This window comes from Pseudomonas sp. NFX1, assembly GCF_051123555.1.
Lineage (GTDB): Bacteria > Pseudomonadota > Gammaproteobacteria > Pseudomonadales > Pseudomonadaceae > Aquipseudomonas > Aquipseudomonas capeferrum.
Genome location: NZ_CP169366.1, coordinates 3,181,347 through 3,296,689 on the forward strand (window position 1 = coordinate 3,181,347; position 115,343 = coordinate 3,296,689).

The window sequence follows — 115,343 nt, forward strand, 5'->3', positions numbered from 1 at the left end:
TCAGAGCGGCCTCACGGGTAGGGAAATCGAGGGCGACGATCAGGGGCGTCTGGCAGGCGGACATGGTCAGGGTCTCTTGGCAAGTCGAAAACGGCGCGCATTGTAAACGAAGTGGCGCAGGCTTTGGGGGCCGCGGGTCACGGAATTGGCCCTGCGGTGCACGGCTTCTATAATTGAACCAAAGGATCCGGCAATTGCTCAACATTCGTACAAGCGCCGCCCACTGACGATCAAAGGAGAACGACAATGCCCTGGTATGCCTGGCTGATACTCATCTTAGCCCTCGGCTCGATTGTCGGTGGCTTGATGATGCTGCGAGATACAGCGAAAAAACTGCCGCTGACAGACGACCAGCTGCGCAAGGTGCACGAGCGCAATGCCGAGGCGGATGCCAAGGATTCGCAGGACCGCTAGCCCTGTTGCCAGCCCCAGCCCTCCCCTGGCGGGAGCACCTTGCTTGCCCCGCAATTAAGCAGGGCAAGCCCCCTTCGCTTACTCCACTATCACCTTGTCGCGATTACGCTCCAACAACGCGCTACCGACACCCCTGATTTCCAAAAGCTCATCCACCGAGGCGAACGGACCATTGGCCTCCCGATAGGCAACGATGGCTTCAGCCTTGGCCTTGCCAATCCCGTTGAGCTCTTTTTGCAGGGTAGCGGCATCAGCCTTGTTCAGATCCACCCGCAACGGCTGCGCCGCCACCTGGCTGACCACTGGCACTGGGTCTGGTACCGCAGTGGTAGTCGCGGGAGCGGCGCTGAGGGTAAAGGACAGGCTGGCGAACAGCGGCAGCAGCAGGTAGGACAGTACGGTATTACGCATCATGAATATTCCTTGGGTTGGTCTAGTCGAACAGCCGCTTTCCTGTGGCTGCGCAATCAACCCTAGCGGTTCGCCTGATTTCGCAACAGGCACTCACGCCAGCGAATCGTTACCGAATCGAACAGCAAGAAAACCAACTTCACGCCCCCAAAAATAATGGCGCAATGCCATGTTTCGCGCTAACTTCATGAACTAGTTGAGATAGACGATGGCGTTTAGGTGAATTCCCGTTTAACCTGCGTTTCATTCAGACCAAACGCTGTTGCTTTTCCTACAAGCCTTGCCGGATACGGCCCCCGCCCGCTCGTCGCAAACTCTCGTTACATCGTCTCTATTGGCATGATGCCTGAATAACATCAAACAATCGTTTTTGTTGATCGCTCCGGTAAAAATCGGATCCAATATTTCGATGTCAATAAGCATTTTCCCTGAATCAGGGGAAAAAAACGTGCCAGACGGGATGTCATTCTGATGACTAAGTGATAAATTTGCGGCCATTGGACAACCGCTGTGCTTGAAGGATCCGAGCAAGATGAATTTTTTTTCACACCCCCCACTGGAACCGCTCGCTTCCTCGTACGCGGTGCCAGCCAGGCCAACCCCCCCGGCCGACTTGCATAACCCCTGAGTTTCACAGCCCTAGCCCAGTAACAACCGCCTTCACTCAACACAAAGAAGACCGTCGCCGTGTCCCTCAAGACCCTCATCGTATTTGGCACCCGCCCAGAAGCCATCAAAATGGCACCTCTGGCCCTCAACCTTGCCCAGGACGACCGTTTCGAGTCCCGTGTCTGCGTTACTGGCCAGCACCGCCAGATGCTTGACCAGGTACTGGAGCTGTTCGAGATCACGCCCGATTACGACCTGAACATCATGAAGCCAGGCCAGGACCTGACAGACGTGACCACGGCCATCCTGCAGGGCCTCAAGCCCGTACTGGCCGAGTTCAAGCCGGACGTGGTACTGGTCCACGGCGACACCGCAACGACCCTGGCGACCAGCCTGGCGGCCTACTACCAGCAAATTCCGATCGCCCACGTCGAAGCTGGCCTGCGCACCAACAACCTGTATTCGCCGTGGCCTGAAGAGGGCAACCGTCGCCTGACCGGCACGCTGGCAGCGCTGCACTTCGCGCCGACCTCGACCTCGCGTGACAACCTGCTCAAGGAAGGCACCGACGCCGCGACCATCTACACCACCGGCAACACCGTGATCGATGCGCTGCTGGAAGTGGTACGCAAGCTGGAAAGCCCAGCGCTGAAGAGCCACTTCGAAAGCCAGTTCGACTTCCTCGACGCCAACCGCCGCATGGTGCTGGTCACCGGCCACCGCCGCGAAAACTTCGGCGATGGCTTCGAGCGCATCTGCCAGGCGCTGGTGCAGACCGCCCGCCAGTTCCCGGATGTGGACGTGGTGTACCCGGTGCACCTCAACCCCAACGTGCGCGAGCCGGTGAACCGCCTGCTGGCCGGGGTCAGCAACATCCACCTGATCGAGCCGCTCGACTACCTGCCGTTCGTCTACCTGATGAGCCGCTCGTACCTGATCCTCACCGACTCCGGTGGCATCCAGGAAGAAGCCCCTGCCCTCGGCAAACCGGTACTGGTCATGCGTGACACCACCGAGCGCCCGGAAGCGGTCGCAGCTGGCACCGTCAAACTGGTTGGCACCGACGTCGACTCGATCCAGCAACACCTGGTGCAACTGCTCACCGATGAAGCGACCTATCGCGAGATGAGCGTGGCCCACAACCCCTACGGCGACGGAAAAGCGTGCGCGCGAATCCTCGATGCCCTTTCCGTATTCTCTAACTCCAAGGACGCAGCATGAGCTTCAACAAGATTTCAGTCGTAGGTCTGGGCTATATCGGCCTGCCAACTGCCGCCGTTTTCGCCGCCCGCAAGAAGCAGGTCATCGGCATCGACGTCAACCAGCACGCGGTCGACACCATCAACCGCGGCGAAATCCACATCGTCGAGCCTGAGCTGGACATGGTCGTTCACGCCGCCGTGACCGAAGGTTTCCTGCGTGCCTCCACCGTTCCGGAAGCTGCCGACGCCTTCCTGATCGCCGTGCCGACGCCGTTCATGGACGACCACGAGCCGGACCTGAGCTACATCGAGTCCGCCAGCAAAGCCATCGCTCCAGTACTGAAAAAGGGCGACCTGGTCATTCTGGAATCGACCTCTCCGGTCGGCGCCACCGAGCAGATGGCCTTCTGGCTGGCCCAGGCGCGCCCGGACCTGAGCTTCCCGCAGACCCACGGTGAAGACTCCGACATCCGCATCGCCCACTGCCCTGAGCGCGTCCTGCCAGGCCACGTACTGCGTGAGCTGGTCGAAAACGACCGGATCATCGGCGGCATGACCAAGAAGTGCTCGGACGCTGCCGTACGCCTGTACCGCACCTTCGTCGAAGGCGAGTGCATCGTCACCAACGCCCGCACCGCCGAAATGTGCAAGCTGACCGAAAACAGCTTCCGTGACGTGAACATCGCGTTCGCCAACGAACTGTCGATCATCTGCGACAAGCTGGACATCGACGTCTGGGAACTGATCCGCCTGGCCAACCACCACCCGCGCGTCAACATCCTGCAGCCTGGCCCAGGCGTAGGCGGCCACTGCATCGCCGTCGACCCATGGTTCATCGTCAGCCAGACCCCAGAGCAGGCGCGCCTGATCCGTACCGCCCGTGTGGTCAACGACAGCAAGCCTGAGTGGGTGATCGACAAGGTCAAGATGGCCCTGGCCAACTTCCTCATCAAGAACCCGGGCAAATCGGCCCAGCAAGTCAAGATCGCCTGCTACGGCCTGGCCTTCAAAGCCGACATCGACGACCTGCGCGAAAGCCCGGCCCTGAGCATTGCCGAGCGCCTGGGCAACGAGCTGGAAGCCACCCTGCAACTGGTCGAGCCGAACATCGAAGCCCTGCCGCAACGCCTGGCGCGCCACGAGCACGTGGACTTCGACTTCGCCCAGGACAGCGCCGACATCCACGTACTGCTGGTCAAGCACCGTGAATTCCGCGGCACTTTCACCGTCCGCGATGCTGCATTCGTGATCGACGCCGCAGGCGTTACCCAGGGTTGATGGAACAGTCCGCATGAACAACACCACGCTTGAGAAACCTACCGTGAACAATGAGCTGCCGTCACCTTTGGCCGATATTCATGACCGTGTGATGGAAGCCTATTACGGCAAGCTGGGTGATCAGTTCATGCGGGAAACCCAAGCCCGCATCCACTGGATCTGCGCCCAGGTCAAAGGGCGCCGGATCCTGGATGTCGGCTGCTCGCAGGGCATCGTGCCCCTGCTGCTGGCACGTGAAGGCTGCCAGGTTACCGGTGTGGACACCAGCCCGCAGGCCATCGAAGAGGCCAAGGGTTACCTGTCGACCGAGCCGGCCCACATCCAGCAAAACGTCACGTATATCAATTCTGACTTCCTCGCGCTGGACACGCTCGAGGTCGAACCCGACACCGTCGTCATCAGCGAAGTACTCGAACACCTGGTCCGCCCGGAGCTGTTCGTGGAAAAGGCCAACGAACTGCTCAAGCAGGGTGGCCGCCTGGTGATCACCGTGCCGTTCGGGGTCAATGACTTCATTGACCACAAGCACACGTTCTACCTGATGGAACCTTTCCGGCTGCTGGCCGAGCACTTGCAGATCATCGAGATCAAGATGCTGGGCAAGTGGCTGGGCATTGTCGCCGTTAAAAGCGAAACGCATAAACCCGGCATCATCGACTCGCTGACGGTCGAGCGCGTACGTGAGCTGGAAAAGGCGTTTGAGTCCATCGAGCGCACCCTGCGGCAAAACATCGGCGCGATCAGCAAACGCCTGGAAGAAGCGAACAAGAAGTATCGCGGCGCCACCGAGCAGATCGCCCAGCTCAAGCCTGAGGCCCAGAAGGCCGAGGCATTGTCCAAGCAGTTGCAAACGCGCGACGCGGACATTGCAACCCTGCAGAAATCCAACCGTGAAATCCTCGATGCCAAGGCCCAGCGGGTCCAGGAGCTTGAGGAAATCAAACAGCGGCTGGAAGAAGCGAACAGGAAGTATCGCGTAGCGACCGAACAGCTAGCCCTGCTCAAACCCGAAGCGCAAAAAGCCGAGGCGCTCTCCCGTCAGCTCAAGGAACGTGAAGCGGATATCGCCTCGCTTGAGCAGTCGAGCCGGGAGTCCCTTGAAGCCAGCGTTCGCAACGTTCAACAACTGAGCGAAGAACTCGACGCCTTCAAAACGCAACTGACCGAGGCAAACCAGAAGTGCATTACGGCTGCGCAGCAGTACGCCCTTCTGGAGCAACAGTTCGCGGCGCTCGAAGAAGCCAGCGTACAAAGCCTTGCAGACGCCGAGCAACGCTATGACACGCTGCTGAGCCAGCATGAAGACGCGCGCAAGCAATTGAGCGAAGCAAGCGACGAACTCGCTCAGCTGGCTCAAAGCAATAGCGCACTGCATGACAACCTGGCCACCTCCGCAGAGCAGCAACGGGCCCTGGAAGCGCAACTGCAAAGCACTCAGGCTCAGTTGCAAGAGGCCCAGCAAAGTACCGATGCACAAGCCGGGCACATCAGCCAGCTCAGCTCGGAACTCAGCCAGCGGGAAGCAGCGCTGGGATCGCTGCAGCAGCTGCATCAATCCATCGAAGAGCAACTGCAGGCGACGGCCCAGCAGCGAACTGCCGCTGAAGAGCGGGCAGCGCAAAAGGCCGCAAGGCTCGAAACATTGAGGGCGGAGCACGATGCGCTCGCAGCCCAGCTCGAGCAGATGTCTGCACTGCGCGCCGAGGACCAGCGAGAAAACGCTGCCTTGGGCGATAGCATCAGCGCGCTTCGTGAGCAGCACAGTGACCTGGAAAACCAGTTCCGCTCGGTAGCCGGACAACTGGCCGAGGCACAGCAGGTCAACGAGGGCCACGTTGCCACCATCACCGACTTGCGCGCCCACCAGACGGCACTGGAAGCCGAGCTGGAAAACCAACGGCAACAGTCGAACGACCTGTTGGCGCAGGCACAACAGACCAACGTCGAGCACATAGATACCATTACGGCGTTACGCGCACATCAAGCGGCAGTCCAGGCCAAGCTTGAAGAGCAGGTGCAAGCCATGAGCGCGTACCAAACTCAGGTTCAAGAGCAGGAAGCCGCCCACCTCGACACCATCGCTGCATTGCAGTCTGGCCATGCCGAACTGCAAGCCCAGCTGCAACAGGCAGCCGAGCTGCAGGGCGAGACCAACCTGGCCAACGCTGCCCACCTCGACACCATTGCAGCCTTGCAGTCGGGCCATGCCGAGCTTGAAAGCCAGCTGCAACAGGCCGCCGAACTGCAGGACCAGGCCAACCAGGCCAACGCAGCTCATCTCGACACCATTGCAGCCTTGCAGTCGGGCCATGCCGACCTCGAAAGCCAACTGCAACAGGCCGCCGAACTGCAGGACCTGGCCAATCAGGCCAACGCAGCCCATCTCGACACCATTGCAGCCTTGCAGTCGGGCCATGCCGACCTTGAAAGCCAACTGCAACAGGCCGCCGAGCTGCAGGACCAGGCCAATCAGGCCAACGCAATGCATCTCGAAACCCTTGCAGCGCTGCAGTCGAGCCATGAGCAGCTAGAAAAACAGCTGGTGGAGGCTGCCAAGCTACAGCAACGGACTCATCAGGCCAATACAGCCCACATAGAAGACATTACTGCCTTGCGAGCATACCAGGCAGCACTGAAAGCTGAGCTGGAAAACCGTACTCAGGCAATGACCTGTCTGCAAACCCAAAGCAATCAGGATATTGCCGAGAAAGACGACACGATCACTACGCTGCGCATGCGCCAAGCGGAACTGGAAGCCGAACTTGAAAGCGAGTTGGAGTATATGAACGAATTGCAGGCCCAAACCCAACGGGCCGATGCTGCTCAGGCTGAGACCATCGCTCTGTTGAAAGCCCGTCAAGCTGAACTGGAAACAGAGCTGGCCGATCAGCGCCAGACCATGAACGAACTGCAGGTTCAGAGCCAGCAGGCCAATGCCGTACACGCGAACACGATTACCGCATTGCAGAACCGTCAGACTGAGCTGGAAGTCCAGCTGCAGGTGATGAACGACGTTCAGGCACAAAGCCAGCGCGAGCATGCAGCACAAGTCAACTCCATCAATGCTTTGGTTGAACAGCGCGCCGTGCTGGAAGACCGCTTGCAGGCCCTGACCCTCGCCAACACCCAGTCCGAAGAAGCCCGGGCCTCGCTGGCAGAGACCATTGCGTCGCTGAATCAAGCCAAGGACATGCTCGAAGAGCAACTCCAGCTGGAAAGCGTCAGCCGTCAAGCTGCCGAAGCCAGTCTCGCCGCCACCAACGAACAATGGCAGGGTCTGCGCCAGCAACTGGAAGCCGAACTCAACTCGTCCAAGGCAGGCCTTGGCGCGGCAAACATGAAGTACCGCGCCGTCACCGGCGAACAGATTCCACAGTTGAAGGCCAGCCTCAATCAGCTGCTGGAACGCAGCTCAGCTCAGCAACGCAAGATCGACGAGCTCAACGAGAACCTGGGCCGAGCCAACACCCAGCGCCACCTGGCTGAACAGCGCCTGGTCAAGACGCGTTCCAGCATGACCTACCAGCTCGGCTACCAGATCAAGAACAGCGCCAGCTCCCTGGGCGGCCTGGTCAAGTTGCCGGTGCGCCTGCTGCGGCTGTACCGCAAGGCCAACCAGCAACGCCAGCAAAACGAGCAGAAACTGCTGGCCAACGAACCGCTCAAGGCACTGCTGCCGCCGCCACCTGTGGTGCAGGACGAGAACTACCTCAAGCTGCCAGCTGCCCTGGCAACCAGCGAGCAGAGCCGCACTACCCTGCTGCGCCAAGCCGACCAGCCCGTCAGCCGCCTGAAAGTGGCGTGCGTGATGGATGAGTTCACCTTCGGCTCGTACCGCTACGAATGCGACCTGATGCCACTCACGCCAGCCAACTGGAAAGTGGAAATCGAAGGCTTCGGCCCAGAACTGCTGTTCATCGAGTCCGCCTGGCGCGGCAAGGATGACCTGTGGGGCAGCAAGGTCGGCCACAACGGCCAGGAGCTGCAAGACATTCTCGCCTGGTGCCGTCAGAACAAAGTGCCGACCGTCTTCTGGAACAAGGAAGACCCGGTCCACTTCGAGACCTTCCTGACCACGGCCAAGCAGTTCGACCACGTGTTCACCACCGATATCGACTGCATCCACCGCTACAAGGGCGCACTCGGTCACGACCGCGTCTACCTGCTGCCGTTCGCTTGCCAGCCTGCGCTGCACAACCCGATCGAACTGTACGAACGCAAGGATGCCTTCTGCTTCGCCGGTGCCTACTACGCCCGTTACCCTGAGCGCACCCGCGACCTGGGCAACTTCGTCACCGAGCTGCCGAAGTTCCGCCCACTGGAAATCTTCGACCGTAACTTCGGCAAGAACGATGTCAACTATCAGTTCCCCGAGGAATACCAACCGTACATCGTCGGCACCCTGCCCTTCGAGAAAATCGACACGGCATACAAAGGTTACCGCTACGCGATCAACCTCAACTCGATCAAACAGTCGCAATCGATGTTTGCCCGACGTGTCTTCGAACTGCTCGGCTGCAACACCCTGACCGTGAGCAACTTCTCGCGCGGTGTGCGCCTGCTGTTCGGCGACCTGGTCGTCACCACCGACAATGGCGAAGAGATGCTCCGTCGCCTGCAGCTGCTGGCAGAAGACCCGCTGAACAGCGACAAGCTGAGGCTGGCTGCCCTGCGTAAAGTGATGCAGGAGCACACCTATACCCAGCGTCTGGAATACGTGATGAGCAAGGTCACCGGCACCTCGAAGGCCCAGCGCCTGCCGGAGATCGTGGTTGTCTGTGAGGCTCAGGATCGCCAGCAATTCGACATGCTGCGCGCTCACCTGAACCGTCAGACCTACAGCCAGGTGCGCATGGTCATCATCAGCGATGCCTACCAGAGCAGCATCGTGACTGACGACCCGCGAATCCTGGTGCTCAAGCCTGCCCAACTGAAGAAGACTTCTCTCGGTGAGCTGGTCGGCAATACCCCTTGGGTTGCCGCCTTCGTGCCTGGCGACTACTACGGCCCCAACTACCTGCTCGACCTGGCACTGGCAACCCGCTACAGCCGTGCCCAGGTGATTGGTAAAGCTGCACACTTCACCTGCAAAGGCCAGCAAGCCGAACTGCTGTCCAACGAACAGGCCTACCGCCCGACGCAAACACTTGCCGCCCGCCGTTCGCTGGTAGCAACCGAGATCGTCGCCGCCCAACCCCTGCGCAGCTGGCTGAAGAACCTGCCATCACTGCAGTACACCCACGCTCAAGGGTTGGCCATTGATCCGTTCAACTACTGCGAGAACGGCGCGGCACAACACGAGGCAGTCAGTACCAAGGTCAACGACCTCGAGCTGAACCTGGGCATGACCATCGATCAGCTGCAAGCCCGGGCACAGTCGATCGCGCCGCTGCAGGTCAGCCACGATGCGCCTGAGATCACTGGCCGCGGTTTGGCCGACATGTTTGGCGTCATTCGCAACAAGTTCGTGGACCTGATCGTCGACGGCGATAACTGGCGCGTGCACTCCAAGCTCGCGGACGGCAAGCACGAATACATCTACGCCCAACAGGAAGTCCGTGTGGATGAACTGGGTTGCGAAGGGGGCCGCCTGAAGCTGTTCCTCGACTGCACACCCGGCTTGAACCTGCAGTTGGTCGTGCTGTTCCTGGATGCCGACAAACAGCGCATCAGCCACGTCATGCAGTATCCGAACCGCAACCAGACCGCCGATGTTCCGCCAGAAGCTGTGTTCGTGCGTTTTGGCCTGCGCGCCTACGCGGCGGGCAGCACCGACCTGAAAGCACTGGTGCTGGGGCATCGCAACCTGCAGCCCTCTGAAATGATGGGCCGTGGCGAGCACCTGCTGCTGACCAATCACTACCCGACCTACTCCGACTTGTACCGCAACAAGTTCGTGCACACCCGGGTAACGGCCTACCAGGAACACGGTATCGATGTAGACGTGTTCCGTTTGCGCCCCAATGAGACCGTGAGCTACCACGAGTTCCAGAACATCGATGTAGTCACAGGTTGCACATCGACCTTGACGAAGATGCTCGAGAAGAATCGCTACAAATCGATCCTCGTGCATTTCCTCGACGAGCAGATGTGGAATGTGCTGCGTCCATTCCTGAACAGCACACGCATCACTGTCTGGGTACACGGCGCGGATATTCAGCCTTGGTGGCGTCGTGAGTTCAACTTCGCGACCGACGAACAACTGCACCTGGGCAAGCTCGCCAGCGAAAAACGCATGACCTTCTGGCGTGGGCTGCTGCAACCCATGCACCCGAACCTCAAGCTGGTGTTCGTGTCTCGCTACTTCGCCGAAGAAGTCATGGAAGACCTCGGGTTCCGCCTGCCGGAAGCTCAGTACGAGATCATTCACAACCCGATCAACACCGACTTGTTCGACCATCGGGAAAAGTCGGCCGAGCAGCGCAAGAAAGTGCTCTCGATTCGTCCTTACACCTCGAAGACCTACGCCAACGACCTGACTGTCAAGGCAATCCAGAGCCTGACGAGCAAGCCCTGGTTCAATGACATGGAGTTCTGCCTGATCGGTGACGGCCCTCTGTTTGAAGAAACCCTGGCTCCGCTACGCAGCTACGCCAACGTGAAAATCCAGCAGGGCTTCCTCAACCACACGGAGATCGCGCAAACCCACAAGGACTACGGCATTTTCCTGTGCCCGAGCCGCATGGACACCCAAGGCGTATCCCGTGATGAGGCCATGTCGTCAGGCCTGGTACCTGTGACTACCGCCGTCGCGGCAGTACCCGAGTTCGTCGACAACCAATCCGGCTACGTGGTCGAGCCAGAAAGCCACGAGCAACTGGCGAAAGCGATCGAGGACATGTACCTCAATGGCAACACCTTCGTCGTGAAGTCCAAAGCTGCAGCCAAGCGTGTTCGCGGGCAGAGCGCCAGCGACAAAATGGCCGAGCGGGAAGTCGCTGTGATTCAGAATTATTGAAGACGATGATGAAACCCGCTTTGAAGCATTTCGTTTTTACCAACTTTGGTATTGGCATCAAGGATGAACTGTGGCTGTCCTACAGGCTGGAGGTCTTTAGCAATACTGCCCTCCCGTCTTTGGCCAACCAGAGCAATCAGGGTTTCGAATGGATCATCTTCGTTGATGAAGCACTGCCGACACTGCACCGGACGCGACTGGAGACGTTGCTGCGTGGTTCTGGCCTGAATGCGCGCACGCTTCGGGTCAGCGACTATTCTATGGTCAGTCGCGAAATCCTGCGCCTGATCAAGGACGTTGACGAGGCGGTCCTGATAACTTCGCGCATGGATGATGACGACTGCATTCATGAGCACGTCATCGACCTGATCCAGGCCGAGGCCACCTCCGAGCACAACATCTCGGAGGTGCTGCTGATATCGCTGAAAAACGGTATCGAATTCCTGCCTTCGGATGAGTGCTATCGCCCGGTCGAATACGACACACTGGCACTTGCACTGACCCTGGTGGACAAGACAGCAGGCCCCAAGTCGCACTCCATTACTCAGTATGCGCACCACTTGGTCGTCTCGACGCTGGAACAGCATCGGATTTCCGCCGAGCACATTCATCTGAGCAGAGCGGAACCGCTTTATCTGTATACCAAGCACCCGCTTAGCGATTCGTACTTCTTTGGCGCGCGCGCACGCATACTCAGCTCGCCCGAGTGCGTGAAAGGGTTCGATCCGGCGCTGTTTGCGCGGTTCGGCCTACAGACTGCCCAGCTTGAATACCTGACCCAGCTGCTGCGAGAGTCTCCGCTGGGCATGCCGCACAAATACCTTGAGAAGCTAAATACCGTCCGTCAGCAAATCAAGGCTGAACAACAGAACGTCTTTGGTGCCGACCAAGAAGTATTGAACAAACTCCTGTCGCAAAAAGCTCGCCTTGAAGTGAAGGCCTCGCGCCCGAACCCCGTGAAAGCGAATGCAGGGAAAATTCGCGTTGCCATTCTCGGTTCAAGTGCTTCGCACAATTTGTTCACGTTTCAACAAGAAGCCCTCGAACGCTTCGAGGTGTGTTTTTACATGTCTCAATCGTCGGTTATCTCTTACATGGCACCGCCCTGCCTCGATGCCCGGTTCAAGGTCGATACCGAAGACGCCGAGGCTAAACGTGTTCAGTGGGACGCCTCCAAAGACCACTGGAAACAGCTTGAGCAAGCTCGGCCCGACATCGTCATTGTCGATTTCTTTGACGAAAGCATCGGCATCGCAACGTTTGGAAGTTCCATCGTTTCGGCCAGCCCGCTCATGCTCAAAACCCTGTCGCGTTGCGGTATCGAGTTTAAGTTGCAGGCCCCGTGGAGTGAGGAAGCCAAGCAATTGCGCACCTGGGCGCTGCCCATGTTCCTTGAGCGCCTGGCTAGCCTGTGCCCGAACATTTTCGTGCACCAGGCCAACTGGGCGAGCCAGTACAAGAGCAAGGAAACCGTTGCAAGCTTCGCCGGCAGCACCTTCGAAAACCTCATCGACCTCAACAATGCGATCATTGATCCGATGCTGGAAGGTTTGGAGAACTCGACGATCCCAGTCGAGAGAATCGGCGGCAAGGACGCTGGCTTGATTGCAGGGGGGGCGCCTCGCTGGGCCTATTGCCCGTATCACTATGACAGCCCGTACTACAGAACCATCGCCAAACAAGTATTTGCAAAGATGGTGCAGCACGTCTCAAAAAACGAGCACAAATGGGCGTTTTGCCCGTATTACTACCACGGCACCTATTACAGAACCCTCGCCAAACAATTGCTGGCGCGGATCATCAATTGAAGTGATCAGATCATGAAACCGTACCTCTTCCTTATTGCACTCCTGACGATGTTGGCCGGTTGCGATCAACAACCGACAGGCGAGGTGATGCCAGCGGAAAAATCGGCCAACACCCTGCGCCTGAGTGATGCTACCTATGTGCTGCTCAGGGGCACACATCAGAAATCGCACAAGAAACCGAATAGTGCGGGGTTCCTGAGCATGCACGAATTTGTGTATCCCGGCGTTGACAAGATTGCTGAAAATGACGTTTACGCCGTGCTGAAAAATAATGGCTATACACGCAAGATCATTACCAACGACGCAACCCAATTCAAAGTGCAGTATTACAAAAAATCAGTGCCGCCAATCGGGGCAATATTTATTACTCGTGCCAAGGATGACGGGCACGAGACCCTCGCCAGTATCTATTGGCAGGAAAAATAATGAATGCTCGCAGCACCTTTGCTCATACGGTTTCAGTTTAGTATGAAACTCCAGCAGCAGATAAAAGCCACCATCGGCTGGTGTATTTCCCTGGGCATGAAATTCGTCAAGGTGGTGCCGATCATTACCGGCCTGGTGCAAATCAGCACCTTGGCGAGCCAGATATTTCTTTTGCTGGCTTTCTTCCTGCCTCTCAAAGTCATCATTCTCTTAGGCTCAGACAAAACCCCTGCCTATTTTCCTTCGATCCTTCATACGCTCGAGAAGGATCATTTGATCTATGCACTGACGGCAGCGGCGGCCCTTTCCTATATCGCCTATCTGCTGGCGGAACTGGCGACCGCACTGCTGTGCCGTAAAGGCACCCACACCCTCCTCGCTCGCACGTCCAAGCTCAATTTGTTCGAGAACCAGGAAAAAATTGCCACCAACGCCTACTCCCGCTTCAACCGAGCGATGGCAGGCGGCGCTTTTTTCGGCTTGAGTACGGTGGCACTTGCCTTCGTCTACCCGAGCCTGCTCCTGGCGATTTTCGCGTACCTGGCCATAGCATCGACCGTTTGCGTGCTGGCCTATAACCACAGTAAGCGCATTCGCGACAGTTTCCACCAGCACTACAGCCCTATTCTGAATGCCTTGGCGGCAACAGGCTTCCTGCTGAGCTTCTTTGTCCTGGTGACTGACTTCCTGTACTTCCAGCACACCAAGATTTTCAACGCCGTCATCGCTGTTCTGATCATGCGCCAGGGCTTGCAGAGGCTGTCGAGCATGATGCTGGACGTTATCGGCCTGCGCACTCAGCATCGGCAGGTCAATGCACTGTTCTACCAGTCCCAGCCGCTCATCGAACTGCGCCCGCAAAGCAATGGGTTGGACTATATCCTGGAGGCAGAAAACAGAGACAAGTGGGTGCGTGAGCTGCTGCAAAAACTGAATGCTGAGGCGGTCGAAAGCTATCAGATGCAATGGCATCAGGTGGGCTTTACCGATATCTACGCCTTCACCCTGCAGTTTACCGATGACGCCGTTGAGCACAGCCTGCTGGTCAAAGTGTTTGGCAACAACATCTCGTCTTCGGCGCTGCAGGAACGGACGCTGTTGACCACGCAACGCGGTTTGCCGGTCTTGCCCTTTGTAGGGCATTACAAGGTCAGCGACATAGATTGCCATGTCTACCGATTTGAAGGGTCTGACAAACTGGCGGGTCGGCAGATTGGCGAAGGCATACTGGGTGTGGCACAAAAGCTGATACTGCTTGAGCCCGCTGCAGAACTGATTGCCCAATTTACCCGCACGCGTTTGTACCTTGAACAACGCCTTGATGAAGCCACGATCAGCTCACTGCGTCTGGCCTGTATCAATGACGACGACACTCACCGTGTCGAGCGCATCATCAACACCCTGCCGTGCATTACCCGGCAACTGGCCGAACTGCCTCGCCAGATCGTGCCCCTGGATGTCACCAACAACACACTACTGGCGTCCCCCTCCTCCGGCTTTGTCCTCAGCCATTGGAGTAACTGGCGCATAGAAGCGATTGGCTGCAGTTGGCCTATTGCTCAAAAAGATGCGCTTTTCGAAACGCTCGGCTCCAGCGACCAGCGCCCGGCACTTGCTAACGCCGAGCAGCAAAAGGTCTGGCTGGCTGCACTGATGTACATGCTGGAAAGACATATTGTGCGTAAAGACTATTCGGCAGCCCTTGCATTGACACCTGACATCGTCAGCTGCATAGAGATTTTTGATACACCCACAGCTGTAGAGGGCGCGACGCAATGACGAAAGTCTCGATGATTGTATGGAATGAATTCCTCAACGACGCGCGCGTGATGAAGGAAGCTCAAACGCTGCAACGGGCCGGTTATCAAGTTCGCGTGTTCGCACTGCACACGCCAGGCGTCACCCAACAGCAGGCAGTGCTCGACGATGGCATAGAAGTTGTTCGAGTGGCCCGCTCGCCGCTTTGGAAACTGCGTAAGAAGAACCTGCAGCCTGCGGTGAAAGCCGGTGGCGAGTCTCAGCAGTCCGCGCCGGTGAAGCCCAGCCTGAAATTGCTTGTTCTAAGAGCTGTATCACGCGGGTGGACGCACCTCGCGCTGCTGTTCAAGATGCTTGAGTACCGGGCGACGGTCGTGCACTCGCATGACGTCAATACCCTGCCCACCGCCTGGCTGGCAGCAAAATTGTCACGCGCCAGGCTGGTGTACGACGCACACGAAATCAGTACCAGCCGAGAAGGCTACAAGAGCCTGCGGAAGGTCGTCGGGTTTGTAGAAAAACAGCTGATGCCCTCGGCAAATGGTACGATCACCACAACCGACGCACGGGCCAAGTACTTTGCTCGCGCCTATGGCGTGGAGCGGCCATTGGTTCTACAAAACCGACCCAGGCTGATTGAAAGCCCACCCTCGAACCGCATTCGAGAGGAGCTCGGCCTGGTCGAGCCGTGGCCGATCGTTCTTTATCAAGGTGGTTTACAGCAAGGCCGCGGGCTGGAAAAACTGGTCCGCACGGCGCAGCACGTGCCTGATTGTTACTTTGTGCTGATCGGCGGCGGCCGGTTGACCCAACCGCTCACGCAGTTGGCGCAAGAACTGAACCTGCAGCACAAAGTGCATTTCATTCCAACGGTGGCCCTGGCCGAACTGCCAAGCTATACGGCCTCTGCCGACGTGGGTGTGCAGCCTATTGAAAACACCTGCCTCAATCATTACACCACGGATTCGAACAAACTCTTCGAGTATGTAATCGCCGGGCTACCGGTGATTGCCACTGACTTCCCTGAAATCCGCAGGATTGTCAGAAGCAATGACATCGGCCTGCTGGTACCGGCCAATAACGAGCAAGCCCTCAGCCGCACAATCATTCAGTTGCTGGAAGACCCCGCGCTGCGCGCACGGTTCGCCAGCAACGCCAGGAAGACCGCGCAAAACTTGAATTGGGAAAGCCAGGAAAAGTGTTTAGTTGATCTCTACGAGCGGGTGCTGCTCACCCACGCTCACACCAGGTAACCCGGCCGTGAAGACACGCATTCTCTTTTTGAGTTTTTACTACCCGCCGGACCTGTCGGCAGGCTCCTTCCGTGCCGAGGCATTGGTAAAAGCACTCTTGGATAATGTCGGCGACCATGTGGAAATCGATGTCGTTACCACACAGCCCAATCGGTACCATACCTTCAAGACCACGGCCTCGAGCTTTGAGCAGTCGCCGAGCCTGACCGTACGGCGACTGGCGGTGCCTGCCCATAAAAGTGGTTTCATTGACCAGGCGTTTTCATTCGGCTCGTTTGCCTACCAAGTATGCAAAGTAGCCAACAGCAAACAGTACGACCTGATCTTTGCCACTTCTTCGCGCTTGATGACAGCCTCGCTGGGCGCTTACATCTCCCGAAAAACAGGTACCAAGCTGTATCTGGACATTCGAGATATTTTTGTCGACACCTTGCAAGGGGTACTGCCACCTACCCTCGGCAAACTAGCTTCTGTTGTCTTTTCATCCATTGAAGCTAGCACGATCCGACAGGCTGACAAAGTTAATCTTATTTCACCTGGGTTTACGCCCTATTTTAACAAGCGCTACCCCGACAAGGTATTCACCTTGCATACCAACGGGATCGATGAGCTCTTCCTCACGCCGCCGCCGTTGCCGCCGGCACCGGTCGTCACGCAATACCTGCCTGCGCTACCGCGCCGATTGAAAATTGTGTACGCAGGCAATATTGGTACCGGGCAAGGCCTGCACCTCATTGTCCCGCAACTGGCCAAGCACCTCGAGGATGAAGCCGACTTTCATCTGATCGGATCTGGCGGGGCCATCGAGCGTTTGAAGAAAGCACTGGCTCGCGAGCAGGTGACAAACGTCTATCTCGCGCCCCCGATGAAGCGTGACTCTTTATTGAAGCTTTACCGTGAAGCCGATGTACTGTTCTTGCACTTGAATGACATGAAGGCGTTCCGTCGAGTATTGCCCTCCAAGCTGTTCGAGTACGCAGCAACTCAGAAACCTATTTTGGCAGGTTTGTCCGGGTACCCAGGTCGATTTGCAAGCAGACGCATTCACAATACGGCGGTATTCAGCCCCTGTGATCTCGAAGCCGCTATCAGATCATTCAGGAGCCTGGAACTGGGCCCCACAGCTCGAAATGATTTCATACAAAAATACTCGCGAACAGCTATCAAAAGGAGGATGGCCTTCGACTTGCTGACCACATCACCCAAGCATTCGGAGTTCGAGCAAACTGAATAGTCAAGGGTCGACAAGTTTGCTAGAATTCAGAGTTTAAATTTACATTAACAAACCCAAGGTCTAACGCTTAACATGAAAAAAATCACCTATGTCGCGGTTTTGTCCTGCCTGCTCGCTTTGGGCGGCTGCAATGAAGAAAAAGGGACTGACATCCAACTTCCTTCCGGCGAAAAGCTGACGCTCGAAGGTAACATGACAAAAAATGCTACCAAACCTATCGAAAACGGTACTTTCAAGACCTTCGATATCCAGTACAACTTGGCTCAAGCTGAAACCAAGGCCAAAGTCGACGAGCGCTTCCGCGCATTGGGGTATGTTGCTGCCGAGCAACCCAATGCTGAGTCCGCCTCAGTTAAAGTCCATTACATGAAGAAAAACTCGCCAACCATTGGTGTTTTGATCAATGATAAAAACCCAGCACTGGTGAGCATTTACTGGCAAGAAAAGCAGCAATAAGCTGCTCCGGCCCCCGCGCATCGAAAGACAAAATATTCCCACTGCTGAGCACTCGCAGTGGGAATATCTTTTAGTATCAATCACTGACCTGCATTGCGCTCGGCGCCCCACCCTGGGTCTGTGTCCCTCAACAGACTTATACCTGCATAAACGATAGATCAATCCTCACACAATCAGCACCCAGCACATCAATAATAATCAATCTGTCACCGCCCCACACTTAGGCTAGGCTACCTATGGACATTAACTACGAAGCGCTCACTACCGACTGGTTCGACAGAGCCATGGGAACGGGCCCACAAGGCGGCAAGTGGAAACCCAAGCATCACCTCGACCTATACAGGCCATGGCCAGAGCAGTATGTGGTTGATTTCAATCAACCCTTCAACCCTTTCGCCTTCGCTATTAATGCCTGTGCATTGGCGAGCGCCTGCAAGATTCAGGGCCCGTCAAAAGTAATACTCGACCAGATCGACTACCTGGACCTGGCGGCCTCTATCTACACTGACACACTGGGCAATCACAACTACATCAGAAACGATTTTTCATTCCCAATGTATTGGGCCACCATGAAAAAACCTTTCTATGGCGCCTTCATGAATGCGTACACCGCCTACGGCTACATGCGCATATTTGAAGCCACCCATGATGAGAAACATTTAAACAAAGCATTGAAGCTCATTTCGACGATAACATCCAACGACACCAAGCTCAAGTTATCCGAGAAAGACTCGCGTGGCGACCTCTGGCTTTACGAATATGTCTTCACCCCCCTGGAGACAGACGCAGAGCATTTCAAAAAGTTAGGCACTGAAACCCAGCCGGACGGCACCATGCGCTTCCGGATTTATAACGGCCACATCGGCGCCTTGATTGCACTGCTAAAATTCAGAAAACTGACAAATATGGGCTTTGTCGATGAAACCATCGAACAAGCCCTTTTAACAATGTCGAAAAATCTGGGCAGCCAGCTTTTAGATAATCAGTTTTTTTCCTACTCGATTGAAGCCCCACAGCTTCCGGATTACGGGCAAGCGAGAGCAGTCCATCTTGCCAAGCAACTGTCCGAAGCCACGGATGATGAGCAACTAAAACTCACGTATCAGGCTTTTGATAAATTCTACCGTGAGTCAATCAAGGACCGCGAAAAAGAAGTTTATGCCGCGGGAAGAGCAACTGCACGCGAATTGTACTCCCCGCTCAAATCGATGTGATCGATAGCGACGTGCAGTGCAGCAGGAATTCAAGCGAGGCCAAAGGCACGTCAGTGGGTTCCATCCATATCGCCCCAACCTAGGGACATCCTTAAGCGCTCCATGAACAATAAATTCAAAGCCGTCGCCTGGTCCGGATGCTGCGCACCCAATTTCATTTCGGAGCCCATCCGCCATGATGCGACTCGACGCAAAAATCGAGAGGTGCAGCTGTACCCCAAGCCTGTCGACTTTCGAAAATCCATTGATGGTTTGGCTGCCCTGGGCATCAAATTCGCGGTATTCGACCCGGTACTTTTCTTTCTCCTCAACAGGCCGCGTAATCGCATGAAGTTTTTGTACTGCGAGCGCAACGTCTTCTGCCTTTGACTCAAGCGCATAGAGTCCGAGCGGCTCAAACATCCCCGGATGTGAAGGACGAGGCGATTGTCCTGACCATCCAGAAGCTGAACTGGATACGTGATGGTTTTGACCTCTGCCATGATCGACTTCATCATGCTCTAACACCGCGCTTCGTGGCCTGATTCAATATAATATATATGGACGGTTTATTTGAAAAAGTGCTGGGGCGCCACGGCATTGACAACTCGTGTCAGACGCTGGCTCATTGGCTTATTTAATCTGGTGAGTACTTCCAGCCGCTGCTGAATTTCATGCTTAGGCCGAATAGTACGGAGCCCTGCTACCCAGGCACTGCGCATTGACAGAGCTGAGCGAGCCACCCATCGTGAAGTGGTGGGTTGCTCGAGCACTTACGGCTGGATTCAGCCAATAGATCCATACGTGAACTCGCAGGCCCATTGACACATATTTAGTTTTTTAGTAAAAAGACATTTATACACGATTAGCACACCCTCGTAAATTGAGCGCCTATTATTTTAGCGCTCCACTTCGATCGATAAATAAGTAATTTTTATTTAATACAGGGACTTTCAGATTGTTCTCACTTGAAACCAAAATCGTCAAATCAGATATAAAATGTAAAATCGAGACAGATCATTGTGCTGGCGATCAGTTCTATTATTACCTAATGAAAGACGGCGCCATTATCGATCGCAGTGAGTGGACGCCTGAAACTGAGTACTCAAAGACTCTTGTGGAGCCTGGAAGCTATCATATTCAGGCCCACTTGAAACGCGAAGGTACGAATACGCTAAAACGCTCTGGTAGTCTTTTTTTTAAAACCGAGTCTTGTTTGGATGAGTTGAAGAGGCTTTGGGATAGCGGCACGTTACCAGATATTGAGCCGCCTAACCTTTATACATTAAAAGAGCCTTTTTCAAGCTTTTTAGTACACCACTCCATCACTAAGCATGAAACCTCTGCTATTCTTGCAACAGAGGTGGATCCAAACCTTAGAAAAACACAGAACATCGAGTTCGCCAATGGATCTTTAAAGCTTTATCAGTTTTCAGAAAGCCACCTACCCTGCAAAAGCATAATACTGTTTTCAGGAACAGCCATTTGCAAATCTCAATTCATATTCGGAGACAGAGATCTAACAGCAGACATGGCGGCTGAAGACCTTGGCGCCGCTATCGGTAACTTTGTTTCTGTAACCAGGCGTAGTGATCGAGTAACCGTACAGACTGACTATTTCGGTTTCGGAAAAATATTCTATTACAAAGACAATAACAATACATTTTTAAGCAATAGCTATCACCTCTTGCTTAAAGCACTGAAAGCTGCGGGATTCGAACTAAAAATAGACTATGACATCGCACTTTCCAAGATCAACTTCGTAGGGCTCCAGCCATTCTACCAAAACTTCTCACGTCGCATGGATGTTGCTGGCGTCATTTGCTTACCTGTCGACAAGCTAATTTACTTCGACAACGGCGGCATGCATATCAATGACAAACCTATCAGCAGCGCTTTGCAAGACGGTCGAAAAGTTTCAGACGATGAGTACAACAAACTCTTAGAAAGTGCTAGGCAAGAGATCATATCAAATCTCAATATAGTGGCTAAGCATGAAAAATTTGAGCGAATCATCGTCGACGTATCCGGCGGAATGGATTCACGACTCGTATTTAGTGCGGTGACTAACCTCCCAGAGCATCGGAAAAAAATAGTAATTAATAGTCAAGATACTCGCGGCGCGCCTGACGAACTGAACGTTGCATTGGCCATCAATTCTAAGTACGGATACCCATATGATGCAACTGCGGAAACCATTGTCATGCCACAGCCCAAAGAGCTGTACGACAATATATCGAGCTACTACATGGGCTCGTACTACTCATTCAACTATTCAAATCTTAAAACTCAACGACCTGGTACGATCCGGATCACAGGGTTCGGTGGAGAAATTGTAGCTCGGCCTTATTTCGCACGACTGCACCTGAACGGCGAACTTGACACATTTGAAGTAAGTGATTTCGCGGACCGGTATTTTGACAAATTCGGCTATCTATCTGTATTTGGCACCAATTCCAAATTTCACACCTCAGCCAAAACTATCTTCTCAGAAGAATTGAATTTATTGCCCGGTACTGGCGCGCTTGAAAAATTTGACATCCACTACCTTTATTATCGCAACGGGCTTCATTGCAGCGAGAGCCTAAGAACAGACAATTCAGGGCCGGAATTTGCTATATTACAATCCAAGTCTGCATTCGCATTGAAGAAAAGATGCTTCACTGAACATAAAAGCGTGAAGCTTCAACTCGACCTTATGAATGCGCTCAATCCATTCCTCGCTCAGTACCCATACGAAAGTGACATGGATAATGAGGCAAAGGCAACGCTATCTTCATCTTTGGCTTCAATCCCGGCCTGCTGGCGCAATCTAAAATTGGAGATTGATGGTGATAGACATGACTGGGAAGCAACCCAACAGCAGAAGCGTAAGCTGCGTACAGTCGAGTGTGAGAATTACGACCTATACAAGAAACAGTTTACCGCGATGCTCGACTCCAGACTTGATAACATTCTTTCCGCGCTAAAAATAATTTGCGATAAAAACGAACACCTTATTGATAGTTTTGCAGTCCCCGTATATTACTTCGCAAAAAATAATTTTAAAGGCCAAGCGAGCGGGACACAATTTCAAAATCTGTATACTAAACTCATATCAACTGCCAACCAAATACGATTAATCTCTTGATTCAACATGGCCGGAGTGCCTCTTAATATACGAGGCACTTATTTCACGAACACGAGGCGCGACCATACTCCAGCGTATGATTGAAATGGCACTGTTCAAATGAATGCGCCCTGCTCAAATTTGCACGTCACTCCGAAACCTCTAAAGCCTGGAGCATGCATTTTCAAGCAGCCACGTTACCGTAGTTGCTTCGTTTCAATTATGCAGTGCTGCGCTACGCACGACATCCAGGCACTTCAGATGAGTGCAGTCGTCACTCACTGAGTAGAAGGCAAGGTGTCCTGAAAAAATATGATTATCTCCGAATACTCTTGTCACCAGGCCGATACGCCTCTTCATCCCTCCTCCACGCGGAGAGAGATCAACATCTGATGCCTGCCGATCACAGTGAACGCGTGCCCCACGAGCCATTCGCTCTCCTCCACACAGCCAGGCTAGGAGGGGCTATGATGAATTTTGCCGAGGGTGTTGAGTCCGTTGCATTTCTAACAACTCCTAGGGATAATAAATTCTCAATGACATTCACATGGCATACAATAGAGCCTGTATATCTGACCCTGACCATCATGACAAAAGGCTAAATCAGAGTGATCAAGAACTTAATAATTTACGGTAGCTGTGTATCTAGAGATATATTTAACCTGGAGGAGAGCCGCAACTTTAAGATAACAGATTATTTCGCAAGATCATCCATGGCTACATTATGCAGCACAGCCTACGAGAACACCAAAGCATTAGATCGCATACCTTCTGCTTTTCGGCGACGCATGGTTGCCTATGATTTCTCGAAGCAATTGCTCGCAGTACCGCATAAGATAAAGAAAGCCCATACAATACTGATCGACTTGATTGACGAGCGCTTTGACCTCATTGCGCTACCCTCAGGAGAAATAATAACTAACTCAAGCGAACTGGCTGAAAGCGGACTATTGGAAGAAAGCAGTGTCAATGGATTCAGGTTGATCCCACACGGCTCTAATGAACGACGTGAGCTGTGGTTGAAAGGCATGCTTACCTTTCTTGATCTCATGAAACAGCACAACAAGCTAGACCGCGTGATCGTAAATAAAGTATTTTGGGCTTCTAGATTCGAAACAGAGAGCACTACAGACTTTCCTGTTGACTTCGAGTCCATTAACCAAGCTAATCGCGAACTGGAGTGGATGTATGACAGGCTCAACGATGAACTCGACCCTAGTCAGTTCCTCAATTTCGACTCTAACCTATTATCGGCCGATGAGTTTCATCGCTGGGGCGCATCACCGTTTCACTATAGCGAGCGCTATTACAAAGAAGCACTGGCACAAATAAACCTCAAACAAATGACTGAAAGCGAATCTGATTCTACAGAGAGCGATACAATCGACACTGACTCGCCGCCAATTTCTATGGGAGTACGGCTCTCTGTTGCGGCATACAGCACAGATAGCGAAGTTTTCGCCCATTGCTCATTGATACTCAATGACCAAATTTGCGAGAGTGGAAACTTTGCTTTCTACCTCTACGTAGATGGTAATCGCCATGACATACGCTGGTATGACCCTTCAGAAAGTGCACGCTTTCTCAAACCCAGCACACCGGGCGAGTTAACAGTCTCGGCATTCTACAAAGACTACCTAGACAAAACAATCACCTTGAAGTGCAACGTTATACCGATGATCTTACCTTAACGAGAACCAGCTTATGGCTAATCCCCCATAAGCCATGACTTTTTCATTCAGCCTAATGCAAGCCAACTTCACGATAAATTTCACGACCTCTAGCTATCCAACTCATACAGTGACGCAGGCATATTTCATTGGGCTGACGGATTCGAAAATCAAATAAGCAAGCTTCTTCGCACAATGAAAGCCATTAATTAATGAATTCCTAAAAATCTATGAGAGCTAAATCTCTAACCGTCACCATAAACGGTTGGACACTTACATTCGCCTCACAAATATTTGTATCGCACATAACTCCTGACGAGTAGATCATTCTCGCAACAGAATAGTCGCCGTTGCAAAAGCAAACCTTCTGGGCGTTGAGGCCCGGTTACCAAAGACCCAGTTTTATAAATGGCGACACCAACATAACCGCAAAAGTGGGGATTACCAGCTTTAACGAACCGCTTTGACAATACCGATTTGAAATATCGGGCCTGGCTTCTTAGCACAAAGCTCATTCACAAAGAATGCGTGAGGTAACTATGGGCTGCCAAAGCTACCGCTGGGCACCTACACACAGCCGCTTACCGCATAAGAGGCTAGAGCGCAGAGTAAGAACGTCACTCTACGCACTTACATCTGCAGCCGCATTGAAGCACCCGGCGCCCCCCCCGAACACCTGTCCTTACCTCATCACTTCACGGCTCCAACCGCCGCTGCTGATAGATCCAGTCCACAATCTCGCCATCCGGCGCATACCCGATCACCGTCTCCCGCAACAGCTGCCGAACCCGCACAAAGTCGTCATCCGCCACCGCCGCCAACAGCTCCCGCAACGCCTCCTTGAGCACGTCCCACGACATGAAGTCTTCATTGGCACTCATGATCATTGGATGCCGGGTGGCAATCACGTTGTCACCAATCAGCAGCTCCTCGTAGAGCTTCTCCCCTGGCCGCAGGCCGGTGAACTGAATGGCGATGTCGCCCATCGGGTTTCGTTCGGAACGGACGCTGAACCCGGACAGGTGAATCATCTTCTCTGCCAGCTCGACAATCCGCACCGGCTCGCCCATGTCGAGGACGAACACGTCGCCGCCCTTGCCCATGGAACCGGCCTGGATCACCAACTGCGCGGCTTCGGGGATGGTCATGAAGTAGCGGGTGATTTTCGGGTGGGTAACGGTCAGTGGGCCGCCGGCCTTGATCTGCTTGTGGAACAGCGGGATAACAGAGCCCGAAGAACCCAGCACATTGCCGAAACGCACCATGGTGAAACGGGTCTTGTTGACCTGCGAGACTTTGCCGCTATCACCGAACAGCACCGGTGCCACTTCGCGGCTCAGGGCTTGCAGGGTCATTTCGGCAAGGCGTTTGGTGCTGCCCATCACATTGGTCGGGCGTACCGCCTTGTCGGTGGAGATCAGCACGAAGTTGGCTACCCCAGCCTGCAAGGCGGCCTGGGCTGTGTGCAAGGTGCCGATGACGTTGTTCAGCAAGCCTTCGGCAATATTGTGCTCGACCATCGGCACGTGCTTGTAGGCCGCGGCGTGGTAGACAGTTTCGACCCGCCAGGTCTTCATGATGTCGAGCAGTTGCGCCTGGTTGCGCACCGAACCGAGGATCGGGATCAGGCACACAGACAACGATTCGCGCGCAATGCGCTGCTCCAGCTCGGAGAGGATGCTGTAGAGATTGAACTCGCTGTGGTCGAACAGCAGCAGGGTTTTCGGCGACTGGCCGAGAATCTGCCGGCACAGCTCCGAGCCGATCGAACCACCGGCGCCGGTGACCATGACAGTCTGCTCGACGATGCAGCGTTCCAGCAGGTCGGCCTGCGCCGGCACGGTGTCACGGCCCAGCAGGTCGGCAATGTCCACTTCCTGGATGTCGTCGACTTTGACCTTGCCGCTGGCCAGGTCGACGAAGCTCGGAATACTGCGCACGTGCAGCGGATAACCTTCAAGGAAGTTGAGGATTTCGCGACGTCGGGTGCGGGTGGAAGACGGGATGGCCAGGAGGATTTCCTGGGCGCCGGTGGCGTCGATCATTTCCTGCAATTGTTCGGGGCGGTAAACCTGCAGGCCGGCGATTACCCGGTCGGTGATGCTGGTGTCATCGTCGATGAACGCTACTGGGCGTAATGTCTTGTCGGTGCGCAAGGCGGCGACCAGCTGGTTGCCGGCACCGCCAGCGCCATAGATGGCAACCCTGGGCAGGCCGTTGTCACGGCTGGCGAAGGGTACGTGCTGCACGGCGGCTGCAAACCAGTCGCCGAGGAAGTACTGGCGCATGGCCAGGCGCAGCCCGCCGATCATGATCAGGCTCAGCCACCAGTAGTTGAAGGTGATAGACCGGGGTACGACGTTCTGGTGGTTGCTGGCCCAGTAGATGATGAAGCCCAGGATCAGCGACGACAGGGTCACGGCCTTGATGATGGCAATCAGCGCGTCGTTGCCGAAGTAGCGCATCACCGCGCGGTACAGGCCAAAGCGGATGAACAGGGGGATGGCTACCACCGGTGCGGTGAGGAACAGCCAGCCGTGGTCGATGATGGGGTTGGCCAGCTCATCGATGCCAAGGCGCACCACAAAGGCCAGCCACAGGGCGGCCCAGATCAGCACGATGTCGGTCAACACCTGCAGCAAGCGTTTATGCCTACGAGGTAGAGCAAGCAGTTTAGCGCGCACCTTATCCATCGCTCCTCTGAAACGTTTCCAGAAATTCCCTGACATCGAGTTGCTCACATTACCTTAGTGTCAATCTTCACATTCGCCTGCGTGGAAGCGGACCGCCAACACAATCAATGGGATATAGGCCAGCACCACGCCCACGGCGCCATCCAGGCCAAGCTTTGCAACACAGAACGCGATCGGCAGCAGCCAGCACAGGTTCAGCACGGCAACCGCGAGTGTGACCGGCAGATGCTTGCCGAATTCCCTGGAAGCAAACTGATAGGCATGGCTGCGATGAGCCTCATAGACCTTGTCGCCGCGCAACAAGCGCCTGACGAGGGTGTAGGTCGCATCGACAATGAACACGCCGAGCAGAATCAGCCAGCACCAGAGCATCGGCGGTGAAACCCAGGCAGCTTGCAGCGACAGGCCGCCAAGGACGATACCGAGGAAACCGCTGCCTGCGTCGCCCATGAAAATTTTTGCTGGGGGGAAGTTCCAGAACAGGAACCCGGCGACAGCAGCGGCCAGCAGCAAGGGCAGAACGGCATGGCTGCCCAGGCCCGTCAGAGAGTATAGCGAGGCCGCGCCCAGGCACACGGTAATGGCCTCGATACTGGCGATGCCGTCGATGCCGTCCATGAAATTGTAGAGGTTGAGCAACCAGACCAGGTACACGGCAGCGAGCACACCGCCCAGCCACCCCAGGTCCAGCACCCAGCCGAACACGTTCAGCGGTGGCAACCCGCCCATCCACGCCAGCATCCAAGTTGCGGCGACGAAATGCCCGAGCAGGCGCCAGCGTGCGGCAATGTGGCCGTGGTCATCCATGAAGCCGATGATCGCGATCAGGGCACCCCCACCGCCCAGCGCGACGAGCGAGTGGATGCCCTCGGCGCCGGTCAGCATGAGCCCGACGATGGCCAGCAGGAAGGTCAGGACAATGGCGACACCACCGCCACGGGGCGTCGGTACGGTATGCGAGCTGCGGGCATTGGGCACGTCGATGACGCTGCGTGCCAAGGCGTAGCGGCGCAGGCCTGCGGTCATCAACAAGGACAGCACCAGTACAGCGGGAAGAGACCACAAAAGCATCATTTCTTGTCGTTTTCCTGATAGTGCCTGGCAGTTGCCAGAAGTGCCGCATCCACGCTCACAGGTGGTTGCCAACCGAGTAATTCGCGGGTCTTGCCGATGTCCACCTGCAATGAGCCACACAGGCGCTGCGACAACGCGGCCTTGCCCAACGCTTTGGCAGCGCTGCTCAGCAGCCAGGCCGGCACCGGCAGCAAACGTGCCGGCTTGCCCAACGCCTGGGCCATGCGCCCGAGCAGTTGGGTGGTGGACAGGTCTTCGCCGTCACTCACCAGAAACACTTGGTCAGCGGCTGCCGCGTGGTCGATGCAGGTCAGCACCAGGTCGACCAGGTTGCCCAGCGCCACCAGGCTGCGGCGGTTGTGGATGGCACCAAAGGGCAAGGGCACACCACGGTCGAGCCAGCGCATCATGCTGAGGAAATTGGCCTTCACGCCCGGGCCATACACCAGCACAGGGCGAATGATGACGATCTGCATGCCGGTCTGTGCGCCGAGCGCCAGCAAGCCCTGCTCTGCCTCGTGCTTGGAGATGCCATAAGGGTCGACCGGGCGCGGCAGGTCGTCTGCGGTGTACGCCTTGCCGGGTTCGGTCTGCTCGCCATTGACCTTGATCGAACTGACGAAGACGAAACGTCGGGCACCAGCAGCACTCGCCGCACGGGCTAACGCCAGGGTGCCGTTGACGTTGATCCGGCGAAATTCGGCCAACGGGTCGGCGGCGGTATCCGACATGACATGCACCCGCGATGCGCAATGCACGACAACCTCGGGCTTGTGCGCCTGCAATTCGGCTGTCTGGTCGTCTGTGAGATCGCCAATGGGGTAAGTGATGACCCCGGCAGGCACATGGCGCAGGGGTGAACGCAAAGGTACGACGGTTTCGACATTTGCGTTGCGACTGAGCGCCTGCAGCACCGCTGCGCCCACAAAGCCGGACGCGCCAGTCAAAAGTACTCTCATTCTCACCTGATCGCTTTTTTTGGTTTATTGGCTATTACTATCGGATAGATCGCATGACAACGGAAGGCATCTGCATTACGCGATGAAATTTCCGACAAAAACCAGCCTTGAACGACGACACAATAGCCTATTGCGCGCCATCAAACTGACTCAATGCACACGACCCTAAAGAATCTGAAGAAAAACTACAAATCGGCTAATCGATATCAAAGTGCCCTAACCTCGCTGCTTGCAGACCATGGACAGGGTTTGCAAAACAAAACAGAATCCCTGCTCCCATTCAAGTGCCAATAAGAACTCATGTCCAAAGGGAAAGTCACCAACGCGCTCTCCTCCCCGATTGCCGCCAGTATTGCCGCTATATTTGGCCGTTTTCTGCTTCTTGGGGCGGGAGCCCTGACCGGCATCATCATTCCGCTGACCATGCCGCAGGCTTCGGTAGGCGTGTTTTTTCTGGCCCAATCGCTGATCGCGGCCCTCGCCACCGTGGGTCAACTGGGCTTGAGCATCACCGCGCCAGCGTGCATTTCCACAGCCCAGGGGCACCGCGATGGCGGGCAGGTGAAGCAGGTAATCCGCCGTACACTGCTGATTGCCGTACTCTCCACCCTGGCACTGGCGATCGGCTTCAACCTCTTCATGCAGGTGTTTTCGCGCTATGAAGGTGCCGACCTGCTGCGTCTGCTCCACGCCATTGCCCCCCTGGTCTCGATCAGCATGGTCCTGGCCGCGATGACCACCATCCTGTCCGAGCAGCACCGGGCGCTTGGCCATTTCGTACAGGCCAGCTTCCTCACCACCGGGGCGAGTGTAGCCAGTGCGGCTACCGTCATCCTTGCCTGGCGGGGCGAACTGCAACTCAACCTCGACATGCTGGTCCTGGCGGGCGCAGTGGGGGCCAGTTGTACCGCGCTGCTGGGTGCCTACAGCCTCAGGCGCTGGTATCGGGCGCAAGCCGCCAGCAAGCCCGCGACAGACATCGGTTATGCCACCCTGCTACGGGAAACCCGTCCCAACCTCACCACCACCGTGGTGCTGTTCGTGATGTCGCAGGCCGACCTGTGGATCATCGCCTGGTTTGGCGATGCCGAAGGGCTGGCCATCTATGGCCTGGCCACGCGCCTGGCGGCGCTGGTACTGATACCGCTGGCAGTGATCAACACCGTGGTAGCACCATCGATCGGGCGCATCTGGGTGCGTGGCAAGAAGCGCTACCTGCAACGCGTGCTGGGGGTCGGTGCCGGTGCTGCGACGCTGCTCGGCCTGGTGGGTTATCTACTGTTCATTGCGTGCGGCCAGTTCTTGCTGACCCACGTATGGTCCAGCGATTATGCCGATGCTTACTATATTTTCGCCATATTGGGCATGTCGCAACTGGCGCAGACCTACGCCGGCACTGCCGGCTTCGTACTGATGATGCTGCAGAAACAACATGTCGCCATGCGCATTTCGGTAGTCAGTGGCGCGTGCATGATCGCCGCCGGGCTACTGGCGATGTGGCTGTATGGAATCATCGGATTAGCCGTGGTATACAGCCTCGGCGGGGTCTGCCAGTCACTGGCGCAAATCTATTGCGTCAAGCGGATATTCAATCTGAACACCACCGCGGATTACACTTCATTGCGCCGCTTCGTGCGCCTTTATTACCGTCGAAAGGTCTCTCATGGTCGCCAGTAACATACAGCCCAAGGTTTCGATCGTCATTCCTACCTACAATACTGGGCGTTATGTGCTGGATGCGATCGACAGTGTGCTTGCGCAGACCTATCCGCATGTCGAGTTGATCGTCGTCGACGATGGTTCGAGCGACGAGACCCCTGCCCTGCTCGAGCAGCACCCAGGCAATTTCATTCGCTATCGGCAGGCCAACGCCGGGCAGAGCGCAGCGATGAACTTTGGCTGGCAACAGAGCAGCGGTGAGCTGCTGGGCTACCTCAGCGCTGATGATCGGCTGCATCCGGGCGCGGTCGAGGCCATTGTCGCTGCCATGGCCCAAGCGCCCGAGGCGGTGCTGGCCTACCCGGACTTCTGCGTCATCGACGAAGACTCCAAACCTGTACGCACCGTGCACACCCCTGATTATGAAGAGCGCCTGCTGATCGCCAACTTCCAGTGCCTGCCTGGGCCGGGGGCGTTGTTCCGCCGTTCGGTGTGGGAGCAGGTGGGCGGCTGGAACACTGGCCTGCGCAACATCCCAGACATGGACTTCTTTCTGCGCCTTTGCCAACACGGGCCATTTACCCGCGTGCCTACACCGCTTGCAGATTTTCGCATCCATTCCGGCTCGACCACTTACAACCCCTGCAACGCCGAACGCTCCGACGAGCCGCTGCGGGTAATCAACAGCCTGTACCAGACGCGCGGGCTGTCGCCCTCCATCCTGGGCTGGAAGCGCAAGGCGCTGGCCAATGCCCTGATGCTGTCTGGCTTCATGCACGGCTTCTCTGGCCGCTATGCGCTGTTCCTGGCGCGCATGGGCAAGGCGGCCCTGCTCGACCCTTCATCGCTCCTGTCGCGCAAGATGGTCAGCTATGTATTGACCATCGTCAGGCCTAAATCCAAAGCCTGAACCTTGGCCAGGGCAGTGTCTGCGCAACACTCAACTGAACAGCAACACCGGGGTGCGTCAATGATTCAAGCTGTCCAAGGGCACTTGCTGGGCAATCGCTACCTGCAAGCCACGGCGATGATGATCGTGGCCATTGCCACGGTCGCGGCAGCCTTGAATTATCCTGCCTCGCTGCTGCCGCTGTTGCTCAATGGCGCGCTGGCGGCGCTGCTGGTGCGCAGCGTGCTGAACAACCGCACCAGCTTCTTTTCGTTCTTCCTGCTGGCCTTTCTGATCCTTGGCTGCTGGGCAAAGCTGGTGCTGCACTTCATTCTGGATACCCAGTTTATCGAACCGATAGGCGCCTTCGACGACTCACCGCAGTTGTGGGACGCCGCGCTGATGGCGCTGAACATCACCTTCGCCACACTGCTGGTCTGCCAAACCATCGCCTCACGCCAGCGGCCCCCGGTGGCCATCTCTGTCGACAAGCCCCGGGCACTGCTGGTGCCCGCCCTGTGGCTGGCGTTGGCGCTGACTGGCCTGCTGCTGGCACTCAACTTCAAGTACGCCATTCTCAAGGTAGGCACCGAACCCGCCCTCAAGCTGCCCAGCGTCGTTTATGTGCTGGTATCGTTCATGATCGCCTGGGGCAACCTGATCCTTCTGGCCACCCTGGGTTACTGGCTGGTGCAGGCACGCAGGATGAAGCTGGAGGTGCTGTTCTACATTCTCATTCTGGAAGGCGCGATAACGGCGGTGTCCATGGGCAGCCGGGCGCAGATGATCCTCCACGTCGCGGCTCCATTCGTGGTCTACCTTACCCACAGCCGTGAGCTGGTCACGGCGTTACGCGTGGTCCAGTGGGTCAGGATCCTGGCCGTCACCGCAGCGCTGTTCGTGGCTTCGCTGCTGCTGGTTTCCGCCGATCGCCTGCATTCGTTCGCCCAGGCCAGGCCGGTCGGGGCGCCGGTTGCCGTCAGCAGCCAGCTACTGGCCAGCGCCGCCAACCAAACCAGCGCCCAACCGAACCTCGCGCTCAGCGGCATGACCCTGGTCCCCGCCGACGCCGCCCAAGCCGTCACGGCCATGCTCGCCCCCGCCATGCCGTTGTTGCGCATCGCCGCCCAGGCAGTACCGCTGCCTGTGATGCCACCCGAAGAAACAGCCCAGATCAAGCGCGAACGCTGGAAAGGCATGCTCATGGAACTGAGCAAGCTGGTGGTGGACCGTTGGGTAGGCCTGGAAGGCGTACTGGCGGTCGTCAGCCACGAGGACACCGGCTGGCCGCTGTTTGTCCGCAGCCTCGCCGAGCGCCCGGAAAGCGGCACCCAGGCAATCTACCAGCGGATGTCGGATGCGCAGTACCAGACCTTCGAAAACTTCACCTTCATGACCATTCCGGGCCCGATTGCCATCCTGCTCTACAGCGGTAATCTTGCCTTGCTGGCAGGAGGCCTGGCGTTGTTGTTCCTGGTCGGCACCCTGGCCGAACGGCTGGCCAGCCAGCTGGTCGGCAATATCTTCACCCAAGCCACCATAGGCGTAGCGTTGGCGTATCTGGTGGTGCAAACCAACTTCCCCCGCGTGCAGTTCTTCTTCCTGATCGAACTGGTGGGTTTCATCGCAGGGTTATATCTGGCACGCATCCTGGTGACTGCGCCACGGCCAGGTCAGGCATCCCTCATACCGACCCCTTAGCCCCTGTCGCAGTTGTAAGAAAATTCCGACGAACGTCGTGTTTTGCACCGCACACTTTCGCTCAACTTTTGTCACAGTTAGGTCAACCCTCATTATTACAGACCAGGCACATGCCGCTGCTGAACCCAGCAAGCGGCATGCCCAGGTGTGATCAGGCAGATCCCCTACGATGACAGCAGCTATCAGGACTTACAGCGCGACCCCGTCCCTCGATGCATGCGTAGCGCCGCTTTTTGCGCTGTGTGCATGGGTGACGCTGAACCCGTATTTTCTCTGGTATTCGTTGCGCCATATGGCGGTTGCAGGGCTGCTCTCAGGTTGCCTGGCCGTCGTTGCATTCCTGCTCGGTGATCGGCCACGCCGGCGCGAGCTGCCAGGGTTCATCCTGATCTGCCTGTTCGTGGTCTATATCAGCATGCTGCCCAAGATCGACGGCACCACCACACGCTGGTATTTCGTACTCCCAACGCTGATGGCATTGTGTGTGTTTTCCGACCAGCGACGCGGCAAGGTGCTGCAGTGGTTTGGCTGGATCTTTGCTATCAGCCTGATCCCCGGCATCGTTGTGTCCCTGTGCGCCATCGCCAACATCCCCATTACGCTGGACCGCGTGCCCCTGCTCAACCCGACAATGGCCGAAGCGGGCGGGTACTACTTGCATGCCCCGGGCGCGTTGCTGTTGTCGGGCAACAACCTGTCGCTTCCCTGGGGAGGAGAACTGTATCGGCTGTGCGCGATGTACGATGAACCCGGCATGGTCGGCACCCTCGCCGCCTTCCTGTTGGCGGGCAACCGGTTCCGCCTCAAGCCCTTCCCGTTTCTGATCATCTTCGTCGGCGGCGTGCTGTCGTTCTCGCTGGCTTTTATCGTCATGGCATCGCTGGGCTTCCTGTTCCGCCTGGTACAGGCCCGTTCACCGATCACGTTGCTGCCCTTGGCCGTGCTTGGCCTGTTCGGCCTGCTGGTGCTGGGCATCATCAAGCCCAGCGCACCGCCGCCACCTGTCGCGCAGGCAGCCACGCAGGCAGCCGATGAAAAAGCAGTGACTCAGAGTGGGGATCTACTGTTCTCACCCGCCGCCGACTCCGCCAACGGGTCAGCCAATGATGCTGCGACAACGCCGCAAGTGCCGGCAGCCCAGCAGCCAGAGCAGCACCTTCGCCAGACTCAGTACCTCAATAACCGGTCGCTGCCGGAAATGGACAAACTGTTGGCGCGCTATTTCGATGCTGACACCAAAACCCTGCTGTTCGGCATGGGCGCTGACTCCAGCGTGGTGTATGGCGGGGTGTCCCAGGTTGTCACGCGATTGCTCACGGACTTCGGCCTGATAGGGGCGCTGTTGTTCGCGCTGAGCATGATAAGCCTGACCTTGGCCATTACGCACAATGCCAAGCGCCGGTTGTGGGTGTTGCTGTTCTTCGCGCTGTTCGCGCTGAGCATCTACCAGCGGCCCATCGTCTGGATGCCCTATGCCTTCACCATGTTCATCTGCAGCTCGACCCTGGCCGGGCGCCGCAAGTCTGCATCGAACCTGCAGCAGCCAGCTACCTGAAGCCGCTGACGCCGTGCACGTAGCCCATGCTACGTGCACGGCGCAACCTCAATCCTTCATCGACCCACTGCGCAGCAGTTGGGTGAAGCGACGCAGCATGACCTGAACGGTCGCCGACCAGGTGTAGTGCTCAAGGATGAAAGCTTTGAGCCGCGCGCCCTTGGCCTTGAGCTCAGCGTCATCTTCCAGCATCCGTTGCAACCCTGAAGCGATGCCCTCGGCACTGGCTGGAACCACCATACCGCCCTGCACATCCTCGACCTGATTGAACCCGCAGGTGTCGGTCAGCAGTACCGGCAGCCCGACCACGCCTGCCTCCAGTGCAACCAGCGACATGGCTTCCGAGCGCGACGGGATGACCAGCAGCATCGCCTGGCGATAGACCTGGGTGCGTTGCGCCTCATTCAGAAAACCGATGAAGTGGATCCGCTCGGCCAACCCTGACGCGCTCACCTGTGCCTGCAGTGCTTGTTGCATGCCAAAATCCGGCCCCGCCATCACCAGCGGGTACCGCTGCACGGCCGGCGTATCGAGGTAGGCCTGAATCAGATAATCCGGCCCCTTGACCGGGGCTAGCCGCCCCATGAACAGAATAAAGGGTTCGTCGGGAACAACGACGGTGGGTGCCTGTTGCTGCTCGCCTGGCTCGGCCACGGCATTGCCGATCACCGGCACACTGGCCTGAGGGACGTCAGCTACCTGCGCGATCACGCCCTGCTCCAGGTCGGTAATCGCGATGAAGCCCGAGGCGCCTTTGATCAGCCAGCGCCCGACGCTCAAGTGGAAGGCTTTCTTGATCGTTGATGGCGCCCCCACCGAAGCGAATTCCCCTGCCGGGCACAAAACGTAGGGGCGCCTTGCGAACAGCGCGAGCAGGCCCATGGCCACGCTCAGCAGGTTCCAGTAACCCATGATGTGCAGCACATCGGCATTGCGCACCAGGCGCCAGGCACGCCAGGGGTTGAGCAACGGGATGGGAAAGTGCTGGCCGATACGGCCAGTGATGTAGCTTTGCACGCCGTGCTCATCGAACTCGCGCTGCCAGGAGTTGCCGGTCATGGCGATGGCTGCACAACCGCTCCCCGCCTTTGCCAGATGGGTGGCCAGGTGGCGGGTACGCTCGGCCGTGCCACCGCCCAGCTTGGCATCGAGTGAAATGTTGACCAGCAGTACCTTCATGCCGACTCCTTGAGCACTGCAATGTAGCGGTGCAGTTGTTGCTTGAAGTCTGCCGTCGGGGGTTGCCGCCATTCGGCAAGCCGGGCTTCGCTGAAGCGTCGCATGGGGTTGGCATTGCTGACCTTGCGCAGGCGTAGCAGCAGCCCTAACAAGGCCTGGGGCACATGCGGCAGGTAGCTGATCGATGGCCGCCCGAATGCCTTCAGCAGGGCATCCTGCAGGTAGCCGAAGTTGTTCTCGGCCGCCGCATCATCGGTCACCAGCACCACCTCGCCTTGACGTATCTCGGGCACTTGCGCCACGAACACCAACGTCTGCACCACCTTTTCGACACTGACCAGGTGCATCCGCCGCGGCCCGTACAGCACCCGGCGCAAGCCCAGCTTCCAGGCCGGGGCACTGGATACTTCACGCACGAACGACACGATGTTCAACCCACCATCGCCAAACACCGCACCCAGGCGCAGCACCAGTACTTCAAAACGGCTGGCCGCCACCGCCCGCACCAAGGCCTCGGCAGCGGCATGCTCGCGCTCGTAGGGGGTTCGGGGCTGGATCGGGGTAGCGGCATCGACCACCGGGTCCGGGACAGCGCCGAAGACATCGATACTGGATACATGCACGTAGCGCTTCACCCGCACTTGCTCGCAGGCTTTCAGCACATTGACGATGGCAGGTTCGAACCAGCCGCTGCCATCTGGCCTGAGCAGGTTGATCACGGTACAACCGGGCGCCAGGATGACCGCCAGCGATTCGGGGTCATCCACATCGAACCGTTCGATGCGCACATTGGCGGCGCACAACCAGTCAGGTTCGGTACGGTGAATCGCATAGACGACTTCGGTGTCACGAAGTGCACTGCATGAATCCAGGAAGTGCCGGCCGACAAAGCCGCTTCCCCCAATAACCACCAGCTTGTTCATGTGCTGTTCAATCCTCCATGCGGCCTGTTTCGGCAGTCGCCTTTGCCCCACTCGGTCGCACCACCGGGCCTCGCGTAACAGAGGGGCAGGCATTGCGGGGGTCAGTGGGCGGCACGCCGGGGCATGCCGGTGCCGGGCACGGCTGAAATGCAGGGCTGCCCGCGATCAACCGACGGGCAGCCTTGGCGAGGTGCTTTACTTGGACCAGACCGTGCGGTTGATGTAGTCCGTGTAGCTGTAGACGATACGCACGACCTGCTTGGACACCGGGCCGCCGAGGTAGTCCTGCACAACCGGTATCACCCGCTGGGTGCGGTCATGCTGACTGATCACCACGCGAACGGCATCCAGTACGCGATCCGGCGTGAGGCCGCACATGATCAGCGTACCTTCGTCCATGCCTTCGGGCCGCTCATGGGCATTACGAATGGTCACTGCTGGAAGATTGAGCAGCGAAGCCTCTTCGGTAATGGTCCCGCTGTCGGAGAGCACGCACAACGCACCCATCTGCAGGCGGATGTAGTCCAGCAGGCCGTAGGGTTTGACGAAGCGGATCAGCGGGTGATCGAGGCTCTCGCCCAGGTCTTCGAGGCGCTTGCGGGTGCGTGGGTGGGTCGAGACGATGATCGGATGGCCATAGGCATCGGCAAGCGCGCGCAACGAGGCAAGCAGGTCGCGCAAGTTCTGCGGCGTGTCGACGTTCTCTTCGCGGTGCGTGCTGACGATGAAGTACTTGCCCTCCTCCAGCGCCTCGCGCTCCAGCACCGTCGAGGCATCGATCCGCGGCCGGTAGTAGTCGAGCACTTCCTGCATGTGCGAGCCGGTCTTGATGATGGTTTCCGGGCGAATACCTTCATCCAGCAGGTAACGCCGGGCATGCTCGGTCAGTACCATGTTGATGTCGCTGAGGTGGTCGAGCACCTTGCGGTTGAGCTCCTCCGGCACGCGCTGATCGAAACAGCGGTTACCCGCTTCCATATGGAAAACAGGAATCTTCCGACGCTTGGCGGCGATTACCGCCAGGCAAGTATTGGTATCGCCGTAAAGCAGCAGCGCATCGGGCTTTTCCAGCTCGAAGATTTCATCCGACTTGGCAATCACTTCGGCGATCGTACCGGCCGCCGTCGTACCCACGGCGCCCAGGAAGTGGTCCGGCTTGCGAATGCCCAGGTCGTCGAAGAACACCTGGTTGAGCTCGTAGTCGTAGTTCTGCCCGGAGTGCACCAGGATGTGGTTAGCCTGCTCATCGAGTTCAGCGATGACGCGGCTCATCTTGATCAGTTCGGGCCGAGTACCGACCAGGGTCATGACCTTAAGCATTGAGTTCTTCCTGGATGTAGTCGAGTTTCAGCAGCAGGGCCTTGATGCCCTCGATATCAAGCCGCTCGGTATTGTGGGAGGTGTAGTCATCGAGCTCGGAGATATGCTGCTCGCCTTCGACAAAGTACTTCTTGTAGTTCAGGTCGCGGTTGTCGGCAGGGATGCGGTAGTAACGGCCCATGTCATCGGCCTTGGCCATCTCTTCCCTGGAAATCAGCGACTCATAGAGCTTCTCGCCATGGCGGGTGCCGATCACTTTTACCGGGTTTTCCCGCTTGAACAGCTGCTTGAGTGCTTCTGCCAGGTCTGCGACGGTCGACGCTGGCGCTTTCTGCACGAAGATGTCGCCCTGCTCGGCATTTTCGAATGCGTGCAGCACCAGGTCGACGGAGTCTTCCAGCGACATGAGGAAGCGCGTCATGTTCGGGTCTGTCACCGTCAGCTCGTTACCGGCCTTGAGCTGGTCGACGAACAACGGAATCACCGAGCCACGCGAAGCCATCACGTTGCCGTAACGGGTCGCACAAATCACCGGGCCTTGCTGAGGGATCATCCGCGACTTGGCGACCATGAGCTTTTCGGCCATGGCCTTGGAGATGCCCATCGCATTGATCGGGTACACCGCCTTGTCGGTACTGAGTACCACGACGCGCTTCACGCCATTGGCAATGGCCGCGTTCAACACGTTCTCGGTGCCGATGACATTGGTCTTGACCGCTTCCATGGGGTAGAACTCGCAGGACGGTACTTGCTTGAGCGCTGCGGCATGGAAGATGTAGTCGACCCCGACCATCGCCTCGGCAACACTTTGATAGTCGCGCACGTCGCCGATGTAGAACTTCACCTTGTCATTACCCAGGGCGATACGCATGTCTTCCTGCTTCTTCTCGTCACGGCTGAAGACGCGGATTTCCTTGACCCTGGTGTTTAAAAAACGCTTGAGTACCGTATTGCCGAAAGAGCCGGTACCACCGGTGATCATTAGAATTTTGTTATCGAACACGTGTGCGCTCCTTGTAATACGTTATTGACGCTGTGCGTGCATGAATTCTATGAGCGCCGGCCAGGTTGGCGGCTGGTAGCCGGCATCGGCGCGAAAACGCGAGGAGTCCAGCGAGCGGTCGATCACCAGCTTGTCATCCGGCACGATCTGGATGTCCTTGCCGTATACCTGCGCCACTTGCTTGAGCAGCTCATATTTGTCGATAGGCTCGGCCGAGACGTGATAAAGCCCCTTCAAGGTGGGGTTTGGAATCACGTACTCCAGCATGACCCGGGCCAGCTCGGCAGTCGGCAGCCCAGAGAAGATCGCCTTGTTGAAACCTTTGACGCTGCCTTGCTGGGACAGGAACCAGTCAACCAGCGAGGCGTTGCTCTGCAATTCATGGCCAATGATCGAAGTGCGCAGCGTCACCGCATCGTCCAGGTCATGCAGTTCGCCGATGAACTTGGATTTACCGTACAGGTCGGTGCAATCGGACTCATCCTGCTCACGGTACATGCCCTTGGTACCTGAAAACACACAGTCGGTGCTGACATGGATCAGGCGCGCGCCCGCTACCCGGCACAAGGTTGCCAGCCGATGAGGCAGCATGGCGTTGATGGGCAAGGCGGTCAGCGGGTCCTTGGCATCGGCCAGTTGCTTGATCAGGCCCACGCAGTTGATCACCACGTCGGGGCTGGCTTTGGCAAACGCCGCAATCAGCGCGTCGGCATCGAGCACGTCGACCCCGGTCAACAGGCACTCTGACTGTTGTGGCGTGAAATGCCTGAGCGCGGACGAGGACCGCAGGGTGCCCAATACACGATGTTGTGAATTCGCCGAGAAATACCGGAAGACGGCGCTCCCCAACATGCCCGAGACACCCAATACCAATATGTTCATCGCGTCGTCTTGTCCTGTTCAATCCGTTGTTCGAACATTCGCACCAGTGTCTTGCACTGCGCCCTGAGTTCGAAATGTTTCAAGAAGTAGGCACGTGCCTTGGCGCCCATCTGCTCGCGCCGCTCCATGGGCATCGTCTGCATCGACTGTATGCAGGCTGCGAGCCCGGCACCGTCTTGCGCCGGGCAGGTTATACCGGCGCCAGCGTCGTTGATCACGCGGGCACCCTCGCCGTCCAGGCAACCAATGATCGGCCGGCCGGCTGCCAGATAAGCCTGCACCTTGCTTGGAATTGTAAAACTGAAAATCTCATCACGCTTGAGTGTAACCAGCAACGCCGAACTGAGCGCGAAGAGTTCAGCCATTGCCGACCGCGGGTAGGCTCCGGTGATGATCAGGTTATCCAGCCCCCACTTGTGTTTTTCTTCGCTCAGCCATGCCGCCTTGCTACCCGTGCCAACCATCACGATCCTGGCTTGCGACTGCTCGGCCTGCAGGATACGTGCGGCTTCGATGACGGTTGACAGCCCCTGGGCACTGCCCAGGTTGCCGGCAAAGACGACGCAGAAATGTGCTCGCAGCAGTGCCGTCAGCGATTCGGGCAAGGGGCTGACTTCGCCAGACTCGTCTTGCTGCAGGTAGGAATTGGGGTAGTAGTTGATCTTGTCTGCCCGCGCATAGCGCTTGACCGGCTCGATGAACGCCCGCGACTGCACCAACAACACATCGACCGCCCAGTACAGCCCGCGCACCAGCAGCCCGACAATGGACAGGAGGAACTTGTTACGCACGAAGCCGGTAGCTTCCAGGCTTTCTGGCCACAGATCCTGAACCCACAGAAAAACCGGCGCGCGGTGTACGCGCTTCATGGCGAGGGCAGGGATGACGGAAATGATCGGTGACGGCGCAAAGACGAAATAGATATCGAACTTGCTGCGCTTTGCGTGGCGCCTGAAATACCTGACACCATTGGCAACAAACGACAGGTAATTAAGGATGAGGTTTTTCGCCCCACCGTGCTTGCGCGGCCGCAGGGGCGCACGGTGAACTGTAACCGTGTCGGCGAAGCGATCTTCGACAGGATCATTGGCGGTATAACCTGGGAAAACCTCTCCACCTGGATAGTTAGGTTTGCCCGTGAACACTTCAACATGCACGCCCAGCGCACTCAACTCCCGAACGATATCATTGATGATGAAGTTCTCAGGGTAGAAATACTGGCTGACCACAGCAATTTTCAAAGGGGCTTGCGTCACACTGACTTATCCTTCTGGGCGTGGCGGTATCGGTGCTGCATGAAGTGCCCTGAACCCTCGCGGTAGCGGGCGCGGATGCTATCAGATGGCAAGCGCTGGCCTGCGGAATACAACCATTTCGCCATCACCACTAATCCACCGCCATTCCACGAACCTCGGAATACCAGGAGACAAGCAGCCCACTACTATTGTCCTAGCCACTTCCCGATGTTGACGCATGTTATTGTAGTTACCCAAGGATCGCCATCCTTTGGCCATCAATTAATAAACTGTAGCTTGCTAATGTTTTGCTGCAACCCATGCCAACACACGGCCATCAAGCTACTACCCTGCGCCAGCGGCTTCAACCCCTTGGCGCAACACCCACGATAAGTCTCTCATTTGCGATTGCAAGTTCCACACACGCGTGAAAAAAAGCTGCCATCCATCGGATCGTACGTAGCATTTCGCCGCCCAGTGTGGAGATAGATCCCTATTTGGCGAAATTGCCAACCTGCCTCTGTGCATAGCCCGGCCCGTCAAGGAACACTGACCGATACCGTATATCCCTGCTGCTTGGATTGCGCTTCAATAGCCTTGCCCAAGGTTTTTTTTGCCGCCTGCTCACCGTGAACCAGCACCACACGTCTGGCCGGCTGCGCGCCTTGCGAAGCGAACCGCACCAGCCCCGCCTGGTCGGCATGCCCCGAGTAGCCTTCGACGGTCATCACCTTCGCACGTATCTCATACCCCTGCCCGTCCAGATCAATCTGCACCAAGTCCTGTTTGCCTTCGCTTGCCTGTATGGCGGCGCCAGGCGTGCCTTTTGCCTGATAGCCAACAAAAAGCACCTCATGCCGCGGATCTTCCAGCATCGCCTTCAGGTAGTTGACGATACGGCCGCCCGAGCACATGCCATTACCCGCTAGCACGATCGCTGGGCGGCCCGTACTCTTGAGGTAATTGACCACCTGTTGGTGCCGGGCATGGGTATCAACGGCAACGAGTTGGTCGAACCCCAGCGGATTGCGCCCCTCACCCACGCGCTCCCTGGCCTCGGAGCTCCAGTAATCGTGCAGTTCACGGTAGGCGCTGGTGATGCGCTGTGCCAACGGCGAGTCGAGGATGACGGGCAACTGTGACCAATCGAGGCCATCGCGCGCGGATGCTGCCGTATCAGACAGCAATGACTTGTGATGCAGGATGTCCTCGATCTCGTACAGCAATTCCTGGGTCCGGCCGAGACTGAATGCGGGGATAAGCAGGGTTCCGTGGTCTGCCAGCGCATGATCGATGGCGGTTTCCAACTGCTGCCGGCGATTGCTGCGTTGCGGGTGCAGACGGTCACCATAGGTGCTTTCGAGTACGAGCACGTCGGCACGTTCTGGCGGCTGCACAGGGCGCAACATGGGATTACGACCGCTGCCCAGATCCCCCGAGAACACCCAACGACTATCACCCTCAACCAAGCGCACATCGCACTCTACAAAGGCAGAGCCCAGCAGGTGGCCAGCGCGCTGCAAGCGGATGCGGCAGTCGACACCAGCGCGTACGACAACATCATGCCAATGCCCGAACGGCACCGATATGATCAGCGCATCAAGGATGTCGAGATAATGTGCCACGTGTACCGGTTCACGACTGATGCTCAACCTGTACGCATCCTCCAACACCAGCGGAAGAAGCTTTGCAGAAGGTTCGCTACAGAAAATGGGGCCTCGGTAGCCAGCTGCCAGCAGCGCCGGAATACGGCCAACATGGTCGATGTGCACGTGGGTGAGGATCAGCGCCTGAACGCTACCCACGTCGAAACCAAGGGGTGCGGACTCTGCGCCCGGCGACGCATCGGCACCTTGCTCCAGACCGCAATCGATCAGCAGGCTGACACCGTGGTCAAGGTGAAGCTGGTGACAAGACCCGGTGACACCTCGGGTGCCGCCATGATGAGAAAGGACGGGGAATTCCATGCTGCCGCGTACTCGCCTGGGCCGACAATGAAGTCCGCTATTACTTCACGACAGCCGTTCCAGGCATAGAGGAAATACCCCAAGCATGCGTAAGAAATTTCCTTAGTTACCGCTTAGTGCCGCCTCACGGGCAGAAGCGCGAATTTTGCGTTTGCTGCGCTGCACACCGTAGGCGCCCAGCAGTGGGCCGACCGCCAACCCGACGACCAGCGCCGCCAGCACGAGCACCGCAACCGGCACGGCCGGTGCCGCCCAGCCAAACAGGACCAGCGAGACCGCCTGCTGATTCTCCAGCACGAAGAACAGCACCACAGCCGCCAACAACAGCACGAACACCGCCGCCAGGGCGCGCTTGAGGTTCCGCATCAGATTGCTCCTTGGTTGATCAGACTTCAGCCTCGTCTTCTTCATTGACCCGATCACGCAGCTCTTTGCCGGGCTTGAAGTGCGGCACGAATTTGCCTTCGAGGCTGACCGACTGGCCGGTCTTGGGGTTGCGGCCGACACGGGGCGCACGATAGTGCAGCGAGAAGCTGCCAAAACCGCGAATCTCGATGCGATCGCCCGTGGCGAGGCATTGTGACATCTGCTCAAGCATGGTCTTGATGGCTAGCTCCACATCCTTCGAGGAGAGCAGCCCCTGATGGGTGACAATACGTTCGATCAGCTCCGACTTCGTCATATTTTTCCCTTCGTTATCAAGCAGCTAGATCATTGCTTAACCAGTTTGTAGCACGCCGGGAAGGATTTGAACAGGGTGGTTCTTGACTTAATAAAAAAATTCAAGATTGAAGTTTTACAAGAATGGTCTAGCCGGCAAGGGCCTATGGGTGTTCTGCTGTGGATTTACGGTGACACGGCAATCGAGCGCCGCCCGCGCGACGCATCGCGAGCTGCGCTCGATCCTACGTTTGTTGCGGGCCAGTTTTTCCTGCGAGATTTGCGCGCGAACGCCTTGGCGCATGGCTCGATATCGCGTCGTACAAACAAGGCGGTCGCGCGCGCCTGTCACAGGCATGACTGGCCCAAAACAAACGTAGGAGCGAGCGCAGCTCGCGATGCGTCGCGCGGGCGGCGCTCGATCGTCCAGGCGCCCCAAAACTAACGGCGAACACCACAAAACCCACGCAAAGACAAAAAAAAGGGCGACCCGAGGGTCGCCCTTTTTACCGATCAAACAGAACTTAGTTCTGCTTGGCCATTGCTTCGCGCAGCAGCGCAGCCATGGTGGTGTCGGCAGCCGCTTCCGGAGCGTTTTTCAGGCTCTGGATGGCTTCACGCTCTTCAGCGTCGTCTTTCGATTTGATCGACAGGCTGATAACGCGGGACTTGCGGTCAACGCTGATGATCTTGGCTTCGATCTCTTCGCCTTCCTTCAGAACGTTACGCGCGTCTTCAACGCGGTCACGGCTGATTTCGGAAGCTTTCAGAGTGGCTTCGATGTCGTCGGCCAGGGTGACGATGGCGCCTTTGGCGTCAACTTCTTTCACGATGCCCTTGACGATAGCGCCCTTGTCATTGACAGCAACGAAGTTGGAGAACGGATCGTCTTCCAGCTGCTTGATGCCCAGGGAGATGCGCTCGCGCTCTGGATCGACCGACAGGATGACGGTTTCCAGCTCGTCGCCCTTCTTGAAACGACGTACGGCTTCTTCGCCGGTTTCGTTCCAGGAGATGTCGGACAGGTGAACCAGGCCGTCGATGCCGCCGTCCAGGCCAATGAAGATACCGAAGTCGGTGATCGACTTGATGGTACCGGTGATCTTGTCACCCTTGTTGAACTGGCCGGAGAAGTCTTCCCATGGGTTGGACTTGCACTGCTTGATGCCCAGGGAGATACGACGACGCTCTTCGTCGATGTCCAGAACCATGACTTCCACTTCGTCGCCAACCTGAACGACTTTCGACGGGTGGATGTTCTTGTTGGTCCAGTCCATTTCGGAAACGTGTACCAGACCTTCAACGCCTTCTTCCAGCTCAGCGAAGCAGCCGTAGTCGGTCAGGTTGGTAACGCGAGCTTGTACGCGAGTACCTTCTGGGTAGCGGGCAGTGATAGCAACCCACGGATCTTCGCCCATCTGCTTCAGACCCAGCGAAACGCGGTTGCGCTCACGGTCGAACTTCAGAACGCGAACGTCGACTTCGTCGCCAACGTTAACGATTTCGGAAGGATGCTTGATGCGCTTCCAGGCCATGTCGGTGATGTGCAGCAGGCCGTCGATACCGCCCAGGTCCACGAAGGCGCCGTAGTCGGTGAGGTTCTTGACGATACCTTTGACTTGTTGGCCTTCCTGCAGGGTCTCCAGCAGGGCTTCGCGCTCGGCGCTGTTCTCGGCTTCCAGCACGCTGCGACGGGAAACGACAACGTTGTTGCGCTTCTGGTCCAGCTTGATGACCTTGAATTCCAGCTCTTTGCCTTCCAGGTGGGTGGTGTCGCGCACAGGGCGGACATCAACCAGGGAGCCCGGCAGGAACGCACGGATGCCGTTAACGTCGACAGTGAAGCCGCCCTTAACCTTACCGTTGATAACGCCCTTGACCACTTCTTCGGCGGCGAAAGCTGCTTCCAGAACAATCCAGCACTCGGCGCGCTTGGCTTTTTCACGGGACAGTTTGGTTTCGCCAAAGCCGTCTTCGACCGCGTCCAGCGCAACGTGAACTTCGTCACCGACCTTGATGGTCAGCTCGCCAGCTTCGTTGTAGAACTGCTCGAGCGGGATGACGCCCTCGGACTTCAGGCCAGCGTGTACGGTAACCCAGTCGCCGTCGATGTCGACAACGATACCGGTGATGATCGCACCCGGCTGAAGATTGAGGGTTTTCAGGCTTTCTTCAAAGAGTTCTGCAAAGCTTTCGCTCATTTTAATTCCTGTAGATTCGGGCGAAACAGACGCCCATCGCCACATTCCAGACAATGTGGGTTTCGTTATTTAAAAGGAAAGCCGGCAGGACGTTGACTGGTGCACCTGCCTGCTCTCCTGGCTATCAGTGAAGGTCGCGTAGTGCGATCTCACTCCTGATACGTTGCAACACCTGCTCGATGGACAACTCGGTGGAGTCCAACTGAATGGCATCGGCCGCTGGTTTCAGCGGGGCCACTGCACGTTGGGTGTCACGCTCATCGCGTGCACGAATCTCATCCAGCAGACTCGACAGACTAACATCTTCGCCCTTGCCCTTCAACTGCAGGTAACGGCGACGTGCCCTCTCCTCCGCGCTGGCGGTGAGAAAGACCTTCAATGGCGCATCCGGGAACACCACGGTGCCCATGTCACGCCCGTCGGCAATCAGGCCTGGAGCTTCCTGGAATGCGCGCTGACGCATCAGCAATGCATCGCGTACGGCGGGCAGCGAAGCCACCATCGAGGCGCCCGCGCCGACGGTTTCGGTGCGGATGACGTTACTGACGTCCTCACCCTCGAGGATGATCTGTTGCAGCTTACCGGGCTCGGCCGCGATGAACTGCACATCCAGATGGGCGGCAAGCTGCTTGAGCAGCTCTTCGTTGGTCAGGTCGACACCGTGATTGCTCGCGTTGAAGGCCAGCAGACGGTACAGCGCGCCGGAGTCCAGCAGCCGCCAGCCCAGCTCGCGGGCCAGCAGCCCGGCAACCGTGCCTTTACCCGAACCGCTTGGCCCGTCGATGGTGATGACTGGCGCCTGGGTGTTCACGACTTGCCCTCTTCAGCCACACGAATGCCAACTTCGGCACACAGCGCCAGGAAGTTGGGGAACGAGGTGGCGACGTTGGCGCAGTCATGGATACGGATCGGCGCACTGGCGCGCAGCGAGGCAACGCTGAAGGCCATGGCGATACGGTGGTCACCGTGGCCGTGCACTTCACCGCCGCCAATCTGGCCGCCGTCGATGATGATGCCATCCGGGGTCGGCTCGCACTTCACGCCCAGGCTGATCAGGCCGTCGGCCATCACCTGGATACGGTCGGATTCCTTGACCCGCAGCTCTTCGGCACCGCGCAGCACGGTGCGCCCTTCGGCGCAGGCCGCGGCAACGAACAACACCGGGAACTCGTCGATGGCCAATGGCACCAGGTTTTCAGGGATATCGATACCCTTCAGCTGGGCGCCGCGCACGCGCAGGTCGGCCACCGGCTCGCCGCCGACTTCACGCTGGTTCTCCAGGGTGATATCGCCGCCCATCAGGCGCAGGATGTCGATTACACCGGTACGGGTCGGGTTGATGCCGACATGCTCGAGCACCAGCTCCGAGCCCTGGGCGATCGAGGCCGCGACCAGGAAGAACGCCGCCGACGAGATATCGGCAGGCACTTCGATGCGGGTTGCAGTGAGCTTGCCGCCGGACTGCAGCGATGCCACCGGGCCATTGGTTTGCACCGCATAACCAAAGCCACGCAGCATGCGCTCGGTGTGGTCACGGGTCGGCGCAGGCTCGGTGACGGTGGTCTTGCCTTCGGCGTACAAGCCGGCCAGCAGCAGGCACGATTTGACCTGGGCACTGGCCATCGGCAGCGTGTAGGTGAGCGCCTTGAGCTTGTGGCCACCACGAATGGTCAGCGGTGGGCGGCCTTCGGGGCCGGTCTCGACCACTGCGCCCATTTCACGCAGCGGGTTGGCCACACGGTTCATCGGGCGCTTGGACAGCGAGGCGTCACCGGTCATGGTCACGTCGAACGCCTGGCCGGCCAGCAGGCCGGACAACAGGCGCATCGAGGTGCCGGAGTTGCCCACGTAGATTGGCCCGGGTGGCGCCTTGAGGCCGTGCAGGCCGACGCCGTGAATGGTCACGCGCCCCTGGTTCGGGCCTTCGATGACCACACCCATGTCACGGAAGGCCTGCAAGGTCGCCAGCGCATCCTCACCTTCGAGGAAGCCTTCGACCTCGGTCGTGCCTTCGGCCAGCGAGCCGAGCATGATCGAGCGGTGGGAAATCGACTTGTCGCCCGGTACACGGATTCGCCCGGACAGGCGGCCACCCGGTTGGGCCAGGAAAATCAGATCGTTGGCGTTCATAGCGTCCACATAGGCCCGGCGGGCCAGGATTTTACTGAAATGCTCGCGGGCAACACGTGCGCGGGTGAATACACCCAGCAACTGGTGCCCGTCCCCTGCATCGATCGCGTCGCGCAAGGCGTCGAGATCGCTGCGATATGTATCAAGCGTGCGCAGGACAGCTTCGCGGTTGGCCAGGAAGATGTCGTGCCACATGGTCGGGTCGCTGCCAGCGATTCTCGTGAAATCGCGAAAGCCCCCCGCAGCGTACCGGAAGATCTCGAGGTTTTCATTGCGCTTGGCCAGCGAATCGACCAGGCCGAAGGCCAGCAGGTGCGGCAGATGGCTGGTGGCAGCCAGCACTTCGTCATGGCGCTCGACCGGCATGTGTTCGACATCGGCATCCAGTGCGCGCCACAGGCGGTCGACCTTGGCCAGGGCGACCGGGTCGGTTTCCGGCAGCGGCGTGAGGATGACTTTGTGGCGGCGGAACAGGGTGGCATTGGAGGCCTCTACCCCACTTTGCTCGGACCCAGCGATCGGGTGGCCGGGGACGAAGCGCGACAGCCGCTCACCCAGCACCTGGCGCGCAGCGCGAACCACATTGCCCTTGGCGCTGCCGACGTCAGTGATCACGGCGCTGCCAAGGTCGAGCAGGGCCAGGCGCGCGAGGAGCTTTTCCATGGCCAGGATGGGGACGGCCAACTGGATGACGTCGGCGCCGACACAAGCGGCGGCGAGGTCTTCTTCGCAGCGGTCGACCACGCCCAGGGCCACGGCCTGCTTGCGCGAGGGGGCATCCAGGTCGACGCCGACCACTTCGCGACACAGGCCGCTTTCACGCAGGCCCTTGGCGAAGGAGCCGCCGATCAGGCCCAGGCCTACGACGACCAGGCGCCCGATGATTGGCGCGGGTTTGTTTGTTACGGCATCTACCACGAGTGCGAACCCTGTTCAGAAATCAAGACAGTCTGTGGGGCCACTGGGGCCGCGGTGCAGCCCCCAAGGCCATCAATCAAAGCACCGCCTTCGGATACGACCCCAGCACCTTCAGCCCCACAGCCTCCTGGCTGATCTGCTCCAGCACCGCCTTGATCAACGGGTCACGGTGGTGGCCGACGAAGTCGATGAAGAACACGTAGGTCCACTTGCCGCTGCGCGACGGACGGGTCTCGATGCGGGTCAGGTCGATACCGTTCTGATGGAACGGCACCAGCAGCTCGTGCAGGGCACCTGGCTTGTTGCTCATCGAAACGATGATCGAGGTCTTGTCGTCGCCGGTCGGCGGCACTTCCTGGTTGCCGATCATCAGGAAGCGCGTCGAGTTGTCCGGACGGTCTTCGATCTTCTCGGCCAGGCGGGTCAGGCCATACAGGTTCGCCGCCATGTCGCCGGCGATCGCTGCCGAGTTCCACTCACCCTTGACCCGTTTGGCCGCCTCGGCATTGCTCGAGACCGCCACGCGCTCAACGTTCGGGTAATGCGCATCCAGCCACTTGCGGCACTGGGCCAGGGACTGAGCGTGGGAGTAGATACGGGTGATGCTGTCGGTCTTGGTGCTCTCGCCCACCAGCAAGTGGTGGTGGATGCGCAGCTCGACCTCACCACAGATCACCATGTCGTGCTCGAGGAAGCTGTCCAGGGTGTGGCTGACCGCACCCTCGGTGGAGTTTTCCACCGGCACCACGCCGAAGTTGACGGCGCCAGCCGCCACTTCGCGGAACACTTCGTCGATGGCCGCCATCGGGCGGCTGATCACGGCATGGCCGAAGTGCTTCATCGCCGCGGCCTGGGTGAAGGTGCCTTCAGGGCCCAGGTAGGCGATTTTCAGCGGCTCTTCCAGGGCCAGACAGGACGACATGATCTCGCGGAACAGCCGCGCCATCTCTTCATTGCCCAGCGGCCCCTTGTTGCGCTCCATGACCCGCTTGAGCACAGCTGCTTCGCGCTCAGGGCGGTAGAACACCGGCTTTTCGCCCTCGGCGAGCGTGGCGGTCTTGACCCTGGCCACTTCCTGGGCACAACGGGCGCGCTCACTGATCAGCTCGAGGATCTTCTCGTCGAGGCTGTCGATGCGAACGCGCAGCGCCTTCAACTCGTGTTCGGACATCAGCCGTGCTCCTTCTCAAATTCCGCCATGTAGCCAACCAGCGCCTCAACCGCTTCCAGGCCCAGGGCGTTGTAGATCGAGGCGCGCATGCCGCCGACCGAACGATGGCCCTTGAGGTTGAGCAGGCCACGGGCGTCGGCACCGGCCAGGAAGGCTTTGTCCAGGCGCTCGTCGGCCAGGCGGAACGGCACGTTCATCCACGAACGGGCATTGATGCTGATCGGGTTGGTGTAGAAGTCGCTGGCGTCGATGAAGCCGTACAGGCGGTCTTTCTTGGCGCGGTTGCGCTGCTCCATCGCTTCGACACCACCCTGCTCCTTGAGCCACTCGAAGACCAGGCCCGAGAGGTACCAGGAATAGGTGGCGGGGGTGTTGTACATCGAGCCGTTGTCGGCCGAAACCTTGTAGTCGAGCATGGTCGGGCAGCTGCTGCGGGCCCGGCCCAGCAGGTCTTCGCGAACGATCACCACCACCAGGCCGCTTGGGCCGATGTTTTTCTGCGCGCCGGCGTAGATCAGGCCGAACTGCGACACATCGATCGGGCGGGAGAGGATATCGGACGACATGTCGACCACCAGCGGAACGTCGCCGGTCTCGGGAACCCAGTCAAATTGCAGGCCACCAATGGTCTCGTTGGACGCATAGTGGACGTAAGCTGCGTTCTTGGTCAGGTTCCAGTCGTTCTGACCCGGGATAGCCAGGTAATCGTAGGGCTTGGCACTGGCGGCGACATTGATGTTGCCGAAACGACGCCCTTCCTCGATGGCCTTCTTCGACCAGATGCCAGTTTCGACGTAGTCGGCGGTACCGTTTTCCGGCAGCAGGTTCAGTGGGATTTCGGCGAACTGCTGGCTGGCACCGCCCTGCAGGAACAGGACCTTGTAGTTGGAGGGGACGGACAGCAGGTCACGCAGGTCCTGCTCGGCCTTCTCGGCGATGGCCACGTAATCGTCGCTGCGATGGCTCATTTCCATCACCGACAAGCCCTTGCCATGCCAGTCCAGCATTTCGGCCTGGGCGCGCTGCAGGACAGCGTCAGGAAGCGCAGCAGGGCCTGCGCAGAAGTTAAAGGCTCGTTTGCTCACATCCACTCTCGCTCTGCCAAAATAGAACAAATCGTCACTTGCTGGCCCCGCCCCTGTAGGAGCGGCCTGCTCAATCAGTCAAACGGGGCGACCTTGGTCGCCCCGTTCGGGTTGTTGCGTGTGCTTACTCTTGCGGTGCCTCTTCGGCGCCCGCGCCGTCATCATCGACAGCCTCCGGCGCGTCACCTTCCGGGTCCGCCTCGACCAACTCGTCGAGCTCTTCCTCGGATGGCTCCTGGATACGCTCCAGGCCGACCAGCGTTTCGTCCGCCGCCAGCTTGATCAGCGTAACACCCTGGGTGTTACGGCTCAGGCTGGACACCTCGCCAACCCGTGTCCGCACCAAGGTACCCTGGTCGGAGATGAGCATGATCTCTTCACCTTCCTGGACCTGGATGGCACCGATCAACAGACCGTTGCGCCCCTTGGTGCCCATGGCGATCACGCCCTGGCCACCACGGCCGCGACGCGGGAACTTGGACAACGGCGTACGCTTGCCGAAGCCACGCTCGGAGGCGGTGAGGATCTGCGCGCCGGACTCAGGAATCAGCATCGAAATGATCTGCTGCCCCTTGCCCAGCTTCATGCCACGCACACCACGGGCGGTACGGCCCATTTCGCGCACCACGCTCTCGGCGAAGCGGATCACCTTGCCGGCGTCGGAGAACATCATGACTTCCTTGGCACCATCGGTGATGGCCGCGGCAATCAGGGTGTCACCTTCTTTGAGCTTCAGGGCGATCAGGCCGTTGGTGCGTGGACGGGCGAACTGCACCAGCGGGGTTTTCTTGACGGTACCCGAAGCAGTCGCCATGAAGATGTACGCGCCAGTCGGCTCAGCTACCCACTCAAGGGTGTCGCCCTCTTCTTCATCGATTTCTTCCGCTTCGACCACTTCGCCTTCGATCACGCTTTCGTCGCCGTCTTCCAGCTCTTCATCCGGATCGGCGCTTTGCTGCAGGGCTTCGAGATCGATCTGCAGCATCGCGGTGATGCGCTCACCTTCTTCCAACGGCAGCAGGTTGACCAGCGGGCGGCCACGGGCAGCGCGGGAGGCCTCCGGGATCTCGTAGGTCTTCTTCCAGTACACCTTGCCCTTGCTGGAGAACAGCAACAGGGTGGCGTGGCTGTTGGCGACCAACAGGTGCTCGATGTAGTCCTCGTCCTTCACACCGGTCGCCGACTTGCCTTTGCCGCCACGGCGCTGGGCCTGGTAGGCGGACAGCGGCTGGGTCTTGGCATAGCCACCGTGGGAGATGGTCACCACGCGCTCTTCTTCCGGGATCATGTCGCCGTAGTTGAGGTCGTGGCTGGCGTTGAGGATTTCGGTGCGGCGGGCATCGCCGTATTCGGCGCGGATCGCTTCCAGCTCTTCGCGGATCACTTCCATCAGGCGCTCGGCGCTGCTGAGGATGCGGATCAGTTCGCCGATCTGCTCGAGGATTTCCTGGTACTCGGCCAGCAGCTTCTCGTGCTCGAGGCCAGTCAGGCGGTGCAGGCGCAAGTCGAGGATCGCCTGGGCCTGTTCCGGCGACAGGTAATACTTGCCTTCGCGCAGGCCGAATTGCTCTGGCAGGTCTTCAGGGCGGCAGGAGTCGGCGCCGGCGCGCTCGACCATCACCTGCACAGCGCTGGATTCCCAGGCAGTGGCAATCAACGCTTCCTTGGCTTCAGACGGCGTCGGCGAAGCCTTGATCAGGGCGATGACCGGGTCGATGTTGGACAGCGCAACCGCCTGGCCTTCAAGGATGTGGCCACGCTCGCGGGCCTTGCGCAGCTCGAACACGGTACGGCGCGTGACCACTTCACGGCGGTGACGGACGAACGCTTCGAGCAGGTCCTTGAGGTTGAGCAGGCGCGGGCGACCGTCGATCAATGCCACGACGTTGATGCCGAACACGCTCTGCAGCTGGGTCTGCTGATAGAGGTTGTTGAGCACCACCTCCGGCACCTCGCCGCGACGCAGCTCGATGACGATGCGCATGCCGTCCTTGTCGGACTCGTCGCGCAGCTCGGTGATGCCTTCGATCTTCTTCTCTTTGACCAGCTCGGCGATCTTCTCGATCAGGCGCGCCTTGTTCAGCTGGTACGGCAGCTCGGTGACGACGATCTGCTGGCGGCCACCGACCTTGTCGATGTCCTCGACCTCGGAGCGGGCACGCATGTAGATGCGGCCACGGCCGGTGCGGTAGGCCTCGATGATGCCCTGACGGCCATTGATGATGCCGGCAGTCGGGAAGTCCGGGCCCGGGATGAACTGCATCAGTTCATCGATGGTGATTTCCGCATTGTCGATCAGCGCCAGGCAGCCGTCGATGACCTCGCCGAGGTTGTGCGGCGGGATGTTGGTCGCCATGCCCACGGCGATACCGCTGGAACCGTTGACCAGCAGGTTGGGGATCCGGGTCGGCATGACCGCAGGGATCTGCTCGGTGCCATCATAGTTGGGCACCCAGTCGACAGTCTCTTTGTGCAGGTCGGCCAGCAGCTCGTGGGCCAGCTTGGCCATGCGCACTTCGGTGTATCGCATGGCTGCAGCGTTGTCGCCGTCCACCGAACCGAAGTTGCCCTGGCCGTCGACCAGCAGATAGCGCAGCGAGAACGGCTGGGCCATACGCACGATGGTGTCGTAGACCGCAGTGTCGCCGTGCGGGTGGTACTTACCGATCACGTCACCGACCACACGGGCGGACTTCTTGTACGGTTTGTTCCAGTCGTTGCCCAGTTCGCTCATCGCATAGAGAACGCGACGATGCACGGGCTTCAAGCCGTCACGTGCATCGGGCAGCGCTCGCCCGACAATCACGCTCATCGCGTAGTCGAGGTAAGACTGTCTCAGTTCGTCTTCGATATTGACCGGGAGGATTTCTTTGGCCAGTTCGCCCATGAGAAGCCTGATTCCTTTTTCTGGTGAAACTTCGCAGCTCCATCAAGGGCCGAACGAAGCTCGCCGCCGCGACGCGCAGTGGTGCGACGACTTACGACAAATCAATGAGTTGTGCCATGGATCTGCGCAAATTTGGCCGCCGTGATGGGCGGTCTTGGAAACTGCCGGATGTTATCACAAAGGCGGCCTGCAAGTGTACGCCATGGTTTCTCTGGCGCGGCGTAAATCGAGCGCCGCGCGGGCGGCGCTCGATCTCACAGCCGCCAATGATGCCGCGCCGGACACCCCTTCAGTGCAGGCGCTTGCGGCACATCAATTGAGCCAGCTTGGCGGTATCCGGGCGCTCGATCATGCCACGCTCGGTCACGATCACGTCGATCAGGTCCGCCGGGGTCACATCGAATACCGGGTTGAACACCTCGACATCCGGTGCCACGCGGGTGCCAGCGTAATCCAGCAACTCGTCGGCATCGCGCTCTTCGAGGGGGATATCCTCGCCCGTGGCCAGGTTCAGGTCGATGCTGGTGCTCGGCGCCACCACCATGAAGCGCACACCGTGGTGCATGGCACTGACCGCCAGTTGATAGGTGCCGATCTTGCTCGCCACATCGCCATTGGCGGCAATGCAGTCGGCACCGACCACCACCCAGGTAATGCCCTTGGTCTTCATCAGGTGGGCCAGGGCCGAATCGGCGCACAACGTGACCGGGATGCCTTCGTTGGCCAGCTCCCAGGCAGTCAGGCGCGAGCCTTGCAGCCAGGGGCGGGTCTCGCCGGCGTAGACCCGCTCGACCATGCCTTCCAGGTACCCCGCGCGGATCACCCCCAGCGCGGTGCCGAAGCCACCGCTGGCCAGGGCGCCGGCATTGCCGTAGGTGAGCAGGGTCTGGGCATTGCCCTGATGACGGCGAATCAGCTCGATGCCGTGCTGGGCCATGGTCAGGTTGGCTTCGCGATCGCTTTCATGGATCGCCACTGCTTCGGCCTCCAGCACCGCAAGCACGTCGTCTTCCGGGCGCAGGCGCTGCAGGCGCTCGCGCATGCGGTTCAGCGCCCAGAACAGGTTGGCAGCGGTGGGGCGCGCCTCGGCCAGGCTGAGGAAGTCCTCTTCAAGGTCGAGCTCCCAGTCGCCGCCCTCGGCCAGCCGCTCTTCCAGGGCCAGGACCAGGCCGTAGGCCGCGGCAATACCGATGGCCGATGCGCCGCGCACGGCCATGTCACGGATCGCTGCCACCACCTGCGCAATATTGTCGCAGGCCAGCCAGCATTCCTGCGACGGCAGCAAGCGCTGGTCGAGCAGATGCAGAACGCCGCCTTGCCAGCGGATCGCGGTCACCTTCTCCGCCGCCAAAAGTCGCTCGCGCATCGCCTCTCCCCGTCGTTCGGATATCAAAAGCCGGCGATTATAGCGACCCTCGGCCTTGAGCGCTCGGGTATACTCCGGCCCAATTTAGCGAAGTTTCAGAGGACTCTTAAATGAGCAACGTCGACCACGCCGAAATTGCCAAGTTCGAAGCCTTGGCCCACCGCTGGTGGGACCGTGAAAGCGAGTTCAAGCCGCTGCATGAAATCAACCCGTTGCGCGTCAACTGGATCGACGAGCGGGTCGGCCTGGCTGGCAAGAAGGTACTGGACGTGGGCTGCGGTGGCGGCATTCTCAGCGAATCCATGGCCCTGCGTGGCGCCAAGGTAACCGGCATCGACATGGGCGAGGCACCGTTGGCGGTGGCCCAACTGCACCAGCTGGAATCCGGTGTCGAAGTGGAGTACCGGCAGATCACCGCCGAGGCGCTGGCCGAAGAGATGCCCGAGCAGTTCGACGTGGTCACCTGCCTGGAGATGCTCGAACACGTCCCCGACCCTTCGTCGGTGATCCGCGCCTGCTACCGCATGGTCAAGCCCGGCGGCCAAGTGTTCTTCTCCACCATCAACCGCAACCCCAAGGCCTACCTGCTGGCCATCGTCGGCGCCGAGTACGTGCTGAAGATGCTGCCGCGCGGTACCCACGACTTCAAGAAGTTCATCCGCCCCTCGGAGCTTGGCGCCTGGAGCCGCGTTGCCGGCCTTGAGGTCAAGGACATCATCGGCCTGACCTACAACCCGCTGACCAAGCACTACAAGCTGTGCGGCGATGTGGACGTCAACTACATGATCCAGACCCTGCGCGAGGAATGAGCATGCGTTTGCGAGCGGTACTCTTCGACATGGACGGCACCCTGCTCGACACGGCGCCGGACTTCATCGCCATCTGCCAGGCCATGCTCGCCGAACGCGGCTTGCCGGCAGTGGACGACAACCTGATCCGCGGAGTGATTTCCGGTGGCGCCCGCGCCATGGTCGCCACCACCTTCGCCATGGACCCGGAGGCCGAAGGTTTCGAGGCCCTGCGCCTGGAATTCCTCGAGCGCTACCAGCGCGACTGCGCGGTGCACAGCAAGCTGTTCGACGGCATGAGCGAGCTGCTGGCCGACATCGAAAAAGGCAACCTGCTGTGGGGCGTGGTCACCAACAAACCGGTGCGCTTCGCCGAACCGATCATGCAACGCCTGGGCCTGGCCGAGCGCTCGGCGCTGCTGATCTGCCCGGACCACGTGAAAAACAGCAAGCCCGACCCCGAGCCGCTGATCCTGGCCTGCAAGACCCTGAACCTGGACCCGGCCAGCGTTCTGTTCGTCGGCGATGACCTGCGCGACATCGAGTCTGGCCGCGATGCCGGCACCCGCACGGCGGCGGTGCGCTACGGCTATATTCATCCAGAGGACAACCCCAACAACTGGGGTGCCGACGTGGTGGTGGACCACCCGCTGGAACTGCGCAAGGTGATCGACAGCGCGCTGTGCGGCTGCTGAGCGTCAAGCGCCAGCACCGCCCATAGAGATAGGGAATAGACAATGTTCGACTACACCGCCCGCCCCGACCTGCTCAAAGGCCGGGTCATCCTGGTCACCGGTGCCGGCCGCGGCATCGGTGCCGCGGCCGCCAAGGCCTATGCCGCACTGGGCGCCACCACGCTGCTGCTGGGCAAGACCGAGGCCAACCTCAACGAGGTCTACGACCAGATCGAGGCCGCCGGGCACCCGCAACCGGTGGTGATCCCGTTCAACCTGGAAACCGCCCTGCCCCACCAATACGACGAGCTGGCGGTCATGATCGAAGACCAGTTCGGGCGCCTCGACGGCCTGCTCAACAACGCCTCGATCATCGGCCCGCGTACGCCACTGGAGCAGTTGTCGGGTGACAACTTCATGCGCGTGATGCACATCAACGTCGATGCCACCTTCATGCTCACCAGCACCCTGTTGCCGCTGCTCAAGCTGTCGGAGGACGCCTCGGTGGTGTTCACCTCCAGCAGCGTCGGGCGCAAAGGCCGGGCTTACTGGGGCGCTTACGGAGTGTCGAAGTTCGCCACCGAAGGCCTGATGCAGACCTTGGCCGACGAACTGGAAGGGGTTGCACCGGTGCGCTCCAACAGCATCAACCCGGGCGCCACGCGCACGGCGATGCGGGCCCAGGCCTACCCGAGCGAGAACCCGCAGAACAACCCGCTACCGGAAGAGATCATGCCGGTGTACCTGTACCTGATGGGGCCGGACAGTACCGGGGTGAATGGGCAGGCGTTCAACGCTCAGTGATTTGTGGGTTGTCGGTACCGGCCTCTTAGCGGGTAAACCGCGAACAGGCCGGTACCGGCAAACGATCAGCCAGCCGCCAACACCGGCCGCACCCGCCCCTGCTGACGCCCTTCCAGCTGCATGCAGCGCTCCAGGAACAGGTACATGCAGTCGTAGCTCTTGCAGATCGCCCGGCGCAGCTCGGTACGCAAACCCAGCGTCGGGTTTTCCCCCGCCAAGGTACAGATGATTTCCAGCGCTTCCCACGGGTGCGCATCGTCGTACTGCGCATGCATCTTCAGCCACTTCATGGCGCGCTTGCGCTGGTCCTCGGGGAAGCCCATGGCATAGGTGTCATTGGCGCACACTACCGCTGACCACTCCCCGGTCGCGCCTTCGATGGCATAGTTGGTCGCCGCCATGGAAATCGCCAGGTTTTCGGTGGCACACACCCGCCAGCACCAGTCGTTCAGCCCGTTCAATTCAGGCGGCACTTCCTGGGCTTGCAGCTCATGCAGGTGAATGCCATGGGCGTGGCACCAGTGCACCCAATAGTCGGCATGGTTCAGCTCGACCCGGATATTGCGCATCAACCAGCGCCGCGCCATGTCTTCACCAGGGTGCCGGCCATAGCGGGTCTTGGTCAGGTTATGGGCCATGTACAGCGAGAACTGCTCGACCACCGGCCAGCCGCCGATCAGGTACTGACGGATGGTCGATGGCTTCAGCCGACCATCGCGCAGGCGCTCGTACAGCTCATGCTCGACCACCCGGCGCTTGCTTTCGCGGCACTCTTCAATCAGTTGCTGAGCCCATTGGGGGTAACTGGCGGGGTCCATCAATGGCCCGATACGAACGAATGCATCAATCACTTTCAGCTCCTTGATCCATGTGATTTTTCGGACGTCTTGTGTCAGCGAAAGCCGCTGTCTAGCTAGCGAAATGTGCCAGGTGCCCGCTGCAACAGAGGCCTGGCGGCGATCCGTTGGCGTTGCAGACTGTCACAGGTGAACACCTGGGGGCGTTCGATCAGGTAGCCCTGGGCGTAATCCACGCCGATTTCCTGCAGGGCCTGCTCGATCAAGGGGGTTTCGACGAACTCGGCAATGGTCCGCTTGCCCATCACATGACCGATGTGGTTGATGACCTCCACCATGGCTCGATTGACCGGGTCGTCGAGCATGTCTTTGACGAAACTGCCGTCTATCTTCAGAAAATCCACGGGCAAATGCTTCAAATAGGCAAACGACGACATGCCGGCACAGAAGTCGTCGAGCGAGAACCTGCAGCCCAGCCCTTTCAGTTCGTTGATGAAGCGAATGGCACTGCCAAGGTTGGCAATCGCACTGGTTTCGGTGATCTCGAAGCAGATCATGCGCGGCGGGATGGCGTACTCGACAAACAACCGCTGCAGGTACTCGAGAAACTTGTCGTCACCGATGCTCGACCCCGACAAGTTGATCGCGCAGATGGACAATGGCCCTTCGCGGCCTTCATCCAGGCACTGGCGGATGACCTGGAACACATTGCGAACCACCCAGCGGTCGAGGGCGGTCATCAGGCCGTAACGCTCGGCCGCCGGGATGAAGCTGCTGGGCAGGATGGTACGGCCACTCTCATCATGCAGGCGCAGCAGGATCTCGATATGCCCAGGGCCTTCGATGGCCTTCAACGCGGCGATTTCCTGGGCATACAGGCAGAAGCGGTTTTCTTCCAGGGCCACGTGCAAGCGCTGTATCCAGGCCATCTCGCCAAAGCGCATGGACAGCTCGCTGTCGTCGGCGTGGTACACCTGAACCCGGTTGCGGCCCTTTTCCTTGGCCATGTAGCAGGCCATGTCGGCAGCGCGCAGCAAGGTTTCCAGGGTGCCGGGCGCCTGCGCCATGTTCACCAGGCCAATGCTCACCGTGGTGACGAACGGCCGCCCCTTCCATACAAAATGCAGGCTCTGGACCATCTGGCGCAACTGCTCGGCAATGCGCTCGGCCTGGTCCGGCGGGCAGTTTTCCAGCAGCACGCCGAACTCGTCACCGCCCAGCCGGGCCAGGGTGTCGCCTTCACGCAGGCCGGACTGCAACACGGCGCAGATATGCCGCAACAGCTCGTCACCCGCAGCATGGCCACAGGTATCGTTGACCAGCTTGAACTGGTCCAGGTCGAGGAACATCAGCGAATGCCGCCCCGCCTGGCGCGCCAGGCCGTTGAGCGCCAGCTCCAGGCGGTATTCGAACTCGCGGCGGTTGGCCAGGCCGGTCAAGGCGTCATGGGTCGCCTGCCAGGACAGATTGGCGATGTACTGGCGCTCCTGGGTCATGTCGTGCAGCACCAGCACGATGCCGCTGACCTGCCCGTCGCTGACAATGGGCGAACCCACCAGGTTGATCGACACGGTGCTGCCATCCAGGCGCTGGATCAGCCTGGCATGCTCGGCGCCACCCCTAAGGCTGCCGCTGAGCACCTGCTCGACCAGGCTGCGGCCATCTTCCTCGGCCTGTTCGTCCACCAGGCTGAACAACGCCGAAAGCGGCAAGCCCTGAGCCTGCCCGGCCTGCCAGTGGGTAAGCTGTTCGGCGGCGGGGTTCATGTAGCCGATGCTGCCTTCGACGTCGGTGGTAATGACTGCATCGCCAATGGCCTGCAGGGTAATCTGCGCCCGCTCCTTTTCTGCTTGCAGGGCACTGGCGAATGCCTGGCGCTGGGCCAGCAACTTGCTGGAACGCCGCCAGGCGATGGTAATGAGGAACAGCGCAGTCAGCAGGTTGGTGATCAGCAACACCTGCAGCAACATGCGCGACCCTTCCCCCAGCGCGTCGCTGAAGGCCCGGGCGGCCGGGGTGACCCCTTCGTTGATGGCGACGATACGGGCCTTCCAGTCGCTGATGGTGCGGGCGCTGACCGGGCCGTCGGCAAACCCTTTGCGCATTTCGCTGGCAAGCACATCCAACTGGCCCAGGTAGCGGTCGCCGATGTCCCAGTAGTCGATGGCTGTCTGCATGTAGCTGATGTTGCGGAAGTTGCGATAGAACCAGATGATGCGCTCGACGTCGTTGGCGTGGTTGCCGCCCTGCAGCACAGCTTGGCGCGCAGCGTTCAGGTCTGGGTTGGGCTGATCGAGTACCTCACGCAACTGGTGGTCGCCTTGGGGCACCGTGATGGCCTGGCGGTAACGCTGGTACGTGCCTTCATCACGGTTGTCGGCGTACAGGTTGAGGTAATAGATGGCGTCTTTCTGAGCCTTGGACCACAAGCTCTCGCCCGCTACATAGGCCCGCACCGCCGAGAGCGTGTAAAGGCTGATACTGCCCAGCGCCGCCTGGAAAACCACGACGGCGATGAAGGGCCAGATGATACCGAGCAACTTCGGCGCTTCTAGAGTGCGATGTCCCTTCATGGAGTCCCTGTCACAGAGCAGATAAGGCTCGAATCAACCCAGACAAGCACAGCGTAGGCCATTTGCCATCTGCGCGGAGAGGATTTTTATGACAGCAGACAGCCTATTCAGCCTGTTGTGGGGCTCAGGTTTGCTGAAGGTGCCCGTACAGCTTGGCGTACAACCCACCGTCGGCGATCAGTTGCTGATGGTCGCCATCTTCGGCCACATGCCCACCATCGAACACCAGCACCCGATCAGCCTGCTTCACTGCCGACAGGCGGTGGGCGATGATCAGCGTGGTCCGGCCATCGAGGAAGCGTGCCAGGGCCTGGTGCAGGTTGTACTCGGTGGCGGCATCCAGCGCCGAGGTGGCTTCGTCGAGGATCACCACCTTGGGTTCGGCCAGTACCATACGGGCGATGGCCAGCCGTTGCCGCTGCCCCCCGGACAGGCGCACGCCAGAGCGCCCGACCACACTGTCCAGGCCTTGCGGCAAAGCCGCGATGGTGGCGTCGAGCTGGGCAATGCGCAGCGCCTGCCAGCAGGCGTCATCGCTGCAATCGCGGCCCATGGTCAGGTTGGCGCGTACGCTGTCGTTGAACAGCGAAGGGTGCTGCAGTACCACCGCGACGTTTTCGCGCAAGGTCTCCAGGCCGATCTCCTGCAGGCTGGCACCGCCAAAGCGGATGGTCCCCGCCTGGGCGCTGTACAGGCCAAGCAGCAGTTGCACCAAGGTGCTCTTGCCGCCGCCACTGGCCCCCACGATGGCCACCTTCTCGCCCGGGGCGATGGACAGGTCAAGGTGGTCGAGCACCGGTTCCTCGGCATAGGCAAAGCGCAGGTCGCGAACCTCGATGCCCACCGTCTCGCGCCCCGCAAATGGGTCAGTGGCGGCCGGGTACTGCGGCTCGTCGGCACGCGCCAGCAGCTCGTTGAGCCGGCTCAGGGCACCGCCAGCGGCATAGTAGGCGTATTGCAGGTTGAGCAGTTGCTCCACCGGGCCGATCATGAACCACAGGTAGCTGAACACGGCCAGCATCTGGCCGATCGACAGGTCGGAGAACAGCACCGTGAGCATCGCCGCGGCGCGGAAGATGTCGATGCCGAACTGGAACAACAAACCACTGGCGCGGCCACTGGCGTCGCTTTTCCATTGCGAGTCCACGGCGTAGTCGCGCACTTCCCGCGCACGCAGGCCAAGCCGACCGAGGAAGTAGCCCTGGCGGTTGCCGGCACGGATCTCCTGGATGGCGTCGAGGGTTTCCGACAGCGCCTGGGTAAAGCGCGCGGTGCTGTCGTTTTCAAGCTTCTTCAGGTGCTTGACCCGTTTGCCCAGCTGCACGGTGAAGTAGATCACCAGCGGGTTGAACAACAGGATCAGCAGCGCCAGCTGCCAGTGCATCCAGATCAGGATCGCCGCCGTACCGGTCAGGGTCAGCATGGCCACCAGGAAGCGGCTGAGGGTCTCGCCGACGAACTTGTCGAGGGTGTCCAGGTCGGTGACCAGGTGAGTGGTCACGGTGCCACTGCCCAGGCTTTCGTATTCCTTGAGGGAAATCCGCTTGAGCCGCTCGATCAGGCGGATGCGCAGGCGGTAGACGATGTCCTTGGCCAACCCGGCGAACAGCTTGGCCTGCACCACGTTGAAGGCCAGGGCCGCCAGGCGCAGGCAAAGCGTCAGCGCCAGCATCAGGCCGATATAGCCAGCGGCCACCTGCCAGTTGGCCGGCAGCACCTGGTTCATCCACTTCAGCGCAGCATCGCCGTTGCCAAGCAGCACTTCGTCCACCAGCAGCGGTAGCAGCAAAGGGATCGGCACGCTGCAACAGGCCGCCAGTACGGCAATCAGATTGGCGGACCAGAGGTTTTTCTTGTGATGCAGGGCCAGGCGGCGGATTTCCGCCCAGCTCAGCCGATCGGCCGCACTGTGAGGCTTCCCCGGCACAGGGTCGGGTGACCCAGGCACATCAAGCACAGGCAGCCTGCTGCAGCCAGCGGCCGAGCAAGGGTTGCAAGCGCTCCAGCGGCTGGTAGCCGTTGGTCAGCAACGCCAGCTGGCCGTTGCGCTCGGCCAGCAAGGTGGGGAAACCGGCAATACCCAGGCCCTGCGCCCAGGTGAAATCAGCGGCGGTGGCCACACGGGTCTCGGCGCGGGCGAAGGCCTCGGCGAATGCCGCACGGTCAAAGCCTGCCTGTTCGGCCAGTTCGACCAGCTGCGGCGCGGTGGTGACGTCGACGCCGGCCGCGTAGAACGAGCCCTGGATCAGCGCCAGCAGTGGCCAGACGCGCTCGGCGTCCAGCTCGCGGGCAGTGACCAGGGCGCGGCAGGCAGGCTCGGTGTCGTAGACGAACCCGTCCGGCATGGCGCCCTCGAAACGAAACGGCTGACCGGTGGCTTCGGCCACCGCCTGCCAATGTTCGAGGATGTACTTGCGGGTCGAGGCATCCAGGGCGCTGCCGCCCGTGCGCAGGCCGCCTGGCACCACGCGGGTCGGCACGCCGGCTTCACGCGCCTGGGCGATCAGGGCTGCGGCCACCGGCGCAAAGCCCCAGCACCAGGAGCACATCGGGTCCATCACATAAAGCAGGCGTGCAGACATGCATCAGGCCTCGGCTTTGTAGTTGTAACCGATCGGGTGCGGCAGGTTACGCGCCTTGGCCAGTTCGATCTGCTTCTGCCGGTCGATGGCGCTGCGGCGAGTCTTCTCGCTCAGGCTGTCCCAGCAGTGCGGGCAGCTCACACCTGGCGAGTAGTGCTCGGACGCGCGTTCCTCTGCATTGATCGGATGGCGGCAGGCATGGCACTGGTCATATTCGCCCTCGCTCAGGTCATGACGCACCGTGACGCGGTTGTCGAAGACGAAGCAATCGCCGTCCCACAGGCTTTCTTCCTGAGGCACTTCTTCGAAGTACTTCAGGACGCCACCTTTAAGATGATAGACCGCCTCGAAGCCTTCACCGAGCATGTAGCTGGAGGCTTTTTCGCAACGGATGCCCCCGGTGCAGAACATCGCCACCTTCTTGTGCTTGCTCGGGTCGAAGTTGGCCTTGATGTAGTCGGGGAACTCGCGGAAGGTTTCGGTCTTGGGGTCGACGGCGCCCTTGAAAGTGCCAATGGCCACTTCGTAGTCGTTGCGGGTATCGATCAGCAGCACTTCAGGGTCGCTGATCAGGGCGTTCCAGTCCTTGGGCTCGACGTAGGTCCCCACCTGCTGGTTGGGGTCAACGCCCGGTACGCCGAGGGTGACGATCTCTTTCTTGAGCTTGACCTTGGTGCGGTAGAACGGCTGTTCGTCGCAGTACGATTCCTTGTGGTCGACATCCACCAGGCGTGGGTCATTGCGCAGCCAGGCGAGCAGGCCGTCGATGCCTTCGCGGGTGGCCGACACGGTGCCGTTGATGCCTTCGTTGGCCAGCAGCAGGGTGCCTTTGACGTCATTGTCGAGCATGGCCTTGAGCAGTGGCTCGCGCAGTTCGACGTAGTCTTGCAGGGTGACGAACTTGTACAGCGCCGCGACGACGATCGGTTGTGACATGAAACTGAATCTCCTGGTGGTTGCCCTCGTAAGGGGCGGACCGGGTTGGACAAAAAGCAGGGGGCCGCAAAGCGGCCCCCGGATGGTGCAGATTCTACCAGATCAACAAAAAGGATTCAGTGCCCACCGCCTGCACACACCGGCGAGGCCGGTGCAACACCCACCTTGGCCCACTCCTCGGCGGTGTACGTGTGGATGGCCAGGGCATGAATCTCGCCCATCAGCTCACCCATGGTGGCGTAGACCTTCTGGTGGCGCTTGACGCTGTTCAACCCGGCAAACTGCTCGCTGACGATCACTGCCTTGTAGTGGGTCTCCTGACCACGACTGTGCATGTGACTTTCATTGAGCACTTCCAGGTGTTGCGGCGCCAGCGTTGCCAGTTGTTGCTCGATGCGGTGCTGCATGCTCATCACGCGTTACTCACTTCTTGGCGGGGACGGCGGCCTTGCCAGCGTTCGGGTCAAGCTCTTTGGTCATGTCTTCGAGCAGCTTGTTGACCACCGGCACTGCTGGTTCCAGGCTCTGCTGGGTCAACTGGGCCGACTGCTGGGTAACCTTTGGCATTTCGCGCAACACTTTCTTGCCCAGCGGCGACTCGTAGAATTTGACCAGGTCCTTGAGCTCGGTCTCGGTGAAGGTCGCGGTGTACAGGTCGACCATTTTCGGCTTCAGCTTGCTCCAGCCGATGGCGTTGTCCAGGGCGGCATTGGCCTTGGCCTGGTAGCTTTCCAGTACCGGTTGCTTCGACGAAGGTGCCTTGGTCTGGGCAAAGCGCTGGGCGAACATCTGTTGGACCTGCATATAGACCGGAGTGCCCAGCTTGTCGGCGTTGGCCAGGGTCAGGAATTTCTCGGCGGCAGCGTTGTGACTGGCGGTGGCAGCGAGTACCTGGCCGCTGGCACAGGCCAGGGCGACGGCGGCACAGAGGACACGGAGACGGGTCATTGCATTTCCTTCAAGAGAGGGAGGCGGGTACCTCAGAGATGAGCATTCTGCGCTGTGGTGGCGATGTGCTCAAGTGGGGACGACGAGCGATGGAACCGCTCTGTCGAATCAGGGCCTAAACTGCGATTTCGAACCACAAAGGAGTGAGCGCAGAATGAGCCGTATCGAGACAGACAGCCTGGGCCCGGTCGAAGTTCCTGAGGACGCCTACTGGGGTGCGCAGACCCAGCGTTCGCTGATCAACTTCGCCATTGGCAAGGAACGCATGCCCCTCGCGGTGCTGCACGCCCTGGCGCTGATCAAGAAGGCCGCAGCACGGGTCAACGATCGCAACGGTGACCTGCCGGCCGAAATCGCCCGGCTGATCGAGCAGGCCGCCGACGAAGTGCTCGACGGCCAGCATGACGATCAGTTCCCGCTGGTGGTCTGGCAGACCGGCAGCGGCACCCAGAGCAACATGAACGTCAACGAAGTCATCGCCGGCCGTGCCAACGAACTGGCCGGCAAGGGCCGCGGCGGCAAGACGCCGGTGCACCCCAACGACCACGTCAACCGCTCGCAGAGTTCCAACGACTGCTTCCCCACGGCCATGCACATCGCCGCAGCCCAGGCGGTGCATGAACAGCTGCTGCCGGCGATCGCCGAGCTGTCGGCAGGGCTGGCCGAACTGTCGGCGCGCCACCAGAAGCTGGTCAAGACCGGCCGCACGCACATGATGGACGCCACGCCGATTACCTTCGGCCAGGAGGTTTCCGCCTTCGTCGCCCAGCTCGACTATGCCCAGCGCGCCATCCGCGCCACCCTGCCCCCGGTCTGTGAGCTGGCCCAGGGCGGCACGGCCGTGGGTACCGGCCTGAACGCGCCACACGGCTTCGCCGAAGCCATCGCCGCAGAGCTGGCCGCGCTGTCCGGCTTGCCGTTCGTCACCGCGCCCAACAAGTTTGCGGCGCTGGCCGGCCATGAACCGCTGACCAGCCTGGCCGGGGCCTTGAAGACCCTGGCCGTGGCATTGATGAAAATCGCCAACGACCTGCGCCTGCTCGGCTCCGGCCCGCGTGCGGGGCTTGCCGAAGTGCGCCTGCCAGCCAACGAGCCGGGCAGCTCGATCATGCCTGGCAAGGTCAACCCGACCCAGTGCGAGGCGCTGTCGATGCTGGCCTGCCAGGTGCTGGGCAACGACGCGGCGATCGGTTTTGCCGCCAGCCAGGGCCACTTGCAGCTGAACGTGTTCAAACCGGTGATCATCCACAACCTGCTGCAGTCGGTGGAACTGCTGGCCGACGGCTGCCGCAACTTCCAGCAACACTGCGTGGCCGGCATCGAGCCCGACGCCGAGCAGATGGCGGCGCACCTGGAGCGCGGTCTGATGCTGGTGACGGCGCTGAACCCGCATATCGGCTATGACAAGGCAGCGGAGATTGCCAAGAAGGCGTATGGCGAGGGCAAGACCTTGCGCGAGGCGGCGCTGGAGTTGAAATACCTGACCAACGAACAGTTCGATCAGTGGGTGCGGCCAGAGAACATGCTGGCACCGGGCGGCAAGGGCTGATTCAGCGGCTGCCGCTACTGGCCCTTAGCGGCGCAGGTTAGAGATGCACCTGCGCCAGGCGGGCCTTTCTCGCCCGCCAGCCAGCGACCAACGAAGGCCCCAGCGCCACCAACGCCGACCCCAGCACCACCGTCACCGCACCCAAATACCCCAGGGCATTGATGTCCTCGGCATGCACATACGCCGGCCACATCCAGGCTGCAATAGCCACTGCCACAAAGGTCACCAGCGGGGTCAACGCCAACGTCGCACTCACCCGCGAAGCCTCCCAATGCGCCAGGGCTTCGGCGAAGGCACCATAAGCCACCAGGGTATTCAGGCAGCAGGCCAGCAGCAGCCAGCCCTGCAGCGGCGACAGTTGCAACGCTTCCAGCGGATGCACCCAAGGCGTGAGCAGCGCGGCGCAACACAGGTAGATCACCATCATCACCTGCTGTGAGTGCCATACCGTCAGCAGCTGCTTCTGGCTCAGGGCGTAGAACACCCAGATGCTGGTCGCCAGCAGAATGGTCAACACGCCTGTGGTGTATGCGCCGAGCGAGGTCAGCAGTTCTTCCAGGCGCTGGTTGAAGAACAGGCCGAACCCCCCGATCAGAATCAGCAGGCCCACCCCCTGCCCCAAGCTGAACCGCTCCTTGAACACGAACACGCTGGCCACCAGCAACAGCACCGGGCCGACCTGTACAACCAGTTGTGCGGTGCCAGGGCTGAGCAACTTGAGGCCGATCAGGTACAGCACGTAGTTGCCCATCAGGCCGAGCACGGCCACAGCCACCAGCCCTTTGCCCTTGCGCCCGAGCTTGCCGAACGCTGGCAGCCGGCGATTGGCCCCCAGCCAGGCGAACAACAGCCCGCCGGAAACCAGCAGGCGGTACCAGGTGACGGTGACCGGGTCCATCACCAGCAGCACCTGCTTGAGCTTGATCGGCAGGATGCCCCACAGCAGCGCGGTCAGAAGTGCCAGGAACAGGCCATAGACCCTGCGTCCGGAAGTGGTGTGCATAAAGCCCTCATTCAAGCCCGTGGTGGGGGTGGTTGGATTCTACGGGCTTGACGGGTGGCAGCGGGGCAAACAGCCGTGAAAAGAATTCATCAGGTCATTCCCCCGCGGCATGGCTGAACCACCATTGGGGCTACTTCTTGTCTTTGGCAAATGCCGCTTCCAGCGCCTCATTGATAGTGCGCAATACCTTCACCCGTGCCCAGCGCTTATCGTTGGCTTCGACCAGCGTCCACGGTGCGATCTCGCTGCTGGTGCGGTCGACCATGTCGCCCACCGCCTCGGTATACAGGTCCCACTTTTCGCGGTTGCGCCAGTCGTCCTCGGTGATCTTGTAGCGTTTGAACGGGATCTGCTCGCGTTCCTCGAAGCGCTCCAGCTGAGTCTGCTGGTCGATCGCCAGCCAGAACTTGACCACCACCACGCCCGCATTCACCAACTGCTCTTCGAAATCATTGATCTCGCTGTAGGCGCGCATCCAGTCGGCCGGGCTGCAGAAACCCTCGACCCGCTCCACCAGCACCCGGCCATACCAAGACCGGTCGAAGATGGTGAACTTGCCCCGCGCCGGAATCTGCCGCCAGAACCGCCACAAGTACGGCTGCGCACGCTCGTCTTCGCTGGGCGCGGCAATCGGCACGATACGGTACTGGCGTGGGTCCAGCGCGGCTGCCACTCGGCGGATCGCGCCGCCCTTGCCGGCCGCATCGTTACCTTCGAACACCGCCACCAAGGCATGCCGACGCATGTGTTTGTGGCGCAGCAGGCCGGCCAGGCGCGCCTGCTCGGTCACCAGTTGCTCCTGGTAATCCTGCTTGTCCAGGCGCAGGGTCATGTCCAGGGCGCCGATCAGGCTGCGCTGGTCGATGCTGCGGCCCAACGGCGCGACGTTGCCGTGGTGCTTGCCCTTGGGGTTGTTGGCCAGGGCGGCTTGCAGGCTCTCGAGCAGAATGCGCCCCACCGCCAGGCTGCGATAATGCGGGTCGACCCCCTCGACCACGTGCCACGGCGCGTAGTCACGGCTGGTACGGCGCAGTACCCGCTCGCCAAAACGCACGAAGCGGTCGTAGGTCTCGGATTGCTGCCAGTCCAGCGGGCTGATCCGCCAGCTGTGCAGCGGGTCGTCCTTGAGCGCTTTGAGGCGGGCTTTCATCTGTTTCTTGGAGAGGTGGAACCAGAATTTGATGATCAGCGCGCCTTCGTCGCACAGCATCTGCTCCAGCCGTTCGGCGCCGGTGATGGCCTGGTCGAGTACCGCGTCCTTGAATACCCCGTGCACACGCCCCTGAAGCATCTGGCTGTACCAGTTGCCAAAGAACACCCCCATCCGCCCCTTCGGTGGGAGCGCCCGCCAGTAGCGCCAGGCCGGTGGCCGGGCCAGTTCCTCGTCGGTCTGCTGGTCGAAGGTGAGCACATCGATCATGCGCGGGTCCATCCACTCGTTGAGCAGCTTGACCGTCTCGCCCTTGCCAGCCCCTTCGATGCCGTTGATCAGCACAATCACCGGGAACCGCGCCTGCTGCTTGAGCTCGTACTGGGCTTCGAGCAGCGCTTCGCGCAGGGCAGGCACTTCGGCGTCGTAGGTTTCCTTGTCGATGCTGTGACCGATTTCGGCGGATTCGAACATGCAGTGGCTCCTTCAATGGATAAACAAGACTAGCGGATTTGTGCTGTGGCTGTGCCGCTGCAACCTGCGCAAAAAACGCAGATGGCATAAAATCCCGGCATCCGCTGCAACCGAGCCCACCATGTCCACCCTCCTCCAGCATGCCCAGATCGACTGGGACGACCAGGGCCGCCCCCATTCGCGGCAGTACGACGATGTGTACTTCGCGGTCAACGAAGGCATCGAAGAAACCAAACACGTCTTCCTCGGCCAGACCCGCCTGGGCGAACGCTTCGCCGACCTGGCGCCGCACGCCTGCCTGGTGATCGGCGAAACCGGGTTTGGCACCGGCATGAATTTTTTCTGCGCCTGGCAGTTGTTTGACCAACACGCCCATGCCGACGCCCGCCTGCATTTCGTCAGTGTCGAAAAGTACCCGCTCGGCCACGCCGACATGGCCAGGGCAGTACGCCTGTGGCCGGAGCTGGCTGCTTTTACCGAGCCATTGCTTGAGCAGTACGTGGCGGTGCACCCGGGGTTCCAGCAGTTCACCTTCGACAACGGTCGGGTCACCCTGACGCTGTTGATCGGTGATGTGCTCGAACAACTGCCGCAGCTCGATGCACACATCGATGTGTGGTTCCTCGATGGCTTCGCCCCGGCCAAGAACCCCGACATGTGGACCCCGGAACTGTTCGCGCAACTGGCGCGGCTGTCACACGCGGGCACCGTACTGGGCACCTTCACCACCACTGGCTGGGTGCGGCGCAGCCTGGTCGAAGCCGGCTTCGCCATGAAGAAAGTGCCGGGGATCGGCAAGAAGTGGGAGGTGATGAGCGGCGCCTACACCGGGCCGACAGCCGCCCGTCAGTACGTGCCCTGGTATGGCCGCCCGCGCAGTGTCGAAGGGCCGCGTGAAGCCTTGGTGATCGGGGCCGGGCTGGCGGGCAGTGCCACTGCCGCCAGCCTGGCCAGGCGTGGCTGGCAGGTCACGGTACTGGAACGTCACGACGCCCCCGCCCAGGAAGCGTCCGGCAACCCGCAAGGGGTGTTGTACCTCAAGCTGTCCGCCCATGGCACCGCCCTTTCGCAGATGATCCTGGCCGGTTTCGGCTATACCAGACGCCAGCTCGAAAGCCTGCAGCGGGGCCGCGATTGGGATGCCTGTGGGGTGCTGCAGCTGGCGTTCGACAACAAGGAAGCCGAACGCCAGGGCAAGCTGGCCGCAGCCTTCGACCCTGACCTGTTGCGCGCGCTGGGCCGTGAAGAAGCCGAGGCGCTTGCCGGGGTGGCCCTGCCTTCAGGCGGCCTGTTCTACCCGGAAGGCGGCTGGGTACACCCGCCGGCCCTGTGCCTGGCGCAGTTGCGGCACCACGGGGTTCGGCTGCTGGTGCACCATGAGGCGGTGGCACTGCGCAAGGTCGATGACCTGTGGCAGGCCTGGGATGGCGAGCGCCTGCTGGCCAGCGCCCCCCTGGTGGTGCTGGCAGGCGCCGCCGATGTACGGCGTTTCGAGCCCTGCGCACAGTTGCCGCTCAAGCGCATCCGCGGGCAGATCACCCGCCTGCCGGCGACCGATGCCAGCCGTGCCCTGCGCACGGTGGTGTGCGCAGACGGTTATGTGGCGCCACCTCGGGAGGGCGAACATACGCTGGGCGCCAGCTTCGACTTCCACAGTGAAGACTTGGCGCCGACCGTTGCCGAACATAAAGGCAACCTGGCATTGCTGGATGAGATCTCCATCGACCTGGCACAGCGACTGGATATTGCCTCGCTCGACGCCGAGCAGTTGCAGGGCCGTGCAGCGTTCAGGTGCACCAGCCCCGATTACCTGCCGATCGTCGGGCCGATGGCCGACCCGCAGGTGTTCGCCGAAACCTTTGCCGTGCTGGCCAGGGATGCGCGGCAAGTGCCGGAAGTGGACTGCCCCTGGCTCGACGGGCTGTATGTGAACAGCGGGCACGGGTCACGGGGGTTGATCACCGCGCCGCTGTCGGGCGAATTGATTGCTGCCTGGGTGTGTGGCGAGCCCTTGCCGGTGCCTCGTGCAGTGGCCGAAGCGTGCCATCCGAACCGGTTTGCGTTGCGCAGGTTGATTCGAGGTAAGTGAAAGGGTTGGGGCATGGCTGGAGATCAGTTGCGCCTGTGAGATCGAGCGCCGCCCGCGCGGCGCTCGATCTCACAGGCGCAACACCCCCAAGCCAACCACCCAGCACCCCACCCATATAACAGATTGATCTAAAACTCCTGCAAACCTCCTCGGTCAGTTCCTTAAGGCGCCTGCTTCCGGGCGCCGCCTCCCCAACGGAAAAACCGGTAAGGACTTATGTGCGGATTAGCAGGAGAGTTACGTTTTACCCCCATCGACCAAGCCCCACGCCCGGCCGACCTGGCCGCAGTGGAGCGCATCACCCACCACCTGGCGCCTCGCGGCCCGGACGCCTGGGGCTTTCATAGCCAAGGCCCGATCGCCCTCGGCCACCGCCGGCTGAAAATCATGGATTTGTCCGACGGCTCGGCGCAGCCGATGGTCGACAACACCCTGGGTCTGTCGCTGGCCTTCAACGGCGCCATCTACAACTTCCCCGAGCTGCGCCAGGAGCTGCAGGACCTGGGCTACACCTTCTGGTCCGACGGCGACACCGAAGTGCTGCTCAAGGGCTACCACGCCTGGGGCGCAGCGCTGCTGCCCAAGCTCAACGGCATGTTCGCCCTGGCCATCTGGGAGCGTGACAACCAACGCCTGTTCCTGGCCCGCGACCGCCTCGGCGTCAAACCCCTCTACCTGTCGCGCAACGGCGAGCGCCTGCGTTTCGCCTCGACGCTGCCTGCACTGCTGAAGGGCGGCGACATCGACCCGGTCATCGACCCGGTGGCGCTCAACCACTACCTCAACTTCCACGCCGTGGTGCCGGCGCCGCGCACCTTGCTGGCCAATGTGCAAAAGCTCGAGCCCGGCACCTGGATGCGCGTCGACCGCCACGGCGAAGTCGAACGCCAGACCTGGTGGCAACTGCAATACGGCGCCCACCCCGACGAGCGTGAGCTCGACCTGGAAGGCTGGACCACCCGCGTACTCGACGCAACGCGTGATGCCGTGGCGATCCGCCAGCGCGCTGCGGTGGATGTCGGGGTGCTGCTGTCCGGCGGTGTCGACTCCAGCTTGCTGGTCGGCCTGCTGCGCGAGGCCGGCGTCGACGACCTGTCGACCTTCTCCATCGGCTTCGAAGATGCCGGCGGCGAACGCGGCGACGAATTCCAGTATTCCGACCTGATCGCCCGCCACTACGGCACCCGTCATCACCAGTTGCGCATTGCCGAACATGAAATCATCGACCAGTTGCCGGCCGCGTTCCGCGCCATGAGCGAGCCAATGGTCAGCCATGACTGCATCGCCTTCTACCTGCTGTCGCGGGAAGTGGCCAAGCACTGCAAGGGCGTGCAAAGCGGCCAGGGCGCGGACGAGCTGTTCGCCGGTTACCACTGGTACCCACAAGTCGACGGCGCAGAGGATGCCTTCGGCGCCTACCGCGACGCGTTCTTTGACCGCAGCCACGCCGAGTACCGTGACACCGTGCAAGCGCCTTGGCTGCTGGAAAGCGACGCCGCTGGCGATTTTGTCCGCGAACACTTCGCCCGCCCCGGCGCTCGCGACCCGGTCGACAAGGCCCTGCGCCTGGACAGCACGGTGATGCTGGTCGATGACCCGGTCAAACGGGTCGACAACATGACCATGGCCTGGGGCCTGGAAGCCCGTACGCCGTTTCTCGACTACCGCCTGGTGGAACTGTCGGCACGCATCCCGGCGCGCTTCAAGCTGCCCGATGGCGGCAAGCAGGTGCTCAAACAGGCCGCCCGACGGGTGATCCCGCATGAGGTGATCGACCGCAAGAAGGGTTACTTCCCGGTCCCTGGCCTCAAGCACCTGGAAGGCGCAACGCTGGGTTGGGTGCGCGAGCTGCTGACCGACCCCAGCCAGGACCGCGGGTTGTTCAACCCGGCCATGGTCGACCGCCTGCTGAGCAACCCGCACGGCCAGCTGACGCCCTTGCACGGCTCCAAGCTGTGGCAATTGGCGGCGCTCAACCTGTGGCTGAGCGAACAAGGAATCTGATCGATGAAAGCCCACGAAACCGCCTACGGCCAGCGTCTCTTGCGCGGCCAGGCTCCGTCCTATGAGCGCTTGCAGGCGCGCCTGGCCGGTGATGGCAGCGAGCCCCACGACCAGCCACGCGCCTTGCATTGCGGCTGGGGCCGGCTGCTGATCGGCCACACCTACCCGGACCCGGCCAGCCTGGCCGAGGCACTGCAGGAGGAGCGCCCTGGCGAACGCGACATCGCCTTGTACGTGGCGGCGCCGCAGCAGTTGCTGGCCCAGGCGCCGCAACAGTTGTTTCTCGACCCGTCCGACACCCTGCGCCTGTGGTTTACCGACTACCGCCAGGCACCGCGGGTATTTCGCGGCTTTCGCATCCGCCGTGCACAAAGCGACGCCGACTGGCAGGCCATCAACACGCTGTACCATGCCCGCGGCATGTTGCCCGTACAGCCCGAACTGCTGACCCCGCGGCACCTCGGCGGGCCGGTGTACTGGTTGGCTGAAGACGAAGACACCCATGCGGTGATCGGCAGTGTAATGGGCCTTAACCACAGCAAGGCGTTTGACGACCCCGAGCATGGCAGCAGCCTGTGGTGCCTGGCCGTCGACCCACACTGCACCCGCCCAGGGGTGGGTGAGGTGCTGGTGCGCCACCTTATTGAGCACTTCATGAGCCGCGGCCTGGCCTACCTTGACCTGTCGGTACTGCATGACAACCGTCAAGCCAAGCGCTTGTATGAAAAGCTCGGTTTTCGCAACCTGCCCACCTTCGCGGTCAAGCGCAAAAACGGCATCAACCAGCAGTTGTTTCTTGGCCCAGGCCCCGAGGCCGGGCTGAATCCCTATGCGCGAATCATTGTCGACGAAGCCTACCGACGTGGCATCGAGGTGCAGGTAGACGATGCCGCGAGCGGCCTGTTCACCTTGAGCCTCGGCGGGCGTAAGGTGCGCTGCCGCGAATCGCTCAGTGACCTGACCAGCGCAGTCAGCATGACCCTCTGCCAAGACAAACGGCTGACCCAGCAGGCCCTGCACAATGCCGGCCTGCACGTGCCGGTGCAGCAACTGGCCGGCAATGCCGACGACAACCTGGCGTTTCTCGACGAGCACGGCGCTGTGGTGGTCAAGCCGGTGGATGGCGAGCAAGGCCAGGGCGTGGCGGTCAACCTGACTACCTATGACGACGTCAGCCAGGCCATCGAACATGCCCGGCGTTTCGACAGCCGCGTGCTGCTGGAAAGCTTCCATCCCGGCCAGGACCTGCGCATCCTGGTGATCGGCTATGAGGTGGTAGCCGCTGCCATCCGCCATCCAGCCCAGGTCATCGGTGACGGCAAGCACAGCATCAAGGCGCTGATCGAAGCCCAGAGCCGTCGCCGGCAAGCCGCGACCGGTGGCGAAAGCCGCATACCGCTGGACGATGAGACCCAACGCAGCGTGCGTGCCGCCGGCCTCGACTACGGCAGCGTGCTGCCTGCCGGCCAGCGCCTGGCCGTGCGCCGCACCGCCAACCTGCACACCGGCGGCACACTGGAGGACGTGACCGAGCGCTTGCACCCGGTGCTGGCGGATGCCGCCGTGCGGGCCGCACGGGCGCTGGATATTCCAGTGGTGGGCATGGACCTGATGGTGCGTGATGCCGAACACCCGGATTACGTGATCATCGAAGCCAACGAGCGGGCCGGGTTGGCCAACCATGAACCGCAGCCAACAGCCGAGCGCTTTGTCGACCTGCTGTTCCCGCATAGCCGGGCTTTGGCGTGAATCAATGACGGCCTCTTCGCGGGGCAAGCCCGCGCCCACAGGTTATCGCTGCGGTGAGCCTGCGAAGAGGCCGGTAAGGAGTGCATATGTCTGAACATCACCACCCCGAACCCGATCTGGACTACCTCAAACGCGTCCTGCTGGAGATGCTCGCCATCCCCAGCCCCACCGGCTTCACCGACACCATCGTGCGCTACGTGGCCGAACGCCTGGACGAACTGGGCATCCCCTTCGAGCTGACCCGCCGTGGCACCATCCGCGCCACCCTGAAGGGCCGGCAAAGCTCGCCCGATCGCGCCGTCTCCGCTCACCTGGACACCATCGGTGCCAGCGTGCGGCAGGTGCAGGATAACGGCCGCCTGGCCCTGGCCCCGGTAGGCTGCTGGTCGAGCCGTTTTGCCGAGGGCAGCCGGGTCAGTGTGTTCACCGACACCGGCGTGTTCCGCGGCAGCGTATTGCCGCTGATGGCCAGCGGGCATGCCTTCAACACCGCCATCGACCAGATGCCCGTGAGCTGGGACCACGTCGAAGTGCGCCTGGACGCCTATTGCGCCACCCGCGCCGACTGCGAAGCCCTGGGGGTATCGATTGGCGACTTCGTGGCGTTCGACCCGTTGCCCGAGTTCACCGACAGCGGCCACATCAGTGCCCGCCACCTGGACGACAAGGCCGGGGTAGCCGCCTTGCTGGCGGCGCTCAAGGCGGTGGTGGAAAGTGGCCAGCAGCCGCTGATCGACTGCCACCCGCTGTTCACCATCACCGAAGAAACCGGCTCTGGCGCGGCAGGCGCCCTGCCCTGGGACGTCAGCGAATTCGTCGGTATCGACATTGCCCCGGTAGCGCCAGGGCAGGCCTCCAGCGAGCATGCGGTGAGCGTGGCCATGCAGGACTCTTCGGGGCCTTACGACTACCACCTGTCGCGCCACCTGCTGAAACTGGCGGGCGACCATGAACTGCCGGTAAGGCGCGACCTGTTCCGTTACTACTTCAGCGATGCCCACTCGGCAGTGACGGCGGGGCATGACATCCGTACCGCGCTGGTGGCCTTCGGTTGCGATGCCACCCACGGTTACGAGCGCACCCATATCGACAGCCTGGCGGCGCTCAGCCGGTTGTTGTCAGCGTACCTGCTGAGCCCACCAGTATTCGCCAGCGACTCGCAGCCGGCCAATGCCTCGCTCGAACGCTTCAGCCATCAGTTGGAGCACGATGCGCAAATGGAGAGCGATACACGGGTGCCGGCGGTGGACAGCCTGGTTGGTAATAAAGGCTGAGCCCCCTGGGGCCGCACAGCGGCCCCAAACCCTCGAACTTTTCGCGTAGCATGCCCACACACTTAATTCCCCAGAATCGCCCCTGCCCATGCTGATCCCCTACGACCAACTGCAAGCCGAAACCCTGACCCTGCTGATCGAGGACTTCGTCACCCGCGATGGCACCGACAATGGCGACGATACCCCCCTGGAAACCCGCGTACTGCGCGTGCGCCAGGCGTTGGCCAAAGGCCAGGCGTTCATCCTGTTCGACCCGGAAAGCCAGCAATGCCAGTTACTGGCCAAACACGATGTGCCACGCGAACTGCTGGACTGACCCCTTCAGGCAATATGCTGCTTGCGCGCCTCAGCCTCCTTGATGCGCTTGTACACCTCGGCGCGGTGCACCGGCACCTCGCGCGGCGCACTGATCCCGAAGCGCACCATCCCGTCTCGCGTCTCCACCACCATGATGCGGATGTCATCGCCGATGGTGATGACCTCGCCCACTTCGCGACCTATTACCAGCATGATCCGATCCTCCTGCGACAGGGAAAACCGGAGACTGCCTCGGGTACAGATGGCTACACAATGGTTCCAGGGCAATTCAGAACAGACCTACATTCATAGGTAAATCCCCCTACAGACGGATCATCGCGCCGGGGCTTTGGCGCGCATTTTCACCGCTATTTCGGCCATCTCGTCATACAGTCGCGCGGGCGCCTCGCACTTGAGCTGCCAGGCCTGACGCCCAGCCTCGTGCGGCAGGATCAGGAACTCGCCAGCGGCCACTTGCCGGTGAATGTATGCGGCAATATCGACCGCGCTGATCGGTGAGCCCTCCAGCAGCTTTCCGACCTGGGCCTTCATGGCCGGGTTCGGGCCACGGAACGAATCGAGCAGGTTGGTCTGGAAGAACGACGGGCACACCACGTGCACCGCCACCTGCAACTGGCGCAACTCGACCAGCAGGCTTTCCGACAGCGCCAGCACGCCAGCCTTGGCCACGTTGTAGTTGCTCATGCCCGGGCCCTGCATCAGCGCGGCCATCGAGGCGATGTTGATGATTCGGCCCTTGCTGCGCTCCAGCAACGGCAGGAATGCCTTGCAGCCTTTGACCACGCCCATCAGGTTGACCGCGATCTGCCAGTCCCAGTCCTCCAGCGACAGCTCCGCGAAAAAGCCGCCCGAGGCGACGCCGGCATTGTTGACGATCACATCGATGCCGCCAAAGCGCTCTTCGCATGCCTGGGCCAGGGCGGTGAGCTGACTGTAGTCGCGCACATCACAGCGCTGCACGAAGCCCTCGCCACCGGCCTCACGGGCCAGCTCCAGTGTCTCGCGCAGCCCTGCCTCATTGACGTCGGCCAACGCCAGGCGCCAGCCCTCGTGTGCCCAGCGCAGGGCGATCTCGCGGCCCAGGCCGGACCCGGCGCCGGTGATCATGATGCGGTTTTGCATGGTGGCAGGCCTTGTTCTGATGGGTTGTCAGGCGAGTCTACTCAAGGCATTGGCATCAGGCAGGATCCATCAAGGTAGTGAATGGGCGGGCATGACCAAGCGGTCAGTGCCGAGCAAATGGAATCTTTCACAAGCGGCACCGGTCCGAATTAACAAGAGGCCAGCAGTCCGAGGCCCTTGACCCCTAACCACGCAAGGACTCCGCCATGACCACGATCCTCATCATCATCCTGATCCTGCTGCTGATCGGTGGCTTACCCGTCTTCCCACACTCACGCAGCTGGGGCTACGGCCCATCCGGCATCGTCGGCGTAGTGCTGGTGATTCTGCTGGTGCTGTTGTTGTTAGGCATGATCTAGCCGGCCATGAATGAAAAAACCGCGATACGGGCATCACCCGTATCGCGGTTTTTTATGACCTCAACGATCAGTGCGAGACAGCACCGGAGGCGCCCAGGCCAGTCTGCGAACGCACGAACTGCGGGAAGAACAGCGCACGTTCGTTTTCAGCTGCCTTGGACTTGTCGGTGACCGAGAAGAACCAGATACCAACGAAGGCAATCAGCATCGAGAACAGCGCCGGGTACTCGTACGGGTAGATCGCCTTCTCGTGGCCGAGGATCTGCACCCAGATGGTCGGGCCGAGCACCATCAGGCCCACTGCACTCACCAGGCCCAGCCAGCCACCGATCATGGCGCCGCGGGTGGTCAGTTTCTTCCAGTACATCGAAAGCAGCAGTACCGGGAAGTTGCAGCTGGCGGCAATCGAGAACGCCAGGCCGACCATGAAGGCGATGTTCTGCTTCTCGAACAGGATACCCAGGCCGATCGCCAGCACGCCCAGGGCGATGGTGGTGATCTTCGACACGCGGATCTCGTCCTTGTCGTTGGCCTTGCCCTTGCGCCATACGCTGGCGTACAGGTCATGGGACACCGCCGAGGCACCGGCCAGGGTCAGGCCCGCTACCACCGCCAGGATGGTGGCAAAGGCCACCGCCGAGATGAAGCCGAGGAACACGCTGCCACCCACGGCATTGGCCAGGTGCACCGCTGCCATGTTGTTGCCACCCAGCAGGGCGCCTGCGGCGTCCTTGAAGTCCGGGTTGGTGCTGACCAGCAAGATCGCGCCGAAGCCGATGATGAAGGTGAGGATGTAGAAGTAGCCGATGAAGCCTGTGGCGTAGAGCACGCTCTTGCGCGCTTCCTTGGCGTCGCTGACGGTGAAGAAGCGCATCAGGATATGCGGCAGGCCGGCGGTACCGAACATCAGCGCAAGGCCCAGGGAGAACGCCGAGATCGGGTCCTTGACCAGGCCGCCAGGGCTCATGATCGCCTCACCTTTGGCGTGCACCTTGATCGCTTCGGAGAACAGGGTGTTGAAGTCGAAGTTGACATGCTTCATCACCATCAGCGCCATGAAGCTGGCACCGGACAGCAGCAGCACGGCCTTGATGATCTGTACCCAGGTGGTGGCCAGCATGCCGCCAAACAGCACGTACAGGCACATCAGGATACCAACCAGGATCACCGCCACGTGGTAGTCGAGGCCGAACAGCAGCTCGATCAGCTTGCCGGCGCCGACCATCTGCGCGATCAGGTAGAACGCCACCACCACCAGCGAGCCGGAGGCCGACAAGGTACGGATTTCCTTCTGCCCGAGGCGGTACGAGGCCACGTCGGCGAAGGTGTACTTGCCCAAGTTGCGCAGGCGTTCGGCGATCAGGAAGAGGATGATCGGCCAGCCGACCAGGAAGCCGATCGAGTAGATCAGGCCGTCGTAGCCAGAAGTGAACACCAGGGCGGAAATACCCAGGAACGAGGCCGCCGACATGTAGTCACCGGCAATTGCCAGGCCGTTCTGGAAACCGGTGATCTTGCCACCGGCAGCATAGTAGTCCGCCGCCGACTTGTTGCGCTTGGAGGCCCAGTAGGTGATGCCAAGGGTAAAGGCGACGAAGGCCACGAACATGGCGATCGCGGAAACGTTCAGCGGCTGTTTCTGCACCTCGCCGGTCAGGGCATCGGCGGCCCACACGGCGGGTGCGAAAACGCCGCAGGCCAGAACGGCCAGGGCTTTGGCGTGGCGAATCATTGTTGCGCCTCCTTCAGGATAGCCTTGTTCAGCTCATCGAACTCGCCGTTGGCGCGGCGTACGTAGATGGCGGTCAGCACGAATGCCGAAAGGATCAGGCCGACGCCCAGGGGAATGCCCCAGGTAATCGACGACTCAGGGCTGAGCTTGGCGCCCAGAATCTGAGGACCATAGGCGATCAGGAGGATGAAGGCGCAGTAGAGACCGAGCATGATCGCCGAGAGAATCCAGGCGAACCGTTCGCGTTTGGTGACCAGCTCCTTGAAGCGCGGGCTGTTTTGTATCGAGAGGTAAATGCTGTCGTTCATTGTTTTTGTCCTAGCAGCACAGATCAGGGAGAACCCACCTTCACTTTATGCTGCCGTTGGACGCCAACCAGACGACCTTAGTCTTAGATGCAACAGTGTTTTACCGATTGCGTAACAAAGAGCTGAATGGGGTGGGACTGAAAGGTGCTTGCCTTGGGTCGCGCAGTGGCGCGTAAATCGAACGCCGCGCGGGCGGCGCTCGATTTCAAAGGCGCTCCACGAACAACGGCAAGCGCTTGGCAAATTACTTACCGGTCCACTCCTTGACCCGATCCGGGTGCTTGGCCACCCAATCCTTGGCTGCCGCTTCAGGCTTGGCACCTTCCTGAATCGCCAGCATTACCTCGCCGATCTCGTCCTTGGACTGCCAGCTGAACTTCTTGAGGAACTCGGCCACTTCCGGCGCCTTGGTCGCCAGCTCTTTGCTACCGATGCTATTGACGGTTTCAGCAGCGCCATAAACGCCCTTCGGGTCTTCCAGGAACTTGAGCTTCCACTTGGCGAACATCCAGTGCGGCACCCAGCCGGTCACTGCAATCGACTGCTGCTTGGAGTAGGCACGGCCCAGTTCAGCCGTCATCGCTGCGCCAGAGCTTGCCTGCAGCTTGTAACCCGTCAGGTCGTAGTCCTTGATGGCCTGGTCGGTCTTGATCATCACGCCGGACCCGGCGTCGATGCCGACAATCTTCTGCTTGAAGCTTTCGTCGGTCTTGAGGTCGGCGATACTCTTCGCCTTCACGTACTCAGGGACGATCAGGCCGATCTTGGCATCCTTGAAGTTGGGGCCGTAGTCGACCACGTTGTCCTTGTTCTTGGTCCAATACTCGCCGTGGGTCACCGGCAGCCAGGCCGACAACATCGCATCGAGCTTGCCGGTCGCCACGCCCTGCCACATGATGCCCGTGGCCACGGCCTGCAACTTCACGTCGTAGCCGAGTTGCTGCTTGATCACTACGGCGGCCACGTTGGTGGTCGCCACGCTGTCGGCCCAACCATCCACGTAACCGATGCTTACCTCTTTAGCCATTGCCTGCGCAGCGCTCATGGCCAATACCAGGGCGGTGCCCGCCCCCAGGAAACGTCGCACTGTCTTCAAAGTAGCCATCAAAAGCATCCCCTCGTCAGGTCTCGGAGATTGCATCATCTTCCTGCAACAAAGAGCAACCTGCTCCGTGAACGACATCCAACCGCCCCATATGCGACAGCACTATGCCATTAGCGCCATAGACTCACGCCAGCCTGCGCGATCCTTGCATGCCAAAGGTTTGGCGCCGGGCTACTATCTACCCTTTTGCGCCTGACGATGGACCGCCCGATGCCCAGCCCTACCCGCCTGCACCTGCCGCTCTACCTGTTTGCCTGCCTGCTTGCCCTGATCGGGCTGGGGGCGCTCTGGTACGGGCTTGGCAAGCCGGTACAGCTGCCCGATGCGGCCAGCCCCACGCATAAACTGCAGTGTGCTTCGTACACACCGTTCGACAAGGATCAGTCGCCCTTCGACCAGCCGTTTCGCCTGCGCCCGGCGCGCATGGACGCCGACCTGGCCTTGCTGGCCGAACGTTTCCAGTGCATCCGCACGTACTCGATGACCGGCCTTGAGGCAATCCCGCTGCTGGCGCGCAAACATGGCCTGAAAGTGATGCTCGGCGCCTGGGTCAACGCCAACCCGGTGGACACCGAAAAGGAACTGGACCTGCTGATCGCCACGGCCAACGCCTACCCCGACGTGGTCAGCGCGGTGATCGTCGGCAACGAGGCGCTGCTGCGCAAGGAGGTCACCGGCGCGCGCCTGGCCGAATTGATCGGCAAAGTGAAGCGCCAGGTCACGGTACCGGTGACCTATGCCGACGTCTGGGAGTTCTGGCTACAGCATCCGCAGGTAGCCCCCGCCGTGGACTTTCTGACCATTCACCTGCTGCCCTACTGGGAAGACGACCCGCGCGGCATCGACGATGCCCTGGCCCATGTCGCCGACGTGCGCCGTGTATTCGGCACGCGTTTTGCGCCCAAGGGCATCCTGATTGGCGAGACCGGCTGGCCCAGTGAAGGCCGCCAGCGCGAAACCGCAGTGCCCAGCCGGGTCAACGAGGCGCGCTTCATCCGCGGCTTCGTCAGCCTGGCCGAACAGCATGGCTGGCAGTACAACCTGATCGAGGCCTTCGACCAACCGTGGAAGCGCGCCAGCGAAGGCGCCGTGGGCGGCTATTGGGGGCTTTACGATGCCGACCGGCAGGACAAAGGCGTGCTCGAAGGGCCGGTCAGCAACCTGCCCTACTGGCCGCAGTGGCTGGCGGCCAGTGCGCTGTTGATGCTGGCCGTGCTGCTGCTGGCCGGGCGCCCCGCGACAACCGCCGGGGCCCTGCTGTTGCCGTTGTTGGCAGCGTTTGGCGCGGGCTGCCTGGGGTTGTGGGGCGAGCTGATGCGCAGCCATGCGCGCTTTGCCGGGGAATGGCTGTGGGCCGCGCTGCTGGTGGGGCTCAACCTGCTGGTGCTGGCCCATGCGGCATTGGCGTTGGTGCGTGCTGAAGGGTGGCGTGCGCGCCTGTTCGCCTGGTTCGAGGCCCGTGCGGGCTGGCTGTTGCTCGCTGCAGGCTTTGCGGCGGCGGTGAGCATGCTGGCGCTGGTGTTCGACCCGCGTTATCGCAGCTTCCCCAGCGCTGCTTTGGCATTGCCGGCGGTGGTTTACCTGCTGCGGCCGGTGCTGGCGCGGCGGGCCGAGGCCGCGTTGCTGGCATTTATCGTGGGCTCGGGGGTGGCGCCGCAGTTATACCTCGAAGGCCTGCAGAACCAGCAGGCCTGGGGCTGGGCGGTAGTGAGCGTGCTGATGACAGCGGCCTTGTGGCGCAGTTTGCGACTGCGCAGGGCCGAGTGACCATAACGCCCCGTCAGCGGGGTTGCCGCACCAGCCGCAACCCCGCCAGCACCACGGCAAACACCGCAATGCTCGCGGTATACAGCACCAGCGCCGGGATCGCGAACACCAGCGCAGCGCCTGCCAGCCACCTGCCGGCCCGCCCGGCGACCCCCTGTGCGATCAGCGCCAGGCCGAGCCCACTCCAGGCGATTACCTGAAAATGGATGCCCAGCCCCAGCAGCGAACGCACCTGGCACTGCCAGAACGCACCGGGCGCGGCACACAGCCCCACCCACTGCGCATCTTCCATCAGCCCATAACGTACGCCATAGCTGGCGGCCAGCCACACCGGCAGGAACAACAGCAGGGCAACGATCGGCAACGAACGAGACATCCAGTTCTCCAATAGCGGTAATCGAAATCGTGCATGATCGCCCAAGCCCTGTTGTAAGGCAAAATCACCATCCTGCAGCTATGTTGCAGATAACGAGCACACCAAAGGCCACCGCACTTGGCAACTTTGCCCATACCGCCGTGGTCCTAGCCTGCACATTGCACCACCTTGCGTCTTTTTGGGGGATTACATGCTTCGAACTTTGCGCCTCGCTGCCTTGCTCGGCGGCCTGCTCATGGCTGCGGCCGCTTCGGCGCGGGACATCGACGCCGCGAGCTATGGCTACCCCTTGACCAACCCGTTCGAGGCAACCATCGCCACCACGCCGCCCGAGCAACGCCCGACCTTGCCCAGCGACGATGAAATCGACCAGGCCGACTACAGCCTCAACCTGCGCCCCGAGCGTGAGTTCACCTTGCCCGACAACTTCTGGTCGGTGAAAAAACTCAAGTACCGCCTGGCCCGTCAAGACCGCGAAGCACCGCTGATCTTCGTCATCGCCGGCACCGGTGCGCCCTATTCGAGCAGCATCAACGAATACCTGAAAAAACTGTTCTACCAGGCCGGCTTCCACGTGGTGCAACTGTCCTCGCCCACCAGCTACGACTTCATGAGTGCGGCCTCGCGCTTCGCCACCCCCGGTATCAGCCAGGAAGACGCCGAAGACATGTACCGGGTCATGCAGGCCGTGCGGGCCCAGCATCCGCGCCTGCCGGTCAGCGACTTCTACCTCACCGGCTACAGCCTCGGTGCCCTGGACGCGGCGTTCGTCAGCCACCTGGACGAAACCCGGCGCAGCTTCAACTTCAAGCGCGTGCTGCTGCTCAACCCGCCGGTCAACCTGTACACCTCGATCAACAACCTCGACAAACTGGTACAGACCCAGGTCAAGGGCATCGACCGCAGCACCACCTTCTACGAACTGATGCTGACCAAGCTGACCCGTTACTTCCAGGACAAAGGCTACATCGACCTAAACGAGGCCCTGCTGTACGACTTCCAGCAGTCACGCCAGCACCTGTCCAACGAGCAGATGGCGATGCTGATCGGCACTTCGTTCCGTTTTTCGGCAGCGGACATCGCCTTTACCTCCGACCTGATCAACCGCCGCGGCCTGATCATTCCGCCGAAGTTTCCGATCACCGAGGGCAGTAGCCTTACGCCGTTCTTCAAACGTGCCCTGCAGTGCGATTTCGACTGCTACATGACCGAGCAGGTGATCCCCATGTGGCGCGCCCGCACCGACGGCAACAGCATCCTGCAACTGGTCAACCAGGTCAGCCTGTACGCGCTGGAAGACTACTTGCGCGACAGCCCGAAGATTGCCGTGATGCACAACGCCGACGACGTCATCCTCGGCCCCGGCGATATCGGCTTCTTGCGCAAGGTGTTCGGCGACCGCCTGACCCTTTACCCCCATGGCGGCCATTGCGGCAACCTCAACTACCGCGTCAACAGCGACGCCATGCTGGAGTTCTTCCGTGGTTAACAAACTCCTCTTCGCCACTGCCCTGCTTGTCGCCGGCAACGCCCTGGCCGCAGAGACCGCACCGCGGGCCAGCGTGATCGAGGCCGACCCGCAGATTACCGGCGCCTCGCTGGCACCTGAATCCGATGGTTTTATCGACCCGCTGCGCGAGCTCAAATTCAACCCCGGGCTCGACCAGCGCGAGTTCGAGCGCTCCACGCTGGAGGCGCTGAACGTCTACGACCCGCTGGAGTCGATGAACCGGCGCATCTACCACTTCAACTACCGCCTCGACCAATGGGTGCTGCTGCCGGTGGTGAGCGGCTATCAGTACGTCACCCCGCGCTTCGTGCGCACCGGGGTGAGCAACTTCTTCAACAACCTGGGCGACGTGCCGAACCTGTTCAACAGCGTGCTGCAACTCAAGGCCAAGCGTTCGGCCGAAATTACCGCACGGCTGATGTTCAACACCCTGATCGGGGTGGGTGGGCTGTGGGACCCGGCGACCAAGATGGGCTTGCCCCGCCAGAGTGAAGACTTCGGCCAGACCCTGGGCTTTTATGGCGTACCGGACGGGCCGTTCCTGATGCTGCCGGTGCTGGGCCCTTCGAACCTGCGCGATACCACCGGGCTGGTGGTGGACTATGCCGGCGAGCAGGCGGTGAATTACCTGAACGTGGCCGAGGCCAGCACCGACCACCCGGAAATCTTTGCCCTGCGCGTGGTGGACAAGCGTTACACCACCAACTTCCGCTACGGGCAGCTCAACTCGCCGTTCGAGTATGAGAAGGTTCGGTATGTGTATACCCAGGCGCGCAAGTTGCAGATTGCCGAGTAAGTAACTGCTGGCCTCTTCGCGGGGCAAGCCCCACAGGTATGTCACTGCCCTGAGAGCAGCGCTGTACCTGTGGGAGCGGGCTTGACCCGCGAAGAGGCCAGCACTGCCTCCATCAAATCCCCAGAAACTGCTCCAGCTCGCGCCGCTTGACCAAGGCATCGCGCCGCCCCAGCTCGATCAGCTCACTGCAGTAACTGGCCTCGAACAGCAGGTAGCTCAACACCCCAGCCCCGCTGGTACGCGTCGCCCCCGGCCCACGCAGGAACAGCCGCAATGGCGCTGGCAGTTCACGCCGGTGGCGTGCCGCGATTTCGTCCAGCGGCTGGCTGGGCGCCACCACCAGAACCTCTACCGGCGCCAGCCCCAGGCGCCGTGCATCGAGGTGGGCAGGCAGCAGGTGGCTCAGGTGATTGAGGCGCTGGAGCAGTTCGATGTCGTCTTCCAGGCTGTCGATGAAGGTGCTGTTGAGCATGTGCCCGCCAATCTGCGCCAGGCTCGGTTGCTGACCACTGAACACGCGCTGGGTAGGCAGCGGCGGCGACGGCCGCTGCGGGTTGCCGCTGACCCCGACCACCAGCACCCGGCTGGCCCCCAGGTGCAAGGCCGGGCTGATTGGCGCCGACTGGCGAACCGCGCCATCACCGTAATACTCATCCCCCAGCCTGACCGGCGCGAACAGCAGCGGGATCGCCGCACTGGCCAGCAGGTGGTCGATGCTCAACGGTGTCGGTACGCCGATACGCCGGTGGCGCAACCAGGCATCAATGGTGCCCCGCCCTTGGTAGAAGGTCACCGCCTGGCCGGACTCGTAGCCGAATGCAGTCACTGCGACAGCGCGTAGCTGTTCGCTGGCCAGGGCGTGGCCGATGCCGTCCAGGTTCAGTTGCGCCTGCAACAGGGCGCGCAGCGGGCTGCTGTCGAGCAGTGCCACCGGCGCCTGGCCGCCCAGGCCCAGCAGGCTGTGGCCGACGAAACGGCTGGCCTGGCGGACCACCCCCGTCCAGTCACTGCGCAGCACCCGGTGGCTGCGCAAGTTCTGCCAGAACGCGGTGAGGTTCTGCACGGTGTCGGTAAAGCGGGTGGCGCCGCTGGCCAGGGTGACCGCATTGATGGCGCCGGCCGAAGTGCCGACGATGACCGGGAAGGGATTGGGCGCGCCGGGTGGCAGCAGTTCGGCGATGCCGGCCAGTACGCCGACCTGATAGGCGGCGCGGGCGCCGCCGCCTGAGAGGATCAGGCCGGTGGTTGGGGACATCGATGCCTCACTGACCGCTCAAAGATCACCGCTTTTTCTTGTCGTACAGCCGGGGCGCCCCTTCGGGCCGCGACTTGAAGCGCCGGTGCGCCCACAAGTATTGCTCGGGGCACTCGCGTAATACGCCTTCGATCCACTGGTTGATGCGCAGGCAGTCCGCCTCTTCGCTTTCCCCTGGGAAATCTGCCAGGGGCGGGTGAATCACCAAACGATAGCCGCTGCCGTCTTCGAGGCGCTTCTGGGTAAACGGGATGACCTGCGCCTTGCCCAAACGGGCGAACTTGGTAGTGGCGGTGACGGTCGCTGCCGGGATGCCGAACAGCGGCACGAACAGGCTCTGCTTGGCACCGTAGTCCTGGTCTGGCGCGTACCAGATCGCCCGGCCGGAACGCAGCAGCTTGAGCATGCCGCGCACGTCCTCACGCTCCACCGCCAGCGAGTCGAGGTTATGCCGCTCACGGCCGCTGCGCTGGATGAAGTCGAACAGCGGGTTACCGTGCTCACGGTACATGCCATCGATGGTGTGTTGCTGGCCTAGCAGCGCGGCGCCGATTTCCAGGGTGGTAAAATGCACGGCCATCAGAATCGCGCCCTGCCCTGCCTGCTGGGCTGCCTGCAGGTGCTCGAGGCCTTCGATATGGGCCAGGCGCGCAAGCCTGGCCTTGGGCCACCACCAGCTCATGGCCATTTCGAAGAAGGCGATACCGGTGGAGGCGAAATTGGCCTTCAACAAACGCCGCCGTTCGTCGACAGACAGCTCCGGGAAGCACAGCTCCAGGTTGCGCGCGGCAATGCGTCGACGCTCACCGGCCAGCCGGTACATCAGCGCGCCCAGGGCGCTTCCGAGCCACAGCAAGGCCCGGTACGGCAACTGGACCACCAGCCACAGCAGGCCCAGGCCCAGCCACAGGCCCCAGAATCGTGGGTGGAGGAAATAGGGACGAAAACGCGGGCGTTCCATTGAAGCTTCCGGAAAGACAAAGGCCGCGCATTCTACAACGGATCAGCGCATGTTGCGGGCAACGGGTGTTCTCGTTATAAGTCAGGGCACTTTTTTCGCAACAAGCCGTCTATGCAGACCATGAGCCTAAACCAGACCCCCGACACCGCCTCCGTGTTCCAGCTCAAGGGCAGCATGCTCGCCATCACTGTGCTGGAACTGGCGCGCAATGACCTTGAAGCCCTTGACCGCCAACTGGCGGCCAAAGTCGCCCAGGCGCCCAACTTCTTCAGCAACACGCCGCTGGTGCTGGCGCTGGACAAGCTGCCGGCCAGCGAAGGCGCGATCGACCTGCCCGGCCTGATGCGTATCTGCCGCCATCATGGCCTGCGTACCCTGGCGATCCGCGCCAACCGCATCGAAGACATCGCCGCGGCGATCGCCATCGACCTGCCGGTACTGCCACCGTCCGGTGCACGCGAGCGGCCGCTGGAGCCAGAGCCTGAGGTGAAGCAGCCCGAGCCAGCCCCGGCGCCTGCGGCCGAGCCACAGGTGCGCCCGACGCGCATCATCACTGCGCCGGTGCGTGGCGGCCAGCAGATCTACGCTCAGGGTGGCGACCTGGTGGTGACCGGTTCGGTCAGCCCGGGTGCGGAACTTCTGGCCGATGGCAACATCCATGTGTACGGCGCCATGCGCGGGCGCGCCCTGGCGGGCATCAAGGGCAACACCAAAGCGCGCATCTTCTGCCAGCAGATGACTGCGGAAATGGTCTCGATCGCTGGCCAGTACAAGGTCTGCGAAGACCTGCGCCGCGACCCGCTGTGGGGCTCCGGCGTGCAAGTCAGCCTGTCCGGTGACGTGTTGAACATCACCCGTCTTTAACGGATACTTGCCGTCATTTTTAGAGCAACTTTTTTACCTGTTGCCGTTTTTTTGCATATTGCTGGGACACCTGTCCCAACTTATTTAGGGGTGAAACACCTTGGCCAAGATTCTCGTCGTTACTTCCGGCAAGGGGGGTGTGGGCAAGACCACCACCAGCGCCGCCATCGGCACCGGCCTCGCTCTGCGCGGCCACAAGACGGTCATCGTCGACTTCGACGTCGGCCTGCGTAACCTCGACCTGATCATGGGCTGCGAGCGCCGCGTGGTGTATGACTTCGTCAACGTAGTCAACGGCGAAGCCAACCTGCAGCAGGCCCTGATCAAGGACAAGCGCCTCGAGAATCTGTACGTGCTGGCCGCCAGCCAGACCCGTGACAAGGACGCGCTGACCCAGGAAGGCGTCGAGAAAGTGCTGATGGAGCTCAAGAAAGACTTCGAGTACGTCATCTGCGACTCCCCGGCCGGTATCGAAAAAGGTGCGCACCTGGCGATGTATTTCGCCGACGAAGCCATTGTCGTAACCAACCCTGAGGTTTCCTCGGTACGTGACTCGGACCGCATGCTGGGCATTCTGTCGAGCAAGTCGCGCCGCTCCGAGAACGGCGAAGAGCCGATCAAGGAACACCTGCTGATCACCCGCTACCACCCCGAGCGCGTCGAAAAAGGCGAAATGCTGAGCATCGACGACGTTACCGACATCCTGGCGATCAAACTCAAGGGCGTGATCCCCGAGTCCCAGGCAGTGCTCAAGGCTTCCAACCAGGGCATCCCGGTCATCCTCGACGACCAGAGCGATGCCGGCCAGGCCTATAGCGACACCGTCGACCGCTTGCTGGGCAAAGAAAAGCCCCTGCGGTTCATCGAAGTGCCGAAGCAAGGATTCTTCGCGCGCCTGTTTGGAGGCAAGTAAACCATGAACCTTTTTGACTTCTTTCGTGGCAGACAGAAACAGACCAGCGCGTCGGTGGCGAAAGAGCGTCTACAGATCATCGTGGCGCATGAGCGCGGCCAACGCAGCGAACCGGACTACCTGCCGGCCCTGCAGAAAGAACTGCTCGAAGTGATCCGCAAGTATGTGAACATCGGCAACGATGATGTGCACATCGAGCTGGAGAACCAGGGCAGCTGCTCGATTCTGGAGCTGAACATTACCCTGCCGGATCGCTGATCTGGCTGAAAGCTGGGGCTGCTTTGCAGCCCATTCGCGGCACAAGGCCGCTCCTACAAGGGCTCCCGTACCCCTGTAGGAGCGGCCTTGTGCCGCGAATGGGCCGCAAAGCGGCCCCGCTTTTTTCCCCCTGATTCAACCGAGACCACGCAATGCCGCTGTCAAACGTCCAGATCCTCCACGAAGACGCCGCCATCCTGGTGGTCAACAAGCCAACCCTGCTGCTGTCGGTACCCGGCCGTGCCGACGACAACAAAGACTGCCTGATCACCCGCCTGCAGCAAAACGGCTACCCCGATGCGCTGATCGTGCACCGTCTGGACTGGGAAACCTCCGGCATCATCCTGCTGGCCCGCGATGCCGACAGCCACCGCGAGTTGTCGCGCCAGTTCCACGACCGCGAAACCGAAAAGGCCTATACCGCCCTGTGCTGGGGCCAGCCGGCGCTGGACAGCGGCAGCATCGACCTGCCCCTGCGCTACGACCCGCCGACCAAGCCTCGGCATGTAGTGGACCACGAGCAGGGCAAGCATGCCCTGACCTTCTGGCGCATCCTGGAACGCTGCGGCGATTACTGCCGGGTCGAGCTGACCCCGATTACCGGGCGTTCGCACCAGTTGCGCGTGCACATGCTGTCGATCGGCCACCCGCTGCTGGGCGACCGCTTGTACGCCAACCCTGAGGCCCTGGCAGCGCATGAGCGCTTGTGCCTGCATGCCGCGATGTTGAGCTTTACCCACCCGGTTTCCGGGGAGCGGCTGAAGTTCGAGTGCCCGGCACCCTTCTGATGACCTTCGCGGGCTTGCCCGCGACGGGCCCGACACAATTTGTGATCTATCTGCGTTAAACTCGCGCCACTGCTGTCTGGAGTGAGTTATGCGCGAAGCACTGAACACTGGCCTGATCGATTTCCTCAAGGCCTCCCCCACGCCCTTCCACGCCACTGCCAGCCTGGCCCTGCGCCTCGAGGCTGCCGGCTACCAGCGCCTGGACGAGCGCGACAGCTGGGCCACGGTGCCTGGCGGTCGGTATTACGTCACCCGCAACGACTCCTCGATCATCGCCATCAAACTGGGCAAGCAAGCGCCCCTGCTGAGCGGTATCCGCATGGTCGGCGCCCACACCGACAGCCCGTGCCTGCGGGTCAAGCCACAACCCGAACTGCAGCGCCAAGGCTTCCTGCAGCTGGGCGTCGAGGTGTACGGCGGTGCGCTGTTGGCGCCCTGGTTCGACCGCGACCTGTCCCTGGCAGGGCGGGTCACGTTCCGCCGTGACGGCAAGGTCGAGAGCCAGCTCATCGACTTCAAGCTGCCCATCGCGGTCATCCCCAACCTGGCGATCCACCTCAACCGCACCGCCAACGAAGGCTGGCCGATCAACCCGCAGAACGAACTGCCACCGATCCTGGCCCAGGTCGCCGGCGATGAGCGCATCGACTTCCGCGCCCTGCTCACCGAGCAGTTGGCCCGCGAGCACGAGCTCAATGCCGACGTGGTACTGGACTACGAGCTGAGTTTCTACGACACCCAGGATGCCGCGCTGATCGGCATCAACCGTGACTTCATCGCCGGTGCCCGCCTGGACAACCTGCTGTCATGCTATGCCGGCCTGCAGGCACTGCTGGCCGCCGACAGCGACGAGACCTGCGTGCTGGTGTGCAATGACCACGAAGAGGTCGGCTCGTGCTCGGCCTGCGGCGCCGACGGCCCGATGCTGGAGCAGACCCTGCAACGCCTGCTGCCCGAAGGCGACACCTATGTGCGCACCATTCAGCGCTCGCTGATGGTCTCGGCCGACAACGCCCATGGCGTGCACCCCAACTACGCCGACCGGCACGACGGCAACCACGGGCCCAAGCTCAACGCAGGGCCGGTGATCAAGGTCAACAACAACCAGCGCTACGCCACCAACAGCGAAACCGCCGGGTTCTTCCGCCACCTGTGCATGGCCGAGGAAGTGCCGGTGCAGAGCTTCGTGGTGCGCAGCGACATGGGGTGCGGCTCGACCATCGGTCCGATCACCGCCAGCCACCTGGGCGTGCGCACGGTCGATATCGGCTTGCCGACCTTTGCCATGCACTCGATCCGCGAGTTGTGCGGCAGCCACGACCTGGCGCACCTGGTGAAGGTGCTGACCGCGTTCTATCGCAGCCGCGAGCTGCCGTGAGAGTCAGGGTGTAACTGACGGCTTCTTCGCGGCACAAGCCCGCGAAGAAGCCGAAACAGGTCTTGCTACTGCCTCGGATCAACCCGCTTCGCCTGCTAACCGCTATGCTTGTTACATGGCCCCACTGCAAAAGGATTGCTGTCCATGTCCCCCTTCCTGTCCCTGTTCGTGCCGGTGTTCCTGTTCCTGCTGCTGCTGACCATCGGCTTCAGCCTGCGCGAGCGCAACATCGGGGTGCTGATGATGTGGATCGGCACGCTGGGCATCTTCGGCCTCACCTGCTGGAAGATCCTGGAGAAACTGCCCACATAAACCTCTACACTCGGTCAATCGTTTGACCTGAGGTAGATTTCCCGGTGCCTGCCCTCCTGCGTTACCTGACCCTGCTGCTGTTTCTGCTCATCTCCCCAGTTCAGGCCGCCGGCCTGCCGAGCCTGCTCGGCGCCGGTACGCCTTCCCAGCCTGCGGCCACCGAGCCGCTGGGCAAGTCGCTGGACGAGGTGATCAAGAACCTGGAAAACGACCAGCAGCGCGCCAAGCTGCTGGCCGACCTGAAAAAACTGCGCGACGCCACCCAGCAATCGCAACCCACCGTCGAACAAGGCGTATTAGGCCTGATCGGCGGTGCGCTGCATGATTTCGAACGGCAGTTCAGCGGCGACGCCAGCCCCTTCCACCGCTGGTCGATGGAAATCGACCAGGCCCAGACGGAACTGACCGAACTGATGGTGCCGGTGCACCAATGGCCGGCGATCCTGTTCGGTTTTGCCGCGATCATCGCCGTGTGGAGCCTGCTGGCGTATGCCTTCAACTGGGTCGGCCACCGGGTACGGCTACGCTTCGGCCTCACCGAAGAACTGCCCCAGCACCCTCGGACCTGGGACCTGGTGCGTTTTGCCCTGCGCAAACTCGGGCCTTGGCTGGTGGCCCTGGTGTTCACCGTATACTTGAGCTTTGCCCTGCCCTCCTCGCTGGGCAAGTCCATGGCCATGGTGCTGGCGTACGCGCTGGTGGTGGGCACCTGCTTCTCGGCCATCTGCGTGATCGCCTTCTCGCTGCTCGACGGCCCCCATCGCCACCGCGCCCTGCACATCCTGCGGCACCAGGCTTTCCGCCCGCTGTGGCTGATCGGCAGCTTTGCCGCCTTCGGCGAAGCCATGAGCGACCCGCGCATGACCGTTGCCCTCGGCACGCACCTGGCACACGCCCTGGCAACCCTGGCCAACGTCATCGCAGCGATCTGCACCGGGCTGTTCATTCTGCGGTTCCGCCGCCCGATCGCCCACCTGATCCGCAACCAACCGTTGGACCGGCGCCTGACCCGACGCACCCTGAGCGACACCATCGAGATTCTCGGCAGCTTCTGGTTCGTGCCGGCGATGATCCTGGTGGCCATTTCACTGTTCGCCACCTTCATCTCGGCCGGCGACACCAGCACCGCCCTGCGCCAGTCGCTGATGTGCACGGTACTGGTGGTGGTGTGCATGGTGCTCAACGGCCTGGTGCGTCGCCACGCCGCCAACCCCAAGCGCGCCAACAAGCGCCAGGCGGTGTACACCGAGCGCCTGCGCAACTTCGCCTACGCGCTGGTGCACCTGTTCATCTGGCTGCTGTTCATCGAACTGGGGCTGCGCGTGTGGGGGCTGTCGATGATCAGCTTCGCCGAGGGCGACGGCCATGAAGTGAGCCTGCGCCTGCTGGGCCTGGCCGGCACATTGATTGCCGCCTGGCTGGTGTGGATCCTGGCCGACACGGCCGTGCACCATGCGCTGGTACGCTCGCGCCGCGGGCTGGCCAACGCCCGCGCGCAAACCATGATGCCGCTGATCCGCAACGTGATGTTCGTGGCCATCTTCATCATCGCGGTAATCGTCGCCCTGGCCAACATGGGCATGAACGTTACCCCGCTGCTGGCCGGTGCCGGTGTGATCGGCTTGGCCATCGGTTTTGGCGCGCAGTCACTGGTGGCCGACCTGATCACCGGGTTGTTCATCATCATCGAGGATTCGCTGGCCATCGACGACTACGTGGATGTCGGCGGGCACCTGGGCACGGTCGAGGGCCTGACCATTCGCACCGTGCGCCTGCGCGACATCGACGGCATCGTGCACACCATCCCGTTCAGCGAGATCAAGAGCATCAAGAACTACTCGCGGGAGTTCGGCTACGCGATCTTCCGCGTGGCGATTCCGCACAGCATGAACATCGACCAGGCGATCACACTGATCCGCGAGGTGGGGCAGAAGCTGCGTAACGACCCGTTGATGCGCCGCAATATCTGGTCGCCGCTGGAACTGCAGGGGGTAGAGAGCTTCGAGTCGGGCTCGGCGATCTTGCGGGCACGCTTCAAGACCGCGCCGATCAAGCAGTGGGAAGTGTCGCGGGCGTTCAACCTGGCGTTGAAGCGCCAGCTGGATGAGGCCGGGCTGGACCTGGCAACGCCGCGGTTGTCGGTGCAGGTGGTGACGGCGGGCGGTGGCGGCATGAGCGAAGCCGGTTCGTCCAGCTAGCATCCCCCTCAACCGGCCTGGGCACGAATGCGGATCGCATCATGCCGCCAATACTCGAGGTCACAGTCGATCAGATGCCCATGCTGGTCGCTGTTGACCCGGGTGATATGCAACCCAGGGCTGCCGACCGACACCTTCAGCGCTGCTGCTGCGTCCACCGGTAACGCCGTGGGCAAGATCTCGAAACACACCTGCCCGTAACCAATGCCATAGACCCGCCCATAGATCTCGGTCAGTGACTGGGCCAGGTCCTGCTCGAGAACCCCTGGGAAGTACGCGGGGTTGAGGTAATGCTCGGCATACAGCACCGCCCGCCCGTCGATACGCCGCAACCGGCAGATACGCACCACACTGGACAACGCCGGCATGCGCAGCCGTGCGCAGACAATGGCCGAGGCAGGCTGCAGCCGCGCCGACAGCAACTCGGTACTCGGTACCCGCCCCTGATCACGCACCATGGCATGAAAGTGGCTACGCTCGATCAGGTCATAGGTCAGCCGCTGGGGCGCGACGAACCAGCCACGGCGCTCTTCCCGATAGATCAGCCCCTGGGCTTCCAGCTGCGCCAAGGCCTCACGCAAGGTGATGCGGGTGGTGTCGAACACCTCGCTGAGCTTGCGTTCGGCCGGCAGCTTGCCCCCCGGCGCCAGCAGGCCGTGTTCGATCTGCTCCTGCAGGGCGTGGCAGATGGCTGTTACCGCACGCGGTGGCATTGGCTGCATCAAAGGTTACCTATCTGGACTAGTCCAGCCCCATGACAGGGCATCTGGAGCGTAGTGCAAGCCTAGGCAGGGCTGATGAACATCCTGTGACAAAGGCGCCACAAGGGCTTTGCCAGAATCGGGCCAAGCCAGGCAAATCAGGGCTTGGGATCTGGTCTACGCTGTATTTTCAGGCAACCGGAGCCACCGCTTCAGGCCTCTCCCTACATCAAACTGTCACGCAAGCGACTTACCTTGGCTCAAGGTTTGCTGACCTAGACCAAAGGTCGCCAGTAACAGCTTCATTCATGACAACAATCGCAAACGGCACCCACCCAAGGAGCTTCGGATGAAAAAGTTCTTCATGGCGTCACTGCTCGGTTCGGCCATCGCCTTGTGTACCACGGCCATGGCCGCCGACACCGACCTCAAGGCCCTGGAAGACGCCGCCCGCAAGGAAGGCACCGTCAACAGCGTGGGCATGCCCGATGCGTGGGCCAACTGGAAAGGCACCTGGGAAGACCTGGCCAGCAAGTATGGCCTCAAGCACAGCGACACCGACATGAGCTCGGCCCAGGAGCTCGCCAAGTTCGCTGCCGAGAAGGACAACGCCAGCGCCGACATCGGCGACGTTGGCGCCGCCTTCGGGCCGATTGCGGTGACCCAGGGCGTGAGCCAGCCGTACAAACCGAGCACCTGGGACCAGGTGCCGGAGTGGGCCAAGGACAAGGACGGGCACTGGGCGCTGGCCTATACCGGCACCATCGCGTTCATCATCAACAAAGACCTGGTGAAGGAAGAGGAACGTCCGAAAACCTGGCATGACCTGGAAAAAGGCAAGTACAAGGTCGCCATCGGCGACGTCGGCACCGCTGCCCAGGCCGCTAACGGCGTACTCGCCGCTGCCATCGCCTACAAGGGTGACGAAGCCAATATCGCGCCGGGCCTGCAGCTGTTCACCAAACTGGCCCAGCAGAAGCGCCTGTCACTGGCCAACCCGACCATTCAGACCCTGGAGAAGGGCGAAGTGGAAGTCGGCGTGGTGTGGGACTTCAATGGCCTGAGCTACCGTGATCAGATCGACCCCAAACGCTTCGAGGTGCTGATCCCCTCGGACGGCTCGGTCACGTCGGGCTATACCACCATCATCAACAAGTACGCCAAGCACCCGAACGCGGCCAAGCTTGCGCGTGAGTACATCTTCAGTGATGCAGGGCAGACCAACCTGGCCATCGGCCACGCCCGGCCGATCCGCGCCGAGCACCTGAAGTTGCCGGCTGATGTGCAGGCCAAGCTGCTGCCCAACGACCAGTACGGGGCTGCGCAGCCGATCAAGGATGCCGCAGTCTGGGAAGCGACCTCGAAGAAGCTGCCGCAGATGTGGAACGAGCAAGTGATCATCGAGATGGAGTAAGGGGCTAGCTGTCTAGCGCCTCCACCGGCCCTTTCGCGGGGCAAGCCCGCGCCCACAGAGTCACCACAACCTTGAGCCCTGTGGTGCACCTGTGGGAGCGCGCTTGCCCCGCGAAGCAGGCAACGCGGTTATTGACTGGAGCCACCATGCAACACAACGTCATCCTGGTCCTGCTCGACGGCCTCAACCACCAGGTCGCCCACCATGCCATGGGCCACCTGCATGCCTACGTCGAGGCCGATCGCGCCGCGCTGTACCGCGTCGAATGCGAGCTGCCATCACTGTCGCGCCCGCTGTACGAGTGCATCCTCACCGGCGTATCGCCGATCGACAGCGGTATCGTGCACAACAACGTCAACCGCTTGTCCAACCAGCGCAGCGTGTTCCACTACGCCCGCGAAGCGGGGCTGGGCACGGCGGCGGCGGCCTATCACTGGATGAGCGAGCTGTACAACCGCTCGCCCTTCGACGCCCAGCGCGATCGCCACACCCATGCGCCCAAGCTGCCGATCCAGCATGGGCTGTTTTACTGGGACGACCGTTACCCCGATTCGCACTTGCTGGCCGATGCCGAATACCTGCGCCGCCGTCACGCACCGAATTTTCTGCTGGTGCACCCGATGAGCATCGACGATGTCGGCCACCGCCATGGCCTGGACAGCAGCCAGTACCGCAACGCGGCGCGCAGTGCCGATATCCTTTTGGCCGACTACCTGCCGCGCTGGCTCGAAGAGGGCTACCAGGTGCTGGTCACCGCCGACCACGGCATGAACAACGACCGCTCGCACAACGGCCTGCTCGCCGAGGAACGCGAGGTCCCGCTGTTCGTCTTTGGCGACGGGTTCAGCCTCGACCCTGCAGCCAAACCGCTGCAAACCGAGTTGTGTGGGACCCTCTGCGAACTGCTCGGCGTGGCCCACGACAAATCGGTGTGCCGGGAGCTGCTCAAGTGAATGCCAGCCATCGCGGCCGTTACCTTGCCCTGCTCTGCCTGCTGCCGTTCGCCGTGTTCTTCGTCATCTTCCAGATCGCCCCGCTGGCCTGGGTGGCAATCAACAGCGTGCAGTCGGAAGCGGGTTGGGGTGTAGAGAACTTCAGCAAGGTGTTCGCCTCGAAGTTCTACCTGCAGGCCCTGCAACGCAGCCTGGAGATCAGCTTCTGGTCGAGCCTGTTCGGCATCGTCATCGCTACCCTCGGCGCCTACTCGCTACGCCAGGTGGATTCACGCCTGCGCGACTTCGTCAGCGCCTTCGCCAACATGACCAGCAACTTCACCGGCGTGCCGCTGGCGTTTGCATTCATCATTCTGCTCGGTTTCAACGGCGCCCTGACCTTGCTGCTCAAGCAGATCGGCCTGCTGGAAGACTTCAGCATCTACTCCAAGACCGGGCTTATCCTGGTCTACACCTACTTCCAGATCCCCTTGGGCGTGCTGTTGCTGTACCCCGCTTTCGACGCCCTGCGTGAAGACTGGCGTGAGTCGGCCGCGCTGCTTGGCGCCAGCCACTGGCAGTACTGGCGGCATATCGGCCTGCCCGTGCTGACCCCGGCGCTGCTCGGCACCTTCGTCATCCTGCTGGCCAATGCCTTGGGTGCCTACGCCACCGTCTATGCGCTGACCACCGGCAACTTCAACGTGCTGACGATCCGCATCGCCGGCCTGGTGGCCGGTGACATCAGCCTCGACCCCAACCTGGCCAGCGCCCTGGCCATGGTGCTGGTGGCGCTGATGACGTTGGTCACGGTGGTTCATCAATGGCTGCTGAAAAGGAGCTACCATGCGCGCTGATGCCAATGCCAACCTCTACCACCGCATGGTGGTGTACCTGCTGTTTCTGGTCATGCTGCTGCCACTGGCCGGCACCCTGCTCTACTCCCTGGCGACCAGCTGGTCGGCCAGCCTGCTACCCAGCGGGCTGACCCTGAAGTGGTACGTGGCGTTGTGGAGCGAGCCGCGCTTCCTGGCCGCCTTCGGCCAGTCGCTGCTGGTGTGCGTGGGGGCGCTGATGCTGTCGGTGGTGCTGATCCTGCCGCTGTTGTTCGTGGTGCACTACCACTTCCCCAAACTCGACGCGCTGATGAACGTCCTCATCCTGCTGCCCTTCGCGGTGCCGCCGGTGGTGTCATCGGTGGGCCTGCTGCAGTTGTACGGCAGCGGGCCGATGGCCATGGTCGGCACGCCGTGGATCCTGATCGGTTGCTACTTCACCATCGCCCTGCCATTCATGTACCGGGCGATCACCAACAACCTGCAGGCGATCAACCTGCGCGACCTGATGGACGCCGCCCAACTGCTCGGGGCCAGCACCTGGCAGGCGGCGTTCCTGGTGGTGCTGCCGAACTTGCGCAAAGGCCTGATGGTGGCCCTGTTGCTGTCGTTCTCGTTTTTGTTCGGCGAGTTCGTGTTCGCCAACCTGCTGGTCGGCACCCGCTACGAGACCCTGCAGGTGTACCTGAACAACATGCGCAACAGCAGCGGCCACTTCAACAGCGCGCTGGTGATCTCGTACTTCGCCTTCGTGCTGGTACTCACCTGGGTCGCCAACCGCCTGAACAAGGACAAGACCTGACATGAGCTTCGTCAGCGTACAGCAACTGCACAAACGCTATGCCGGCACCCCGGTGTTCGAAAATATCGACTGCCAGATCGAACGCGGCGAATTCGTCACCCTGCTCGGCCCGTCCGGTTGCGGCAAGTCAACATTGCTGCGCTGCATCGCCGGGCTGACCCCGGTGGACAGCGGGCGCATTCTGCTCGATGGCCAGGACATCGTGCCCCTGAGCCCGCAAAAGCGCGGCATCGGCATGGTCTTCCAGAGCTACGCGCTGTTCCCCAACATGACCGTGGAGCAGAACGTCGCCTTTGGCCTGCGCATGCAAAAGGTCAAGGCCGACGAAAGCCTTGCCCGGGTGCGTGAGGTGCTGGAGCTGGTGGAGCTGGGCAGCTTCGCCGGGCGCTACCCGCACCAGTTGTCCGGTGGCCAGTGCCAACGCGTGGCCCTGGCCCGTTCGCTGGTGACCCGCCCGCGCCTGCTGCTGCTCGACGAGCCGCTGTCAGCGCTGGATGCGCGCATCCGCAAGCACTTACGTGAACAGATCCGCGCCATCCAGCGTGAACTGGGGCTGACCACCATTTTCGTCACCCATGACCAGGAAGAAGCGCTGACCATGTCTGACCGCATTTTCCTGATGAACCAGGGCCGCATCGTTCAGAGCGGCGATGCCGAAACCCTGTACACCGCCCCCGTGGACCTGTTCGCCGCGGGCTTTATCGGCAACTACAACCTGCTCGACCCAGACAGCGCCAGCCGCCTGCTGCAACGCCCGGTGGCCAACCGCCTGGCCATCCGCCCGGAATCCATCACGTTGGGCCTGAATGGCGAGCTGGACGGTGAAGTGCACAGCCATAGCCTGCTGGGCAACGTCATCCGTTACCGGGTGCGGGTGCGCGACGTGGAACTGGTGGTCGACGTGCTCAACCGCTCGTCCGCCGACCTGCATGCGGACGGCCAGCGGGTATCCTTGTCGATCGACCCCACGGCGTTACGTGAAGTGGCCTAGGAGACTGCAACAATGGCACTGGCAATTTTCGATCTGGATGAAACCTTGATCCACGGTGACTGCGCCTCGCTGTGGAGCGAGCAGATGGCCCGCTTGGGCTGGGTCGACGGCAAGGCATTCCTGCGCCGCGATCATGAGCTGATGGAGGCCTATGGCAAGGGCCACCTGCAGATGGAGGACTACATGGCCTTCAGCCTGGAGCCCATTGCCGGGCGCACCCTGGAAGAGGTTGAACACCTGGTGCAGCCGTGGGTGGAAGACGTCATCGAACCGATCATTTTCGGCGACGCCTGCCGCTGCATTGCCGAGCATCGCAAGCGTGGCGACCGTGTCCTGATCATCTCCGCCTCGGGCACGCACCTGGTTGGGCCGATTGCGGCTCGGCTGGGGGTGGACGAGTACCTGGCGATCGAGCTGGAGGCGGTGAACGGGGTGTACACCGGCAAGACCCACGGCGTGCTCACCTACCGCGAGGGCAAGATCACCCGCTTGCTGGAATGGCTGGATCAGGAACAGGAGAACCTGGAGGGGGCGAGTTTCTATTCTGATTCGCGCAACGATTTGCCGCTGTTGTTGAAGGTGGACCACCCGCATGTGGTGAACCCGGATGCGGTGTTGCGCGAACATGCCCAGATCAATGGGTGGCCTATCTTGAGCTGGGCTTGAGGACCATGGGGGATGCTTTGCAGCCCCCAGCAATCTCAAACCAGACTCGGATCGATCACCATCACCAGCTTGCCCGATACCTGGTTGCTCTCCAGCTCGGCATAGGCCGCCTGGGCAAATTCCACCGGGTAGGTGTCCACCAACTGCGGCGACAAACGCCCTTCGGTGAACAACGGCCACACCTGCTGCAGCAACTCGCGCAGCAACTCGGCCTTGAAGCCATCATCACGGTTACGCAGCGTCGACCCGGTGATCTCCAGGCGCTTGCCCAGCACCAGCGCCAGGTCCAGGTCGAACGTGCGCCCGCCCATCAGGCCGATGATCACCCAGCGCCCGTCACGCGCCAGCAACTTGAGGTTGAGCGGCCCGTAACTGGCGCCGACCGGATCGAGAATCACGTCGAATGGCCCCAGACCTTCCAGCGCTTCGAGGTTCTCGTTACGTACCACACCGCCGGCAGCGCCCAGCGCCTGGCAATAGGCCAAGCGGTCCTGCGAGCCAACGCTGACATAAACCGGGTTGCCAAACGCCTTGCACAGCTGGATAGCCGCCGAGCCAACGCCACTGGCACCGGCGTGCACCAGCACCTTCTCGCCCGCCTTGACGGCGCCCAACTGGAAGATGTTCAACCATGCCGTGGCGTACACCTCGGGCAGCGCCGCCGCTTCCTGCAGGCTCAAGCCTTCGGGCACCGGCAGCACATGGCGGGCATCCACCACCACTTCCTCGGCCATCGCGCCGCTGGCCAGCAGCGCACACACCCGGTCGCCTATGCGCCAGTCGGCGCCCGGGCCCACTTCCTCGATCACCCCGGCGCACTCCAGGCCCATGTACGGGCTGGCGCCAGGCGGTGGCGGGTAAAGGCCCTTCATCTGCAACAGGTCGGCGCGGTTAAGCCCCGCAGCCGCCACGCGAATGCGTACTTGGCCGGCGTCAAGGGCCGGGCGTTCGGCCTCGACCCACTCCACATGTCCGTCAACGCCTTGCAATGCCTTCACAGTGCCTCCATAGTTGAATCATGACTGGGCCTGGGGACGCTTACCCCAGGCTTTTTGCAGTATTTGCCCGGCTCCATGGAACCGGCAACGGAAAAGACGGCCTACTATGCGTGATCAATTGCCTCCACGTCGAATCAGCATGAAGCATTTCCTACCCAGCACCGCCCTGGCCCTGATGATCGGCCTGGGCAGCCTCACGCTCGGCGGCAATGCGGCGGCCGCCAACAAGTGGGACAGCCTGCAGCCGGACCGTGACGAAATCGTCGCCAGCCTCAACGTGGTTGAGCTGCTCAAGCGCCATCACTACAGCAAGCCACCGCTCGATGACGCCCGCTCGGTGATCATCTACGACAGCTACATCAAGCTGCTGGACCCGGCGCGCAGCTACTTCACCGCAGCCGACATCGCCGAATTCGACAAGTGGAAGACGCAGTTCGACGACTTCCTCAAAAGCGGCAACCTCGACCCTGGCTTCACCATCTACAAACGCTACCTCGATCGCGTCAAGCAGCGCCTGGACTTTGCCCTGGCCGAGCTGAACAAGGGCGTCGACAAGATCGACTTCACCGCCAAGGAAACCTTGCTGATCGACCGCAAGGACGCCCCGTGGATGAAGAACCAGGCCGAGCTTGACGACCTGTGGCGCAAACGCGTGAAAGACGAAGTACTGCGCCAGAAGATCGCTGGCAAAGAGCCCAAGCAGATCCAGGAAACCCTGACCAAGCGCTACAAGAACCAGCTCACGCGCCTGGACCAGACCCGTGCCGAAGACATCTTCCAGGCTTACATCAACACCTTCGCCCAGTCCTACGACCCGCACACCAATTACCTGTCGCCAGACAACGCGGAAAACTTCGACATCAACATGAGCCTGTCGCTCGAAGGCATCGGCGCGGTGCTGCAAAGCGACAACGACCAGGTCAAGATCGTGCGCCTGGTGCCGGCAGGCCCTGCGGCCAAGACCAAGCAGGTAGCCCCGGCCGACAAGATCATCGGCGTGGCCCAGGGCAACAAGGAAATGGTCGACGTGGTCGGCTGGCGCCTGGACGAAGTGGTCAAGCTGATCCGCGGCCCGAAAGGCTCGGTGGTACGCCTGGAGGTCATCCCGGCAAGCAATGCCCCGAGCGACCAGACCAGCAAGATCGTTTCGATCACCCGCGAGGCGGTCAAGCTTGAAGAGCAGGCGGCGAAAAAGTCGGTGCTCAAGCTCAAGCAGGATGGCCGTGACTACAAGCTGGGCATCATCGAGATCCCGGCCTTCTACCTGGACTTCAAGGCCTACCGTGCCGGAGATCCGGAGTACAAGAGCACCACGCGTGACGTGAAGAAACTGCTCACCGAACTGCAGAAAGAGAAAGTTGACGGCGTGGTCATCGACCTGCGCAACAACGGCGGCGGCTCCCTACAGGAAGCCACCGAGCTGACCAGCCTGTTCATCGACAAGGGCCCGACGGTGCTGGTACGCAACAGCGACGGCCGCGTCGACGTGCTCGAGGACGAAAACCCGGGCGCCTTCTACAAAGGCCCGCTGGCACTGCTGGTCAACCGCCTCTCGGCTTCGGCCTCGGAGATCTTCGCCGGCGCCATGCAGGACTACCACCGCGCACTGATCATCGGTGGCCAGACCTTCGGCAAAGGCACCGTGCAGACCATTCAGCCGCTCAACCATGGTGAGCTGAAACTGACCTTGGCCAAGTTCTACCGGGTTTCCGGGCAGAGCACCCAGCACCAGGGCGTACTGCCGGACATCGACTACCCGTCGATCATCGACACCAAGGAAATCGGCGAGAGCGCCCTGCCCGAGGCCATGCCGTGGGACACCATCCGCCCGGTGGTCAAGCCTGCGGCCGACCCGTTCAAGCCGTACCTGGCCCAGCTCAAGGCGCAGCATGAAGCGCGCAGCGCCAAGGATGCCGAGTTCACTTACATCCGCGACCGCCTGGCCCTGGCCCAGAAGCTGATGAGCGAGAAAACCGTCAGCCTCAACGAACAGGACCGCCGTGCCCGCCACGATGAGATCGAGGGCAAGCAACTGGCCCTGGAGAACATCCGCCGCAAGGCCAAGGGCGAAGAGCCGCTCAAGGAGCTGAAGAAGGAAGACGAGGACGCGCTGCCGGCCGAGGATGAAACCACCAAGCCGGAAGACGACGCCTACCTGTCCGAAACGGGGCGCATCCTGCTCGACTACCTGAGCGCCAGCTCGCAGGTGGCCAAGCACTGATGTGCTGCGCTGTTTAACAAAAAGGGCCGGGTGTGAAAACACCCGGCCCTTTTTGTAAGAGCGGTGGCTGTCAGGCGGTTTCCGGATAGGGGTACTCAAATACCCTGACGACTTCCGAGGCATGCCACGACGCCGCCTCCATGCCATCAACCGGCCCGGCAAAGCGGCCCAGCCGCTCGACGCACTCGAAAAAACCGGTACGCGGCAGGCGGCTGGCGCCCTGGCTGATGACCAGCGAACTGCGCAACGGCTGCTCGGCGCGCGCATCGATCACGGCCAGGTACTCCAACGCGGCAGTCAGCGTCTGCATGGCCGGGCTAGGCAGTTGCAAGCGCTCGATGAGCGCGCGATACGTCAGCAAATGACGTTGACGACGGGCCAGGTCAAGCTCGTCCAGCAGGTTCTGCCAGTGCTGGCGGCTGATCCTGACCTGGCTCATGATGGCTCGCTCCAACCCGCCACACCCAGGTGCCAGGCCAGGGCGCGGCGGATGGCGGCGTCCGGCTGTCGCTCGCCTGATTCGATCATGGCCAGATAGGCCGGGCTGACACCAACATTGCGCGCCAGTAGCTCAGGGGCAATGCCCTTCGCCTCACGTATCTGCGCCACCTCGCTGAAAGCCGGCAAGGGCGCACTGGCGGCACTGACCTGCGTTTCACTGGCGCTTGCCTCGGCAGGCGCCTGCCCTGCTGCCTTCAACAGTGCCTGGTACTGCTCCCAGGGAACAACTGCGTACTCGGGCTGACCGTCCCGGCTGATAACCTGAATACCCATTACAACCCCCTTACGTGGGATTACGGCATGTAATCCATAGGCATAATCCTTATGCCAATTATATTACCAAGTACGGGAGTGTGTGCAGCTCAGGCTGATTTCACTGCGTATTGCGTTCCAGGCGCAAGGCTTCGGGGCTGTTCGGCAAGCGCTCGACCACCCGCAACCGCTCTGGCGCCTGGCTGTCGCGCCAGGCTTTGAAACGCCCAAGCTCATCCGCGACGGTTTTCAGCACCCAGCCCAGCACAGCGATATCGTCGAGGAACCCCACCCCCAGCAACCAGTCGGGAATGGCGTCGATAGGGCTGACGAAGTACAGCAGGCCGGCAACGATGGTCACCAATGCCTTGGGGCTGATGGCGCGGTACTCGCCCCGCCACCAGGCCAGGCACAGTGACTGCAGCAGCTTTACATCCTCGCGCAGCTGACCGATTCGCGGGCCTTTGCGGGCCACGGCGAACAGCAGTGCCGGTAACCGCCCGCGGCTGAGCAGGCGCTCGGCCAGCGGCAGGAAACGGGCGAAATTCCAGGGTGCGCTCATGGAGCCTCCGAGAGGAAGGGTTATCCACATTTATTGTGGATAACCTTGTGAACAGGGCGAAGTTTCTGACGTCAGGTGCCCACTAGGCAAGGGTCCCGGTCAGATCGGGCGTTTTTTACACAGACGTTTCAGTTGCGCAAACGATTTGCGTCAGAAGCATCCTACTTCATCACGCTGCTATTGCTCGGACAGTATCAGCCGACAGAGGTTCTTCCAAGCGTCTACCGCGCAAACGAAAACGCCCCGTCAAGACGGGGCGTTCTGTGCAAAAGCAGCCAGTATTACTTGGCTGGTTCTTCTGCTGGTGCTTCGGCAGGCGCTTGCGCCGGTGCTTCGGCTTCCGGCTCTGCACCTTGCAGTTGTGCCGGGTCCTTGATGGCGATCAGCTCAAGGTCGAATACCAGTACCGAGTTGGCTGGGATCAGCGGGCTCGGGCTCTGGGCGCCGTAAGCCAGTTCGGCCGGGATGAACAGCTTGTACTTCTCGCCGACGTGCATCAGTTGCAGGCCTTCGACCCAACCAGGGATGACGCCGCTGACCGGCAGGTCGATCGGGCTGCCGCGTTCGACGGAGCTGTCGAACACCTTGCCATCGGTCAACTTGCCTTCGTAATGAACGGTGACTACGTCAGTCGGCTTGGGCTGCGGGCCGTCGGCTTTCTTGATCACTTCATACTGCAGGCCCGAAGCGGTGGTGACCACGCCTGGCTTCTTGGCGTTGTCTTCGAGGAACTTCTTGCCGGCGGAAGCGGCTTCTTCGCTGGCCTTGGCCAGACGCTCTTCGGCGCGCTTCTGCAGCGAGGTGAAGGCCTCTACCAGCTCTTCGTCCTTGATGCGCTGCTCTTTCTTGCTGACCGCGTCTTCGATGCCCAGCGCAACCGCTTTGGAGTCAAGGTCTTCCATGCCTTCCTGAGCCAGGCTTTTGCCCATGTTCAGGCCGATACCGTAGGAGGCTTTCTGTGCCGGAGTCTTCAGCTCGGGGCTGCTGGCCTGTTGGTCGCAGCCAGCCAATACGAGGCCTACCAGGGCAACCGCAGCCGCCAAACGATGCTGTTTCATGCTATTTCCTTGTTCATGCGCCATAAGGGCAATCAGGGTAAAGCCGCGAGCTTAGCAGGCGGCCGTGACCAATGGCTACCGGCATAGGAGCGGGTAAACACTGATTAGTTCAACAGCCTTGCATGCATCAGAAAAGCCTTAATTAGTGCAAAAGATCATTCGTTACGCTTTGTATCGACCAAGATATACCATAACGCTATCATCTGCCGCTTTCAGGATGCTGGCCCGGGCGCGGCCAGGCTGTCTAGAACGGGCTTCAGGGATGCACAATGAGATGGGACGGAGCAGTAACTTTCGGTGATTACTGGCTGGGCTACACCGGCAAGACCGACCAAACCGCAGCCCACGCCCACGTCGCCATCCAGCTGTGCATCGGCCTGCGCTACGACATCACCGTGGAGTTCGGTAACCATGCCCTCAGTGCACCTGGGGTACTGATCGGGCCCTCAGTCGACCATCGCTCGTTGCCCAACCCCGACCGCGTTGCCTTCCTTTACTTCTACCCGGACGCGCCGCTTGGCCGCGCATTGAAAGCCCTGCTCGACGAGAGCGGCAAGGCAGCGGTCAGCCGTGACATCGTCGATTGCGTGCGCCAGGCCGCCAACTTCGATGAGGTAGTCGCAGCCCTCGAACTCAAGCTGGTGCCCCCCGACAGCTTCGACCCACGCCTGTCCAATGCCCTGCACCTGCTGCGCCAGGACTGGGCGGGCATCGGCGCGGTGTCGCGCGCGGCCAGCGCGGTGGGCCTGTCCAGCCCACGCCTGCGCTTTTTCGCCACGCACCAGATGGGCGTGCCACTGTCGCAATGGATCATCTGGCGCAAGCTCGAACGTGCCTGCCATGCCCTCGCCCACGACGCCAGCCTCAGCGATGCCGCCATCGCCGGCGGCTTCGCTGACCAGGCCCACCTCACCCGCATGATGCGGCGCATGGTCGGCATGTCGCCCAGCCGCGTCGCCGTGGTACTGCGCAATACAAGCGATTCGTTCAAGAATCAGCAGTTCTAAATCGCCATCATCCCCTCCAGCCCGCGCCGATCGGGGTCTCCACCCAGGCGCAGGGCCGCTTGCCGGCCGTTGCCACTGAAACACAGGCACACAGGTCGGCTTTTTTAATCGCTCCGGTTCCTTGGCCCCCTTGCGGCTGCCAGGCAGACGGGCCACTTCATCAACCTAGCGAGCAAGGAGTGCTAGTCCATGTCTGGACAAACGCGGCTGACCGTTTTCCTTACCGGCGGAGCCGGTGTACTGGGCGATACCCTGATCGACCAACTGGCCGAGCGCTATCACCTGGTCTGCCTGACCCGTCGCAGCAGCATTCGCCACCCTGGGGTCGAAACCCTGCGCGGCGACATCTGCCAACCGCGCATGGGCCTGTCCCACACGGACTACCTGGCACTGACCAAACGGGTCGACTGGGTCATCCACTGCGCGGCCATTACCCGCCTGGATGGCCATGCCGAAGCGGTGTTCTCGGTCAATTACCAAGGCACTGAGCAGGTGCTGCAGTTTGTCCGCGATGCCGACGTGCCGCTGTACCACATCAGCACTGCCTTCACCCACCCCTGTGACTACCACCCTGGGGTGATGCCCTCGACCCCGTACGAAGTGGTCAAGCGCCAAGCCGAGACCCTGGTGCGCGAGGCCGGCGTACCGGTTTCGATCTTCCGCCCGTCGATCATCATCGGCGACAGCCACAGCGGCCACATGCCCATGCTGCAGGGCTTTCACCTGACCATGGGGCTGATGATGTCGGGCTACCTGCCGATCATCCCCTGCCCGGAGGGCGGCCGTGTCGATGTCATCGCCCGCGACGTGGCAGCTGCCGGCATCGCCAGTGCCCTGGATCAGCGCCTGATCGGTGACGACTACTTCCTCACCAACGGCCCACAGGCGCTTGATATCCGCACCCTGCTCGACCTCATGTGCGAACAAATGCAAGACCAGAGCACACCTTTCCAGCGCCCGCGCTGCATGAACCCGGACATCTACGAACGCCTGGTACGCCCGGTGTTCCTGCCGGCCCTCGAAGAGAACATCCGCGCAGCCCTCGGCCGGGCGACCCAACTGTGCCGCTACGCCAGCCTGCTGCAGCCGCTGCCCAGCTCCCTGGAGCAACTGTTGCCGGCCCAGCGCCTGGCCCAGCGCTCACCGCGCCAGGAGTTGGCGCTTACCTTGGCATGCCTGGCGCCCAAGCTTTCGGCCATGCAACGCATGCTGAAAATTCCGGCAGCGGGCGAGCGCCGTGGCGAACTGGCCATGGAGGCCTGAGACGATGAACAGCTTCACCCCCCTGCCCGAAGGGCTTGATGCCGAGCGCGTGCGCGCGCAGTACCGTGACCATGTCAATGCGGGTTATGCCCGCCTGGCCTCGATGATGAACCTGCCCATCGAGGTGGGTGCCGAAGGCGTCTATCTGTACGACATGGACGGCCATCGCTACCTGGATGCCGGTGGCTATGGCGTGTTCCTGCTCGGGCATTCGCACCCGCAGGTCGTCGAGCAGGTCAGCCGCCAGCTGCACAGCCACCCCATGGCCAGCAAGCTGATGCTCAACCCGTTCCAGGCCCAGGCCGCTGCGGCCCTGGCTTCGGTATGCCCAGACCCACTGCAGTATGTGTACTTCTGCAACTCCGGCACCGAAGCCACCGAGGCGGCGCTCAAGCTGGCCTGGCTCAATGGCTGCCAGCACGTGATCTCTACCCAGGGTGGTTACCACGGCAAGACCCTTGGCGCCCTGGCAGTCACCGGCAGGGCTCTGTATCGCACACCGTTCGCCGACCGCCTGGGCGACAGCCATTTCGTGCCCTTTGGCGATGCCGAGGCGCTGCGCCTGCAGTTGCAGGCACAACCCGAACGCACCTGCGTGATCCTTGAGCCGGTACAGGCCGAAGCCGGGGTGATCGTGCCTGCTGCCGGCTACCTGCAGCAGGTGCGCAAACTGTGCGACCAGTACGGCGCGATCCTGATTGCCGATGAAATCCAGTCTGGCCTCGGCCGCACCGGTCGCTGGTGGGCCTGCGACCACGAGGCAGTGGTGCCCGACATCCTGCTGGTCGGCAAAAGCCTGTCCGGTGGCTGCGTGCCGGTCAGCGCCATGGTCTGCAACGCCGACATGCAGGCACCGCTCAATCGCAACCCGTTGATGCACACCTCCACCTTCGGCGCCAACCCGCTGGCCATGGCCGCAGTGATGGCGACCCTCGATGTGATGCAGCGCGAACAGCTGGTGGAGCGCGCCGCAGCACTGGGCCAACGCCTGCAGCTGGGCCTGCAGACCGTGCTGCGGCAACACCCGCGCGGCGCCCAGGTGCAGCTGCGTTGCGCCGGCCTGCTGCTCGGGCTCGAGTTCGCCGACGCCGGGCTGGCGGCAAACATGGTCATGCACCTGATCGACCAACGCATCGTGGTCAACCATTCGCTCAACGATCACCGGGTAATCCGCCTGACACCGCCAGCCCTGTACAGCGACAGCGACGTTGAATGGCTGCTTGGCGGTTTCGCCCGCGCCCTTGCCCGCACCTTCGAATAGGACACCGAAATGAAAGAAGTCAGCCTGACCGCCCATGTTCCCAGCCAGAGTGCCGAACAGGTCTACGCCGCTATCAGCAACTTCAGCCTCTACCCCCAGCTGTGCGAATCGGTGCGCAACATCGAGATCGAATCGATCCATGAGCACGAGGTGCTGAGCAACTGGGAGGTGAACTTCCACAGCGGCATTCTCAAGTGGCAGGAACGCGATGTCTTCGACCCCGACAACCTGCATATCCACTTCCGCCAGACCGCAGGCGACATCGACCACTTCTCCGGCTCCTGGCAAGTCAGCGAAACCGCCGAGGGCGCCAGCATTGCCTTCCGCTCGTGCTTCGACCTGGGCCTGCCGATGCTTGCCGACATGCTCGACCCGGTAGCCCGGCAAGCTATCCACGACAACATCAGCGCCATCATCAGTGGCCTGTTCCCGAACAGCCAGATCAAGGATTGATGCCATGCCGTTGCCACTCCTGCAAAACGCCAGGCAAACCCTGAACCGCTTTGCCCCAGGCTTCGCCGACCTGCTGACAGAGCTGCCATTCGAGCAGCGCGAGGCGGCAGGTAGCCCGGTGGTGGACTGGTTCAAACAAAACGGGCCGGTTGCCTTGCTGGTACCCGGGGCTGGCGGTGGCCTGGGGGCCAGCGCGCGCGAAGCGCTGCATGTGCAGCTCGCCCTCGGCGCCTTGTCGCCCTCGCTGGCCGTGGCCAGCACCATGCATCAGTTTTCCGTGGCCAGCCTGGTCGCGGTTGCCGCCAAGGGCACAGGCGCCGAAGGCCTGTTGTTGTCAGCCATCGCCCGGCAGCGCCTGCTGCTGGCGTCCGGCTTCGCTGAAGGCGTGCCCGGTGGCGGCATCCTCGATGCCGGCATGGAAGCCTTGCAACTGGCCGACGGCGTACGCCTGAGCGGCAGCAAGCAACCGTGCAGCCTGACCCGCTCGATGGACCTGCTGACCGCCAGCTTCAGCCGTGCCAGCGAGCATGGCGAAGAGCTGATGATCGCCCTCATCCCCGCGTCCGCACCGGGCATCAGCCACCACCCGTTCTGGGGCAACAGCGCCCTGGCCGGTGCACAGAGCCTGGAGCTGCGCCTGGAGGATGTGTACGTCAGCGAGAAGATGATCTTCTCCGCCGGGCTGAAGTCGCAGCTGGGCGACGTACAGACCATCGGTTTCATCTGGTTCGAGCTGCTGATCAGCGCCAGTTACCTGGGGGCCTGCATGGGCCTGGTGGAGCGGGCAATCGACGAGCGCCGCTGGAGCGACCAGCAGCGGGTGCAACTGGCCTGCCAACTGCAATTGTGCCTGAGCGCCCTGGAGGGCTTGGCGCATGAGGTCGATCAGCTGCAAGGCGACGCCGATGACTTGCTGGCGCGCCTGCTGCTGACCCGCTACGGCATCGAGCAGCAACTGGCCAGCGCCTCCGACCTGGCCCACCAGATGCTCGGTGGCTTGGCCTTCATCCGCTCGAACCTGAGTTGCGACTGGCTGGCCAGCACCCGTGGCCTGCAGTTCCACCCTCCCGGGCGTTTCAGCATGACGGCCAACCTCGACCGCTACCTGCATGGCGCCACCTTCAGCATTGCCAATGGAGTCACCCTGTGAAACTGCTCAACAAGATCGTCGTCATCACCGGCGCGGCACGCGGCCTGGGCCTGGAAACCGCGCGCAAGCTCAAGCAGCAAGGTGCAACCGTGATCGGCATCGACCGGCTCGAACCGCACACGGCCCTCAACTTCGATGCCTACTACCTGCTCGACCTGTGCGACCGCGAGCGCCTGGACGAAGCCGCCGCCTCGATCCTGGAGCGCTTCGGCGACATCGACATCCTGGTCAACAATGCCGGGGTGCTGACCTTGGAGCGCGGCGAGACGGGGGTAAACGACGACGTGCGCCGCGCCCTGGAAATCAACCTGCTGGCCCCCTGGCAGTTGACCTCGCGGTTCTTGCCGGCGCTGCTGCGCACGCAGGGCAAGGTGGTCAACGTGTCTTCGCTGTTTGCCCTGGTGAACGCGCCCTACGTCGCTGCCTATGCCACCAGCAAACGGGCCATGAGCGCCTATTCGGATGTACTGCGCATGCAGTACCCCGGGCAACTGGACGTGGTAACGGTGTTCCCTGGGTTCATCGACACGGCCATTCACGACCCGGCCGAACGGGTCGGCCTGTCGGTCAAGCGCCTGGTCAGCTTCAAGCGCGGCGAGCGCGTGCTGCTGTCGCTGGAAGAAAAACTCGATGACGCCAGCAATGGCCTGGTACGTGCCTGCACCCAGCGTGGCCTGCGCAACCGTGGCCTGACCTTCCTCGGCAGCGTGGCCATGTACACCGCCCGCTGGCTGCCGAGCGTGGTCGACGCGTTCATCAGCCTGCGCCTGCGCCGCCTGAGCAACGCCGGGCAGCTGTCGCTCAAGCCCGAACTGATCGACTGAGGGCAGGCCGATGACGCAACTGGCACTGGACAAGCCCACGCTACGCCCGGACCGCAGCCTGCTCAAGCCGTCGGCGCTGGAAACCACCTGGGTGGTCGGCTATGCGTTGCTGCTGTTCGCCGTCCCGTTGGCAGTACTGGTGGAGACCCTCAGCCAGCTGCCGCAGGCATGGCCGCTGGCCCTTCCACTGCTGCTGCCGGCGGGTTACGGCCTGTTTCTGCAGGGCATCCTGGGCCACGAGGGCTTCCACTTCAACCTTAGCGAAAACCGGCTGTACAGCTGCATGCTGGCGGTGTTGCTGAGTTCGATGCTGACCGGCTTCTGCGTCACCGGCTACTTCGTCGACCACTGGCAGCACCATCGCCATAACGGCGGCCCCAAGGACCCGGACTGGCGCCTGTTGCGGCGCTATCGCCTGGCCGTTACCCGGCTGCTGGTGTCGCGCCTGCATGCCACCGCCTGGTACCTGCTGCAGACCGTGCGCCTGGCCCTGCCCGGCGCCAAGGTCGAAGGCACGCTGCCGCTTCCGGACAAGCAGATCCGCTTGCTGGCCAGGGTCAATCTGGCCTGCCAACTGCTGTGGCCGGCGCTGTGGCTGGCGCTGGCGACGCAGTGGCCGGTGCTACTGCCGGCGATGGCTGGGTGCCTGTTGCTGGCCTTGTTGATTTCCGCGCTCAACGCCTATCAGGAGCATGCCTTCGAGGCCTGCGTCGACCGGCCGGTGGCACGCTCGCGCACCGCCTGGCTGAGCACCCTGCTGCACCTAGGTTCCAACTATCACCTGGAGCACCACCTGTACCCGCGGGTGCCGTGCTGGCGCCTGCCACGGCTGCACCGCCAACTGCTCGCCAGCGGTTGGTACGAAGGCCGGCAGGCGCTGCTCGAACCGCGTTTCTTCGGCGCCTTGCGCTACTGCAAGGCACGTTTCCCCTATGCCGGCGCCTGGCAAGCAATGCCACCGCCAGGCCGCCCCGGGCAGTAATTTGCGCCCGGTACACCGCCCCCACACTCAAGGAGCCGAGTATGTCTTTTGATGTAGATGCAATGATCGAGAATGAACGCCGCACCCTGCTGGCACACCCCCTGTTCGCCAGGATCAGCTCGCTGGATGACGTGCGCCTGCTGATGGAGAACCACGTGTTCGCCGTGTGGGATTTCATGACGCTGCTCAAGCGTATCCAGCGCGACCTGACCTGCGTCAGCCTGCCCTGGCTGCCGCCGCGGCACATCATTGCCGCGCGGCTGATCAACGAGATCGTCACCGGCGAAGAAACCGACGAGCACCCTGGCGGCGGCTTCATCAGCCACCTGGACCTGTACCTCAGCGCCATGGACGAGATTGGCGCCGACACTGGCCCGTTCCGTCAATTCCAGGCCCTGCTGCAAGCAGGCGTGCCACTGGCCCAGGCGTTGACCAACGTCGACATCCCGCTGCCGGCCAAGGTCTTCGTCAGCAAGACCCTCGACGTTGCCCTGCACGGCTCGACCGAGCAGGTACTGGCGTACTTCTTCTTCGGCCGCGAGGACATCATCCCCGACATGTTCGGCGGCCTGCTGCAGCGCTGGGCGATCGAGGAAGCCAGCGTGCCGATGCTGACCTACTACCTCAAGCGCCACATCGAGATGGACGGTGACGATCACGGCCCGGCGGCCAAACGCATCATCGCCGAGATCGTCAGCGAACCCGCACAGCAACAGGCGCTGGCCAAGAGTGCAGCCGATGCGCTGGTGGCCCGTACCGTGCTGTGGGACGGCGTGTTCGAACTGCTCGACCAGCGCGCCACCGCGACTGCGCAAGCCACTTGCGTGGCGGCAGCCAGCTGAGCATTGCCCCTTGCCTGCGCGCACCGCAGGCAAGGGGCAATGGCCTTAAACGACAAGGACGAGAGCGTGTGACATGGTGAAAGGCAAGTACACCAAGTTGGCAGTATCGGTGCTGGTCATTGCAGGCCTGGCCGTACTGGGGCTGCAACGCTGGCAATACGCAAAGCAGTACGTCAGCACCGACAACGCCGAAGTGGAAGGCGTGATCATCCCTATCCGGGCCAGGCTGAGCGGCGTGGTGGTACAAGTGCCGGTGCACGAGAACACCCGGGTGAAGCAGGGAGACCTGCTGTTCCAGGTGCGTGAGGACGAATACCAGCAGCGGCTCGAACAGGCCCGAGCCAATTATCTGGGCGCGCTGGTCGCCACAGGCCAGGGCGGCATGCCTGGCCTGATGGACAGCCAGGTGCGCAGTGCCGCCGCACGCAGCCAGGCAGCACAGGCCACTATCGGACAACTGGTGGCCAACGCCGAGCAGGCACGCAGCGACTATCGGCGCACGCAACGGCTGGCCGAGCAGGGTGTGGTCAGCACCCAGGACCTGGAAGCCGCGCGCGCCCGCTTCGATGCCCTGAACCATCAATTGCAGGCTGCCCGGGACAACTCCACTGCCGCCCGTGAAGGCACCTTGGCCAACCAGGCGGCACTGAAGGTGGAAGAGTACCGGATCAAGGCAG

General features: G+C 61.0%; 98 protein-coding genes (2 of these 98 cut by a window edge). 54 read left to right on the forward strand and 44 right to left on the reverse strand.

The genetic code is table 11. From position 1 onward, the window contains the following. Positions 1-64, reverse strand: partial view of an orotidine-5'-phosphate decarboxylase gene (pyrF, locus tag DJ563_RS14295; RefSeq protein ID WP_434517917.1) — the 5' portion only. Its footprint begins 638 nt before the window's first position; 64 of the gene's 702 nt are visible here — the first part of the coding sequence; it begins with the start codon at positions 62-64; its stop codon lies beyond the left edge, outside the window. Between the two features lie 182 nt (positions 65-246). Between pyrF and DJ563_RS14300 the strand changes: the two genes are divergently transcribed. Next, positions 247-414, forward strand: coding sequence for a DUF2897 family protein (locus tag DJ563_RS14300; RefSeq protein WP_077068581.1), 168 nt, complete (start codon positions 247-249; stop codon positions 412-414). A gap of 78 nt (positions 415-492) precedes the next feature. On the opposite strand, the gene DJ563_RS14305 is transcribed toward DJ563_RS14300, so the two are convergent. Further along, positions 493-825: a ComEA family DNA-binding protein gene (locus DJ563_RS14305; protein ID WP_274098920.1), complete on the reverse strand. Its 333-nt coding sequence runs from the start codon at positions 823-825 to the stop codon at positions 493-495. A gap of 687 nt (positions 826-1,512) precedes the next feature. Between DJ563_RS14305 and wecB (DJ563_RS14310) the strand changes: the two genes are divergently transcribed. The 13 genes from wecB (DJ563_RS14310) to DJ563_RS14370 all read left to right on the forward strand — a co-directional run bounded on the left by wecB (DJ563_RS14310) (position 1,513) and on the right by DJ563_RS14370 (position 23,800). Further along, the gene (gene wecB, locus DJ563_RS14310; RefSeq protein ID WP_274098908.1) at positions 1,513-2,655 is read left to right on the forward strand and encodes a non-hydrolyzing UDP-N-acetylglucosamine 2-epimerase; all 1,143 of its coding nucleotides are present in this window, start codon (positions 1,513-1,515) and stop codon (positions 2,653-2,655) included. Then, a complete protein-coding gene (wecC, locus tag DJ563_RS14315) occupies positions 2,652-3,914 on the forward strand; it encodes a UDP-N-acetyl-D-mannosamine dehydrogenase (RefSeq protein ID WP_274098909.1) in 1,263 nt (420 codons plus the stop codon). The genes wecB (DJ563_RS14310) and wecC overlap by 4 nt, the downstream gene beginning before the upstream one ends. Before the next feature lie 13 nt (positions 3,915-3,927). After that, positions 3,928-10,872 (forward strand): methyltransferase domain-containing protein, encoded by a 6,945-nt coding sequence (locus tag DJ563_RS14320; RefSeq protein ID WP_434517918.1) that lies wholly within the window; start codon positions 3,928-3,930, stop codon positions 10,870-10,872. Between the two features lie 8 nt (positions 10,873-10,880). Then, positions 10,881-12,680 carry a glycosyltransferase gene (locus DJ563_RS14325; protein WP_434517919.1) on the forward strand — a complete coding sequence of 600 codons (1,800 nt, stop codon included), beginning with the start codon at positions 10,881-10,883 and terminating at the stop codon, positions 12,678-12,680. Positions 12,681-12,692: 12 nt separating this feature from the next. After that, positions 12,693-13,106, forward strand: coding sequence for a hypothetical protein (locus DJ563_RS14330; protein WP_050506128.1), 414 nt, complete (start codon positions 12,693-12,695; stop codon positions 13,104-13,106). A 3-nt stretch (positions 13,107-13,109) separates the two neighbouring features. Further along, positions 13,110-14,885: a hypothetical protein gene (locus DJ563_RS14335; RefSeq protein ID WP_434517920.1), complete on the forward strand. Its 1,776-nt coding sequence runs from the start codon at positions 13,110-13,112 to the stop codon at positions 14,883-14,885. Then, the gene (locus tag DJ563_RS14340) at positions 14,882-16,117 is read left to right on the forward strand and encodes a glycosyltransferase family 4 protein (RefSeq protein ID WP_095064130.1); all 1,236 of its coding nucleotides are present in this window, start codon (positions 14,882-14,884) and stop codon (positions 16,115-16,117) included. The genes DJ563_RS14335 and DJ563_RS14340 overlap by 4 nt, the downstream gene beginning before the upstream one ends. Before the next feature lie 7 nt (positions 16,118-16,124). Next, positions 16,125-17,351 (forward strand): glycosyltransferase family 4 protein, encoded by a 1,227-nt coding sequence (locus DJ563_RS14345; protein WP_033700675.1) that lies wholly within the window; start codon positions 16,125-16,127, stop codon positions 17,349-17,351. A gap of 72 nt (positions 17,352-17,423) precedes the next feature. Next, positions 17,424-17,807, forward strand: coding sequence for a hypothetical protein (locus tag DJ563_RS14350; protein WP_428633845.1), 384 nt, complete (start codon positions 17,424-17,426; stop codon positions 17,805-17,807). Positions 17,808-18,043: 236 nt separating this feature from the next. Further along, a complete protein-coding gene (locus DJ563_RS14355; protein ID WP_434517921.1) occupies positions 18,044-19,021 on the forward strand; it encodes a D-glucuronyl C5-epimerase family protein in 978 nt (325 codons plus the stop codon). Between the two features lie 102 nt (positions 19,022-19,123). Next, on the forward strand, positions 19,124-19,390 hold the full coding sequence (gene tnpB / locus DJ563_RS14360) for an IS66 family insertion sequence element accessory protein TnpB (RefSeq protein WP_428633840.1): 267 nt from the start codon (positions 19,124-19,126) through the stop codon (positions 19,388-19,390). 568 nt (positions 19,391-19,958) lie between these two features. Beyond that, the gene (locus tag DJ563_RS14365) at positions 19,959-22,130 is read left to right on the forward strand and encodes a hypothetical protein (protein WP_434517922.1); all 2,172 of its coding nucleotides are present in this window, start codon (positions 19,959-19,961) and stop codon (positions 22,128-22,130) included. A gap of 587 nt (positions 22,131-22,717) precedes the next feature. Continuing rightward, the gene (locus DJ563_RS14370; RefSeq protein WP_428633834.1) at positions 22,718-23,800 is read left to right on the forward strand and encodes a DUF6270 domain-containing protein; all 1,083 of its coding nucleotides are present in this window, start codon (positions 22,718-22,720) and stop codon (positions 23,798-23,800) included. A 674-nt stretch (positions 23,801-24,474) separates the two neighbouring features. On the opposite strand, the gene DJ563_RS14375 is transcribed toward DJ563_RS14370, so the two are convergent. From DJ563_RS14375 to DJ563_RS14385, 3 genes are read right to left on the reverse strand one after another with little or no spacing between them, the layout of a single operon-like run. Then, positions 24,475-26,472, reverse strand: a complete 1,998-nt coding sequence (locus DJ563_RS14375; protein WP_274098917.1) for a polysaccharide biosynthesis protein — start codon at positions 26,470-26,472, stop codon at positions 24,475-24,477. A gap of 60 nt (positions 26,473-26,532) precedes the next feature. Continuing rightward, complete coding sequence (locus DJ563_RS14380; RefSeq protein ID WP_434517923.1) at positions 26,533-27,546, reverse strand: MraY family glycosyltransferase; 1,014 nt, start codon at positions 27,544-27,546, stop codon at positions 26,533-26,535. Next, a complete protein-coding gene (locus tag DJ563_RS14385; RefSeq protein ID WP_434517924.1) occupies positions 27,543-28,505 on the reverse strand; it encodes an NAD-dependent epimerase/dehydratase family protein in 963 nt (320 codons plus the stop codon). The genes DJ563_RS14380 and DJ563_RS14385 overlap by 4 nt, the downstream gene beginning before the upstream one ends. 300 nt (positions 28,506-28,805) lie before the next feature. Here DJ563_RS14385 and DJ563_RS14390 point away from each other — a divergent pair, with 300 nt between their 5' ends. From DJ563_RS14390 to DJ563_RS14405, 4 genes are all read left to right on the forward strand, one after another. Continuing rightward, positions 28,806-30,182 (forward strand): lipopolysaccharide biosynthesis protein, encoded by a 1,377-nt coding sequence (locus DJ563_RS14390; protein WP_434517925.1) that lies wholly within the window; start codon positions 28,806-28,808, stop codon positions 30,180-30,182. Continuing rightward, positions 30,169-31,074, forward strand: a complete 906-nt coding sequence (locus DJ563_RS14395; RefSeq protein ID WP_274098299.1) for a glycosyltransferase — start codon at positions 30,169-30,171, stop codon at positions 31,072-31,074. Before DJ563_RS14390 ends, DJ563_RS14395 begins: the two co-directional genes overlap by 14 nt. Before the next feature lie 60 nt (positions 31,075-31,134). After that, the gene (locus tag DJ563_RS14400; protein WP_274098300.1) at positions 31,135-32,754 is read left to right on the forward strand and encodes a hypothetical protein; all 1,620 of its coding nucleotides are present in this window, start codon (positions 31,135-31,137) and stop codon (positions 32,752-32,754) included. 250 nt (positions 32,755-33,004) lie between these two features. Further along, positions 33,005-34,309: a hypothetical protein gene (locus DJ563_RS14405; protein WP_434517926.1), complete on the forward strand. Its 1,305-nt coding sequence runs from the start codon at positions 33,005-33,007 to the stop codon at positions 34,307-34,309. A 48-nt stretch (positions 34,310-34,357) separates the two neighbouring features. Here DJ563_RS14405 and DJ563_RS14410 read toward each other — a convergent pair whose 3' ends face one another. From DJ563_RS14410 to mtnA, 16 genes are all read right to left on the reverse strand, one after another. Beyond that, positions 34,358-35,488: a glycosyltransferase gene (locus tag DJ563_RS14410; RefSeq protein WP_434517927.1), complete on the reverse strand. Its 1,131-nt coding sequence runs from the start codon at positions 35,486-35,488 to the stop codon at positions 34,358-34,360. After that, entirely contained in the window at positions 35,485-36,411 is a 927-nt protein-coding gene (locus tag DJ563_RS14415; RefSeq protein WP_434517928.1) for an NAD-dependent epimerase/dehydratase family protein, read from the reverse strand. Before DJ563_RS14415 ends, DJ563_RS14410 begins: the two co-directional genes overlap by 4 nt. Before the next feature lie 195 nt (positions 36,412-36,606). Next, the gene (gene wecB, locus DJ563_RS14420) at positions 36,607-37,731 is read right to left on the reverse strand and encodes a non-hydrolyzing UDP-N-acetylglucosamine 2-epimerase (protein WP_274098304.1); all 1,125 of its coding nucleotides are present in this window, start codon (positions 37,729-37,731) and stop codon (positions 36,607-36,609) included. Further along, the gene (locus DJ563_RS14425) at positions 37,724-38,734 is read right to left on the reverse strand and encodes a polysaccharide biosynthesis protein (RefSeq protein WP_033700690.1); all 1,011 of its coding nucleotides are present in this window, start codon (positions 38,732-38,734) and stop codon (positions 37,724-37,726) included. Before DJ563_RS14425 ends, wecB (DJ563_RS14420) begins: the two co-directional genes overlap by 8 nt. A 21-nt stretch (positions 38,735-38,755) precedes the next feature. Then, complete coding sequence (locus DJ563_RS14430; RefSeq protein WP_434517929.1) at positions 38,756-39,616, reverse strand: dTDP-4-dehydrorhamnose reductase family protein; 861 nt, start codon at positions 39,614-39,616, stop codon at positions 38,756-38,758. Continuing rightward, entirely contained in the window at positions 39,613-40,872 is a 1,260-nt protein-coding gene (locus DJ563_RS14435; RefSeq protein ID WP_274098306.1) for a glycosyltransferase family 4 protein, read from the reverse strand. The genes DJ563_RS14430 and DJ563_RS14435 overlap by 4 nt, the downstream gene beginning before the upstream one ends. Before the next feature lie 518 nt (positions 40,873-41,390). Further along, on the reverse strand, positions 41,391-42,818 hold the full coding sequence (locus DJ563_RS14440; protein ID WP_434517930.1) for an MBL fold metallo-hydrolase RNA specificity domain-containing protein: 1,428 nt from the start codon (positions 42,816-42,818) through the stop codon (positions 41,391-41,393). Positions 42,819-42,920: 102 nt separating this feature from the next. Then, positions 42,921-43,184, reverse strand: coding sequence for a lipopolysaccharide assembly protein LapA domain-containing protein (locus tag DJ563_RS14445; protein ID WP_274098308.1), 264 nt, complete (start codon positions 43,182-43,184; stop codon positions 42,921-42,923). 19 nt (positions 43,185-43,203) lie between these two features. Further along, on the reverse strand, positions 43,204-43,500 hold the full coding sequence (ihfB, locus tag DJ563_RS14450; protein WP_434517931.1) for an integration host factor subunit beta: 297 nt from the start codon (positions 43,498-43,500) through the stop codon (positions 43,204-43,206). 502 nt (positions 43,501-44,002) lie between these two features. After that, a complete protein-coding gene (rpsA, locus tag DJ563_RS14455; RefSeq protein ID WP_003252673.1) occupies positions 44,003-45,679 on the reverse strand; it encodes a 30S ribosomal protein S1 in 1,677 nt (558 codons plus the stop codon). Positions 45,680-45,803: 124 nt separating this feature from the next. Further along, entirely contained in the window at positions 45,804-46,490 is a 687-nt protein-coding gene (gene cmk, locus DJ563_RS14460) for a (d)CMP kinase (RefSeq protein ID WP_033700694.1), read from the reverse strand. Beyond that, positions 46,487-48,694 (reverse strand): bifunctional prephenate dehydrogenase/3-phosphoshikimate 1-carboxyvinyltransferase, encoded by a 2,208-nt coding sequence (locus DJ563_RS14465; RefSeq protein WP_434519728.1) that lies wholly within the window; start codon positions 48,692-48,694, stop codon positions 46,487-46,489. The genes cmk and DJ563_RS14465 overlap by 4 nt, the downstream gene beginning before the upstream one ends. 109 nt (positions 48,695-48,803) lie before the next feature. Further along, positions 48,804-49,898 (reverse strand): prephenate dehydratase, encoded by a 1,095-nt coding sequence (gene pheA, locus DJ563_RS14470; RefSeq protein WP_033700696.1) that lies wholly within the window; start codon positions 49,896-49,898, stop codon positions 48,804-48,806. Beyond that, entirely contained in the window at positions 49,898-50,983 is a 1,086-nt protein-coding gene (serC, locus tag DJ563_RS14475; protein WP_033701507.1) for a 3-phosphoserine/phosphohydroxythreonine transaminase, read from the reverse strand. Before serC ends, pheA begins: the two co-directional genes overlap by 1 nt. A gap of 124 nt (positions 50,984-51,107) precedes the next feature. Then, positions 51,108-53,870 (reverse strand): DNA gyrase subunit A, encoded by a 2,763-nt coding sequence (gene gyrA, locus DJ563_RS14480; RefSeq protein WP_274098309.1) that lies wholly within the window; start codon positions 53,868-53,870, stop codon positions 51,108-51,110. A 289-nt stretch (positions 53,871-54,159) separates the two neighbouring features. Next, positions 54,160-55,236, reverse strand: a complete 1,077-nt coding sequence (gene mtnA, locus DJ563_RS14485; protein WP_434517932.1) for an S-methyl-5-thioribose-1-phosphate isomerase — start codon at positions 55,234-55,236, stop codon at positions 54,160-54,162. Between the two features lie 110 nt (positions 55,237-55,346). Between mtnA and ubiG the strand changes: the two genes are divergently transcribed. Genes ubiG through DJ563_RS14500 form a run of 3 tightly spaced genes read left to right on the forward strand, consistent with a single transcriptional unit; the run spans position 55,347 to position 57,502 of the window. Continuing rightward, positions 55,347-56,045, forward strand: coding sequence for a bifunctional 2-polyprenyl-6-hydroxyphenol methylase/3-demethylubiquinol 3-O-methyltransferase UbiG (gene ubiG, locus DJ563_RS14490; RefSeq protein ID WP_227696853.1), 699 nt, complete (start codon positions 55,347-55,349; stop codon positions 56,043-56,045). Positions 56,046-56,047: 2 nt separating this feature from the next. Next, positions 56,048-56,719: an N-acetylmuramic acid 6-phosphate phosphatase MupP gene (gene mupP, locus DJ563_RS14495; RefSeq protein WP_186659278.1), complete on the forward strand. Its 672-nt coding sequence runs from the start codon at positions 56,048-56,050 to the stop codon at positions 56,717-56,719. Positions 56,720-56,761: 42 nt separating this feature from the next. Next, a complete protein-coding gene (locus tag DJ563_RS14500) occupies positions 56,762-57,502 on the forward strand; it encodes a YciK family oxidoreductase (RefSeq protein WP_186659275.1) in 741 nt (246 codons plus the stop codon). Between the two features lie 65 nt (positions 57,503-57,567). On the opposite strand, the gene DJ563_RS14505 is transcribed toward DJ563_RS14500, so the two are convergent. The 7 genes from DJ563_RS14505 to DJ563_RS14535 all read right to left on the reverse strand — a co-directional run bounded on the left by DJ563_RS14505 (position 57,568) and on the right by DJ563_RS14535 (position 65,338). Then, positions 57,568-58,353 carry a TenA family transcriptional regulator gene (locus DJ563_RS14505; RefSeq protein WP_274098311.1) on the reverse strand — a complete coding sequence of 262 codons (786 nt, stop codon included), beginning with the start codon at positions 58,351-58,353 and terminating at the stop codon, positions 57,568-57,570. Positions 58,354-58,415: 62 nt separating this feature from the next. Beyond that, a complete protein-coding gene (locus tag DJ563_RS14510) occupies positions 58,416-60,872 on the reverse strand; it encodes an EAL domain-containing protein (RefSeq protein ID WP_274098312.1) in 2,457 nt (818 codons plus the stop codon). A gap of 124 nt (positions 60,873-60,996) precedes the next feature. Next, positions 60,997-62,829, reverse strand: a complete 1,833-nt coding sequence (locus DJ563_RS14515; protein ID WP_033700706.1) for an ABC transporter ATP-binding protein — start codon at positions 62,827-62,829, stop codon at positions 60,997-60,999. Next, positions 62,822-63,454 (reverse strand): DsbA family protein, encoded by a 633-nt coding sequence (locus DJ563_RS14520; RefSeq protein ID WP_434517933.1) that lies wholly within the window; start codon positions 63,452-63,454, stop codon positions 62,822-62,824. Before DJ563_RS14520 ends, DJ563_RS14515 begins: the two co-directional genes overlap by 8 nt. Before the next feature lie 3 nt (positions 63,455-63,457). Continuing rightward, entirely contained in the window at positions 63,458-64,390 is a 933-nt protein-coding gene (locus tag DJ563_RS14525) for a rhodanese-related sulfurtransferase (protein WP_186659271.1), read from the reverse strand. Positions 64,391-64,506: 116 nt separating this feature from the next. Then, entirely contained in the window at positions 64,507-64,803 is a 297-nt protein-coding gene (locus tag DJ563_RS14530; RefSeq protein WP_033700710.1) for a BolA family protein, read from the reverse strand. Positions 64,804-64,813: 10 nt separating this feature from the next. Then, a complete protein-coding gene (locus DJ563_RS14535; RefSeq protein WP_274098314.1) occupies positions 64,814-65,338 on the reverse strand; it encodes a DUF2059 domain-containing protein in 525 nt (174 codons plus the stop codon). Between the two features lie 154 nt (positions 65,339-65,492). On the opposite strand from DJ563_RS14535, the gene DJ563_RS14540 reads away from it, so the two are divergent. Further along, positions 65,493-66,887, forward strand: coding sequence for a class II fumarate hydratase (locus DJ563_RS14540; RefSeq protein ID WP_033700713.1), 1,395 nt, complete (start codon positions 65,493-65,495; stop codon positions 66,885-66,887). A 37-nt stretch (positions 66,888-66,924) separates the two neighbouring features. Here DJ563_RS14540 and DJ563_RS14545 read toward each other — a convergent pair whose 3' ends face one another. Together DJ563_RS14545 and pap are read right to left on the reverse strand one after the other, a co-directional pair. Next, positions 66,925-67,890, reverse strand: coding sequence for a DMT family transporter (locus DJ563_RS14545; RefSeq protein ID WP_033700714.1), 966 nt, complete (start codon positions 67,888-67,890; stop codon positions 66,925-66,927). Positions 67,891-68,020: 130 nt separating this feature from the next. Continuing rightward, the gene (gene pap / locus DJ563_RS14550; RefSeq protein ID WP_274098315.1) at positions 68,021-69,514 is read right to left on the reverse strand and encodes a polyphosphate:AMP phosphotransferase; all 1,494 of its coding nucleotides are present in this window, start codon (positions 69,512-69,514) and stop codon (positions 68,021-68,023) included. A 121-nt stretch (positions 69,515-69,635) separates the two neighbouring features. Between pap and mnmC the strand changes: the two genes are divergently transcribed. The 5 genes from mnmC to DJ563_RS14575 all read left to right on the forward strand — a co-directional run bounded on the left by mnmC (position 69,636) and on the right by DJ563_RS14575 (position 76,946). Further along, positions 69,636-71,603: a bifunctional tRNA (5-methylaminomethyl-2-thiouridine)(34)-methyltransferase MnmD/FAD-dependent 5-carboxymethylaminomethyl-2-thiouridine(34) oxidoreductase MnmC gene (gene mnmC / locus DJ563_RS14555; protein ID WP_434517934.1), complete on the forward strand. Its 1,968-nt coding sequence runs from the start codon at positions 69,636-69,638 to the stop codon at positions 71,601-71,603. A gap of 216 nt (positions 71,604-71,819) precedes the next feature. Continuing rightward, positions 71,820-73,607 carry an N-acetylglutaminylglutamine amidotransferase gene (locus tag DJ563_RS14560; protein WP_434517935.1) on the forward strand — a complete coding sequence of 596 codons (1,788 nt, stop codon included), beginning with the start codon at positions 71,820-71,822 and terminating at the stop codon, positions 73,605-73,607. Positions 73,608-73,610: 3 nt separating this feature from the next. Continuing rightward, positions 73,611-75,356, forward strand: a complete 1,746-nt coding sequence (gene ngg / locus DJ563_RS14565) for an N-acetylglutaminylglutamine synthetase (protein WP_434517936.1) — start codon at positions 73,611-73,613, stop codon at positions 75,354-75,356. 86 nt (positions 75,357-75,442) lie between these two features. Continuing rightward, positions 75,443-76,630 (forward strand): osmoprotectant NAGGN system M42 family peptidase, encoded by a 1,188-nt coding sequence (locus DJ563_RS14570; protein WP_033700721.1) that lies wholly within the window; start codon positions 75,443-75,445, stop codon positions 76,628-76,630. 88 nt (positions 76,631-76,718) lie between these two features. Then, positions 76,719-76,946, forward strand: coding sequence for a YheU family protein (locus DJ563_RS14575; RefSeq protein WP_016501031.1), 228 nt, complete (start codon positions 76,719-76,721; stop codon positions 76,944-76,946). A gap of 5 nt (positions 76,947-76,951) precedes the next feature. On the opposite strand, the gene csrA is transcribed toward DJ563_RS14575, so the two are convergent. Next, the gene (gene csrA, locus DJ563_RS14580; protein WP_274099934.1) at positions 76,952-77,140 is read right to left on the reverse strand and encodes a carbon storage regulator CsrA; all 189 of its coding nucleotides are present in this window, start codon (positions 77,138-77,140) and stop codon (positions 76,952-76,954) included. Between the two features lie 120 nt (positions 77,141-77,260). After that, positions 77,261-78,070, reverse strand: coding sequence for an SDR family oxidoreductase (locus tag DJ563_RS14585; RefSeq protein ID WP_434517937.1), 810 nt, complete (start codon positions 78,068-78,070; stop codon positions 77,261-77,263). Positions 78,071-78,276: 206 nt separating this feature from the next. On the opposite strand from DJ563_RS14585, the gene DJ563_RS14590 reads away from it, so the two are divergent. Continuing rightward, complete coding sequence (locus DJ563_RS14590; RefSeq protein ID WP_012271016.1) at positions 78,277-78,429, forward strand: DUF3309 family protein; 153 nt, start codon at positions 78,277-78,279, stop codon at positions 78,427-78,429. A 67-nt stretch (positions 78,430-78,496) separates the two neighbouring features. Here DJ563_RS14590 and DJ563_RS14595 read toward each other — a convergent pair whose 3' ends face one another. The 3 genes from DJ563_RS14595 to DJ563_RS14605 form a co-directional block, all read right to left on the reverse strand. Continuing rightward, positions 78,497-80,161 (reverse strand): cation acetate symporter, encoded by a 1,665-nt coding sequence (locus DJ563_RS14595; RefSeq protein ID WP_033700724.1) that lies wholly within the window; start codon positions 80,159-80,161, stop codon positions 78,497-78,499. After that, on the reverse strand, positions 80,158-80,469 hold the full coding sequence (locus DJ563_RS14600; RefSeq protein WP_033700725.1) for a DUF485 domain-containing protein: 312 nt from the start codon (positions 80,467-80,469) through the stop codon (positions 80,158-80,160). The genes DJ563_RS14595 and DJ563_RS14600 overlap by 4 nt, the downstream gene beginning before the upstream one ends. Positions 80,470-80,713: 244 nt before the next feature. After that, positions 80,714-81,574: a glycine betaine ABC transporter substrate-binding protein gene (locus DJ563_RS14605; protein WP_274099932.1), complete on the reverse strand. Its 861-nt coding sequence runs from the start codon at positions 81,572-81,574 to the stop codon at positions 80,714-80,716. A 198-nt stretch (positions 81,575-81,772) separates the two neighbouring features. On the opposite strand from DJ563_RS14605, the gene DJ563_RS14610 reads away from it, so the two are divergent. Further along, positions 81,773-83,341, forward strand: coding sequence for a beta (1-6) glucans synthase (locus DJ563_RS14610; protein WP_434517938.1), 1,569 nt, complete (start codon positions 81,773-81,775; stop codon positions 83,339-83,341). 13 nt (positions 83,342-83,354) lie between these two features. Here the strand turns inward: DJ563_RS14610 and DJ563_RS14615 are convergent, their stop codons facing one another. Then, positions 83,355-83,717, reverse strand: coding sequence for a hypothetical protein (locus DJ563_RS14615; protein WP_434517939.1), 363 nt, complete (start codon positions 83,715-83,717; stop codon positions 83,355-83,357). A gap of 190 nt (positions 83,718-83,907) precedes the next feature. On the opposite strand from DJ563_RS14615, the gene DJ563_RS14620 reads away from it, so the two are divergent. After that, entirely contained in the window at positions 83,908-85,206 is a 1,299-nt protein-coding gene (locus tag DJ563_RS14620) for a serine/threonine protein kinase (RefSeq protein WP_033700729.1), read from the forward strand. A gap of 73 nt (positions 85,207-85,279) precedes the next feature. Beyond that, positions 85,280-86,023, forward strand: a complete 744-nt coding sequence (locus DJ563_RS14625; RefSeq protein WP_050506139.1) for an MlaA family lipoprotein — start codon at positions 85,280-85,282, stop codon at positions 86,021-86,023. 112 nt (positions 86,024-86,135) lie between these two features. Here DJ563_RS14625 and DJ563_RS14630 read toward each other — a convergent pair whose 3' ends face one another. Further along, positions 86,136-87,278, reverse strand: a complete 1,143-nt coding sequence (locus tag DJ563_RS14630; protein ID WP_434517940.1) for a patatin-like phospholipase family protein — start codon at positions 87,276-87,278, stop codon at positions 86,136-86,138. A 25-nt stretch (positions 87,279-87,303) separates the two neighbouring features. Then, positions 87,304-88,239, reverse strand: a complete 936-nt coding sequence (locus DJ563_RS14635; RefSeq protein WP_274100635.1) for a lipid A biosynthesis lauroyl acyltransferase — start codon at positions 88,237-88,239, stop codon at positions 87,304-87,306. A 111-nt stretch (positions 88,240-88,350) separates the two neighbouring features. Here DJ563_RS14635 and minC point away from each other — a divergent pair, with 111 nt between their 5' ends. From minC to DJ563_RS14670, 7 genes are all read left to right on the forward strand, one after another. Then, positions 88,351-89,103: a septum site-determining protein MinC gene (minC, locus tag DJ563_RS14640; protein ID WP_274100634.1), complete on the forward strand. Its 753-nt coding sequence runs from the start codon at positions 88,351-88,353 to the stop codon at positions 89,101-89,103. Between the two features lie 100 nt (positions 89,104-89,203). Further along, complete coding sequence (minD, locus tag DJ563_RS14645) at positions 89,204-90,016, forward strand: septum site-determining protein MinD (RefSeq protein ID WP_033700734.1); 813 nt, start codon at positions 89,204-89,206, stop codon at positions 90,014-90,016. Positions 90,017-90,019: 3 nt separating this feature from the next. Beyond that, positions 90,020-90,274, forward strand: a complete 255-nt coding sequence (minE, locus tag DJ563_RS14650; protein WP_003252572.1) for a cell division topological specificity factor MinE — start codon at positions 90,020-90,022, stop codon at positions 90,272-90,274. Between the two features lie 152 nt (positions 90,275-90,426). Then, complete coding sequence (locus DJ563_RS14655) at positions 90,427-91,062, forward strand: RluA family pseudouridine synthase (protein WP_033700735.1); 636 nt, start codon at positions 90,427-90,429, stop codon at positions 91,060-91,062. A gap of 88 nt (positions 91,063-91,150) precedes the next feature. Further along, a complete protein-coding gene (locus tag DJ563_RS14660) occupies positions 91,151-92,440 on the forward strand; it encodes a M18 family aminopeptidase (protein ID WP_274100488.1) in 1,290 nt (429 codons plus the stop codon). 144 nt (positions 92,441-92,584) lie between these two features. Continuing rightward, positions 92,585-92,752 (forward strand): hypothetical protein, encoded by a 168-nt coding sequence (locus DJ563_RS14665; RefSeq protein ID WP_167334464.1) that lies wholly within the window; start codon positions 92,585-92,587, stop codon positions 92,750-92,752. A gap of 44 nt (positions 92,753-92,796) precedes the next feature. After that, positions 92,797-94,950, forward strand: coding sequence for a mechanosensitive ion channel family protein (locus DJ563_RS14670; RefSeq protein ID WP_434517941.1), 2,154 nt, complete (start codon positions 92,797-92,799; stop codon positions 94,948-94,950). Between the two features lie 8 nt (positions 94,951-94,958). Here the strand turns inward: DJ563_RS14670 and DJ563_RS14675 are convergent, their stop codons facing one another. Further along, positions 94,959-95,672, reverse strand: coding sequence for a UTRA domain-containing protein (locus tag DJ563_RS14675; RefSeq protein WP_274100490.1), 714 nt, complete (start codon positions 95,670-95,672; stop codon positions 94,959-94,961). A 328-nt stretch (positions 95,673-96,000) separates the two neighbouring features. On the opposite strand from DJ563_RS14675, the gene DJ563_RS14680 reads away from it, so the two are divergent. From DJ563_RS14680 to DJ563_RS14705, 6 genes are all read left to right on the forward strand, one after another. Next, positions 96,001-97,065, forward strand: a complete 1,065-nt coding sequence (locus DJ563_RS14680; RefSeq protein ID WP_434517942.1) for an ABC transporter substrate-binding protein — start codon at positions 96,001-96,003, stop codon at positions 97,063-97,065. Between the two features lie 146 nt (positions 97,066-97,211). After that, complete coding sequence (locus DJ563_RS14685; RefSeq protein WP_033700741.1) at positions 97,212-98,018, forward strand: alkaline phosphatase family protein; 807 nt, start codon at positions 97,212-97,214, stop codon at positions 98,016-98,018. Continuing rightward, positions 98,015-98,854 carry an ABC transporter permease gene (locus DJ563_RS14690; RefSeq protein WP_274100443.1) on the forward strand — a complete coding sequence of 280 codons (840 nt, stop codon included), beginning with the start codon at positions 98,015-98,017 and terminating at the stop codon, positions 98,852-98,854. Before DJ563_RS14685 ends, DJ563_RS14690 begins: the two co-directional genes overlap by 4 nt. Then, a complete protein-coding gene (locus DJ563_RS14695) occupies positions 98,844-99,635 on the forward strand; it encodes an ABC transporter permease (protein ID WP_274100442.1) in 792 nt (263 codons plus the stop codon). The genes DJ563_RS14690 and DJ563_RS14695 overlap by 11 nt, the downstream gene beginning before the upstream one ends. 1 nt (position 99,636) lies before the next feature. Then, positions 99,637-100,626, forward strand: coding sequence for an ABC transporter ATP-binding protein (locus tag DJ563_RS14700; RefSeq protein WP_434517943.1), 990 nt, complete (start codon positions 99,637-99,639; stop codon positions 100,624-100,626). A gap of 12 nt (positions 100,627-100,638) precedes the next feature. Then, positions 100,639-101,292, forward strand: a complete 654-nt coding sequence (locus DJ563_RS14705; protein WP_186654614.1) for an HAD family hydrolase — start codon at positions 100,639-100,641, stop codon at positions 101,290-101,292. A 35-nt stretch (positions 101,293-101,327) separates the two neighbouring features. Here DJ563_RS14705 and DJ563_RS14710 read toward each other — a convergent pair whose 3' ends face one another. Next, positions 101,328-102,290 carry an NAD(P)H-quinone oxidoreductase gene (locus tag DJ563_RS14710; protein WP_434517944.1) on the reverse strand — a complete coding sequence of 321 codons (963 nt, stop codon included), beginning with the start codon at positions 102,288-102,290 and terminating at the stop codon, positions 101,328-101,330. 139 nt (positions 102,291-102,429) lie between these two features. Between DJ563_RS14710 and DJ563_RS14715 the strand changes: the two genes are divergently transcribed. Beyond that, positions 102,430-104,511, forward strand: a complete 2,082-nt coding sequence (locus tag DJ563_RS14715) for a carboxy terminal-processing peptidase (protein ID WP_434517945.1) — start codon at positions 102,430-102,432, stop codon at positions 104,509-104,511. Between the two features lie 70 nt (positions 104,512-104,581). On the opposite strand, the gene DJ563_RS14720 is transcribed toward DJ563_RS14715, so the two are convergent. The 4 genes from DJ563_RS14720 to DJ563_RS14735 all read right to left on the reverse strand — a co-directional run bounded on the left by DJ563_RS14720 (position 104,582) and on the right by DJ563_RS14735 (position 106,884). Further along, positions 104,582-104,950 (reverse strand): hypothetical protein, encoded by a 369-nt coding sequence (locus DJ563_RS14720; RefSeq protein ID WP_033700749.1) that lies wholly within the window; start codon positions 104,948-104,950, stop codon positions 104,582-104,584. Further along, a complete protein-coding gene (locus tag DJ563_RS14725) occupies positions 104,947-105,285 on the reverse strand; it encodes a helix-turn-helix domain-containing protein (protein WP_274099916.1) in 339 nt (112 codons plus the stop codon). The genes DJ563_RS14720 and DJ563_RS14725 overlap by 4 nt, the downstream gene beginning before the upstream one ends. A gap of 100 nt (positions 105,286-105,385) precedes the next feature. Beyond that, a complete protein-coding gene (locus DJ563_RS14730; protein ID WP_033700753.1) occupies positions 105,386-105,826 on the reverse strand; it encodes a YkvA family protein in 441 nt (146 codons plus the stop codon). A 281-nt stretch (positions 105,827-106,107) separates the two neighbouring features. Then, a complete protein-coding gene (locus tag DJ563_RS14735; RefSeq protein WP_047581718.1) occupies positions 106,108-106,884 on the reverse strand; it encodes an FKBP-type peptidyl-prolyl cis-trans isomerase in 777 nt (258 codons plus the stop codon). Positions 106,885-107,153: 269 nt separating this feature from the next. Here DJ563_RS14735 and DJ563_RS14740 point away from each other — a divergent pair, with 269 nt between their 5' ends. The 9 genes from DJ563_RS14740 to DJ563_RS14780 all read left to right on the forward strand — a co-directional run. Beyond that, positions 107,154-107,891, forward strand: coding sequence for an AraC family transcriptional regulator (locus DJ563_RS14740; RefSeq protein ID WP_274099917.1), 738 nt, complete (start codon positions 107,154-107,156; stop codon positions 107,889-107,891). A 189-nt stretch (positions 107,892-108,080) separates the two neighbouring features. Further along, the gene (locus DJ563_RS14745; RefSeq protein WP_274099918.1) at positions 108,081-109,154 is read left to right on the forward strand and encodes an SDR family oxidoreductase; all 1,074 of its coding nucleotides are present in this window, start codon (positions 108,081-108,083) and stop codon (positions 109,152-109,154) included. 4 nt (positions 109,155-109,158) lie between these two features. Further along, the gene (locus DJ563_RS14750; RefSeq protein ID WP_274099919.1) at positions 109,159-110,415 is read left to right on the forward strand and encodes an aspartate aminotransferase family protein; all 1,257 of its coding nucleotides are present in this window, start codon (positions 109,159-109,161) and stop codon (positions 110,413-110,415) included. A 9-nt stretch (positions 110,416-110,424) separates the two neighbouring features. Next, positions 110,425-110,868: a type II toxin-antitoxin system RatA family toxin gene (locus tag DJ563_RS14755; RefSeq protein WP_047581713.1), complete on the forward strand. Its 444-nt coding sequence runs from the start codon at positions 110,425-110,427 to the stop codon at positions 110,866-110,868. Between the two features lie 4 nt (positions 110,869-110,872). Continuing rightward, positions 110,873-112,018, forward strand: coding sequence for an isobutylamine N-hydroxylase (locus tag DJ563_RS14760; RefSeq protein WP_047581711.1), 1,146 nt, complete (start codon positions 110,873-110,875; stop codon positions 112,016-112,018). Further along, positions 112,015-112,842: an SDR family NAD(P)-dependent oxidoreductase gene (locus DJ563_RS14765; protein WP_033700762.1), complete on the forward strand. Its 828-nt coding sequence runs from the start codon at positions 112,015-112,017 to the stop codon at positions 112,840-112,842. Before DJ563_RS14760 ends, DJ563_RS14765 begins: the two co-directional genes overlap by 4 nt. Before the next feature lie 10 nt (positions 112,843-112,852). Next, positions 112,853-113,824 carry a fatty acid desaturase gene (locus tag DJ563_RS14770; protein WP_274099920.1) on the forward strand — a complete coding sequence of 324 codons (972 nt, stop codon included), beginning with the start codon at positions 112,853-112,855 and terminating at the stop codon, positions 113,822-113,824. Positions 113,825-113,865: 41 nt separating this feature from the next. After that, positions 113,866-114,666 (forward strand): DUF3050 domain-containing protein, encoded by an 801-nt coding sequence (locus DJ563_RS14775; RefSeq protein ID WP_227696841.1) that lies wholly within the window; start codon positions 113,866-113,868, stop codon positions 114,664-114,666. Between the two features lie 73 nt (positions 114,667-114,739). Beyond that, positions 114,740-115,343, forward strand: partial view of an HlyD family secretion protein gene (locus DJ563_RS14780; protein ID WP_274099921.1) — the 5' portion only. Its footprint extends 461 nt past the window's final position; only the first 604 of its 1,065 coding nucleotides appear in the window; its start codon is at positions 114,740-114,742; its stop codon lies off the right edge, out of view.

What these genes read in the sequence shown, in the direction of transcription:
- tnpB (WP_428633840.1), top strand. Translation starts at nt 19,124, where the DNA reads ATGAACAATAAATTCAAAGCCGTCGCCTGGTCCGGATGCTGCGCACCC.
- DJ563_RS14500 (WP_186659275.1), top strand. Translation starts at nt 56,762, where the DNA reads ATGTTCGACTACACCGCCCGCCCCGACCTGCTCAAAGGCCGGGTCATC.
- DJ563_RS14750 (WP_274099919.1), top strand. Translation starts at nt 109,159, where the DNA reads ATGAACAGCTTCACCCCCCTGCCCGAAGGGCTTGATGCCGAGCGCGTG.
- DJ563_RS14380 (WP_434517923.1), bottom strand. Translation starts at nt 27,546, where the DNA reads ATGATGCTTTTGTGGTCTCTTCCCGCTGTACTGGTGCTGTCCTTGTTG.
- pap (WP_274098315.1), bottom strand. Translation starts at nt 69,514, where the DNA reads ATGTTCGAATCCGCCGAAATCGGTCACAGCATCGACAAGGAAACCTAC.
- DJ563_RS14705 (WP_186654614.1), top strand. Translation starts at nt 100,639, where the DNA reads ATGGCACTGGCAATTTTCGATCTGGATGAAACCTTGATCCACGGTGAC.
- DJ563_RS14595 (WP_033700724.1), bottom strand. Translation starts at nt 80,161, where the DNA reads ATGATTCGCCACGCCAAAGCCCTGGCCGTTCTGGCCTGCGGCGTTTTC.
- gyrA (WP_274098309.1), bottom strand. Translation starts at nt 53,870, where the DNA reads ATGGGCGAACTGGCCAAAGAAATCCTCCCGGTCAATATCGAAGACGAA.
- DJ563_RS14740 (WP_274099917.1), top strand. Translation starts at nt 107,154, where the DNA reads ATGAGATGGGACGGAGCAGTAACTTTCGGTGATTACTGGCTGGGCTAC.
- DJ563_RS14300 (WP_077068581.1), top strand. Translation starts at nt 247, where the DNA reads ATGCCCTGGTATGCCTGGCTGATACTCATCTTAGCCCTCGGCTCGATT.
- DJ563_RS14770 (WP_274099920.1), top strand. Translation starts at nt 112,853, where the DNA reads ATGACGCAACTGGCACTGGACAAGCCCACGCTACGCCCGGACCGCAGC.
- DJ563_RS14630 (WP_434517940.1), bottom strand. Translation starts at nt 87,278, where the DNA reads ATGTCCCCAACCACCGGCCTGATCCTCTCAGGCGGCGGCGCCCGCGCC.
- DJ563_RS14535 (WP_274098314.1), bottom strand. Translation starts at nt 65,338, where the DNA reads ATGACCCGTCTCCGTGTCCTCTGTGCCGCCGTCGCCCTGGCCTGTGCC.
- csrA (WP_274099934.1), bottom strand. Translation starts at nt 77,140, where the DNA reads ATGCTGGTAATAGGTCGCGAAGTGGGCGAGGTCATCACCATCGGCGAT.
- DJ563_RS14605 (WP_274099932.1), bottom strand. Translation starts at nt 81,574, where the DNA reads ATGGCTACTTTGAAGACAGTGCGACGTTTCCTGGGGGCGGGCACCGCC.
- DJ563_RS14390 (WP_434517925.1), top strand. Translation starts at nt 28,806, where the DNA reads ATGTCCAAAGGGAAAGTCACCAACGCGCTCTCCTCCCCGATTGCCGCC.
- pheA (WP_033700696.1), bottom strand. Translation starts at nt 49,898, where the DNA reads ATGTCCGAACACGAGTTGAAGGCGCTGCGCGTTCGCATCGACAGCCTC.
- DJ563_RS14760 (WP_047581711.1), top strand. Translation starts at nt 110,873, where the DNA reads ATGCCGTTGCCACTCCTGCAAAACGCCAGGCAAACCCTGAACCGCTTT.
- DJ563_RS14575 (WP_016501031.1), top strand. Translation starts at nt 76,719, where the DNA reads ATGCTGATCCCCTACGACCAACTGCAAGCCGAAACCCTGACCCTGCTG.
- DJ563_RS14340 (WP_095064130.1), top strand. Translation starts at nt 14,882, where the DNA reads ATGACGAAAGTCTCGATGATTGTATGGAATGAATTCCTCAACGACGCG.
- wecC (WP_274098909.1), top strand. Translation starts at nt 2,652, where the DNA reads ATGAGCTTCAACAAGATTTCAGTCGTAGGTCTGGGCTATATCGGCCTG.
- mnmC (WP_434517934.1), top strand. Translation starts at nt 69,636, where the DNA reads ATGTCCACCCTCCTCCAGCATGCCCAGATCGACTGGGACGACCAGGGC.
- DJ563_RS14540 (WP_033700713.1), top strand. Translation starts at nt 65,493, where the DNA reads ATGAGCCGTATCGAGACAGACAGCCTGGGCCCGGTCGAAGTTCCTGAG.
- minE (WP_003252572.1), top strand. Translation starts at nt 90,020, where the DNA reads ATGAACCTTTTTGACTTCTTTCGTGGCAGACAGAAACAGACCAGCGCG.
- DJ563_RS14530 (WP_033700710.1), bottom strand. Translation starts at nt 64,803, where the DNA reads ATGAGCATGCAGCACCGCATCGAGCAACAACTGGCAACGCTGGCGCCG.
- DJ563_RS14445 (WP_274098308.1), bottom strand. Translation starts at nt 43,184, where the DNA reads ATGCGGAACCTCAAGCGCGCCCTGGCGGCGGTGTTCGTGCTGTTGTTG.
- DJ563_RS14635 (WP_274100635.1), bottom strand. Translation starts at nt 88,239, where the DNA reads ATGGAACGCCCGCGTTTTCGTCCCTATTTCCTCCACCCACGATTCTGG.
- DJ563_RS14680 (WP_434517942.1), top strand. Translation starts at nt 96,001, where the DNA reads ATGAAAAAGTTCTTCATGGCGTCACTGCTCGGTTCGGCCATCGCCTTG.
- DJ563_RS14615 (WP_434517939.1), bottom strand. Translation starts at nt 83,717, where the DNA reads ATGTCTCGTTCGTTGCCGATCGTTGCCCTGCTGTTGTTCCTGCCGGTG.
- DJ563_RS14560 (WP_434517935.1), top strand. Translation starts at nt 71,820, where the DNA reads ATGTGCGGATTAGCAGGAGAGTTACGTTTTACCCCCATCGACCAAGCC.
- DJ563_RS14335 (WP_434517920.1), top strand. Translation starts at nt 13,110, where the DNA reads ATGCTCGCAGCACCTTTGCTCATACGGTTTCAGTTTAGTATGAAACTC.
- DJ563_RS14375 (WP_274098917.1), bottom strand. Translation starts at nt 26,472, where the DNA reads ATGGATAAGGTGCGCGCTAAACTGCTTGCTCTACCTCGTAGGCATAAA.
- DJ563_RS14410 (WP_434517927.1), bottom strand. Translation starts at nt 35,488, where the DNA reads ATGAAGGTACTGCTGGTCAACATTTCACTCGATGCCAAGCTGGGCGGT.
- DJ563_RS14385 (WP_434517924.1), bottom strand. Translation starts at nt 28,505, where the DNA reads ATGAGAGTACTTTTGACTGGCGCGTCCGGCTTTGTGGGCGCAGCGGTG.
- mupP (WP_186659278.1), top strand. Translation starts at nt 56,048, where the DNA reads ATGCGTTTGCGAGCGGTACTCTTCGACATGGACGGCACCCTGCTCGAC.
- rpsA (WP_003252673.1), bottom strand. Translation starts at nt 45,679, where the DNA reads ATGAGCGAAAGCTTTGCAGAACTCTTTGAAGAAAGCCTGAAAACCCTC.
- DJ563_RS14675 (WP_274100490.1), bottom strand. Translation starts at nt 95,672, where the DNA reads ATGCAGCCAATGCCACCGCGTGCGGTAACAGCCATCTGCCACGCCCTG.
- DJ563_RS14325 (WP_434517919.1), top strand. Translation starts at nt 10,881, where the DNA reads ATGAAACCCGCTTTGAAGCATTTCGTTTTTACCAACTTTGGTATTGGC.
- DJ563_RS14585 (WP_434517937.1), bottom strand. Translation starts at nt 78,070, where the DNA reads ATGCAAAACCGCATCATGATCACCGGCGCCGGGTCCGGCCTGGGCCGC.
- DJ563_RS14305 (WP_274098920.1), bottom strand. Translation starts at nt 825, where the DNA reads ATGCGTAATACCGTACTGTCCTACCTGCTGCTGCCGCTGTTCGCCAGC.
- DJ563_RS14745 (WP_274099918.1), top strand. Translation starts at nt 108,081, where the DNA reads ATGTCTGGACAAACGCGGCTGACCGTTTTCCTTACCGGCGGAGCCGGT.
- DJ563_RS14775 (WP_227696841.1), top strand. Translation starts at nt 113,866, where the DNA reads ATGTCTTTTGATGTAGATGCAATGATCGAGAATGAACGCCGCACCCTG.
- DJ563_RS14525 (WP_186659271.1), bottom strand. Translation starts at nt 64,390, where the DNA reads ATGTCACAACCGATCGTCGTCGCGGCGCTGTACAAGTTCGTCACCCTG.
- DJ563_RS14685 (WP_033700741.1), top strand. Translation starts at nt 97,212, where the DNA reads ATGCAACACAACGTCATCCTGGTCCTGCTCGACGGCCTCAACCACCAG.
- DJ563_RS14330 (WP_050506128.1), top strand. Translation starts at nt 12,693, where the DNA reads ATGAAACCGTACCTCTTCCTTATTGCACTCCTGACGATGTTGGCCGGT.
- DJ563_RS14610 (WP_434517938.1), top strand. Translation starts at nt 81,773, where the DNA reads ATGGACCGCCCGATGCCCAGCCCTACCCGCCTGCACCTGCCGCTCTAC.
- wecB (WP_274098304.1), bottom strand. Translation starts at nt 37,731, where the DNA reads ATGCTTAAGGTCATGACCCTGGTCGGTACTCGGCCCGAACTGATCAAG.
- DJ563_RS14695 (WP_274100442.1), top strand. Translation starts at nt 98,844, where the DNA reads ATGCGCGCTGATGCCAATGCCAACCTCTACCACCGCATGGTGGTGTAC.
- DJ563_RS14590 (WP_012271016.1), top strand. Translation starts at nt 78,277, where the DNA reads ATGACCACGATCCTCATCATCATCCTGATCCTGCTGCTGATCGGTGGC.
- DJ563_RS14720 (WP_033700749.1), bottom strand. Translation starts at nt 104,950, where the DNA reads ATGAGCCAGGTCAGGATCAGCCGCCAGCACTGGCAGAACCTGCTGGAC.
- DJ563_RS14730 (WP_033700753.1), bottom strand. Translation starts at nt 105,826, where the DNA reads ATGAGCGCACCCTGGAATTTCGCCCGTTTCCTGCCGCTGGCCGAGCGC.
- ihfB (WP_434517931.1), bottom strand. Translation starts at nt 43,500, where the DNA reads ATGACGAAGTCGGAGCTGATCGAACGTATTGTCACCCATCAGGGGCTG.
- mtnA (WP_434517932.1), bottom strand. Translation starts at nt 55,236, where the DNA reads ATGCGCGAGCGACTTTTGGCGGCGGAGAAGGTGACCGCGATCCGCTGG.
- DJ563_RS14320 (WP_434517918.1), top strand. Translation starts at nt 3,928, where the DNA reads ATGAACAACACCACGCTTGAGAAACCTACCGTGAACAATGAGCTGCCG.
- DJ563_RS14655 (WP_033700735.1), top strand. Translation starts at nt 90,427, where the DNA reads ATGCCGCTGTCAAACGTCCAGATCCTCCACGAAGACGCCGCCATCCTG.
- DJ563_RS14415 (WP_434517928.1), bottom strand. Translation starts at nt 36,411, where the DNA reads ATGAACAAGCTGGTGGTTATTGGGGGAAGCGGCTTTGTCGGCCGGCAC.
- DJ563_RS14545 (WP_033700714.1), bottom strand. Translation starts at nt 67,890, where the DNA reads ATGCACACCACTTCCGGACGCAGGGTCTATGGCCTGTTCCTGGCACTT.
- DJ563_RS14700 (WP_434517943.1), top strand. Translation starts at nt 99,637, where the DNA reads ATGAGCTTCGTCAGCGTACAGCAACTGCACAAACGCTATGCCGGCACC.
- DJ563_RS14755 (WP_047581713.1), top strand. Translation starts at nt 110,425, where the DNA reads ATGAAAGAAGTCAGCCTGACCGCCCATGTTCCCAGCCAGAGTGCCGAA.
- DJ563_RS14735 (WP_047581718.1), bottom strand. Translation starts at nt 106,884, where the DNA reads ATGAAACAGCATCGTTTGGCGGCTGCGGTTGCCCTGGTAGGCCTCGTA.
- DJ563_RS14570 (WP_033700721.1), top strand. Translation starts at nt 75,443, where the DNA reads ATGTCTGAACATCACCACCCCGAACCCGATCTGGACTACCTCAAACGC.
- DJ563_RS14395 (WP_274098299.1), top strand. Translation starts at nt 30,169, where the DNA reads ATGGTCGCCAGTAACATACAGCCCAAGGTTTCGATCGTCATTCCTACC.
- DJ563_RS14660 (WP_274100488.1), top strand. Translation starts at nt 91,151, where the DNA reads ATGCGCGAAGCACTGAACACTGGCCTGATCGATTTCCTCAAGGCCTCC.
- ngg (WP_434517936.1), top strand. Translation starts at nt 73,611, where the DNA reads ATGAAAGCCCACGAAACCGCCTACGGCCAGCGTCTCTTGCGCGGCCAG.
- DJ563_RS14600 (WP_033700725.1), bottom strand. Translation starts at nt 80,469, where the DNA reads ATGAACGACAGCATTTACCTCTCGATACAAAACAGCCCGCGCTTCAAG.
- ubiG (WP_227696853.1), top strand. Translation starts at nt 55,347, where the DNA reads ATGAGCAACGTCGACCACGCCGAAATTGCCAAGTTCGAAGCCTTGGCC.
- DJ563_RS14665 (WP_167334464.1), top strand. Translation starts at nt 92,585, where the DNA reads ATGTCCCCCTTCCTGTCCCTGTTCGTGCCGGTGTTCCTGTTCCTGCTG.
- DJ563_RS14620 (WP_033700729.1), top strand. Translation starts at nt 83,908, where the DNA reads ATGCTTCGAACTTTGCGCCTCGCTGCCTTGCTCGGCGGCCTGCTCATG.
- DJ563_RS14510 (WP_274098312.1), bottom strand. Translation starts at nt 60,872, where the DNA reads ATGAAGGGACATCGCACTCTAGAAGCGCCGAAGTTGCTCGGTATCATC.
- DJ563_RS14725 (WP_274099916.1), bottom strand. Translation starts at nt 105,285, where the DNA reads ATGGGTATTCAGGTTATCAGCCGGGACGGTCAGCCCGAGTACGCAGTT.
- DJ563_RS14520 (WP_434517933.1), bottom strand. Translation starts at nt 63,454, where the DNA reads ATGTCTGCACGCCTGCTTTATGTGATGGACCCGATGTGCTCCTGGTGC.
- DJ563_RS14715 (WP_434517945.1), top strand. Translation starts at nt 102,430, where the DNA reads ATGAAGCATTTCCTACCCAGCACCGCCCTGGCCCTGATGATCGGCCTG.
- DJ563_RS14400 (WP_274098300.1), top strand. Translation starts at nt 31,135, where the DNA reads ATGATTCAAGCTGTCCAAGGGCACTTGCTGGGCAATCGCTACCTGCAA.
- DJ563_RS14350 (WP_428633845.1), top strand. Translation starts at nt 17,424, where the DNA reads ATGAAAAAAATCACCTATGTCGCGGTTTTGTCCTGCCTGCTCGCTTTG.
- DJ563_RS14430 (WP_434517929.1), bottom strand. Translation starts at nt 39,616, where the DNA reads ATGAACATATTGGTATTGGGTGTCTCGGGCATGTTGGGGAGCGCCGTC.
- DJ563_RS14355 (WP_434517921.1), top strand. Translation starts at nt 18,044, where the DNA reads ATGGACATTAACTACGAAGCGCTCACTACCGACTGGTTCGACAGAGCC.
- minC (WP_274100634.1), top strand. Translation starts at nt 88,351, where the DNA reads ATGCAGACCATGAGCCTAAACCAGACCCCCGACACCGCCTCCGTGTTC.
- DJ563_RS14440 (WP_434517930.1), bottom strand. Translation starts at nt 42,818, where the DNA reads ATGGAATTCCCCGTCCTTTCTCATCATGGCGGCACCCGAGGTGTCACC.